Annotated in this window: 89 protein-coding genes and 10 pseudogenes (2 of these 99 running past the window's edge); 49 read left to right on the forward strand and 50 right to left on the reverse strand. The window is 64.9% G+C overall.

The genetic code is table 11. The annotated features are described in order from the left end of the window. The 3 genes and pseudogenes from hpaE to hpaH form a co-directional block, all read right to left on the reverse strand. Positions 1 to 1174 (reverse strand): annotated as a pseudogene (gene hpaE, locus ALC15_RS04175) (5-carboxymethyl-2-hydroxymuconate semialdehyde dehydrogenase); it reaches 370 nt to the left of the window's first position. Next, a complete protein-coding gene (locus ALC15_RS04180) occupies positions 1167 to 1565 on the reverse strand; it encodes a 5-carboxymethyl-2-hydroxymuconate Delta-isomerase (RefSeq protein WP_050626193.1) in 399 nt (132 codons plus the stop codon). The pseudogene hpaE and the gene ALC15_RS04180 overlap by 8 nt, the downstream one beginning before the upstream one ends. A 21-nt stretch (positions 1566 to 1586) precedes the next feature. Next, complete coding sequence (hpaH, locus tag ALC15_RS04185) at positions 1587 to 2393, reverse strand: 2-oxo-hept-4-ene-1,7-dioate hydratase (RefSeq protein WP_050626194.1); 807 nt, start codon at positions 2391 to 2393, stop codon at positions 1587 to 1589. A gap of 186 nt (positions 2394 to 2579) precedes the next feature. On the opposite strand from hpaH, the gene hpaR reads away from it, so the two are divergent. Next, a complete protein-coding gene (hpaR, locus tag ALC15_RS04190) occupies positions 2580 to 3044 on the forward strand; it encodes a homoprotocatechuate degradation operon regulator HpaR (RefSeq protein WP_162240471.1) in 465 nt (154 codons plus the stop codon). A gap of 19 nt (positions 3045 to 3063) precedes the next feature. Here hpaR and ALC15_RS04195 read toward each other — a convergent pair whose 3' ends face one another. Both ALC15_RS04195 and ALC15_RS45880 read right to left on the reverse strand, forming a co-directional pair. Continuing rightward, complete coding sequence (locus tag ALC15_RS04195) at positions 3064 to 3858, reverse strand: GntR family transcriptional regulator (RefSeq protein ID WP_244485920.1); 795 nt, start codon at positions 3856 to 3858, stop codon at positions 3064 to 3066. Further along, positions 3768 to 4058, reverse strand: a complete 291-nt coding sequence (locus ALC15_RS45880) for a GntR family transcriptional regulator (RefSeq protein WP_244485921.1) — start codon at positions 4056 to 4058, stop codon at positions 3768 to 3770. Before ALC15_RS45880 ends, ALC15_RS04195 begins: the two co-directional genes overlap by 91 nt. 287 nt (positions 4059 to 4345) lie before the next feature. Here ALC15_RS45880 and ALC15_RS04200 point away from each other — a divergent pair, with 287 nt between their 5' ends. The 11 genes from ALC15_RS04200 to ALC15_RS04250 all read left to right on the forward strand — a co-directional run bounded on the left by ALC15_RS04200 (position 4346) and on the right by ALC15_RS04250 (position 20080). Continuing rightward, entirely contained in the window at positions 4346 to 5491 is a 1146-nt protein-coding gene (locus ALC15_RS04200; RefSeq protein ID WP_050626196.1) for an ABC transporter substrate-binding protein, read from the forward strand. 72 nt (positions 5492 to 5563) lie between these two features. Next, positions 5564 to 6436 (forward strand): branched-chain amino acid ABC transporter permease, encoded by an 873-nt coding sequence (locus ALC15_RS04205; protein WP_050406735.1) that lies wholly within the window; start codon positions 5564 to 5566, stop codon positions 6434 to 6436. Beyond that, positions 6433 to 8205 (forward strand): branched-chain amino acid ABC transporter ATP-binding protein/permease, encoded by a 1773-nt coding sequence (locus tag ALC15_RS04210; RefSeq protein ID WP_050626197.1) that lies wholly within the window; start codon positions 6433 to 6435, stop codon positions 8203 to 8205. Before ALC15_RS04205 ends, ALC15_RS04210 begins: the two co-directional genes overlap by 4 nt. Then, positions 8205 to 8933 carry an ABC transporter ATP-binding protein gene (locus tag ALC15_RS04215; RefSeq protein WP_050626328.1) on the forward strand — a complete coding sequence of 243 codons (729 nt, stop codon included), beginning with the start codon at positions 8205 to 8207 and terminating at the stop codon, positions 8931 to 8933. The genes ALC15_RS04210 and ALC15_RS04215 overlap by 1 nt, the downstream gene beginning before the upstream one ends. Before the next feature lie 36 nt (positions 8934 to 8969). Then, a complete protein-coding gene (locus ALC15_RS04220; protein WP_050626198.1) occupies positions 8970 to 10055 on the forward strand; it encodes a malate/lactate/ureidoglycolate dehydrogenase in 1086 nt (361 codons plus the stop codon). A gap of 51 nt (positions 10056 to 10106) precedes the next feature. After that, on the forward strand, positions 10107 to 10883 hold the full coding sequence (locus ALC15_RS04225; RefSeq protein ID WP_021079919.1) for an HpcH/HpaI aldolase family protein: 777 nt from the start codon (positions 10107 to 10109) through the stop codon (positions 10881 to 10883). Positions 10884 to 10973: 90 nt separating this feature from the next. Then, entirely contained in the window at positions 10974 to 12497 is a 1524-nt protein-coding gene (locus tag ALC15_RS04230; protein ID WP_050626199.1) for a UxaA family hydrolase, read from the forward strand. A 215-nt stretch (positions 12498 to 12712) separates the two neighbouring features. After that, positions 12713 to 13216, forward strand: a complete 504-nt coding sequence (locus tag ALC15_RS04235) for a GDSL-type esterase/lipase family protein (protein ID WP_050626200.1) — start codon at positions 12713 to 12715, stop codon at positions 13214 to 13216. A gap of 143 nt (positions 13217 to 13359) precedes the next feature. Continuing rightward, positions 13360 to 16620: a transglutaminase family protein gene (locus ALC15_RS04240; RefSeq protein ID WP_050626201.1), complete on the forward strand. Its 3261-nt coding sequence runs from the start codon at positions 13360 to 13362 to the stop codon at positions 16618 to 16620. 116 nt (positions 16621 to 16736) lie between these two features. Further along, a complete protein-coding gene (locus ALC15_RS04245; RefSeq protein ID WP_430649141.1) occupies positions 16737 to 19205 on the forward strand; it encodes a circularly permuted type 2 ATP-grasp protein in 2469 nt (822 codons plus the stop codon). Continuing rightward, a complete protein-coding gene (locus tag ALC15_RS04250; RefSeq protein ID WP_050626203.1) occupies positions 19202 to 20080 on the forward strand; it encodes a transglutaminase family protein in 879 nt (292 codons plus the stop codon). The genes ALC15_RS04245 and ALC15_RS04250 overlap by 4 nt, the downstream gene beginning before the upstream one ends. A gap of 23 nt (positions 20081 to 20103) precedes the next feature. On the opposite strand, the gene ALC15_RS04255 is transcribed toward ALC15_RS04250, so the two are convergent. Together ALC15_RS04255 and ALC15_RS04260 are read right to left on the reverse strand one after the other, a co-directional pair. Continuing rightward, a complete protein-coding gene (locus tag ALC15_RS04255; protein ID WP_050626204.1) occupies positions 20104 to 21606 on the reverse strand; it encodes a sensor domain-containing diguanylate cyclase in 1503 nt (500 codons plus the stop codon). Between the two features lie 172 nt (positions 21607 to 21778). Further along, on the reverse strand, positions 21779 to 23485 hold the full coding sequence (locus tag ALC15_RS04260; protein ID WP_094193664.1) for a methyl-accepting chemotaxis protein: 1707 nt from the start codon (positions 23483 to 23485) through the stop codon (positions 21779 to 21781). A 345-nt stretch (positions 23486 to 23830) separates the two neighbouring features. On the opposite strand from ALC15_RS04260, the pseudogene ALC15_RS04265 reads away from it, so the two are divergent. The 4 genes and pseudogenes from ALC15_RS04265 to ALC15_RS04280 form a co-directional block, all read left to right on the forward strand. Next, positions 23831 to 25212 (forward strand): annotated as a pseudogene (locus ALC15_RS04265) (ethanolamine ammonia-lyase subunit EutB). Between the two features lie 128 nt (positions 25213 to 25340). After that, positions 25341 to 26927, forward strand: coding sequence for a B12-binding domain-containing radical SAM protein (locus ALC15_RS04270; protein ID WP_050626206.1), 1587 nt, complete (start codon positions 25341 to 25343; stop codon positions 26925 to 26927). 4 nt (positions 26928 to 26931) lie between these two features. After that, positions 26932 to 27725 (forward strand): annotated as a pseudogene (gene eutC / locus ALC15_RS04275) (ethanolamine ammonia-lyase subunit EutC). A 196-nt stretch (positions 27726 to 27921) separates the two neighbouring features. Further along, positions 27922 to 30269: pseudogene (locus ALC15_RS04280) on the forward strand (efflux RND transporter permease subunit); the annotation flags it as partial. A gap of 121 nt (positions 30270 to 30390) precedes the next feature. Here ALC15_RS04280 and ALC15_RS04285 read toward each other — a convergent pair. Further along, positions 30391 to 30894 (reverse strand): hypothetical protein, encoded by a 504-nt coding sequence (locus ALC15_RS04285; protein WP_050626207.1) that lies wholly within the window; start codon positions 30892 to 30894, stop codon positions 30391 to 30393. A gap of 404 nt (positions 30895 to 31298) precedes the next feature. Between ALC15_RS04285 and ALC15_RS04290 the strand changes: the two genes are divergently transcribed. The 6 genes from ALC15_RS04290 (at position 31299) to ALC15_RS04315 (ending at position 37575) form a co-directional block, all read left to right on the forward strand. Beyond that, positions 31299 to 31538, forward strand: a complete 240-nt coding sequence (locus ALC15_RS04290) for a hypothetical protein (protein WP_050420121.1) — start codon at positions 31299 to 31301, stop codon at positions 31536 to 31538. 197 nt (positions 31539 to 31735) lie between these two features. Beyond that, the gene (gene hpnC, locus ALC15_RS04295; protein WP_050626208.1) at positions 31736 to 32614 is read left to right on the forward strand and encodes a squalene synthase HpnC; all 879 of its coding nucleotides are present in this window, start codon (positions 31736 to 31738) and stop codon (positions 32612 to 32614) included. After that, the gene (gene hpnD / locus ALC15_RS04300; protein WP_050626209.1) at positions 32611 to 33447 is read left to right on the forward strand and encodes a presqualene diphosphate synthase HpnD; all 837 of its coding nucleotides are present in this window, start codon (positions 32611 to 32613) and stop codon (positions 33445 to 33447) included. Before hpnC ends, hpnD begins: the two co-directional genes overlap by 4 nt. Then, positions 33447 to 34697, forward strand: a complete 1251-nt coding sequence (hpnE, locus tag ALC15_RS04305; protein WP_050626210.1) for a hydroxysqualene dehydroxylase HpnE — start codon at positions 33447 to 33449, stop codon at positions 34695 to 34697. Before hpnD ends, hpnE begins: the two co-directional genes overlap by 1 nt. 164 nt (positions 34698 to 34861) lie before the next feature. Further along, entirely contained in the window at positions 34862 to 36823 is a 1962-nt protein-coding gene (gene shc / locus ALC15_RS04310; RefSeq protein WP_050626329.1) for a squalene--hopene cyclase, read from the forward strand. 26 nt (positions 36824 to 36849) lie between these two features. After that, the gene (locus ALC15_RS04315) at positions 36850 to 37575 is read left to right on the forward strand and encodes a phosphorylase (protein ID WP_162240470.1); all 726 of its coding nucleotides are present in this window, start codon (positions 36850 to 36852) and stop codon (positions 37573 to 37575) included. 113 nt (positions 37576 to 37688) lie between these two features. Here ALC15_RS04315 and hpnH read toward each other — a convergent pair. Together hpnH and ispH are read right to left on the reverse strand one after the other, a co-directional pair. Next, positions 37689 to 38848, reverse strand: a pseudogene (hpnH, locus tag ALC15_RS04320) (adenosyl-hopene transferase HpnH). Between the two features lie 45 nt (positions 38849 to 38893). After that, positions 38894 to 39820, reverse strand: coding sequence for a 4-hydroxy-3-methylbut-2-enyl diphosphate reductase (gene ispH / locus ALC15_RS04325; protein ID WP_050626212.1), 927 nt, complete (start codon positions 39818 to 39820; stop codon positions 38894 to 38896). 478 nt (positions 39821 to 40298) lie between these two features. Here ispH and hpnN point away from each other — a divergent pair, with 478 nt between their 5' ends. Beyond that, positions 40299 to 42914 carry a hopanoid transporter HpnN gene (gene hpnN / locus ALC15_RS04330; protein ID WP_050626213.1) on the forward strand — a complete coding sequence of 872 codons (2616 nt, stop codon included), beginning with the start codon at positions 40299 to 40301 and terminating at the stop codon, positions 42912 to 42914. Positions 42915 to 43000: 86 nt separating this feature from the next. On the opposite strand, the gene ALC15_RS04335 is transcribed toward hpnN, so the two are convergent. Beyond that, positions 43001 to 43651: a DUF2147 domain-containing protein gene (locus tag ALC15_RS04335; RefSeq protein WP_050626214.1), complete on the reverse strand. Its 651-nt coding sequence runs from the start codon at positions 43649 to 43651 to the stop codon at positions 43001 to 43003. A 102-nt stretch (positions 43652 to 43753) separates the two neighbouring features. Here ALC15_RS04335 and hpnO point away from each other — a divergent pair, with 102 nt between their 5' ends. Continuing rightward, the gene (gene hpnO / locus ALC15_RS04340) at positions 43754 to 45145 is read left to right on the forward strand and encodes an aminobacteriohopanetriol synthase HpnO (protein ID WP_050420129.1); all 1392 of its coding nucleotides are present in this window, start codon (positions 43754 to 43756) and stop codon (positions 45143 to 45145) included. Between the two features lie 102 nt (positions 45146 to 45247). Here the strand turns inward: hpnO and ALC15_RS47815 are convergent. The 5 genes and pseudogenes from ALC15_RS47815 to ALC15_RS04360 all read right to left on the reverse strand — a co-directional run bounded on the left by ALC15_RS47815 (position 45248) and on the right by ALC15_RS04360 (position 48359). Continuing rightward, positions 45248 to 45540 (reverse strand): annotated as a pseudogene (locus ALC15_RS47815) (DUF6881 domain-containing protein). Positions 45541 to 45656: 116 nt separating this feature from the next. Then, positions 45657 to 46421 carry an anti-sigma factor family protein gene (locus ALC15_RS04345; RefSeq protein ID WP_050626215.1) on the reverse strand — a complete coding sequence of 255 codons (765 nt, stop codon included), beginning with the start codon at positions 46419 to 46421 and terminating at the stop codon, positions 45657 to 45659. Further along, positions 46418 to 46975 (reverse strand): sigma-70 family RNA polymerase sigma factor, encoded by a 558-nt coding sequence (locus ALC15_RS04350; protein ID WP_050626216.1) that lies wholly within the window; start codon positions 46973 to 46975, stop codon positions 46418 to 46420. Before ALC15_RS04350 ends, ALC15_RS04345 begins: the two co-directional genes overlap by 4 nt. Before the next feature lie 94 nt (positions 46976 to 47069). Further along, on the reverse strand, positions 47070 to 47393 hold the full coding sequence (locus ALC15_RS04355; protein ID WP_050626217.1) for a cupredoxin domain-containing protein: 324 nt from the start codon (positions 47391 to 47393) through the stop codon (positions 47070 to 47072). 12 nt (positions 47394 to 47405) lie between these two features. Continuing rightward, positions 47406 to 48359 (reverse strand): metallophosphoesterase family protein, encoded by a 954-nt coding sequence (locus ALC15_RS04360; RefSeq protein WP_050420133.1) that lies wholly within the window; start codon positions 48357 to 48359, stop codon positions 47406 to 47408. A 251-nt stretch (positions 48360 to 48610) separates the two neighbouring features. Here ALC15_RS04360 and ALC15_RS04365 point away from each other — a divergent pair, with 251 nt between their 5' ends. After that, on the forward strand, positions 48611 to 49018 hold the full coding sequence (locus ALC15_RS04365; RefSeq protein ID WP_050626218.1) for a GFA family protein: 408 nt from the start codon (positions 48611 to 48613) through the stop codon (positions 49016 to 49018). 96 nt (positions 49019 to 49114) lie between these two features. On the opposite strand, the gene ALC15_RS43085 is transcribed toward ALC15_RS04365, so the two are convergent. From ALC15_RS43085 to ALC15_RS04395, 6 genes are all read right to left on the reverse strand, one after another. Continuing rightward, complete coding sequence (locus ALC15_RS43085; RefSeq protein ID WP_128089429.1) at positions 49115 to 49654, reverse strand: hypothetical protein; 540 nt, start codon at positions 49652 to 49654, stop codon at positions 49115 to 49117. Between the two features lie 91 nt (positions 49655 to 49745). After that, positions 49746 to 50648 carry an alpha/beta fold hydrolase gene (locus tag ALC15_RS04375; RefSeq protein WP_050626220.1) on the reverse strand — a complete coding sequence of 301 codons (903 nt, stop codon included), beginning with the start codon at positions 50646 to 50648 and terminating at the stop codon, positions 49746 to 49748. Between the two features lie 6 nt (positions 50649 to 50654). Beyond that, a complete protein-coding gene (locus ALC15_RS04380) occupies positions 50655 to 52286 on the reverse strand; it encodes a GMC family oxidoreductase (RefSeq protein WP_050626221.1) in 1632 nt (543 codons plus the stop codon). 98 nt (positions 52287 to 52384) lie between these two features. Then, positions 52385 to 53692, reverse strand: a complete 1308-nt coding sequence (locus ALC15_RS04385) for an MFS transporter (protein WP_050626222.1) — start codon at positions 53690 to 53692, stop codon at positions 52385 to 52387. 239 nt (positions 53693 to 53931) lie between these two features. Next, positions 53932 to 54384 (reverse strand): MaoC family dehydratase, encoded by a 453-nt coding sequence (locus ALC15_RS04390; protein ID WP_050626223.1) that lies wholly within the window; start codon positions 54382 to 54384, stop codon positions 53932 to 53934. A gap of 11 nt (positions 54385 to 54395) precedes the next feature. Continuing rightward, a complete protein-coding gene (locus ALC15_RS04395; RefSeq protein ID WP_050626224.1) occupies positions 54396 to 54887 on the reverse strand; it encodes a MaoC family dehydratase in 492 nt (163 codons plus the stop codon). Between the two features lie 184 nt (positions 54888 to 55071). Here ALC15_RS04395 and ALC15_RS04400 point away from each other — a divergent pair, with 184 nt between their 5' ends. The 3 genes from ALC15_RS04400 to ALC15_RS04410 all read left to right on the forward strand — a co-directional run bounded on the left by ALC15_RS04400 (position 55072) and on the right by ALC15_RS04410 (position 57989). Beyond that, positions 55072 to 55842, forward strand: coding sequence for an IclR family transcriptional regulator domain-containing protein (locus tag ALC15_RS04400; protein WP_050626225.1), 771 nt, complete (start codon positions 55072 to 55074; stop codon positions 55840 to 55842). Positions 55843 to 55959: 117 nt separating this feature from the next. Further along, positions 55960 to 57297 carry an amidohydrolase gene (locus ALC15_RS04405; RefSeq protein WP_050626226.1) on the forward strand — a complete coding sequence of 446 codons (1338 nt, stop codon included), beginning with the start codon at positions 55960 to 55962 and terminating at the stop codon, positions 57295 to 57297. Between the two features lie 116 nt (positions 57298 to 57413). Then, positions 57414 to 57989 (forward strand): pyridoxamine 5'-phosphate oxidase family protein, encoded by a 576-nt coding sequence (locus ALC15_RS04410; protein ID WP_063781786.1) that lies wholly within the window; start codon positions 57414 to 57416, stop codon positions 57987 to 57989. Between the two features lie 8 nt (positions 57990 to 57997). Here the strand turns inward: ALC15_RS04410 and ALC15_RS04415 are convergent, their stop codons facing one another. Next, positions 57998 to 58423, reverse strand: coding sequence for a hypothetical protein (locus ALC15_RS04415; protein ID WP_050626228.1), 426 nt, complete (start codon positions 58421 to 58423; stop codon positions 57998 to 58000). A gap of 277 nt (positions 58424 to 58700) precedes the next feature. Between ALC15_RS04415 and ALC15_RS04420 the strand changes: the two genes are divergently transcribed. Next, positions 58701 to 59873, forward strand: a complete 1173-nt coding sequence (locus tag ALC15_RS04420; RefSeq protein ID WP_050626229.1) for a M20 aminoacylase family protein — start codon at positions 58701 to 58703, stop codon at positions 59871 to 59873. Positions 59874 to 59876: 3 nt separating this feature from the next. On the opposite strand, the gene ALC15_RS04425 is transcribed toward ALC15_RS04420, so the two are convergent. Beyond that, on the reverse strand, positions 59877 to 61058 hold the full coding sequence (locus tag ALC15_RS04425; protein WP_050626230.1) for a cytochrome P450: 1182 nt from the start codon (positions 61056 to 61058) through the stop codon (positions 59877 to 59879). Positions 61059 to 61194: 136 nt separating this feature from the next. Here ALC15_RS04425 and ALC15_RS04430 point away from each other — a divergent pair, with 136 nt between their 5' ends. Then, positions 61195 to 62118 carry a LysR family transcriptional regulator gene (locus tag ALC15_RS04430; RefSeq protein WP_244485923.1) on the forward strand — a complete coding sequence of 308 codons (924 nt, stop codon included), beginning with the start codon at positions 61195 to 61197 and terminating at the stop codon, positions 62116 to 62118. A 188-nt stretch (positions 62119 to 62306) separates the two neighbouring features. Here the strand turns inward: ALC15_RS04430 and ALC15_RS04435 are convergent, their stop codons facing one another. From ALC15_RS04435 to ALC15_RS04445, 3 genes are all read right to left on the reverse strand, one after another. After that, positions 62307 to 63929 carry an inorganic phosphate transporter gene (locus tag ALC15_RS04435; protein WP_050626231.1) on the reverse strand — a complete coding sequence of 541 codons (1623 nt, stop codon included), beginning with the start codon at positions 63927 to 63929 and terminating at the stop codon, positions 62307 to 62309. 597 nt (positions 63930 to 64526) lie between these two features. Further along, on the reverse strand, positions 64527 to 65978 hold the full coding sequence (locus ALC15_RS04440) for a UdgX family uracil-DNA binding protein (RefSeq protein ID WP_050626232.1): 1452 nt from the start codon (positions 65976 to 65978) through the stop codon (positions 64527 to 64529). Then, a complete protein-coding gene (locus tag ALC15_RS04445; RefSeq protein ID WP_050626233.1) occupies positions 65978 to 67213 on the reverse strand; it encodes a putative DNA modification/repair radical SAM protein in 1236 nt (411 codons plus the stop codon). The genes ALC15_RS04440 and ALC15_RS04445 overlap by 1 nt, the downstream gene beginning before the upstream one ends. 168 nt (positions 67214 to 67381) lie before the next feature. Between ALC15_RS04445 and ALC15_RS04450 the strand changes: the two genes are divergently transcribed. The 3 genes from ALC15_RS04450 to ALC15_RS04460 are packed head-to-tail and all read left to right on the forward strand — an operon-like array spanning position 67382 to position 73297. Next, positions 67382 to 68176 carry an ImuA family protein gene (locus ALC15_RS04450; RefSeq protein ID WP_050626234.1) on the forward strand — a complete coding sequence of 265 codons (795 nt, stop codon included), beginning with the start codon at positions 67382 to 67384 and terminating at the stop codon, positions 68174 to 68176. Further along, positions 68067 to 69842, forward strand: a complete 1776-nt coding sequence (locus ALC15_RS04455) for a Y-family DNA polymerase (RefSeq protein ID WP_430649136.1) — start codon at positions 68067 to 68069, stop codon at positions 69840 to 69842. Before ALC15_RS04450 ends, ALC15_RS04455 begins: the two co-directional genes overlap by 110 nt. Further along, positions 69839 to 73297: an error-prone DNA polymerase gene (locus ALC15_RS04460; RefSeq protein WP_050626235.1), complete on the forward strand. Its 3459-nt coding sequence runs from the start codon at positions 69839 to 69841 to the stop codon at positions 73295 to 73297. Before ALC15_RS04455 ends, ALC15_RS04460 begins: the two co-directional genes overlap by 4 nt. Before the next feature lie 96 nt (positions 73298 to 73393). Here the strand turns inward: ALC15_RS04460 and ALC15_RS45115 are convergent, their stop codons facing one another. The 3 genes from ALC15_RS45115 to ALC15_RS44020 form a co-directional block, all read right to left on the reverse strand. Continuing rightward, the gene (locus ALC15_RS45115; protein ID WP_157860859.1) at positions 73394 to 73783 is read right to left on the reverse strand and encodes a hypothetical protein; all 390 of its coding nucleotides are present in this window, start codon (positions 73781 to 73783) and stop codon (positions 73394 to 73396) included. 677 nt (positions 73784 to 74460) lie between these two features. After that, a complete protein-coding gene (locus ALC15_RS04475; protein ID WP_050626238.1) occupies positions 74461 to 74748 on the reverse strand; it encodes a hypothetical protein in 288 nt (95 codons plus the stop codon). 27 nt (positions 74749 to 74775) lie between these two features. After that, a complete protein-coding gene (locus tag ALC15_RS44020; RefSeq protein ID WP_157860860.1) occupies positions 74776 to 74943 on the reverse strand; it encodes a hypothetical protein in 168 nt (55 codons plus the stop codon). Between ALC15_RS44020 and ALC15_RS04480 the strand changes: the two genes are divergently transcribed. The 3 genes and pseudogenes from ALC15_RS04480 to ALC15_RS04490 all read left to right on the forward strand — a co-directional run bounded on the left by ALC15_RS04480 (position 74942) and on the right by ALC15_RS04490 (position 80967). Continuing rightward, positions 74942 to 76348 carry a CoA transferase gene (locus tag ALC15_RS04480; protein WP_050626239.1) on the forward strand — a complete coding sequence of 469 codons (1407 nt, stop codon included), beginning with the start codon at positions 74942 to 74944 and terminating at the stop codon, positions 76346 to 76348. The two genes, ALC15_RS44020 and ALC15_RS04480, sit on opposite strands and share 2 nt — an antisense overlap. 151 nt (positions 76349 to 76499) lie before the next feature. Next, entirely contained in the window at positions 76500 to 77747 is a 1248-nt protein-coding gene (locus tag ALC15_RS04485; RefSeq protein WP_050626240.1) for an efflux RND transporter periplasmic adaptor subunit, read from the forward strand. Positions 77748 to 77833: 86 nt separating this feature from the next. Then, a pseudogene (locus tag ALC15_RS04490) lies at positions 77834 to 80967 on the forward strand (efflux RND transporter permease subunit). On the opposite strand, the gene ALC15_RS04495 reads toward ALC15_RS04490, so the two are convergent. After that, complete coding sequence (locus ALC15_RS04495; protein ID WP_050626241.1) at positions 80960 to 81928, reverse strand: amidohydrolase family protein; 969 nt, start codon at positions 81926 to 81928, stop codon at positions 80960 to 80962. The pseudogene ALC15_RS04490 and the gene ALC15_RS04495 overlap by 8 nt on opposite strands. Before the next feature lie 138 nt (positions 81929 to 82066). Continuing rightward, positions 82067 to 83484, reverse strand: a pseudogene (locus ALC15_RS04500) (TolC family outer membrane protein). Positions 83485 to 83725: 241 nt separating this feature from the next. Here ALC15_RS04500 and ALC15_RS04505 point away from each other — a divergent pair. Further along, a complete protein-coding gene (locus ALC15_RS04505; RefSeq protein WP_050626242.1) occupies positions 83726 to 85588 on the forward strand; it encodes an acetyl-CoA hydrolase/transferase C-terminal domain-containing protein in 1863 nt (620 codons plus the stop codon). A gap of 88 nt (positions 85589 to 85676) precedes the next feature. Here the strand turns inward: ALC15_RS04505 and ALC15_RS04510 are convergent, their stop codons facing one another. Both ALC15_RS04510 and ALC15_RS04515 read right to left on the reverse strand, forming a co-directional pair. Further along, a complete protein-coding gene (locus tag ALC15_RS04510) occupies positions 85677 to 86456 on the reverse strand; it encodes an enoyl-CoA hydratase (protein WP_050420160.1) in 780 nt (259 codons plus the stop codon). A 126-nt stretch (positions 86457 to 86582) separates the two neighbouring features. Next, positions 86583 to 87266, reverse strand: a complete 684-nt coding sequence (locus ALC15_RS04515) for a hypothetical protein (protein ID WP_050626243.1) — start codon at positions 87264 to 87266, stop codon at positions 86583 to 86585. A gap of 327 nt (positions 87267 to 87593) precedes the next feature. On the opposite strand from ALC15_RS04515, the gene ALC15_RS04520 reads away from it, so the two are divergent. Together ALC15_RS04520 and ALC15_RS04525 are read left to right on the forward strand one after the other, a co-directional pair. Further along, the gene (locus ALC15_RS04520; RefSeq protein ID WP_050626244.1) at positions 87594 to 88139 is read left to right on the forward strand and encodes a sigma-70 family RNA polymerase sigma factor; all 546 of its coding nucleotides are present in this window, start codon (positions 87594 to 87596) and stop codon (positions 88137 to 88139) included. A gap of 2 nt (positions 88140 to 88141) precedes the next feature. Next, on the forward strand, positions 88142 to 88780 hold the full coding sequence (locus tag ALC15_RS04525) for an NrsF family protein (RefSeq protein ID WP_050626245.1): 639 nt from the start codon (positions 88142 to 88144) through the stop codon (positions 88778 to 88780). Positions 88781 to 88838: 58 nt separating this feature from the next. Here the strand turns inward: ALC15_RS04525 and ALC15_RS04530 are convergent. After that, positions 88839 to 89944: pseudogene (locus ALC15_RS04530) on the reverse strand (DUF2336 domain-containing protein). Positions 89945 to 90005: 61 nt separating this feature from the next. Then, entirely contained in the window at positions 90006 to 91154 is a 1149-nt protein-coding gene (locus ALC15_RS04535) for a GGDEF domain-containing protein (protein ID WP_050626246.1), read from the reverse strand. A gap of 418 nt (positions 91155 to 91572) precedes the next feature. On the opposite strand from ALC15_RS04535, the gene ALC15_RS04540 reads away from it, so the two are divergent. The 6 genes from ALC15_RS04540 (at position 91573) to ALC15_RS04560 (ending at position 96418) form a co-directional block, all read left to right on the forward strand. Next, on the forward strand, positions 91573 to 92142 hold the full coding sequence (locus ALC15_RS04540) for a sigma-70 family RNA polymerase sigma factor (protein ID WP_035652535.1): 570 nt from the start codon (positions 91573 to 91575) through the stop codon (positions 92140 to 92142). After that, on the forward strand, positions 92142 to 92894 hold the full coding sequence (locus tag ALC15_RS04545; protein WP_050626247.1) for a hypothetical protein: 753 nt from the start codon (positions 92142 to 92144) through the stop codon (positions 92892 to 92894). The genes ALC15_RS04540 and ALC15_RS04545 overlap by 1 nt, the downstream gene beginning before the upstream one ends. A 37-nt stretch (positions 92895 to 92931) precedes the next feature. Beyond that, positions 92932 to 94134: a S8 family serine peptidase gene (locus tag ALC15_RS04550; RefSeq protein WP_430649137.1), complete on the forward strand. Its 1203-nt coding sequence runs from the start codon at positions 92932 to 92934 to the stop codon at positions 94132 to 94134. 94 nt (positions 94135 to 94228) lie between these two features. Continuing rightward, positions 94229 to 94603 carry a S8 family serine peptidase gene (locus ALC15_RS47820; RefSeq protein WP_430649138.1) on the forward strand — a complete coding sequence of 125 codons (375 nt, stop codon included), beginning with the start codon at positions 94229 to 94231 and terminating at the stop codon, positions 94601 to 94603. A gap of 560 nt (positions 94604 to 95163) precedes the next feature. After that, positions 95164 to 95658, forward strand: a complete 495-nt coding sequence (locus tag ALC15_RS04555) for a TIGR03809 family protein (RefSeq protein WP_050626248.1) — start codon at positions 95164 to 95166, stop codon at positions 95656 to 95658. A 106-nt stretch (positions 95659 to 95764) separates the two neighbouring features. After that, positions 95765 to 96418 (forward strand): hypothetical protein, encoded by a 654-nt coding sequence (locus ALC15_RS04560; RefSeq protein WP_050626249.1) that lies wholly within the window; start codon positions 95765 to 95767, stop codon positions 96416 to 96418. Here the strand turns inward: ALC15_RS04560 and ALC15_RS04565 are convergent. Further along, on the reverse strand, positions 96415 to 97785 hold the full coding sequence (locus tag ALC15_RS04565; protein WP_050626250.1) for a TIGR03808 family TAT-translocated repetitive protein: 1371 nt from the start codon (positions 97783 to 97785) through the stop codon (positions 96415 to 96417). The genes ALC15_RS04560 and ALC15_RS04565 overlap by 4 nt on opposite strands. 421 nt (positions 97786 to 98206) lie before the next feature. Here ALC15_RS04565 and ALC15_RS45400 point away from each other — a divergent pair, with 421 nt between their 5' ends. Then, a complete protein-coding gene (locus ALC15_RS45400) occupies positions 98207 to 98422 on the forward strand; it encodes a hypothetical protein (RefSeq protein WP_094193666.1) in 216 nt (71 codons plus the stop codon). Between the two features lie 18 nt (positions 98423 to 98440). Here ALC15_RS45400 and ALC15_RS04570 read toward each other — a convergent pair whose 3' ends face one another. The 11 genes and pseudogenes from ALC15_RS04570 to ALC15_RS04620 all read right to left on the reverse strand — a co-directional run bounded on the left by ALC15_RS04570 (position 98441) and on the right by ALC15_RS04620 (position 108331). Continuing rightward, entirely contained in the window at positions 98441 to 99133 is a 693-nt protein-coding gene (locus ALC15_RS04570; protein ID WP_050626251.1) for a pyroglutamyl-peptidase I, read from the reverse strand. After that, positions 99130 to 100121 (reverse strand): annotated as a pseudogene (gene meaB / locus ALC15_RS04575) (methylmalonyl Co-A mutase-associated GTPase MeaB). The gene ALC15_RS04570 and the pseudogene meaB overlap by 4 nt, the downstream one beginning before the upstream one ends. 92 nt (positions 100122 to 100213) lie before the next feature. Next, the gene (locus tag ALC15_RS04580; RefSeq protein WP_430649142.1) at positions 100214 to 100978 is read right to left on the reverse strand and encodes an RsiV family protein; all 765 of its coding nucleotides are present in this window, start codon (positions 100976 to 100978) and stop codon (positions 100214 to 100216) included. Between the two features lie 73 nt (positions 100979 to 101051). After that, complete coding sequence (gene scpA / locus ALC15_RS04585) at positions 101052 to 103211, reverse strand: methylmalonyl-CoA mutase (RefSeq protein ID WP_050626252.1); 2160 nt, start codon at positions 103209 to 103211, stop codon at positions 101052 to 101054. A 12-nt stretch (positions 103212 to 103223) separates the two neighbouring features. Further along, the gene (locus tag ALC15_RS04590) at positions 103224 to 103694 is read right to left on the reverse strand and encodes a GFA family protein (protein WP_050626253.1); all 471 of its coding nucleotides are present in this window, start codon (positions 103692 to 103694) and stop codon (positions 103224 to 103226) included. Beyond that, the gene (locus tag ALC15_RS04595) at positions 103691 to 105565 is read right to left on the reverse strand and encodes a methylmalonyl-CoA mutase family protein (RefSeq protein ID WP_050626254.1); all 1875 of its coding nucleotides are present in this window, start codon (positions 105563 to 105565) and stop codon (positions 103691 to 103693) included. The genes ALC15_RS04590 and ALC15_RS04595 overlap by 4 nt, the downstream gene beginning before the upstream one ends. Before the next feature lie 107 nt (positions 105566 to 105672). Continuing rightward, positions 105673 to 106164: a 2-amino-4-hydroxy-6-hydroxymethyldihydropteridine diphosphokinase gene (gene folK, locus ALC15_RS04600; RefSeq protein ID WP_050626255.1), complete on the reverse strand. Its 492-nt coding sequence runs from the start codon at positions 106162 to 106164 to the stop codon at positions 105673 to 105675. A gap of 4 nt (positions 106165 to 106168) precedes the next feature. Further along, positions 106169 to 106549 (reverse strand): dihydroneopterin aldolase, encoded by a 381-nt coding sequence (gene folB / locus ALC15_RS04605; RefSeq protein WP_050626256.1) that lies wholly within the window; start codon positions 106547 to 106549, stop codon positions 106169 to 106171. Further along, complete coding sequence (gene folP / locus ALC15_RS04610) at positions 106546 to 107403, reverse strand: dihydropteroate synthase (RefSeq protein ID WP_050626332.1); 858 nt, start codon at positions 107401 to 107403, stop codon at positions 106546 to 106548. The genes folB and folP overlap by 4 nt, the downstream gene beginning before the upstream one ends. Positions 107404 to 107502: 99 nt before the next feature. After that, positions 107503 to 107910 carry a DUF4332 domain-containing protein gene (locus ALC15_RS04615; protein ID WP_050626257.1) on the reverse strand — a complete coding sequence of 136 codons (408 nt, stop codon included), beginning with the start codon at positions 107908 to 107910 and terminating at the stop codon, positions 107503 to 107505. A gap of 55 nt (positions 107911 to 107965) precedes the next feature. Then, positions 107966 to 108331: a hypothetical protein gene (locus ALC15_RS04620; RefSeq protein ID WP_016841849.1), complete on the reverse strand. Its 366-nt coding sequence runs from the start codon at positions 108329 to 108331 to the stop codon at positions 107966 to 107968. Between the two features lie 339 nt (positions 108332 to 108670). Here ALC15_RS04620 and ALC15_RS04625 point away from each other — a divergent pair, with 339 nt between their 5' ends. Then, complete coding sequence (locus ALC15_RS04625) at positions 108671 to 110293, forward strand: helicase HerA-like domain-containing protein (protein ID WP_050626258.1); 1623 nt, start codon at positions 108671 to 108673, stop codon at positions 110291 to 110293. A gap of 93 nt (positions 110294 to 110386) precedes the next feature. Beyond that, positions 110387 to 111787: a M20/M25/M40 family metallo-hydrolase gene (locus ALC15_RS04630; RefSeq protein WP_050626259.1), complete on the forward strand. Its 1401-nt coding sequence runs from the start codon at positions 110387 to 110389 to the stop codon at positions 111785 to 111787. A gap of 104 nt (positions 111788 to 111891) precedes the next feature. Here the strand turns inward: ALC15_RS04630 and ALC15_RS04635 are convergent, their stop codons facing one another. Next, on the reverse strand, positions 111892 to 112671 hold the full coding sequence (locus ALC15_RS04635; RefSeq protein WP_050626260.1) for a class II aldolase/adducin family protein: 780 nt from the start codon (positions 112669 to 112671) through the stop codon (positions 111892 to 111894). A gap of 168 nt (positions 112672 to 112839) precedes the next feature. Further along, on the reverse strand, positions 112840 to 114489 hold the full coding sequence (locus ALC15_RS04640) for a glycosyltransferase family 39 protein (protein ID WP_050626261.1): 1650 nt from the start codon (positions 114487 to 114489) through the stop codon (positions 112840 to 112842). A 339-nt stretch (positions 114490 to 114828) separates the two neighbouring features. Here ALC15_RS04640 and ALC15_RS04645 point away from each other — a divergent pair, with 339 nt between their 5' ends. Next, positions 114829 to 115343 carry the 5' portion of a hypothetical protein gene (locus ALC15_RS04645; RefSeq protein WP_050626262.1) on the forward strand. It continues 364 nt past the right edge of the window, so only the first 515 of its 879 coding nucleotides appear in the window; its start codon is at positions 114829 to 114831; the stop codon falls past the right edge of the window.

Below are 115343 nucleotides of genomic sequence, written 5' to 3' on the forward strand. Positions count from 1 at the left end.
GGCTGCACATAGTGGCCGCCGCCCGGGCCGTCATGCGGCTTGCCGCCGACCGCGATCGTGGCGCCGTCCTTTTTGGCGACGTCGAAATAGCTGCATACCTTGGCGAGGTGCCGCTCATGGATCAGCGGCCCGATCTCGGTCGCGGGATCGAGGGGATGGCCGACCTTCAGCGCCTTGACGCGCGCCGTCAGCTTCTCGATGAACGTGCCGGCAACGCTCTCCTGCACCAGCAGCCGGCTCGACGACGTGCAGCGCTCGCCATTGAGCGAGTAGATCATGAACACGACGGCATCGAGCGCGCGATCGAGATCGGCGTCGTCGAACACGATCACCGGGTTCTTGCCGCCGAGCTCGAAATGCACACGCTTCAAGGTCGATGCGCCCTGCGCCATGATGGCCGAGCCGGTCGAGCTCTCGCCGACGAAACCGATCGCCTTGATGGCGGGGTGCTCGGTCAACGCCTTGCCGGCTTCCTCGCCGAATCCGTGCACGGTGTTCAGCACGCCGTCGGGAAGCCCGGCCTGCTTGGCGAGCTTGACCAGCATATCGGCCGTCACCGGCGACCATTCCGCCGGCTTGTGCACCACCGTGCAGCCGGCGGCCAGCGCAGGCGCGATCTTCCAGGTCGAGAGCATGAAGGGCGTGTTCCACGGCGTGATCACGCGACCGGACCGATCGGCACGCGGGTCGAGATGTTCCAGTGCTCGTCCGAAGGCGTGTTGAGACCGTCGCGGGCTTCGCCGCATTTATCGGCGAAGAAGCGGAAATTCTCCGCCGCGCGGATCGCCGCCTTGGCCATGAAACGGTGCGCCTGGCCGGTATCGATGCATTCGAGCACGGCGATGTCGTCGGCGCGCTCCTCGATCGCGTCCGCCACGCGATGCAGCAGCTTGCGGCGCTGCGCCGCCGGCATGTCGCGCCAGGCCTTGAAGGCTTTGGCCGCCGCGGTTGCCGCGCGGTCGATATCCTCCGCATTGCCGCGTGCAACCGTCGCCAGCACCGTGCCGTCAACGGGCGATTTCGTCTCGAAAGTCTGGCCGGAGGCCGCCGGCACGGCCTTGCCGTCGATCAAATTGCCGATGCCTTCGGTCTTCAGCTTCGCCAGCAGAGGGCCGGCGCGATCGCGATTGGCCTGGAATACGTCGGCTGATGATTTCGCTGTCGCTTTATCCATTGACCGTCTCCACCTTCAGTGCGTCGTGGATGTTGTTGCGTTTCCAGCTGGTTTCCTTGTCGTTGATTTGCATGTCGAACGACAGAGCGAACTTGCTGTTGGCGAATACCGGATCGAGATGGGCCGATAGCGCCTTGAAGATGTGCTCGCCGGCCTGCTTGCGGGTGGCGAGGTCGCGGCCTTCGCCGAGCCGCAGCACCATGTCGAGGAAGCCGTAATTCTTGCGGCCGTCGGCGATCGCGTAATGCTCGCACCTGACGGCGCGAACACGGATGCCGCCGAGCGGGAAGATGCCGGTCTCGACCGCGACCTTGCGGACCAGTTCGACGGTCGCGCCCATGTCGACGAGGCCGTCGAGATTGGCGGAGTATTCAATCGTGAAATGCGGCATGCAGCGCTCCTGCTGATGGCGTCAGGCGAAGTAGCAGCTCACGGAACCGTAGGGTCCGTAATCGGCCTGGATGGTGTCGCCCTTGCGGGTCTCGATCGGGCGGATGAAGGAGCCCGCCAGCACGACCTGTCCGGCTTCCAGCGCCAGCCCGTTCGGCTCGATCTTGTTGGCAAGCCACGCCACCGCGGTCGCCGGATGATTCAACACGCCTGCGGCAAGCCCGGTTTCCTCGAGCTGGCCGTTGCGGAAGCACAGCGCGCCGATCCAGCGCAGATCGGCCTCCAGCGGGCGGATCGGCCGGCCGCCGAGCACGATACCGGCATTGGCGGCGTTGTCGGCGATGGTATCGAAGATCTTGCGCGTCGCCTTGGTCTCGGGGTCGACGCGCTCGACCCTGGTATCCAGGATCTCCAGCGCCGGCACCACGAAGTCGGTGGCGTTGAGCACGTCGAACAGCGTGCAGTTCGGGCCCGCCAGGCGATGCTTCATCACGAAGGCGAGCTCGGCCTCGACGCGGGTTGCGATGAAGCGGTCGGTCGGCACCAGGCCGCCGTCGGCAAAGAACATGTCGTCGAGCAGGATGCCGGAATCCGGCTCGTCGATATTGAGCGCGCTCTGCATCGCCTTCGAGGTCAGGCCGATCTTGTGGCCCTTGACGAGGCGGCCCTGCGCCACCTTCATCTCGACCCAGGCCTTCTGAATCGCGTAGGCGTCTTCGAGGGTGATGCTTGGGTATTCCAGCGAGAGCTGGCGGATCTGCTTGCGGGTCTTTTCCGCAGTGTCGAGCCGTTCGGCGGCAGCGCGGATATCGTCCTTGGAGAGGGCCATGCGTGATACACAAAAAGTGGATGTCGGGAGATGATTAACATGTTAAGTTATTTCCCGCAAACTGAATCAGTGCATGTTGCAGCGCAAAAGTTTGCGGCGGCGGATTAGGTCATGGCGCGCAAGAAATCGTCGGATGAGACAGGGGCGGGGCAGGCTGACGATGCGGCGTCGTCGCGGCGTGGCCCGATGCGCGAATTCTCGCGCTCGCTGCCGATGTCGCTGCTCCGTGCCCGCGAAGCGGTGATGCGGCAATTCCGTCCGTCGCTGCGCAATCACGGGCTGACCGAGCAGCAGTGGCGGATCCTGCGTGCGCTGACCGCGGTCGACGAGATCGAGGTCACCGAACTCGCCCGCGTGGCGTTCCTGCTCGGCCCGAGTCTGTCGCGCATCCTGCGCGATCTCGAGGGGCGTGCGTTGATCGAGCGCAAGGCGGCGGAGAACGACGCGCGGCGTGCGGTGGTCTCGATCTCCGCCAAGGGGTTGAAGCTGATCGAGGCGGTAGCGCCGACGTCGGAGGCGATCTACGCCGAAATCACACGACGATATGGTGCGCGCAAGCTCGCCGAGTTGCACGAAATGCTGGGTGTGCTGGAGGCAAGTCTCGCCGGAATGGGCTCGGCCGATGACGCCGAGGTCGAAGCCGACGACTAGGCGCGACGCCGCGATGCCGTCAGGCCATGTAGGGCACGCGTGAGATCACGTTGATCGCGCGGAATTCGGCGATCCAGCCCGCGACCTTCGAGTGGGACCACTCGATATGGCGGCGCAAGATCTCGGCCGCCGCGTCGCCGTCGCGCGCGCGCAAGGCTTCGATGATCACCAGATGTTCGTCCATGAAGGAATCGATCTGCGGCGCGGTCAGGGCCACCTGAATGTGCTTGCCGATCACGAAGGCGCAGTGGGTGCGCTTGAGTGCTTCGATCATCTCGCGATTGACGCCATATCCCAGGCAGCGGATATGAAGGTCGCCCTCGATCTCGTCGAGCTCGCCGACGCCGACGCGGCTGCGGAATTGAATTCCCTCGCGCAGCCGTTCCGCCATCCGGTCAAGCAGCGCGGTCGGAATCTTCGCCGTCGCGGATTTGAGCAGCAGCGGCTCGAGGGTTGCGCGCACCTCGAAGATGTCGCGCAGGCGATCCTCGTCCAGCGGCACCACGTACCAATGCGCCTTGGCGCCTTTCTCCAGGATTCCGATCGCCTGCGCGCGGAGCAGCAGATTGCGCGCCACGGTGCGTCCGACCCGGAAATGCCGCGCCAGTGCCAGCTCGCTGACGCGGAAGCGTCCGAACAGCGACCGGTAGATGATCTCGCGTTCGAGCTTGTAATAGAGCGCGTCCCAGGCATCGCTGCGCACCGCGTCGACAGGGCCATCGGTCAGTCCAAACATCTCCGGCGTGATCGGGACGCGCCGTGGCTCGACCTTGCGCTTGCCGGCGATGACGCCGCGGCCGTCGAACCGGCGCACCAGCCGACGTGCTCCAGCTGTTCGAAGGCCTGCCGCACCGGGGAGCGGCTCGAGCCGAACAAAGTCGCGATCGCCGACTCGGAGAGCACCGTGCCGGGAGGCACGTCACCGGCCCGGATGTGCTTTGCCAACGCGCTCTTGATCAGCGCGTAGGCCGGTTGCTTCCGTCTGGTCTGCGATTTCGCTCTTGGAATCGACATCGATGGCTGCCCGCCGTCACATTACCATGTGATCGCGTCATGTTGCAGGTAGCAGGCATTTACGCACCGTTACCAGCGAATTTTTGGCTATTGCGTGCAATGTGCAATCATGTTTAGCTGCGGCAAACGCCAGATTGATGGCCGCTGTTGCGCGTCTTTTGCACCGCAGTGGTGCCAATGTTTGTTCGCCGCGCCGCTCGATGGCTGCGGATTGGGCAGCAGATCGACGCGTCAGCTCGTCTCAACGCAGCCGACATGCAAGTTCGGCGCATGACAGGGAGGATTGAATGAAACTGACGAGGCGTGAGTTTTCCGCCGGCTTGGCGGCAGGTCTCGCTGCTCCTGCGCTGATGCGCAGCGCCTGGGCGCAGGGAGCAACCATCAAGATCGGGATGTGCGTGCCGGTGACCGGACCGGCAGCCGAGCAGGGGCTGTGGGCCCAGAATGGCGCCAAGTTGGCGCTTGCCGCGGTCAACAAGGCCGGCGGCGTGCTCGGCAGGCAGGTCGAACTCGTCATCGAGGACGACCAGACCACCAATCCCGGCATCGTGCTGGCCTTCTCCAAGCTTGCCGCGCAATCCGACATCGTTGCCTTCCTCGGCTCGATCCGCTCGACCCAGGTGCAGGCGATGGCGCCCGACGTCATCAAGGTCGGCAAGCCCGTGATGATCGGCGGCACCAACCCCGATCTCACCCATTCCGGCAATCCCTGGCTGTTCCGTTTCCGCCCGAACGACAATTACTCCGGCCGCGTGATCGCCGACTTCGGCGTCACCACGCTTGGCAAGAAGAAGTGGGCGATCGTCCATTCCACCGACGCGTTCGGCACCGCGGGTGGCAAAGCGCTCACCGAGGCGCTGACCAAGCTCGGCGCGCCGCCGGTGCTTGACCAGGGTTACGCCAACCAGAGCCAGGACTTCACTCCGGTCGTGCTGGCCGTGAAGCAGTCCGGCGCCGACGTGCTCGGCACTTACTTCACCTTCGAGAATGATCTCGGCATCTTTGCCCGCCAGCTGCGCCAGCTCGGCGTCAACATCCCCTGGGTCGGGTCGCCCTCGGTGGTGGCGGTGTCCTCGACCAAGCTCGCCGGCCCTGCGCTGTTCGGCACCTATGGTGTCGCAGATTTTGCCGAGGACTCCAGCGACACCGCGAAGGCGTTCGGCAAGGCCTATCGCGATGCCTACAAGACCGCGCCCGACAACCAGAGCGCCTGGCCGTACGACGCGATCACCATCCTGTCGGCGGCGATCAACAAGGCCGGCTCGACCGATCCGAACAAGATCCGCGATGCCATCCTGGCAACGCAGAAATTCGCCGGCGCCGAAGGCGAATATAATTTCGACAAGAACGGTGACGGTCTGCACGGCTATAACGTCGTGAAGAACGACAAGGGCAAGATCGTCTACGACAAGCACATCGACTTCAACGATTGATCGCGGATCGGCCTCGCCGTCGTGCACGGCGAGGCCGATCTTCTGCGTCCACTGTCCTGATCGAGCGCTGTCATGGATCTGGTTCTCCAGCTACTCTTCACCGGAATCGGCATCGGCGCGGTCTACGCGCTGGTCGCGCTCGGTTTCGTGCTGATCTTCCGCGCCACCAATGTGGTGAACTTCGCGCAAGGCGAGTTCTCGATGGTGGCCGCCTATCTGATGGTGGTCTGCGTCGAGCTCGGCCTGCCTTACTGGCTGTCCTTTGTGATCGCGCTTGCCGGCATGGCGCTGCTCGGCGTCATCTTCAATCTCGGCGTCTACTATCCGCTGCGCCACCGCACCTATCTGCCTGTCATCATCGCCACCATCGGCGCCTCGATCCTGCTGTCGAACTCGGTGCTTGCGATCTACGGTCCGCAGCCGCAGGTGCTGCAGGGCTGGTTCGATACGCCCGGCATCCAGCTCGGCCCGGTCTATCTCGACAGCCAGTATCTGCTGATCATCGGCGTCACGATCCTCCTGGTGCTGTTCAATTTCTGGTTCTTCGAGAAGACGCTGCTCGGCAAGAAGCTGCAGGCGACCTCGCAGGACAAGGAGATGGCCTCGCTGCTCGGCATTTCCGTCTCCACCATGATCATGATCACCTTCATCTATTCGGCCGTGCTCGGCGGCCTCGCCGGCATCCTGGTGGCGCCGGTGCTGTTCGTCTCGATCCAGATGGGCTCGACGATCGCGCTGAAGGCGTTTGCCGCGACCATCATCGGCGGCTTCGGCGATGTCGCCGGCGCGATCGTCGGCGGTCTCGCGCTCGGTGTGATCGAAACCTTCGGTGCTGCCTACATCTCGGTGCCGTACAAGGACGGCTTTGCCTTCCTGGTGCTGATCGCCTTCCTGGTGTTCCGGCCGCAGGGCATCTTCGGCGAACGTGTCGCGGAGAAAGCATGAGCGCCAGCGACAACATGATTCCGGCGCCGGCCGTGCGCTCGAAACCGCTGATCATTCGCCATCTGCCGTATTTCATCGGCGCGGCCGTGCTGGTGGCGCTCGCCGCCGGCATGCAGTTCGACGGCTACATCCTCAACATCCTGCTGCAGGCCACGACCTTCTCGATCGCGGTGTTCGGGCTGTCGGTCGTGCTCGGCCTGTGCGGTCAGATCAATCTGGCGCAGGCCGCGTTCTTCGGCTTCGGGGCCTATGCCGTCGGCCTCGGGACCGCCGACCTGCATCTGAACTTCTGGCTCTGCCTGGTTGGCGGCTGCGCGATCACGCTGGTCGCCGGTGCGGTCCTGGGCATGTCGACGCTGCGGCTCGGCGGACACTACCTTGCCATGGTGACGATCTCGTTCCAGCAGATCGTGACGCTGGTGATGATCAACGCGATCTGGCTGACCCACGGGCCGGACGGCGTCGCCAACATCCGCCGGCCCGAGCTGTTCCAGTCCTCGCAAAGCTACCTGGCCTTCTGCGTCGCGATGCTCGCGATCGTCGGCTATCTGGTCTGGCATCTGCCTGACACCAAGCTCGGCCGCGCCATGCGCGCGGTGCGCGACAATGAGCTCGCGGCCGGCGTCAACGGCATCGACGTGTTCCGCACCAAGGTCTCCGCGTTCGGGCTGTGCGCGTTGCTCGGCGGCCTCGCCGGCGGCCTGTTCGCCGGCGGCTTCGCCTATGTCAGCCCCGACCAGTTCTCGTTTGCGGAGTCGATCCAGTTCCTGACCATGTCGCTGCTCGGCGGTGTGGCTTCGCCTATCGGCTCGGTGATCGGCACCGGCCTCCTGATCCTGATCCCGGAATGGCTGCGCTTCCTCAAGAGCGTGCCTGGTCTCTACCTTGCGATCTACGGCCTGTCGGTGATCCTGATCATCCGCTTCATGCCTGACGGCATCTGGGGCTTCGTGTCCGACGCGTTCACGCGGATGCGCGCGCACAGCAAGGCGCCGCCCGTTGCCGGAGCGCTGCAGCTCAAGCCCGCGACGTCAGGCGGCGACGTCGTGCTCGAGGTCACCGGACTCTCGAAGCATTTCGGCGGCCTCAAGGCGGTCGACGGCGTAGACATCGCGGTAAAGCGCGGCAGCGTGCACGCGCTGATCGGCCCTAACGGCTCCGGCAAGACCACGACGCTGAACGTGCTGTCCGGTCTCTACAAGGCGACGTCGGGCAAGATCGTGCTCGACGGCACCGACATCACCAACATGGCGCCACATCAGCGCACGGCCGCGGGTCTCGGACGAACCTTCCAGAACATCCGCCTGTTCCGCTCGATGACGGCGCTCGAAAACGTCGAGATCGGCGCTGAGCGGCCGGGCAACACCATGATCGGGAAGGGCGACGACGCGCTGACCGAACGGGCGATGGAGGCGTTGACCTTCGTCGGCCTCGGCAGCCGCGCCAATGAGCTGATCTCGAGCTTCTCCTACGGCCACCAGCGGCTGATCGAGATCGCGCGGGCGCTGGCGTCGAACCCGACCTTGCTGCTGCTCGACGAGCCGGCCGCCGGCCTCAATTCGACCGAGAAGCTCGAGCTGCATGAATTGCTCAAGCGCATCGCGGCGCAAGGCCTCACCATCCTGATCATCGATCACGACATGACGCTGGTCTCTGAAGCCGCCCAGCACATCACCGTGCTGAACTTCGGACGCCGCATCGCGGACGGCGAGTCGATGGCGGTGCTGCGCCATCCCGACGTCGTCTCCGCCTATCTCGGGAGCGAATGATGCCGCTGCTCGAAATCCGCAATCTCGTGGTCCGCTACGGCGAGATCGAGGCGCTGCGCGGCGTTACCATCGCCGTGGAGCAGGGGCAGGTGGTCACGCTGCTCGGTGCCAACGGTGCCGGCAAGTCAACCACGCTGCGCGCGATCTCCGGCCTTGCCAAGCCCGCCTCCGGCGACATCCTGTTTGACGGTCACTCGATCGCCGGCCTCGGGCCGGAAGCGATCGTGCGGCTCGGCATCTCGCATGTGCCGGAAGGCCGCCGCGTGTTCCCGGGCCTCACCGTGAAAGAGAACATCATGCTCGGCGCCTCGAACCGGAAGGTTTCGGCGTCGCAGATCTCGCGCGAGGCCGACGCGATGTTCGATCTGTTCCCGGACATCCGTGCCTTTTCCAATGCGCTGGGCTGGACGCTTTCCGGCGGCCAGCTGCAGATGGTCGCGGTGGCGCGCGGCCTGATGGCCAAGCCGCGGCTGCTGCTGCTCGACGAGCCGTCGCTCGGTCTCGCACCCGTGATCGTGCAGGCGGTGTTCCGCATCATTTCGCAGATCAGGAAGGACACCACGGTCTTGCTCGTCGAGCAAAATGCGCGCATGGGACTCTCGGTCGCCGATCACGGTTTTGTCCTGGAAACCGGGCGGATCGTGCTCGGCGGCAAGCCCGACGAATTGTGGGGCAACGAAGCCATCGCCGCGGCCTATCTCGGCAGCCACGCCAAGAGCCACGCCTGACAACGCACTGTGTTTTATCGAGCGAGCTAGTTTTTCATGGTCACCATCAAGGTCGATAACCTCATCAACTTCGTGTCCGAGGTGTTTTCCCATTCGGAGTCCTCTCCGGAAGAGGCGAAGCGCATCGCGACCTACTTGACGACGGCGAACCTCACCGGGCATGACAGCCACGGCGTGATCCGCGTGCCTGTCTATGTCAGGTGGAAGAAGATGGGCTCGATCGTGCCGAACCAGACCCCCGAAGTGGTGGTCGACACGCCGTCGCTCGCTGTTGTCGACGGCAAGTTCGGCTATGGCCAGACCGTCACGCCGGTTGCGGTCAGGCTCGGCATCGAGAAGTGCAAGAAGGCGGGGCTTGCCGCGGTCGCGCTGCGCAACTCCGGCCACCTCGGCCGCGTCGGCGACTGGGCCGAGATGGCTGCCGCCGAGGGACTTGTTTCAATTCATTTCGTCACCGCGGCGGGCTCGCTGCTGGTCGCGCCCTATGGCGGCGTCGAGAAGCGGCTGTCGACCGCGCCCTATTGCGTCGGCATTCCGCGCCAGGGCCAGGACCCGATCGTGCTGGATTTCGCGACCTCGGTCGTCGCCGAGGGCAAGTGTCTGGTCGCAAGTCGCGGCGGCAAGAAGCTGCCGATCGGCGCGCTGGTCGATGCCGACGGCACGCTGAGCGAGGATCCGCACGTTCTGTATGGTCCGTATACGCCGGATGGGCCGCGCGACCACACCAAGGGAACCGGCGCGATCCGCGCCTTCGGCGACCACAAGGGCTCGGGCCTCGCCTTCATCTGCGAGCTGCTCGGCGGTGCGCTGACCGGCACCGGCGCGACGTCGTCGGACCGCCGTTTCGCCAACGGCATGATGGCGTTCTACATCGATCCCAAGGTGATCGACACCAGCAACTTCTTCGACGGCGAAATCACCCGCTACACCGACTTCATCCGCGCCACCAAGCCGATCGCGGGCACGGATTCCGTGCTGGTTCCGGGCGATCCGGAGCGCAAGACCCGCGCCGATCGCACCAAGAACGGCATCCCCTTGCCTGACGACACCTGGGCGGCGATAGTGAATACCGCGCGCGAAGTCGGCGTCAGCGAAGTCTCGATCCAGCGGGCGACCAGCTGAGGTCCGCTTCCCCAAGAAAACCTCCGAGAACCACAAAAGGAAACGCAATCAATGGCAAACAAGGTCAAGCAGGTCTGGGCATCGGGCAAGGCGGTGGTCAACGCGTGGCTCGCGATCCCCTCCGGGTTTTCGGCCGAAGTGATCGCGCAATGCGGCTTCGACAGCGTCACCGTCGACATGCAGCACGGCGTGCAGGATTATCAGTCCATGGTGCAATGCTTCCAGGCGATGCATGCCCATCCGGTGACGCCGATGGTCCGCGTGCCCTGGAATGAGCCCGGCATCATCGGCAAGGTGCTGGACGGCGGCGCCTATGGCGTGATCTGCCCGATGGTCAACACGCCGCAGGAAGCCAAGAACCTCGTCTCCTATGCGAAGTATCCGCCGAAGGGCGTGCGCTCCAACGGTCCGATCCGCGCCGGCATGTACGGCTCGGCCGGCACCTATCAGCAGACCGCCAACGACGAGATCGTGCTGCTGCCGATGATGGAGACCAAGACCGCGGTCGAGAACATGGAAGCGATCCTCGATGTCGAAGGCATCGACGGCGTCTATATCGGTCCGTCCGACCTCGGCTTCTCCTACGGTCTGGTGCCGAAGCTCGATCGCGACGAGCCGGAGATCCTCAAGATCTACGAGAAGATCATCAAGGAGTGCGGCAAGCGCGGCCTCAACCCGGGCATCCACTGCTCCGGCGCCGAGGGCGCGGTGCGCGCGATCAACATGGGCTTCAAGCTCGTGACGCTGTCGAACGAAGTCGGCCTGATGCAGGTCTACGCCAAGATGCAGGTCAACGCGACCCGCGAGAAGTCCGGCGGCAAGGCGTAGTCATCTTCGCGAATGGCGAACAGGGAGTAGCGAATGACGCTACTCCCAATTCCATTCGCTACTCGCCATTCGCTCCAAAGGAGAACTCCCATGGCCTCGGCACAAGTGATCCGCCTGCACGCCGACGACAGCGTTTTGATCGCGCGCGCGAGCCTGCCGCCGGGGCTTGAGGTGACCGAGGGCGTCACCACGGTCGACCGCATTCCGGCCGGCCACAAGGTCGCGATCAAGCCGATCGCGATGGGCGAACCGATCCGGCGTTACGGCCAGATCATCGGCTTTGCGACCCAGCCGATCGCACCGGGCCAGCATGTGCACACCCAGAACTGCGGCATGGGCGATTTCGCCAAGGACTACGCCTATGGCGTCGACGTCAAGCCGGTGCCGAATTTCGATCTGCCGGCGACCTTCGAGGGCATCCGCCGCGCCGACGGCCGCGTCGCGACGCGCAACTATATCGGCATCCTCACCTCGGTGAATTGCAGCGCCCACGTCGCCGGCATCGTCGCCGACATGTTCAAGAAGAATCCGTTCACCGGCGACAATCCGCTCGCCGACTACCCGAATGTCGACGGCGTCGTCGCGCTGACCCACAAGACCGGCTGCGGCATGACCCAGGACGAGCCGCTGGCGCTGCTTCGCCGCACGCTCGGCGGCTATGCGCGCCACGTCAATTTCTCCAACGTCATCGTGCTCGGCCTCGGCTGCGAGGTGAACCAGATCGGCGGCCTGATGCAGGAGCAGAAGCTCGCCGGCCGCCTGCGCGCGATGGACATTCAGGAGGTCGGCGGCACCCGCAAGACCGTGGAAGCCGGCGTTGCCTTCGTGAAGGAAGCGCTCGCCGACGCCAACAAGGTCAAGCGCGAGGCAGTGCCGGCGAGCGAGCTTACCGTGGCGCTGCAATGCGGCGGCTCGGACGGTTACTCCGGCGTGTCGGCCAACCCTGCACTCGGCGCGGCGAGCGATTTGTTGGTCCGTCACGGCGGCACGGTGATCCTGTCGGAGACGCCCGAAACCTATGGCGCCGAACATCTGCTGACCCGCCGCGCCGTCAGCCGCGAGGTCGGCGAGAAGCTGGTCGGCCTGATGCGCTGGTGGGAGGAATACACCCAGCGTGAGGGCGCCGAGATGAACGCCAACCCGAGCCCCGGCAACAAGGCCGGCGGCCTCACGACGATCCTTGAGAAGTCGCTCGGTGCGATGGCCAAGGCCGGCAGCACCAACCTGGTCGACGTGCTGCATTACGCCGAGCCCGTCACCAAGAAGGGCTTCGTGTTCATGGACACGCCCGGCTACGATCCGGTCGCTGCGACCGGGCAGGTCGCCGGCGGCGCCAACCTGGTCTGCTTCACCACCGGCCGCGGCAGTGTGTTCGGCTGCAAGCCCGCGCCGTCGATCAAGCTCGCCACCAACACGCCGATGTACAAGCGGATGCAGGACGACATGGACGTCAATTGCGGCACCATCCTCGACGGCGAGGAGAGCGTGCAGGAATGCGGCCAGCGCATCTTTGACCTCATCCTCAAGACCGCCTCGGGCCAGCCGACCAAGAGCGAGAGCTTTGATTTCGGCGGCGCCGAGTTCGCGCCGTGGGTGCTTGGCGCGACGATGTAGCGCTTGGGAGCTGCAATACAGGCCGCATTCTCGCTGTCGTCCCGGCGAAGGCCGGGACCTATACCGCGTGATCTATCGTTTTCAGGGCGGTGGCAGACACCTTCCGCATCGCCACGGTCGGTGGTTATGGGTCCCGGCCTTCGCCGGGACGACGAGTTTGCTGTCCCCACGGATTACGCTACGCTCCATCCAGGCTACGACTGAACGGAGGAAGCATGCGCGCGCTTCGGTTCGGACTTATTGGATGCCTCGCATTTCTGGCCGCATTCATCCTCGGCGCCGCCTCGGCTGACGCCGCAACCGTCGTCGCGCTTGGCGCGAGCAACACCTACGGCAAGGGCGTGGCGCGCAACCAGGCCTATCCCGCGCAGCTCGAATCGATCCTGCGGGCGAAGGGGCTGAACGTCCGTATCGTGAACGCCGGCATCAATGGCGACACCACCGAAGGGATGCTGCAACGCCTCGACCGGGCAGTCCCGAACGGCACCCGCGCGGTGATCCTGCAGCCCGGCGGCAACGATCGGCGCAAGGGCAGCCCGGACCGGACAGCGGATATTCAAAGCCGCCTCAGCGCCCGCGGCATCACCGTGATCATGCTTGCCAACGGGATGTTGGGCGGACTGCCGCATCAGCCCGACGGTGTGCATTTGACCCCCGAAGGCTATCACATGCTCGCCGAGCAGCTTGCGTCGCAGGTGTCAGGTGCGATCGGCCGCTAGCCGGTGGGGCCAATGAGCCGCGTCAGTCACTCCCATTGGGACAACCGCACGGACAATTCCTGGGCAACCGCTGCCCGTTGTTAGTGCTTGATCCATACCGGAACCAGTGTTCTGCTTAAAAAAGCTGCTGGAGTCCTCGGTCCGTGTCGATCTTCGTCGCACTGCATCACGTCACGCACTATAAATACGACCGGCCGATCGATCTCGGGCCCCAGACCATTCGGCTCCGGCCGGCGCCGCATACCCGCACGCCGATCCTCAGCTATTCGCTCAAGGTCACGCCATCGAATCATTTCGTGAACTGGCAGCAGGACCCGCAGGGCAACTGGCTGGCGCGCTACGTCTTCCCGGAGAAGGCAACCGAGCTCAAGGTCGAGGTCGATTTCACCGCTGAGATGACGGTGGTCAATCCGTTCGACTTCTTCGTCGAGCCCTACGCCAACAGTTTTCCATTCGAATATCCCGGCGATCTCAAGACCGAGCTCGCGCCCTATCTGGAGACCGAGGAGCCCGGGCCGTTGCTCGCGGCGTACCTGAAGGACATTCCGCGGCAGGCCGATAGCACCGTCAATTTCCTGGTCGAGCTGAACGCGCAGCTGCAGAAGAAGATCAGCTACGTGATCCGGATGGAGGCCGGCATCCAGACGCCGGAGGAGACGCTGGCCGCTTGCTCCGGCTCGTGCCGCGACTCGGCTTGGCTTTTGATCCAGACGATGCGGCATCTCGGCCTCGCCGCGCGCTTCGTCTCCGGATATCTCATCCAGCTGCGGCCCGATATCGATCCGCTCGAGGGGCCGCGCGAGGTCGAGAACGATTTCACCGATCTGCACGCCTGGGCCGAAGTCTATCTGCCCGGCGCGGGCTGGATCGGGTTCGACGTCACTTCCGGCATGCTGACCGGCGAGGGCCACATTCCGGTCTGCGCCACGCCGCACTACCGCTCGGCCTCGCCGGTGACCGGCACCGCAGGCGCCGCCAATGTCGAGTTCGGCTTCGAGATGAGCGTCAAGCGCATCCGCGAAGCGCCGCGGATCACCAGGCCGTTTTCGGATGCATCCTGGGCGCGGCTCGACCAACTCGGCGAGCAGGTCGATGCCGACCTGACGAAGCACGATGTGCGGCTGACCATGGGCGGCGAGCCGACCTTCGTTTCGGTCGACGATCTGGAATCACCGGAGTGGAACGTCGCCGCGGTCGGCCCGACCAAGCGCGCGCTGGCCGACGAGTTGATCCGTAAGTTGCGCACGCGGTTCGCGCCGGGCGGCCTGCTGCATTACGGCCAGGGCAAATGGTATCCCGGCGAGAGCCTGCCGCGCTGGGCGTTCGGCCTCTATTGGCGCAAGGACGGCAAGCCGATCTGGAAGAACGCCGACCTGATCGCGTCGATCGAGAATCTGCGCAAGGCAAGGGTTGCCGATGCTGAGCGCTTTGCCGTCGGCACTGCGAAGAAGCTCGGACTCCGCGCCGACCATGTCATGCCGGCCTATGAGGACCCGGCGTTCTGGCTGCAGCGTGAAGCCGGGCTGCCGGCCAACGTCACGCCCGATAACTCCAAGCTGACGGATGCCGAAGAGCGCGCGCGGCTGGCGCGGGTGTTCGACGCGGGACTGACGACGCCGAAAGGCTTTGTGCTGCCGATCCAGCGTTGGACGCCGCTTGCCGACAAGATCCCTGCGCGCTGGCGCAGCGAGCATTGGAAGATCCGCCGCAGCCATCTGTTCGCATCACCCGGCGATTCGCCGCTCGGCCTGCGGCTGCCGATCGGCTCGCTCGAACATGTCCCGCCGGAGGACTATCCCTACATCGTCGAGCAGGATCCGATGGCGCCGCGCGAGGCGCTCGCCGACGCGGAGCTGAAGCAGGCGCTGAAGGACATCCCCGAGCCGCTGCCGGTGCGTACCGCAATGGCGATCGAAGTCCGCGACGGCGTGATCTGTGTCTTCATGCCGCCGGTCGAGAAGGTCGAGGATTATCTTGAACTGATCACGGCAATCGAGGCGACCGCGGAGGAAACGCAGCTCGCAGTCCACGTCGAAGGCTACGCGCCACCGTTCGATCCGCGCATCGAGGTGATCAAGGTGACGCCGGACCCGGGCGTGATCGAGATCAACGTGCAGCCGGCGCAGAGCTGGCGCGAAGCCGTCGACATCACCCTCGGCCTCTACGAGGATTCCGCGAAGACGCGGCTGGGGGCCAACCGCTTCCTGATCGATGGCCGCCACACCGGCACCGGCGGCGGCAACCACATCGTGGTCGGCGGCAGCAAGCCGGAGGATTCACCGTTCCTGCGCCGGCCAGACCTGCTGAAGAGCCTCGTGCTGTATTGGCAGCGGCATCCGTCGCTGTCCTATCTGTTCTCCGGCATGTTCATCGGCCCGACCAGCCAGGCGCCGCGGATCGACGAGGCGCGGCATGACGGGCTCTATGAATTGGAGATCGCGCTCGCGCACGTTCCGCCGCCGTGCATGGACGCGCCGCTATGGCTGGTCGACCGGCTGTTTCGGCACATCCTGGTCGACATCACCGGCAACACCCATCGCGCCGAGATCTGCATCGACAAGCTCTATTCGCCCGACGGCCCGACCGGCCGCCTCGGCCTGGTCGAATTCCGCGCGCTCGAAATGCCGCCCGATCCGCGCATGTCGCTGGCGCAGCAGTTGTTGATCCGTGCACTGATCGCGAAGCTGTGGCGCGAGCCGCAGGACGGGAAGTTCGTGCGCTGGGGCACCGCGCTGCATGACCGCTTCATGCTGCCGCATTTCCTCTGGGAGGATTTTCTGGGCGTGCTCGCCGAGCTCAAGCAGTTCGGCTACGACGTCGAACCGGAATGGTATCAGGCGCAGCTCGAATTCCGCTTCCCCGCCTTCGGCCGGGTCCATCACGGTGGCGTCGGTCTCGAGCTGCGGCAGGCGCTCGAGCCCTGGCATGTGCTGGGCGAGGAGGGCACCTCGGGCGGCACCGTGCGCTATGTCGATTCGTCGGTCGAACGGTTGCAGGTGAAGGCCACCGGTTTCGTGGAGGGCCGCCATGTCGTCACCTGCAATGGCAGGCGGATGCCGATGACCGAGACCGGCCGCTCGGGCGAGGCGGTTGCAGGCGTCCGCTTCAAGGCCTGGCAGCCGGCCTCCGGCCTGCATCCCACGATTCCCGTGCACGCGCCCTTGACGTTCGACCTGATCGACACCTGGAACGGCCGCTCGCTCGGCGGCTGCGTCTATCATGTCGCCCATCCCGGCGGCCGCAACTACGAGACCAAGCCGGTCAATTCCTACGAGGCCGAGGCTCGGCGGCTGGCACGCTTCCAGGAACACGGCCACACCCCCGGCAAGATCGAAACGCCGCCGGAGGAACGCACAATTGAGTTTCCCTTGACCCTCGACTTGCGGACGCCGCTCCTGCACTAATTGGAGCGTTCTCCAGCGAACTGGGGTGCAGGGGAAGTGCAATGACGGTGTCGGGTGGCCGGGGCAACAGCCAAGGCAGCAGTCAGGAGAGCAGGGCCCGGCCCGGCCAGCGCCGGATGGCGCAGTGGACCCGCGACTATGTCCGGCTTCCGGGCATTCCCGATGAATATATCGCCGAGAATGGCGCGCCGCGGCCGGTCTGGGCCCGTTTCTTCGATGCCTTTGCCGGGCTGTCGCCGGCCGATATCGAGCGCCGCTTCGCCAACGCCGACCGTCATCTGCGCGAGGCCGGCGTCACCTATCGGGCGCCGGGCGATACCTCCGACCGGATCTGGCCGCTCAGCCACCTGCCACTGATCATCGACGCGGCCGACTGGCGGCAACTCGCCGCCGGCGTCGCGCAGCGGGCGCAGCTCCTGGAAATGGTGTTGGCCGATCTCTACGGCGAGGGCCGTCTCGTCGCCGACGGTGCCATCCCTGCAGCGGCGATCGCCGGCAGCAGCGAATATCTGCGCTCGGTCAGCGGCATCAGGCCGCCGGGCGGCCGCTATCTGCATCTCTATGCCGCCGATATCGGCCGCGGGCCTGACGGCCGCTGGTGGGTGCTCGGCGATCGCACGCAGGCGCCGTCGGGCGCCGGCTATGCCCTGGAAAATCGCCTGGTGCTGTCGCGCGCGTTTTCCAATCTCTACAAATCGATGAATGTCGAGCGCGTCGCGCCGTTCTTCGAAGCGTTCCGCGATTCGCTGCGCGCCAGCGCCGATCGCGACGAGCCGCGGATCGGCCTGCTGACGCCGGGCGCGTTCAGCGAGACCTATTTCGAACACGCGACGCTCGCGCGCTATCTCGGATTCCTGCTGGTCGAGGGTGATGATCTCGCGGTCTCCGGCGACCGCATCCACATCCGTACCGTCGCCGGATTGAAGCGGCTCGACGTGCTGCTGCGCCGGGTCGATTCCAACATGCTCGATCCGCTCGAGCTCGACGCGTCCTCCTATCTCGGCGTGCCCGGCCTCGTCGAGGTGCTGCGCAAGGGCGGCGTCGTGGTCGCCAACATGCCGGGCTCCGGCGTGATGGAGGCGAGGGCGCTGCTCGGCTTCCTTCCCAATCTCTGCCGCCGCCTGCTCTCGGAAGACCTGATGATGCCGCACATCGCGACTTGGTGGTGCGGCCAGAAGTCTGCTCGCGAGCAGGTGCTGTCGCGGCTCGATGAATTCGCGATCGAAGGCGCCTATGGCCGCGGCGTCGCGGATTTTCCCGGCCATGGGCCGGTGCTGCCCGGCGAATTATCGGGGGCGGAGCGCGACCGCCTGAAGGATGCGATCAGCCACCGCGGCATCGACTATGTCGGCCAGGAGTTGGTGCGCCTTTCCACGACGCCGGTGTGGGAAGACGGCCGCATCGCGCCGCGTCCGTTCGTACTGCGGGTGTTCGCGGCGGCGACGCCGAACGGCTGGACTGTGTTGCCCGGCGGCTTCTGCCGGATTGCCGACCGGGCCGATGCGCGCGCGGTGTCGATGGGCGATGGCGCAGTGTCCGCCGACGTCTGGGTGGTCTCGGATAAGGCGGTCGCGACCTCGACCCTGCTGCCGGCGGTCGACACCGTCCGCATCCGACGCATCGCCGGCGTGCTGCCGAGCCGCGCCGCCGACAACCTGTTCTGGCTCGGCCGCTATCTCGAGCGCGCCGAGGCCACCATTCGCCTGATCCGCGCGCTGTGCACGCCGCTGCGCGATCCGGCGCGCGGCAATTCGAATGGCAACGCACCGGCGATGCATTCGGCCGAGCGCATCCAGCGCCTGCTGGTGACCTGGGGCGCGGCCTCGCAGACGGCGCGCGCCAATCCCGCCAAGGTCGCGCTCGAGGCGCTGCAGAACGAGGAGAAGTTCGGTTCGGCGCTGTCGCTGGTGCGATCGGCGCAGCGCACCGCGACGTCGCTTCGCGAGCGGCTGTCGCCGGACGCTTGGCAGGTCATCACCGAAATGGCCGACCGTCTCGCGATCGAGGTTCATGATGATGACGGCGTCGTCAGCGCCGCCGAGCTGACCTTGCAGGAGCTCGCAAGTTTCGCCGGCCTCGCGCAGGAGAACATGAACCGCGCCGCCGGCTGGCGCTTCCTCGAGATGGGCCGCCGCGCCGAGCGCGCCATCAACACCACGCGCTTTGCCCGCCAGTTCGCCTATGACGAAGCCGGTGACGAGGATCTCGATGTCCTGCTCACGCTGGTCGACTGCCAGATCACCTATCGCTCGCGCTATCTGGTGCAGCCGCTGCTGACGCCGGTGCGCGATCTCGCGGTGCTGGATCCCTACAATCCGCGCTCGGTCGCATTCCAGGTCGCGGCGCTGAACGAGCATATCGCCGCGTTGCCGAGCCTGAAGGAGCACGGCCTGATCGAGCGGCCGCAACGGCTCGCGGTCGCGGTCGAGGCGATGTTGACGACGGCCGAGGCTTCGAGCCTCGACGTCAAGACGCTGTTCGCGCTGGAGCAGGACCTGCTCAACCTCGCCGACGCGGTCGGGCTGCATTATTTCCCGCACGGACCGAATGCCAGCCGGCCGGAGAAGCTCACGGGGCTGGCGTGATCTACGACATCCGTCACGTCACGACCTACAGCTACGAGACTCAGGTCAGCTTCGCCCGCTGCTCGCTGCGGCTGGAGCCGATCAGCGGCGACGGGCAGGAGCTGATCTCCCATTCGGTCGAGATTCGTCCGAGGCCCGCCGAACGCACCGCGCGGCGCGATTTCTTCGGCACGTCGACCGAGAGCGTCCTGATCGAGACCGCGCATCGCAGCCTTCGCATCGATTCCCGCTCGCGGGTCTCGGTGGCGCGGCAGCCGCCGGCGCGTGATGCGGCCAGCCCGCCCTGGGAAAGCGTCCGCGATAGCGCATTCGAGGCGCTGAGCCTCGATGCGGCCTCGCCGGTCGGCTATGTCTTTGCAAGTGCCTTGGTGCCGGTGCTGCGGCCGGTGACGGCCTACGCTTCCGCGAGCTTCTCGCCTGACGGTGGTATCCTAGCCGGTGCGGCCGACCTGATGCGCCGCATCCGCAGCGACTTCAAATACGATCCCAAGGCGACCGTGATCTCGACGCCGCTGCGCGACGTGTTCGAGAAGCGTCACGGCGTCTGCCAGGATTTTGCCCATGTGATGATCGCCGGGCTGCGTGGTCTCGGCCTGTCCGCGGCCTATGTCAGCGGTTATCTGCGCACCATTCCGCCGCCGGGGCAGCCGCGGCTGCAGGGCGCCGACGCGACCCATGCCTGGGTCTCGGTCTGGTGCGGCAGCGAGCTTGGCTGGGTCGGATTCGATCCGACCAACGATCTGATGGTCGCCAACGACCACATCATCCTCGCCATCGGCCGCGACTTCGCCGACGTCTCTCCGGTCGACGGCGTGATTGTCGGTGCGCGCAAGCAAAAGCTCAGCGTCGCGGTCGACGTACTGCCGGTGGAGTGAGCGGAGCGCGGCGGGAAACCCGATCAGGCGACGTGCCGCTTGCCCGACTTGTCCCATCCGATCGGGCTGACGATGACGCGGTCGCGGCCTTCAGCCTTGGCTTGATAGAGCGCAAGGTCGGCGGCCTTGAGCAGATCGCGCGACGTGCGCTCGTGGTCGGGCACGAGGCAAGACACCCCGATGCTGACGGTCGGCAACTCGTGTTGGGATTCGCGTGCAGCCGCCAGCTTCGCGCGAATCTGTTCGGCGACCTCCAACGCGCCGGCCTTGCCGATGCCGGGCAGCAGCACCGAGAACTCCTCGCCGCCATAGCGCGCACCGAGATCGGTGACGCGCTTGGCGCTGGCTGCGATGCATCGGCCCACGGTGGCGAGCACGGCGTCGCCAGCCTGATGCCCGTAGGTGTCGTTGAAGGCTTTGAAATGATCGACGTCGATCATCAGAAGCGAAACCGACGACTTCGCGCGCATGCCGCGCCGCCATTCGATGTCGAGCGTATCGTCGAGGCGGCGGCGGTTGGCGAGGCCGGTCAGCGCATCGGTGCTCGCAAGGTGCGCGAGCCGGCGTTCGGCGGCGGCCCGCCGCTTGAGAGCGGCGAGCAGATAGAACATCAGGACGATCGAGAAGCCGCACAGCGCGGCCACCACGCTGCCGATCAGCCAGACCTGCTGCCACCAATCGGCATAGATGGCGTCGAGCGAGAGACCTTCGGCGATGATCAGGTGATGGTTGCCAACCGCCTGGAAGACATAGAGCCGCCTGACATGATCGACGAGTGATTTCGTCATGTAGGAGCCGGATTGCCGCGCCGGATACTGCTTGAAGACCTGGGAGTCCTTGATGCTCTGCCCGATCTTGCCGATCTCGAACGGCGCTCGCATCAGCATGACGCCATCGGTGTTGAACAGAGCCATGCTGTCGCCGAGGCCGAAATTCAGCTTGCGAAACAGGTTGTGGAAATAGCTGAGCCGCATGCTGCCCGCGACCACGCCTGCAAAGGATCCGTCCTCAGTGCTGATGCGGCGGCTCAGGCTGATCAGATATTCGCCCTCCGGCGTGACCCAGGGAGCGCTGATGAACAGGCCGCGGTCGGCTCGCGTCCGATGCACCTGGAAGAAATCCCGATCGGCGAAATTTGCGGTTCGTGGCGTCAATGTCCGGGAATCCAGCGTGACGTCTCCAGCGACATTCAGCACGAGGATCGAGCCGAGATCCTTGGCCGTGGCCGCGCGGTCGAACAGCACGACCTGGCGAAGCTCCGGGCTGACCTTGCCGAGCTCCGGCAGCTTGACGCCGTCGGCGACCGCCTGCAGCGAGAGGTCATAGAGCTCGATGTTGCGGTCGATCTCGCTGGCAATGGAGGCGACGAGGTTGGTCGCGCCTTCCTTGGCATGCCGATAGTCCTTGTCCGCCATCTCCCAGAGGATCGATGCGCAGATCGCCGAAAAGCCCAAAACGAGGCCGATCCCGAGCGCGAGCAGCCGTTTGGTCGGCACCGCCTTCGGCTTTGGCAGAGGCCCGTTCATTGCTCGCTTCCACTTCCCCCCGCGCCCCCGCGCTTTGACGTTTTCTATGGGGGCATCAAATTGAGAAAGGCGACCTGAAGCGCTGGCAATTTATGCGCATGCGTTGGGGGAGTTTTAACCATCCGGCTCGGCCGGGACCCGTCGCGGGTCCTCGACAGATCGAGCGATCCGTTCAGGTTCCAGTCCGGCGCATGCCGTCTGCCGCGTCGACGCGCAGGTTGCGGAAGAACTGCTCGACCTCGCGCGACAGCGTATCGGCCGTTGCGGTCAGATCGTTCGACGCCGCGAGCACGGATTCTGCCGCCTTGCTGGTCTGGTCCATGTCGTCGCGGAGCGAGCCGACGTTTGTGACCAGCGTTTCGTTGCCCTGCGCGGCCATCTGCGCGTTCGCGGAGATTTCGCGCGTGGCGGCGTCCTGCTGGCCGATCGCACTTGCGATGTTGGCGGTGACGTTGCTGATCTCGCGCACGGCCTGGCCGATCTCGCGGACGGCGGCCACCGAGTTGCGGGTCGAAGCCTGGATCACGCCGACATTCTCGCTGATCTCGGCGGTTGCCTTCGCGGTCTGCCCGGCCAGCGCCTTGACCTCGTGCGCGACCACCGCGAAGCCGCGGCCGGCGTCCCCGGCGCGGGCGGCTTCGATGGTGGCGTTGAGCGCGAGCAGATTGGTCTGCTCGGCGATCGCCTGGATCAGGCTCAAGACGCCGTCGATGCGCTGGGTGGTGGCGGCGAGGCTCTCGATCTCGGTGATCGACCGGTCGGTGCGCGCGCCGGCCTGATCGACCGCGCCGGACGACTGCTTGACCTGACGGCCGATCTCCTCGACCGAGGCGGAGAGCTCTTCGGCTGCACCTGCGACCGCGGAGACGTTGCTCGAGGCCTGTTCGGTCGCGCCTGCCGCCGCAACCGCCCGGCCGTTGGCATCCGATGCGACGGTCGCGATGGTCTGCGCGGTTTGACGCATCGTCGCAGCGTTGTCGTGCACCGCGCGGAGCACCTCACTGATGGTGCCGCGGAACGTCTCGACGAAGCTCTCGATATGCCGGCCGCGGGCGTCGCGGGCCTCGGAGTCCTGCACGACCTGGGCATTGAGGCTGCGATTGCGATCCATCGCCTCCTGGAAGACCTTGATGGCGCGCGCCAGCGCGCCGATCTCGTCGCCGCGCCCGACATGGGGCACCTCGACATGGTCGTCGCCCTCGGCGACGCGCTTGATGGTGGTGGTGATCTGCGACAGCGGCCGGGCCACCGAGCGAGCGATGATCAAGACGCCGAGCACCACCACGATCAGGGCGGCGGCGCCGAGCCCGGTCAGCAACAGCGCCAGCTCGCGGTTGGTGTCGGTCTGCTGCGCCAGCTTCTTGCTGCGCTCGGCATAGACCTTGGAGAGCGCCTCGAGATCCTTGTTCAGCGCGGTGCGCACGTCGCGGTTGGCGTCGTTGTCACCCCACTCACGGCCCGCCGCCGCACCGATCTCGATGCCGCGCCGAACCAGTTCCTTGCGGAACTCGATGAACTGCTCAATGCGCTGCTTGAACACGGTGAACTGAGCGGCGTCGTCGGCCTGCACCAGGGTTTCCCAGTTCTTGACCACGCCGCGGATGCGCTCGTTGAACGCCAGCAGTCCGTCGCCGTACTTCTTCACCGCCGCCGGGTCGGTCGACATGTAGATGCCGCGGGATTCCATCACCACGGCATAGACCAGCGAGTTGACCCGCTCGACATTGAGCGCGGCGCGGCTTGCGAGGTCGACGGCCGCGGTCAGCTCGGCGTTGCGCCGCGCGTTGTAGTCGGACAGGACGGTGATGGCCGCGGTCAGCACCGCAATCAGCGCAAAGGTCGAGTACAGCCTGGCAGCGAGCGAGAATCGGGACGCCATTGGAGGCCGGGACATGGAGATGGGGGATGTGGCGGGGGCAAGCATTGAGGGCACTCCAAGAGGCCGGGGAGCACCATCGGCCGATTAAAGCTTATGCAAAATGTTCATGGATAATTTCTTAACGGGCGAGCCTGGCGCGACTGCGGCCGCTAAAATCCCCAAATAATCACAATGTCTTATGAGCGCCCCTGCGTCCGCCGGGTTCCAGCGGCCGGCGGCTGTGTTGAATGATGCGCCGCCATCATCATCATTCATCAACATCCCCGGCACGCAGCGCGAAAGCTGATGGCACGACTTTCGCAAAGAGGTGCTAGGTTACATTGCCCCAGCCCCGCGACTTCCCCCATGCTCTATCGTCACACCATCGACGCCACCAACTACGCATTCGACGATTTGCGCATCCTGCTTGCCAAGGCCTCGCCGCCACGGTCGGGCGACCGGCTGGCCGGCATCGCGGCCGATAGTGCCGCGGAGATGATCGCCGCGCGCTCGCGCTCGCCAACGTTCCGCTCAAGCAATTCCTCGACGAGCCGGTCATCCCCTATGAGGACGACGAAGTCACCCGCCTGATCCTCGACAGCCACGACGTCGCCGGCTTCCTGCCGGTGTCGTCGCTCACCGTCGGCGGCTTTCGCGACTGGCTGCTGTCGGATGCCGCCACCGGTGACGCGATCAGCCGGATCTCGCGCGGCATCACGCCGGAGATGGTGGCCGCGGTGTCGAAGCTGATGCGCAATCAGGATTTGATTCTGGTCGCCAGGAAATGCGAGGTCACGACCCGCTTCCGCAACACTATAGGCCTGCGCGGGCGCATGAGCACGCGGCTGCAGCCGAACCATCCTTTCGACGATGCCAAGGGCATCACCGCCTCGATTCTCGACGGGCTGCTGCTCGGATCCGGCGATGCCTGCATCGGCATCAATCCGGCGAGCGACGATCCTAACGTCATCGGCAGCCTGCTGCGGCTGTTGGACGATGTCATCACCCGGCTCGGGATTCCGACGCAGGGCTGCGTGCTCACTCACGTCACGACCACGCTCGGACTGATCGGGCAGGGCGTGCCGGTCGATCTCGTGTTCCAGTCGATCGCCGGCACCGAGGCCGCCAATCGCAGTTTCGGCGTCGACCTCTCGCTGTTGCGGGAGGCGCGGGAAGCCGGGCTGTCGCTCCGGCGCGGCACCGTCGGCGACAATGTGATGTATTTCGAGACCGGGCAGGGCTCGGCGCTGTCGGCCAACGCCCATCACCAGGTCGACCAGCAGACCTGCGAGGCGCGGGCCTATGCGGTGGCGCGTGCGTTTGATCCGTTGCTCGTCAACAGCGTGGTCGGCTTCATCGGTCCCGAATACCTCTATGACGGCAAGGAAATCATCCGCGCCGGGCTGGAGGATCATTTCTGCGGCAAGCTGCTCGGCCTGCCGCTCGGGATCGACGTCTGCTACACCAATCACGCCGAGGCCGATCAGGACGACATGGACAATCTCCTGACGCTGCTTGCCGCCGCCGGCGTGAACTTCATCATGGGTGTGCCGGGCGCCGATGACGTGATGCTGAACTATCAGTCGACATCGTTTCACGATGCGCTCTACATCCGCGACGTGTTCGGCCTGAAGCGGGCGCCGGAATTCGACGACTGGCTGGTGCGCGCAGGCCTTGCCGGGCAGGACTACCGCCTCGCCGGCGATACGGGGCAGCTGCCCGACCTCGCTGCCCGGCTCCTGACCTGACGGGATAGCAAAATTCTGCAGAGCAACTATCTCGGCGTTGTGACGTTGGTAAGTGCCACAATGTTGAAGAATTTCTGGCCCAGCGTTCCACGCCATGGTTAGATTTGCGGGTGCTTCGGGGTCGATTGATGAGAGCTGAGGGCATAGAGACAGTACGACGTATCCTCTGCGTCTTTCCGCGCTATACGTCGTCGTTTGGCACCTTCGAGCACGCCTACCCCCTGACCGACGGCGTCAAGGCGTTCATGCCGCCGCAGGGTCTGCTGCTGATTGCCGCATACCTCCCCGAGAATTGGCCGGTCCGTTTCGTCGACGAGAACCTGCGTCCGGCCACGACGGAAGATTTCGAGTGGGCGGACGCGGTGTTCGTCAGCGGTATGCACATCCAGCGCCAGCAGATGAACGACATCTGCCACCGCGCGCATGACCATGATCTCGTGGTCGCGATCGGCGGGCCGTCCGTCAGCGCGTGCCCGGACTATTATCCCTCATTCGACTACCTTCATGTCGGCGAGCTCGGCGATGCGACCAACGAGCTGATCAGGCGCCTCGCGGAAGACACAAGGCGTCCCGACCAGCAGGTGGTGCTGACGACCCTCGACCGGCTGCCGATGACGGATTTCCCGCTGCCGGCCTATGAGCTTGCCGAAACCAAGAAGTACTTCCTCGGCAGCATCCAGTTCTCCTCTGGTTGCCCCTATCAGTGCGAGTTCTGCGACATTCCCGGGCTCTATGGCCGCAATCCGCGGCTGAAGTCGCCGCAGCAGATCATCGCCGAGCTCGACAAGCTGCGCGCATGTGGTGCGACCGACACCGTCTATTTCGTCGATGACAATTTCATCGGCAACCGCAAGGCGGCGAGCGAGCTGCTGCCGCATCTGATCGAATGGCAGAAGCGGACCGGTTATGTCACGCGCCTCGCCTGCGAGGCGACGCTCAACATCGCCAAGCGGCCCGAGATCCTGGAGAAGATGCGCGAAGCGTTCTTCGTGACGATCTTCGTTGGCATCGAGACGCCTGATCCCGACGCGCTGAAAGCCATGCACAAGGATCAGAACATGATGGTTCCGATCCTGGAGGGTGTGCGCACCATCAACTCCTTCGGCATGGAGGTCGTCTCCGGCATCATCATGGGGCTCGACACCGACAAGCCCCAGACCGGTGACGCGCTGATCTCCTTCGTCGAAGAGTCGCGGATTCCGCTGCTCACGATCAATCTGCTGCAGGCATTGCCGAAGACGCCGCTGTGGGATCGGCTCGAAAAGGCAGGGCGGCTGGTCCATGACGATGGCCGCGACTCCAATGTCGAGTTCCTGCTGCCCTATGAGGACGTGGTGAGTTCCTGGCGCAAATGCATGGAGATCGCCTACGAGCCGAAGAAGCTGTTCGAGCGCTATCTGCATCAATGCAACTTTACCTATGCCAACCGCATCAAAGTGCCGGTCAGCCCGGAGATGAAGAGCTGGGCCAACATCCGCCGCGGCCTCATCATGCTGCGCAACATCTTCTGGAAGGTCGGCGTGCTCGGCGACTACAGGCGCGTGTTCTGGAAGTTTGCGCTCGGCAGGCTCAAGCGCGGCGATATCGAGGGGCTGATCTCGGCGACGCTGGTTGCGCACCATCTGATCACGTTTGCGCGCGCAGCCTCCAGCGGCCGGCAGAATGCTTCGAACTACTCGATCCGGCTGCGCGAGGCTTCCGTTCCCGCCGAATGACAGCATGACGACACCGCCGGCGCCATCGTCCCCTTCGCTACCCGATTTGCGTGACCTCACGCCGGCGCGCGTCGGCCTCGGCCGCTCCGGAGCAAGCCTGCCGACCGACGCGCTGCTCTCGTTCACGCTCGACCACGCCCGCGCGCGCGACGCCGTTCACGCGGCGTTCGAGATCAGCAGCATTGCGGCCGGTCTTGCCGGCCTCGGCATCACGGCCCGCGAGGTCTCGAGCCAGGCGCACGACCGGCGTGACTATCTGCGCCGGCCGGATCGCGGGCGCATGCTGGACTCCGCGTCGCGGCGATCGCTGGAGAGCAGCGGCATCACCGCCTGCTCCTGCGCCATCGTGATCGGAGACGGCCTGTCGCCGACCGCGGTCAATGTGCACGCCGTCGAATTGATCCGGCATCTCCTGCCGCGGCTTGCGGCCGACAAGATCGATGCCGGTGCTGCGATCGTGGCGTCCGGTGCGCGCGTTGCGCTCGGCGACGAGATCGGCGCAATCCTCGGCGCGCGCATGTTGGTGATGCTGATCGGCGAACGGCCCGGTCTTTCCGCGCCGGACAGTCTGGGCGCTATCTCACCTTTGCACCGCGGATCGGCCTCACCGATGCCGATCGCAACTGCGTCTCCAACATCCACCGTGCCGGACTGAGCTATGCGGAAGCCGCATTCAGGATCGCTTGGCTTGTGCGCGAGGGGCTGGCCCGCCAGATCACCGGGGTCGCGTTGAAGGATGAAAGCGGCGGTGGATCGTCACAGAATGCGCTCACAGGGTGTGGCAAATCGGATACTTAGTGGTGGCGATCGCCGGTTCCCCGTCGATTTGTCTCGACGCTCGCGCTTGCGACCAAGAGGGCAGACGGGTAAAACCGGCGCCGGTCAATATTCGCGTGTTTTCAAGGACTAGCGCCGATCAGTTGCGCTCACCCGCCTCATTCGCGCCCCTAGACCCAAGCTAGACAGATTGAGCCGTTTCAGAACTGGACAGGGCATGCTCGAGAAGAATTCCGAAAGTCAGGTCCACGTCGAGAAGGTCGAAGAGCCGCGGTCGGGTCCCAGCATCGCGTTCGGGATCGAGCGTCTCGGCCTGATCCCGATGCGGGCGCCGATCCTGTCCTGCATCGTGCTCGTTCTGCTGCTGGTCGGCGCCGTGTTCGGCGTGCATCGGATCAAGATCGACGATTCGTTGTCGCAGCTGTTCCGGTCCAACTCCAAGGACTACAAGCAATACGAGGCGGTGACCAAGCGTTTCCCGGCGACCGAGTTCGACGTCCTCGTCGTGGTCGAAGGCAAGACGCTGCTTGAGCGCGACAACCTCGGCAAGCTGCGCGACATGGTCACCGATCTGCAGCTCGTCGACGGCGTGCGCGGCCTGGTCTCGCTGTTCTCGGCGCGCCAGGCGCCGGAGCGCGGCAAGCTGCCGGCGGCGCTGTTCCCGAACGAGCTTCCGGAGGGCGCGGCCTACGACAAGTTCGTCGAGACCGTCAAAAGCAACGAGATCATCCGCGGCAAGTTGTTGTCGGAGGACGGCACGCTTGCGCTGATCGTGCTGTCGCTCGAGCCCGAGGTGGTCGGCAGCAACAAGCTCGGCAAGGTGATCGGTGACATCAGGAAGATCATGGCCGACGATCTCGGCGGCAGCGGGCTCAATGCCCAGCTGTCCGGCGTGCCGGTCATGCAGCTCGAGATCCGCAACGCGGTCGAGCGCGACGGCCTGACCTATAATATTCTCGGCATCCTCGCCGGCTGTATCATCGCCATCATCTTCTTCCGGAAGATCTCCTTCATGGTGGCGGCGGCGTTCCCGCCGATGATCGCGATCCTGCTCGCGCTCGGTGGCCTCGGCTGGGCCAATTTCAATCTCAACATGTTCCTCAACGTGATGACGCCGCTCATCATGGTGATCAGCTTCTCCGACTCGATGCAGCTGACATTCGCGGCGCGCGACCGGCTGATTGCGGGGCAAGACAAGTTCACCGCCTTCAAGAACGCCGTGCTGGTGGTCGGGCCGGCCTGCGTGCTGACGCACGGAACGGCCGGCATTTCCTTCATCGCGCTGCAGTTCTCGGATTCCGACCTGATCCGCAAATTCGGCGAGGCCGGGCTTGCTGCCACCATCATCGCGCTGGTTGCGGTGCTGTCACTGGTGCCGGTGTTCGGCATCCTGCTGGTGCGCAACGAGAAGCTGTTTGCGGTCAAGTTCCAGAGCGCCGATGCCGGCGTGCAGGCGCTGCGCAATTTCTGCTACTGGATCGCGGTGCGCATGGTCGGCCGTCCCGGGCTGTTCAGCCTGCTTGCGCTGATCGTCGTCGGCGCCTCGGCATAATCTATGCCAACCTCGAGCCGCGTTACCGGCTCGCCGACCAGGTGCCGGACAAGCGGCAGGCGGTCGCGGCGTCGAATCGGCTCGACGCCAAGCTGACCGGCGCCAATCCGGTCGATGTGCTGATCGAATTCCCCAAGGGGCAATCGCTCTACTCGCCGGAGACGTTGAAAACGATCGCCGACGTGCATGCGATGGTCGAGGAGTCTGCCGGCGTCGGCAACGTCTGGTCGCTGGAAACCCTGCGGCGCTGGCTTGCCGAAAAGGCCGGCAGCAACGACGTCGCGACGCTGAAGGAATATGTCGACCTGATCCCCGAGCATCTGGTGCGGCGGTTCATCGACAAGAATCAGGACGCGGTCGTGGTGTCGGGCCGCGTTCCGGATCTGGACTCGAGCCAGTTGCTTCCGGTCGTGAACAAGCTCGATCACTCGCTCGACAAGGTGCGTGCCGAGCATCCCGGTTACGAGATCGCGGTGACCGGCCTGTCGGTGATCGCCGCGCGCAACAGCGCCAACATGATCGAGAAACTCAACCACGGCCTCACCATCGAGTTCTTGCTGGTCGCGATCTTCATCGGGCTCGCGTTCCGCTCCGTGGTGGTGATGTTCTCCTGCATCCTGCCGGGCATTTTCCCGGTGGTGCTGTCAGGCACCGTGCTGTGGCTGCTCGGGGAGGGGCTACAATTCGCAAGCGTCGTGGCATTGACCGTGTCGTTCGGCCTTGGCCTCTCCGCCACCATCCACTTCCTCAACCGGCTGCGGCTCGAAACCAAGCCGGGTGTCACGCCGGAGCTCGCGGTGGAGCGCGCCACCGTCCTGGTCGGTCCCGCACTGATCCTGACCACGGTGGTGCTGGCCTGCGGTCTCGTGGTCACGGTGTTCTCCGACCTGCCGTCACTGCGCCTGTTCGGCTGGCTCAGCGCATTCTCGATGGTGGCGGCCCTGGTCGCGGACCTCTTTATCCTGCGGCCGACCTCGATGTTCCTGATCAACCTGTCGCAAAAGCTCCGCGGCAAGGCCGGGCAGCCGGCGCGATCGAAAAGGCCTGATCGACCGACAGCAAAACGTAAAAAGGCCCGGTTCGAAGCGCTCGGAACCGGGCCTTTCTGTTTGTCAGCGAAATCGATCGGGAGCGTCAGGTCTTGGTCATGGTGATCGTGACGCCGCGGATCTCGCCCTTGGAGTCGATCTGCACGACCTGCTTGGAGCCGTTGGTCTGCAGGTTCAGGTTCGCGGCAAAGCCGGATGCCTCGACGAACACGTCGATCCGCCCGCCGCCCGCGGTACCCTGCAGATTGCCGAAGATGTTGCGGCTCGCCTCGCTCCAGTTGCCGGAGATCCGGTCGCCCTGGCTGGTGACGTCGCTGGAGAGGTCGAACTTGTAGCTGTCGCTGGCGCAATGCAGCGATTGCTTCAGGCTCATGCCGGATGGCGCGACCTTGTAGTCCGCCTTGCAACGAATGCGTTCGGTCGTGCCGTTGGACAACGCCACCGTGCCCGTTCCGGTCCAGGAGCCGGCAAAACCGGCAAACGGACCGCTGGCCTGGGCATGGACCGCGGAGGCAGACAGCATCAGAGCGGCGCCGACGCCGATAGCGCGGAGGGCCTGGCCATAAAGGCTGGAACCAAACAGTTTCATTGTGAATTTCCCATCAAAATCAACGCCTCCTTTGCAAGAAAGCGTCTCGCCGCATCGAAGGTTTAGTGTCACCCAAGAATGTTAGGTTCAAACGACAGAGGCGACGCGCGCGACGCCTTTTCGTCATCGAACAGAATCAGAAACCGTTGGCCTCATCATGGCATCTAGCTTTGCGCGAGTATCATCCGCAATAGCCAAACGCGACAAAGTGATAGTACGAATTTAACTTGTCTATCAATGACTTAAGTGGGGGTTTACAGCGCCGTAAATTTAGCCGCATTTAGCAGTGCTTGTCGTCAATCCGTTGCCGCGTTACGTGGCGTCTGCAATCCCCAAAATCCGTCCCGGCCATGCCGAAACGCTTTCGGGAACAGATTTTCTGCTGTCGGAAATGAAGGAATACGATGCGTAAATTTCTCTTGGCACTTGCCCTGTTGTCGATCCCGCTCGCGTCCAGCGCCGTCGCCCAGCAGCAGCAGGGACGCGGTACACCCGATGAGCAGAAGGCCTGCACGCGCGACGTGCAGCGTCACTGCCGCTCCGTCATCGATCAAGGCGACTTCACCATTCTCGCCTGCCTGCAGCAGAACCGCAGCAAGATCAGCGCCGCCTGCGACCAGGTGCTGAAGACCCACGGCCAATAAGACCGAATTCAGGTCTCAAGGGACCGCTATCGACACCGCGGCTGGCAGCCATGCCGGCCGCGGCCACATATGCTGGCGGTCACAGATGGCATTGGTTTTGGTGGCGTATTCCCCTATATGGGGCTCGCAAATCCCCCGCATGCGCCCAGACGGTTCGCGCCTGCGTCGTGCCATGACCAGTGTAGCCCAAATTTCCCATGACCACCGCGAGCGACCTGCGATCCGGAAAGACCCACCGCGACGAGAATTTTCCCGTCGCGTCGTGGATCATTCATCCGCGGCATCGCGCCCTGATCCTGGCCTTCTATAATTTCGTCCGCACTGCTGACGATATCGCCGATCACGCCACGCTGCCACCTGAGGAGAAGCTGCGCTATCTCGACCTCATGGAGGCCGAGCTGCTCGGCAATGGCGACAGCCAGAAGGAAGCCGTCAGCCTGCGCCGGGCCCTCGCCGAGCGCGGTATGCCGCCGCGGCATGCGCTCGACGTGCTGGTGGCGTTCCGCCTCGACGTCACCAAGCTGCGCTATGAAGATTGGGACGACGTGATCGACTATTGCCGCTACTCGGCGATGCCGGTCGGGCGGTTCATGCTCGACGTGCATGGCGAAGATACCTCGACCTGGGCCGCATCGGATGCGCTCTGCGCCGCCTTGCAGATCAACAATCATCTGCAGGACTGCGGCAAGGACTACCGCAACCTGAACCGCGTCTACCTGCCGCGCGATGCGCTTGCCGCCGCGGGCGCAACGGTCGAGATGCTCGACGAGGCGAAGTCACAGCCGGCCCTGCTCAAATGCCTGCAGGCGCTCGCGGTGCGCACCGAGACGCTGCTTGTGCAAAGCAAGTCACTTGCCGCCGAGGTGAAGGACTTCAGGCTGGGGCTGGAAATTTCCGTGATCCAGGCGTTCGCCGACAAGATCGTCAACATGCTGAAGGTGCGCGATCCGCTCAGCGAGCGCGTGCATTTGAGCAAGGTTGAACTGTTGCTGCAGAGCATTGGCGGCGTTGCCGGCGAGACCGCGCAGCGCGCGACCGGACGGCGTGCGGTCTCCAAGACGGCGGCAGGCGCATGAGTGCTGAGGCGGCGGCCAACGCGAACTACGGAAGCACTGCGTCGGGCAGCTCGTTCTATGCCGCGATGCGCATCCTGCCGCACGCGCAGCGCGAGGCGATGTTCCAGATCTACAGCTTCTGCCGGCAGGTCGACGACATCGCCGATTCCGACGGCCCGCGGCCGGAGCGCCTGGCCGCGTTGCAGCAGTGGCGCGACGATATTGACGCGCTCTATGCCGGCCGTCCGCCGGAACGCCTCAAGGACTATGTCGCGTCGGTGAAGACCTTCGGCCTGAAGCGCGAGGATTTCGTCGCGATCGTCGACGGCATGGAGATGGACGTGCCGCAGGACATCCGCGCGCCGGATCTCGCAACGCTCGACCTGTATTGCGATCGCGTCGCGAGCGCGGTCGGCCGGCTGTCGGTGCGCGTGTTCGGCCTGCCCGAGGAGGACGGCATCCAGCTCGCCTATCACCTCGGCCGCGCGTTGCAGCTCACCAACATCCTGCGCGACATCGACGAGGATGCCGGTCTCGGCCGGCTCTATTTGCCGCGCGAATGGCTCTGGCATGCCGGCATCACCAACAACGACCCGGCCCGCGTCACCGCCGACCGCGCGCTGCCGAAGGTGTGTGCGCCGCTCGCCGAGCGAGCCAAGATGCATTTCCAGAAGTCCGACGAGATCATGAAGCGCAATTCGCGCCGCGCCGTGCGCGCGCCGCGGATCATGTCGAAATACTACCGCGCGATCCTCGATCTGTTGATTGCGCGCGGCTTCGCCGCCCCGCGTGCGCCGGTGCGTGTGTCCAAGGCGGCCAAGATCGGCATTCTTCTTCGTTACGCGATCATCTGATGCAAAAGACCGTTCATATCATCGGTGCCGGTATTTCCGGCCTCTCCGCCGCCGTGCGGCTCGCCAATGCCGGCTACAAGGTCGCCGTCCACGAGGCGACGCAGCAAGCCGGCGGCCGTTGCCGCTCCTATTTCGACGCCGCCACCAATCTCACCATCGACAATGGCAACCACCTGCTGCTGTCGGGCAATCGCCACGCGCTGAGCTATGCGCGTTCGATCGGCACCGAGGCCGGCCTCGTGGGGCCTGCGCGCGCGCAGTTTCCGTTCGTCGATCTGGCCTCGGGCCAGCGCTGGCAGCTCGATCTCGGCGACTCCCGCCTGCCGCTGTGGGTATTCGACGAGGCGCGCCGCGTCCCCGACACGACCTTGCGCGACTACCTCGCATTGGCGCCGCTGGCCTGGGCCGGCACCGAGGCGCTGGTCGGCAACACCATTCCCTGCAAGGGCACGCTGTACGACCGCCTGGTGCAGCCGCTGCTGCTTGCCGCGCTGAACGTCGATCCGCCGGAGGGCTCGGCCGGGCTTGCCGGCGCCATCGTGCGCGAGACGCTGCTCGCGGGCGGCCAGGCCTGCCGTCCGCTGATCGCACGCGACGGCCTGAGCTCGGTCCTGATCGAGCCGGCCGTGAAGCTGCTGCAGGACCGTGGCCACAGCGTCCAGTTCAGTCACGAATTGCGTACGCTCGGCATCTCCGGTGATCGTGTCACGGAGCTCGATTTTGGCGGCGGCGACAAGATCGCGCTGGCGGCCGGCGATGCTGTCGTGCTGGCGGTGCCGCCGCGCGCTGCGGCCTCGCTGCTGCCCGGTTTGAAGACGCCGACCAAATTCCGCGCCATCGTGAACGCGCATTTCCGCGTCGATCCGCCGCGCGACGCCGCGGCCATTCTCGGCGTCGTCGGCGGCCTCGTGGAGTGGCTGTTCGCATTCCCGCAACGGCTGTCGGTGACGATTTCGAACGGCGACCGCCTGGTCGACATGCCGCGAGAGGAGCTCGCGCAGGCAATCTGGCGGGATATCTGCAAGGCTTCGGGCGTGTCCGGCGACCTGCCGCCCTGGCAGATCGTGCGCGAGCGCCGTGCCACATTTGAGGCGACGCCGGAGCAGAACGCACTGCGTCCGGGGGCCGTAACGGCGCAAAAAAACCTGTTCCTTGCCGGCGATTGGACTGCTACCGGGTTGCCAGCAACCATCGAGGGATCGGTGCGATCCGGTGATCGCGCCGCAGATCTGGTTCTGGCCAGGCGATAGATTCGACCCGTTGGAGCATTTTCGGGCGCCGCGGTTACTGGTGCGCATCAGGAAAATGCGACCAAGCAAATGGATGAGAGCCTGATCCGATTCAATCGGATCATGCTCGGAAGCGGATGCGGCTTTCGATCAGCCGGTCCGCGATGAAGAGGATATCGAGCGAAATGCTTTCGAGAGATCACGGCGTTGCAGTCGACCCGGTCGCGCTGGAGAAGAGCATCTCCAAGGCAACCGAAGCGCTGCTCGGCTATCGCCAGTCCGACGGGCACTGGGTGTTCGAGCTCGAGGCCGACAGCACAATTCCGGCCGAGTACGTCCTGCTGCGTCACTATCTCGCCGAACCCGTCGATGCCGCCCTCGAGGCCAAGATCGGCAACTATCTGCGCCGCGTCCAGGGTGCGCATGGCGGCTGGCCGCTGGTGCATGACGGCCCGTTCGACATGAGCGCCAGCGTGAAGTCGTACTTCGCACTGAAGATGATCGGCGATTCCGTCGACGCGCCGCACATGGTGCGGGCGCGCGAGGCGATCCGCTCCCGCGGCGGCGCTTCGGGCAGCAACGTGTTCACGCGCTTCCTGCTCGCGCTCTATGGCGTCGTCACCTGGCGCGCGACGCCGGTGCTGCCGATCGAGATCATGCTGCTGCCGATGTGGTCGCCGTTCCACATCAACAAGATCTCCTACTGGGCGCGCACCACGATGGTGCCGCTGATGGTGCTCGCCGCGCTGAAGCCGCGCGCGAAGAATCCGAAGGGCGTCGGCATCGACGAACTCTTCCTGGAAGATCCGGAATCGGTCCGCATGGCGCCGAAGGCGCCGCATCAGAGCGCGAGCTGGTTCTATCTGTTCCGCTCGCTCGACGCCGTGCTGCGCGTGATCGAGCCGATGTTTCCGAAGAGTCTGCGCCAGCGCGCGATCGACGCCGCGCTCGCCTTCACCGAAGAGCGGCTTAACGGCGAAGACGGCATGGGCGCGATCTATCCGCCGATGGCCAACATCGTCATGATGTACGAGGCGCTCGGCAAGGACGAGAGTTTCCCGCCGCGCGCGATCACCCGCCGCGGCATCGACAAGCTGCTCGTGATCGGCGACGACGAGGCCTACTGCCAGCCCTGCGTCTCGCCGGTGTGGGACACCGCGCTGACCTGCCACGCGCTGCAGGAAGCGGGCGGCGACGACACCTTCGCCAAGGCCAAGCAAGGTCTCGACTGGCTGAAGCCGCGCCAGGTGTTGGAGCTGAAGGGCGACTGGGCGGTCAAGGCGCCGGGCGTCCGTCCCGGCGGCTGGGCGTTCCAGTACAACAACGACCACTATCCCGATCTCGACGATACCGCCGTGGTGGTGATGGCGATGGATCGCGTGCGGCGTCACACCGGTACCCGCGAATATGACGAGGCGATCGCGCGCGGCCGCGAATGGATCGAGGGCCTGCAGAGCCGCGACGGCGGCTGGGCGGCGTTCGACGCCAACAACCTCGAATATTACCTCAACAACATCCCGTTCTCGGATCACGGCGCATTGCTCGATCCGCCGACCGAGGACGTCACCGCGCGCTGTATCTCGATGCTGGGCCAGCTCGGCGAGACCGCCGAGAGCAGCAAGGCGATGGCCGACGGCATTGCCTATCTGCGCCGCACCCAGCTGGCCGAGGGCTCCTGGTACGGCCGCTGGGGCCTGAACTACGTCTACGGCACCTGGTCGGTGCTCTCGGCGCTAAATGTCGCAGGGATCGACCGCAACGACCCGATGGTCCGGAGGGCGGTCGATTGGCTGGCGTCGGTCCAGAATCAGGACGGTGGCTGGGGCGAGGACGCCGTCAGCTACCGGCTGGACTACAAGGGCTACGAAGTTGCGCCATCGACCTCCTCGCAAACGGCATGGGCCTTGCTTGGATTGATGGCGGCCGGAGAGGTCGAAAACCCCGCCGTTGCGCGGGGGGTGGAGTACCTAAAGGCAACACAGACGGAAAAAGGGCTGTGGGACGAGCAGCGATACACCGCTACGGGGTTTCCGCGGGTATTTTACTTGCGATATCATGGCTACTCGAAGTTCTTTCCGCTCTGGGCGCTGGCGCGGTATCGGAATCTGAGAAGCACCAATAGCAGGGTGGTAGGGGTCGGGATGTGATTGTTGAGGCGGGGGCCGCCGAGTCCGTGGGCAGAATTGATCCTCGGCCGGTACTGATTGTGACTGGATTGGTGCAGGAGGCCCGGATCGCGGCAGGCCCCGGCATGATTGTGATTTGCAGCTCGAGCGACTCGCAGCAACTGCGTGAACTGCTGGCAACGCTGGATCCGAAGACTTTCCGTGGCGTGATTTCGTTCGGCGTGGCCGGCGGACTCGACCCGTCGCTCAAGTCGGGCGACGTCGTGGTCGCGACTGAGGTGATGTCGGGCGATACGCGCTTCCTGGCCGCATCGGCCCTGAATGAGGAGATGATCGCCAGCGCCGCGCTGAAGCGGCGCAGGATCGTCCGTGGCGGCCTCGCCGGCGTGGAAGAGGTGATCGCGGCAAAGGCCTGCAAGGCCGCGCTGCGCTCGATGACGGGCGCCGCTGCAGTCGATATGGAGAGCCATATCGCGGCAGCCTATGCCGCCAAAGCGGGCATTCCGTTCGCCGCGCTGCGCGTGATCAGCGATCCCGCGCACCGGGCGCTGCCGGAACTGGCGAAATCCGCGGTGAAGCCGAACGGCGACATCGACCTGCGCAAGGTGCTGCGCGGCATCGCGCGCAATCCGCGCACGTTGCGGGCGCTGGTGTCGACCGGGATCGACTTCAACCGCGCGCTGCGCTCGCTGCGCAGCTGCCGCGGCTTCCTGCTCGGCAACGAGGTGCTGATGCCGGTGGACGACGTGCTGATCACGGCGAAGGCAGCCTAAGCCGCTGTCCCGGGTCGGGAGCTCGTCCTGCCAGGCTCCAAAGCAAGCTCAAAAACAAAGGCTCGATCGCATCGCGATCGGGCCTTTTGCTTTGGTGTGCCGGGCGGCGCGCTTTACGCGGCCGTGGAAGCCTTCTGCTGCTGCTTGGCGGCTGCAGCCGCAGCCTCGTCGCGGCGGATCTCAGAGAGCTTCTTCTCGACCTGCTCGGCGAAGATGTACTGCGCTGGGCGCTGCTTCGACATGTCGATCTCCGGCGCCATCGGACCCGAGGTCTTGATGCCGCGCAGCGCGACCCACATCGCCTTCAGCGGATTGTTGATCGCAGCGGTTGCCGCAGTCGGCTCGTAGCCGCAATGGGCCATACAGTCGGCGCACTTCTCGTACTTGCCGGTGCCGTAGGTGTCCCAATCGGTGGTGTCCATCAGCTCCTTGAAGGTCTTGGCGTAGCCTTCACCGAGCAGATAGCAGGGCTTCTGCCAGCCGAAGATGTTGCGCGCCGGCATGCCCCAGGGCGTGCACTCGTATTCCTGGTTGCCGGCGAGGAAGTCCAAAAAGAGCCCGGAATGCATGAAGTTCCACTTCTTGCCCTTGCCGAGCGCAAAGACGTCGCGGAACAGCTTCTTGGTCTTGGTGCGGTTGAGGAAGTGCTCCTGGTCGGGCGCGCGCTCATAAGCGTAACCCGGCGACATCGAGACGCCGACGCGAGCTCGGTCGTGAAGTCGAGGAACTTGGCGATCTCCTCGGCCGGGTGGCCGTCGAAGATGGTGGCGTTGACGTTGACCGTGAAGCCGCGCGCCTTCGCCGCCTTGATCGCGGAGACGGCGCGATCGAACACGCCCTTCTGCGACACCGCCTTGTCGTGATGGTCTTTCAGGCCGTCGAGATGCACCGAGAAGAACAGGTAGGGCGACGGCTCGAACAGGTCGAGCTTCTTCTCGAGCAGCAGCGCATTGGTGCACAGCGAGACGAACTTCTTGCGCGCCACGAGGCCGCGCACGATCTCGCCGATCTCCTTGTGGATCAGCGGCTCGCCGCCGGGGATCGCCACCATCGGCGCGCCGCATTCATCGGCCGCGTCCCAGCATTCCTGCGCGGTCATGCGGCGATTGAGGATCGCATCGGGATAGTCGATCTTGCCGCAGCCGACGCAGGCGAGGTTGCAGCGGAACAAGGGTTCGAGCATCAGCACGAGCGGATAGCGTTTGCGGCCAAGCAGCTTCTGCTTGATCAGATAACCGCCGATACGCATTTCCTTGAAGAACGGTATAGCCATTAGACGATTTTCTTTCTGCACTTATCAAAGGGAAGTGGGTTCAGATCAGCCCGCAGTCAGTTCGGCTGGCAGCCGGAATTCGATATTCTCTTCGCGGCCCGGAACAACCGAGACCGAGACCGGTCCGATGCGCCGCAGGGCCTCGATCACATCGTCGACCAGAACTTCGGGTGCCGACGCACCCGCCGTAATGCCGACGGCCTTGGCATCCTTCAGCCAGTCCGGGTTGAGCTCGCTCCCATCGGCAATGAGATAACTCGCGACGCCGACCTCGGTGCCGATTTCACGAAGCCTGTTCGAGTTGGAACTATTGGCGGCCCCCACCACCAAAATGACGTCCACCAGCTTGCTCAGGTCCCTTACCGCAGATTGGCGGTTCTGTGTCGCATAGCAGATATCCCTGATGTCCGGGCCTTGAATATCTGTAAATTTTGCCTGAAGGGCCGCGATGATGTCCCTGGTGTCGTCCACGGACAGGGTGGTCTGGGTGATGTAGGCGACCGGAGTATCGGTCGGCAGCCGCAATTCCGCCACATCCTGGACGCTCTGGACCAGCAGGACCGGTCCCGGAACCTGGCCCATCGTGCCCTCGACCTCGGGGTGACCGGCATGCCCGATCAGGATCAGGGCGCGGCCCTTCGAGATATACCGTTTGCCCTGGTTGTGGACCTTCGTGACGAGCGGGCAGGTGGCATTGAGCACGGGCAGGTCGCGGGCTTCCGCCTCCTCCTCGACGCTCCTGGCGACGCCATGGGCACTGAAGACGGTTACCGCCTTGGCCGGCACCTCCGACAGGTCCTCGACGAAGATCGCGCCCTTCTTCTTCAGGCTTTCCACCACGTGCTTGTTGTGAACGATCTCGTGGCGGACGTAGACCGGCGGGCCATACTTCGCGAGCGCGCGTTCGACGATTTCGATCGCGCGCACGACGCCCGCGCAGAAGCCGCGCGGCTGAGCAAGAAACACTTCCATCGGTCGTCCGTTACGCAAATTGCACCAGCCTCATTCCAAGCCTTGCTTCCAAGTCCTGCTTCCAAGCCCTGCGGCCTTTTCGGCAACGCACTCCGCCACGTCGGACCTCGCAACGTCAGTTGCAATGTCCGCACCATCTCAGGTCCTGCACGTGATCCGCGCCCTCAAGGGCATGGAAATACAGGGATTTGTGGCAAAAAGGTAGCGCTTCGAGCGGGTGGGCGGCCGGCAAGGAGGGGAATTTGAGGTAATATAGTGTGGATTTCAGGTCCTGCGACCGTCCGTCTCCCTCACTTGTTCGTCACTTTATCGCCCACTGATGCGGTTTATACCGGCACTCATGGCCGTTCCTGTGCTTTGGAACCTCCTCGCCATCTCGTCGAGGAAGATAACCAAAACAACATTAGATCGGTCCCGGGAACTCCGCTACAGAGCGGGCGTTTTCGGCCATGCTTCCCCGAGATTAGAAAGAAACGAAGTGCTGACAAATATTGTCGTCTCCGTTGTTAGGACCTGTACGCGTTTTGCCCTTCCGGTTGTCATTATCTCTGTGCTGCTGTCGATCGGTGCCGGCTTCTACACGGCCCGCAATTTCTCGATCAACACCGACATCAACAAGCTGATCTCGCCGGATCTCGATTGGCGCAAGCGCGACAACCAGTTCGAGGAAGCCTTTGATCGCGAGCGGCTGATCCTGGCGGTCGTCGAGGCTGCGACGCCCGAGCTGACCAGCTCGGCCGCCAAAGCGCTCACCGCGAAGCTGCAAGCCGACAAGAAGAACTTCGAGGCGATCACCGCGCTCGGCTCCGGTGAGTTCTTCGAGAAGAACGGCCTTTTGTTCCTGCCGACCGAGGAAGTCGGCAAGGTCACCGGCCAGCTCGAATCGGCCGCGCCGTTGATCGAGATCATGGCAGGCGACCCTTCGATTCGCGGCCTGACCGGTGCGCTCGAGACCGGCCTTGCCGGCGTCAAGCGCGGACAGGTCAAGCTCGACAATGCCGCGCCGCCCTTCAACCTGATCTCCGAGACCGTCGAGACCGTCCTCGCCAAGGGCAACGCGACCTTCTCCTGGCGGGAGCTCACCAGCGACAAGCCACTGACCGATTCGGACAAGCGCGCCTTCATCGAGATCAAGCCGATCATCGACTACTCGGCGCTGGAGCCCGGCAAGGCCGCGACCGACGCGATCCGGCAGGCTGCGGCCGACCTGAAATTCCCCACCGAATACCACGCGCGCGTGCGCCTGACCGGACCGGTGCCGATCGCCAACGAGGAATATGCCACCGTGCAGGACGGTGCGATCACCAACGGCATCGGCACCGTGGTGATCGTGCTGATCATCCTCTGGCTGGCGCTGCATTCCGGCAAGATCATCTTCGCCGTATTCGTCAACCTGTTCATCGGCCTTGCCATCACCACGGCAGTCGGCCTGATGATGGTCGGATCGCTGAACCTGCTCTCGATCGCCTTTGCGGTCTTGTTCGTCGGTCTCGGCGTCGACTTCGGCATCCAGTTCAGCGTGCGCTACCGTTCCGAGCGTTACAAGAACGACAATCTGACGTTGGCGCTGGAAAACGCCGCGCGCCGCTCGGCGGTGCCGCTGTCGCTCGCGGCGATGGCGACCGCGGCCGGCTTCCTGTGCTTCCTGCCGACCGACTACAAGGGCATTTCCGAGCTCGGCAAGATCGCCGGCGCCGGCATGTTGGTGGCCTTCGTCACCAGCATCACGGTGCTGCCGGCGCTGCTCGACCTGCTCAATCCGCCCGGCGAGAAGGAGCCGGTCGGCTACGCCTTCCTGGCGCCGCTCGACCACTTCCTGGAGAAGCACCGCGTTCCGATCATCGTCGGCACGCTGCTGGTCACGGTCGCGGGCTTGCCGCTGCTGCACTACATGAAGTTCGACTTCAACCCGATCAATCTGCGCAACAAGCAGGCGGAATCGATCGCCACCTTCCTGGACCTGAGGAAGGACCCGAACACCGGCGCCAACGCCATCAATGTGATGACGCGCTCGGATGCCGACGCCAAGAAGATCGAGGCCAAGCTCGAGAAGCTGCCGGAAGTTTCGCGCGTGATGTCGCTCGACAGCTTCGTGCCGGAGGACCAGCCGGCCAAGCTGAAGCTGATCGCACAGGCGGCCAAGACGCTCGGCCCGGCGCTCAACCCCGACTCGGTCGATCCGGCGCCGTCGGATCAGGAGAATGTCGAGTCGCTGAAGAGCTCGGTCGACAGCCTGCGCAGGACCGCAGGCGACAGCAAGGGGCCGGGTGCGGTTGCCGCGCGTCGGCTTGCCGACGCCCTGCAGAAGCTCGCCGATTCGAACCAGGCAACCCGCGACAAGGCGCAGGACGTCTTCGTCGCGCCGATGAAGATCGTCTTCGACCAGCTTCGCAATACGCTGCAGGCCCAGACCGTCACGCTGCAGAACCTGCCGCCGGAATTGGTCGAGAGCTGGAAGACCAAGGACGGCCTGATGCGTGTCGAGGTCGAGCCGAAGGGCGATCCGAACGACAACGACAATCTGCGCCGCTTCGCCGACGCCGTGCTCGCCGCCGAGCCGACCGCGATCGGCGGACCGGTGTCGATCCTGAAGTCGGGCGATGTCATCGTGAATGCGTTCATCCACGCCGGCATCCTGGCGCTGGTCACGATCAGCCTGCTGCTGTGGCTGGCACTGCGCCGGGTCGTCGACGTGCTGATGACGCTGGTTCCGCTGTTGGTCGCCGGCATCGTCACGCTGGAGATCTGCGTGCTGATCGGGCTGCCGCTCAACTTCGCCAATATCGTCGCATTGCCGCTGCTGCTCGGCGTCGGCGTGGCGTTCAAGATCTACTATGTCACGGCATGGCGGCAGGGCAGGACGAATCTGCTGCAATCGAGCCTGACGCGCGCGATCTTTTTCAGCGCGCTGACCACCGCGACCGCGTTCGGCAGCCTGTGGCTATCCAGTCATCCCGGCACCGCGAGCATGGGCAAGCTGCTTGCGCTCTCGCTCGTCACCACGCTCGCGGCGGTGCTGCTGTTCCAGCCGGCGCTGATGGGCAAACCACGCGAAACCCTCAAGGAAGAGGATATCGCCAACGACGTCACCTGACGCGTTGGCGATCCGCTGTCGATCCGGCTTGGCGGCAGGCGCCGCCGAGCCGCGATTCGTCGCCGAGCGGGACTCGCGCGACGGTATCAGTGCGTCGGGCGCGCGATGTCCGGGAGCAGGCAGATATCGCCGACGGTGTCAGCGGACGCATTGGCGGCGCCCGGAGTACCTGCCGCCTGCTTCTGACCGGGCTTGGTGGCAGGCGCCACGGCGCCGGTGGTCTTCTGCGGCGCAGCCGATTTGGGAGCGGCGCCCTTCGCGGTCGGGGCAGCGGCCGGGTTGCCTGCGGCACTCACCGGGATCGGCGGACCGACGCGGGTCCAGGTCTCGCCGCCGCACAGGAAGCCGAGCACGCAGCCCTGGATCTCGAGCTGATCAGTCCCGACCGGCTTGATGGTCGAGCTGTAGAGCTGGCCGTCCTTCGCGTTGTAGACTTGGCCTTCCCACGCGTCGGCGCCGGCCTTCTTCTTCATGTCGATCAGGATCGGCATGCCGAGTGTAGGCCTGCTCTGCTTCGCCGGATCAGGATTGTTCTTATCCTTGCCGCCGGGGGTTTTTTCCCATGACACCGCACCCCACATGTTGCCATTACACTGGGCGACGCGGATGGTGGCGACACCATCTGCGACCTTCCAGTCGCCGGTCGGGTCCGCTGCAAGTGCCGGTGATAATACGGTGGCCAAAAATAAACCTGAAAAGGCTATTGTACGCGCGAAAGTTCTTGGGCAGTGCAACATGGTCCAAACCTGTGCTTAACTAGACGATCCGAGCAGGGGTCAAAACGCCGCTAGCGAGCGTTTTAAGTTGACGAGATGGCCATCAACCGACGTATGTAACGAATGGTAAGTTCCAATTTAGACGTTTCCGAGATTTTTGTGGAGCGGGAGGGGCAGCGCGGTGCCATGCACACGCGTCACCTCAATGAGCAGCTCGTTCGCGTCCTCAAGACCATCGGCTATGACGTCGGCTTCCAGAAGGGGCAAGGCCAATACCTCTTCGATCGTCAGGGGGCTCGTTACCTCGATCTATTGAGCGGATTTGGCGTTTTTGCGATTGGCCGCAATCATCCTGACCTGCGCAAGGCGCTGAAGAGCGTGCTCGACGCCGATCTGCCCAATCTCGTGCAGCTAGACGTCTCGACCCTCGCCGGTGTGCTCGCGGAACGGCTTCTGGAGCATGTTCCATATCTGGACAAGGTGTTTTTCGCCAATTCCGGCGCCGAAACCGTCGAAGCGGCGATCAAGTTCGCGCGTGGCGCGACCGGCCGGCCGGGCATCGTCTATTGCGGGCATTCATTCCACGGCCTGTCCTACGGCGCCCTGTCGCTGACCGATGATACGAATTTCCGCAGCGGCTTCGAGCCGCTGCTGCCGGGTTGCACCCCGATCCCCTACAACGATCTCGAGGCGCTGGAGAAGGCGCTGTCGTCGCGGCAGGTCGGTGCGTTCATCGTAGAGCCGATCCAGGGCAAGGGCGTCAATATGCCCACCGACGAGTTCCTGCCCGGCGCGCTGGCGCTGTGCCGCAAATACGGCACGCTGTTCATCGCCGACGAGATCCAGACCGGCATCGGCCGCACCGGAAAATTCCTCGCGATCGAGCATTGGGGCATCGAACCCGACATGGTGCTGCTCGCGAAGGCGCTGTCCGGTGGCCACGTGCCGATCGGCGCGCTGCTGACGCGCAAGCACATCTTCGACAAGATCTTCAACCAGATGGACCGTGCGGTCGTGCACGGTTCGACCTTCGCCAAGAACGATCTGGCGATGGCCGCCGGCATTGCGACGCTCGATGTCATCAAGGCCGAGAAGCTCGTCGAGAACGCTGCCAAGCGCGGCGCCGAGCTTCGCCTTGCGCTGACGCGCATGGTGCCGGGTTATGAGTTGATGAAGGAAGTCCGCGGCAAGGGCCTGATGATCGGCGTCGAGTTCGGTCCGCCGAAATCGCTGCGGCTAAAGGCATCGTGGAATCTGCTCGAGACCGCCAACAAGGGCCTGTTCTGCCAGCTCATCACGGTGCCGCTGTTCAAGGATCACAAGATCCTCACGCAAGTCGCCGGCCACGGTCTCCACACCATCAAGCTGCTGCCGCCGCTGATGATCACCGAGGAAGATTGCAGCTGGATCGAGAAGTCGTTCGACGACGTGATTGCCGGCAGCCACAAGGTGCCCGGCGCGATCTGGTCACTCGGCAAGACGCTGGTCGACAACGCGGTGCGCAAGTCGGCGTAGTCGAACCTGTAGCCGGGATGGAGCGAAGCGAAATCCGAGGTTCTCGAAACCGGTGAGTCCGTTCCCGGATTGCGTTGCGCCGCATCCGGGCTACGAAGCTATCTAAGCTTCATCCGCGCAGGTAGCCTTCGACCACATCTTATCGAATTCGTCTTTCTCAATCTCCGCGGCCTCGAATTCTGGATTCGCCCGAATCTCAGCGAGCGGCGAAATGTCTCTGGGCTCAAAAAGGTGCGACCCTCAGACTTCGAGCGACTGGCGTAGTCTAATGAGCCGTCGGAGAACGCCTCCACTCTCCGGACCTCCCACCGCGCGTCATCCAGTTCGCTGTAGATTTCGACGGGGTCGTAGCTGTTCGAATGTCGCCACGTCACTTTCGTGTAGCGCAACGTCATGGCTGAGCGGTTCCAAAGCCTTTATCGCCGCCTGACGTCAGGGGCGCGGCATTAGAACAAGATACACGTTTCTGCTCAGCGACGACACTCAACCCGCAAACATCGGGGGCCAGATATCACCCCTCCTTGTTCGCGCGCATAGCGCTCTCGAACTTGTCGCCGAACTCGGTCAGTTCGTCGGCGCCGAGATCGCTGACCGCCCAGTAATTCAGGCCGCGGTCGCTCCAGCGCCGGATATTGAAGCCCTGCAAGGTCGAGACCTTCGCGGGCTTGCGTTCGGTATTTGCCGTCTGCGCCACGAACAAATTGATCACGTGCTGGCGCCGCTTGTAGACCACGGCGCCGATCTCGCGTGCGTTGACGTAGTCGAGCCGGCCGCCGATCAGCGTAAAGCCCTGCGCGGTCAAGTCGATCACCGGCGGCGAGACGTCGAGCTTGCCGTTGAACCAGGGCTTGACCGTATGCTGATCGGTCGAGACCACGTCGATCAGATGACCGGCCTGCAGCGAGCGCAGATGCGCCGACACCACCTCGTTCTCGATGCGCTGCTCGTCGTCGTTGCGCAGCACGATCGCGATGAGGCCCGTCGCCGCCATCGCCGATACCGCCGAGCCCATCGCGAAGCCGCGCAGCACCGAGCGCCGGCTCGGCGCGGCCTGCTGCTGCGGCAATGCCTTCTCGATCTTGCGGCGCAGCTCGAGCGGCGCCTTGTAGCTGACGTCGCTCTCGGCGATCGCCTGGCGGATCTCCTGATATTCCTTCATCAGGGCGGCGCAATGTGCGCACCCCTCGATATGGGCTTCCACTTCGCGTGCATGGCCGGCGTCGAGTTCGCCGTCGATCAGCGCGTGGACCAGCACTTCGGCTTCCTCGCAGGTCATTTCGCTTGCTCCTGTTCCGCGAGCCAGGCTGATCGCAGCATGGCGCGGGCGCGCGCGAGGCGGGACATCACGGTGCCGACCGGCACGGCGGCGACATCGGCGATCTCGCGGTATGAAAGATTCTGGATTTCCCTGAGCACAAAGGTCTCGCGGAACGGCTCGGCGAGCGCCGCGACCAGCTTGCGCACGGTGTCGCCGTCGAAGCGGCGCAGCATTTGCTTTTCCGGTGTCTCCGGGGCTTCATTCCACATCGGGGTCTGGTCGCCGCCCTCGGGCAGCTCCTCGACCGCCGTGGGGGCGGTCTTGCGGCGGGCATATTCGGCGCGGCAGACATTGCGCAGGATCGCGAACAGCCACGGCTTCATCGCAGGTCCCCGGTAGCTGTCGAAATGCTTATAGGCGCGCAGGTAGCATTCCTGCACTGCGTCCTCGGCATCGGCGGCATCGCGCAGCAAATAGCGCGCCAGCGTATAGGCGTCGTCAAGGTAGGGCAGCGCGGCTTCGCGGAAGCGCCGTGCCTTTTCGGGATCGTCTTGCGACGCTTTGACAACCATCGTGTCCTGCCCGGCATGTCGAGAGACGGCTTGTGCCCGGCCAGGGGCTGAGGGCCACCGGCCGGGCATGGCTGTGATTATATGGCTGGTCACGTTACCCAACCTTGATACTGCCTGTCATGTGCGGATGCAGCGAGCAGAAATACTTGTACTCGCCGGGCTCCGTGAAGGTGAACGAGAAGGTGCCGTCGGTATCCATCGTCTTGGAACGGAATTTTCCCGCGCACACCACGGTGTGCGGAATGTCGTCGCGGTTGGTCCAGGTCACGGTGGTGCCGACCTTCACGTCGAGCGGGTTCGGCGCGAACGAGAAGTTGTCGATGTGGACCGCGACGTCTTCGGCGCGGGCCGCGGTGACAGGCAGCAGCATGGCCGCGACCACGGCGATCCCGAAGTCGCGTCGATTGATCGAACTCATCGGTGTCTTCCCTTAACCCTGCAGCGGCGTGTCGATGATCGCCAGCGGCTGGCTGTTCTGCTTGAAGTTGATGCTGGCGACGCCGAGCATGCTGCGCAGCTTGGCATCCTCGACCTTCATCGGGCCGGGCGAGGGCGCAGCACCCGGCGCCGGCTGCGGGAAGGCGGTCGAACGCGCGGTGTGGAAGGTGACGTTGCCCTCGACCTTCTGCATCACCTGGTGGATGTGGCCGTTGAGCACCGTGACCGAGCCGAAGCCCTTGACGTATTCCAGCGCGCGGGCGCCGTCCTCGGTGCCCCAGCCCCATTGCGGGTAGACGGTCCATAGCGGGATGTGGGCGAACAGCACGATCGGGGTCGACTTGGAACGGCCCTTGAGGTCGTTCTCGAGCCATTCCAGCTGCTCGTTGCCGAGATTGCCGAGGCCGCCGCCCTTGAGGTCGACGACGTTGACGAGGCCGACGAAGTGGACGCCGCCGGCGTCGAAGGAGTAGTAGCCAGGACCCTTGGTGCCCTTGCCATAGCGCTCCTTGTAGAGCTTGACCTCTTCGTCGATGAAGTCGTGCTCGCCCGGCACGTAGTGCACGTCGAGCTTGGCCTGCGAGATGATGCGATCGGCGTCGTCGAATTCGGACGCCTTCGACAGATGCGTGATGTCGCCGGTGTGGATCATGAAGGACGGCTTGGCCTGCATCGCCTTGACCTTGTTGATCGCCTCCTCCAGCGTACCGATGGCGTTCGGGTTGGCCGGCTTGTCGAAGCCGACATGGCTGTCGCTGATCTGCATGAAGGTCATGCCGGTGGTGGCTTCGGCAGCGGCGGCCGAGCCGACGATGCCGAGCGAATGCGGCACGCCGCCGGTGACGGTCCACAGCACGCCGGTACCGGCCCAGGTCATGCATTCCAGCACCTTGCGTCGGCTGACGCCTTTTTCCTCATCGTGGTGATTGTGATCGTGTCCGCTCATGACAAGTCTCCCGTGGTCCCAGGGATTGGGTTTCCGGGAAGGTGATCGGCAGGCCCTGGGGTTTATTCCCGGGGCTTTGGAGGGGCTTGAGGGCAGGGATGACGATTTCGTGAGAGCCCGGCGGCCCGCCGTACCAGGCCAGCCAAGAGGCCCGCGCGCGACAGCTGGCCGCAAGGGCAAGATGCGCCATTGAAGGCGCCGCGCATGCGACGCTATCCACCCGGCAAACCCCTGATCGGTTGGAGGAAACCATGGGCAACGTGACCGGAGGCTGTCATTGCGGCGAGATTCGCTATGAGGTGACCGGGGAACCGGTCGTCCATGCGCTGTGTCACTGCACCGATTGCCGGCGCCATGCCGGCGCGCCGATGGTCGGCTGGGTGATGGTCGCTGAGGACGCCCTCAAGGTGACCAAGGGCGAGCCCAGGATCTACCGATCCTCGGAACACGGCCGGCGGCACTTCTGTGCGAATTGCGGCAGCGGGCTTTTCTACACCAACGGCAACATGTTGCCCGGCTTCATCGACATCCAGAGCGGCACCTATGACGATCCCGGCGCGATACCGGCCACCATGCACATCCAGGTGGCGGAGCGGCTGCGCTGGATGGAAACCGCGCATGAACTGCCGGCCTTCGATCGCTTTCCGCCGACGGAATGACAGATGGCCGATGAACGCGCCGGACACCATGCGCCCCGCAACACGGAAACGCGCTGCAACATCGATGCGCTACTATGGTGCAAACGCCACAAGGGCCTAACGATCTTTCTTGGCTCCGGGCAACCACATTCCCGTTTTGGTTTTGTTGTACGCCGCAGTAACCGTGAGCAATGCAGCAATCGCAAGGATTGCAATTGGGCCTAACACCAATTTGCTCAGGCTAGGTATGAGCGCGAGAACAAAAATGGGCGCGAGGACAATCACCCAAAGGGTCTGAATCCAAGCTGGGAGGCGATATTTCGGCTCTGCCAAATCAATCTCCTCCAAAACCACCAGCCACACACCGAAGTAAGAATTTAGAATTCGGCCACAACGCAAAAAAGATGATATGTAGCGGCCCGGCCGCGCCGCGGATCGATTTCCGGCCGTTATGGCGTTGGCGCCACAATACTGCGGCGATGAACAGCCGCAACAAACCTGTCTTGCAGCCGTCAGCATAATGTCAGCGCTCCTGCTTAGGATGGCGGACTTCACTCGCCAGACCGAGAGATCATCGTGAGCGACCACGCAGGCGTTGAGCATCACGAGCACGCGGCGCGTTATCACCGCGAAGCTGCCGAGCACCGCGGCAAGCACTAATATCAGTTCCAGTACTGCGTGAGTGGCTTCCGCCGTCCCCGCGAGGGGGCGGCGATTTCTTTTTGCGGCGCCGTACGTGACGACTGCGTTAGTCCGCACCCGCCGCGAACGTCATGAGCGCAGCAATCATCAGTTCCGGCGCTTCCTGCGCGACGCAATGGCCGACACCATCGAAGGTCCAGCGGCTGGCGTGCGGGATCAGTGCCGCGGCGCGGTCGGCCATCTCCTTGTAGATCGGCCATGACTGTTCGGCGGTGGCGATGCGGACCGGGCAGGCGATCTCGGCGAACCACGGGAACGGATTGCCGCGGGAATCGCCGGCATAGATCTGCTCCATGGCCTGGAAGATCGGACCCAGCAGGGCTGACTCGATCTCGGGCGAGCAGCGCAGCCGCATGCGGCCGTCGTCGAGCCGCGCAAAGCCGTGATTGACGTAGGCCCATAGCGACGGTTCGGTCCATGGTGCGAAGGCCGGCGCGGCACGCAGTCGCTGGAACAGATCATCGGCATTGTCGAATTCGGCGCGGCGGCGCAGCACGCCTTGCACCGACGCGGTCGCGATGTTGCTGAGACCGCCGGTCCGCGGCATGCGCGGATCCATCGCGGTCGGCTCTGTCACGAACAGCCGCGTGAAGCGGTCCGGCAGCAGCTTGGTGGCCAGCAGCATGTCGGTCGCGCCGGCGCTGTGGCCGATGCCGTAGATGTCGTAGAGGTCGAGGCGCTCGACCACCATGCGGATATCGTCGGCGAAATCCCGGAAGTGATAACGATCGGCCGCTGGCTTGTGGCTGAGCCCATGGCCGCGGCGGTCGATTGCATAGACGGTGTAGTCGGAGGCCAGCGCCTCCGCGACCTCGGTCCAGACTTCGGCGACGAAGCCGGTGCCGTGTAGAAGCAGCGCCACAGGCTTGCCGGAGCCCGGCTCGCCCCACCGTGCCAGCGCGATCTGCGATCCGGCATCGCCAACGAAGATCCGCTGCGGCTGCGTCATGGGCTGCTATCGCGCATCCCTGAGGATCATTTCGGCGGCCTTCTCGGCGATCATCGCGGTCGGCGTGTTGGTGTTGCCGGAGGTGATGGTCGGCATCACGGAAGCATCCGCGATGCGCAGGCCGTGCAGGCCGTAGAAGCGCAGCCGCTCGTCGACCACGGCCATCGGGTCGTTCGCCGTTCCCATCTTGGCGGTGCCGACGGGATGGAAGATCGTGGTGCCGATGTCGCCGGCGGCCTTGGCGAGCGAGGCGTCGTCATCGCCGACCGAAGGACCGGGCAGGAACTCTTCCGGATGATATTTCTCCAGCGCCTTCTGCTTCATCAGTCTGCGCGTGGTGCGGATCGCGTCGGCCGCGACTTGCCGGTCGTCGTCGGTCGAGAGGTAATTCGGCGCGATTGACGGCTTGTCATCGGGCGCGGTCGATTTGATCCGCACCGTGCCGCGCGAGGTCGGCTGCAGATTGCAGGCGCTCACCGTGATCGCGGGGAAACGATGCAGGGGATCGCCGAACTTGTCGAGCGACAGCGGCTGCACATGGAACTGGATGTTGGCGCGCGAGCGCGTCGCATCCGACCGGGTGAAGATGCCGAGCTGCGACGGCGCCATGGTCAGCGGCCCGCGGCGGCGGAACGCGTAGTCGAGCCCCATCAAGCCGCGGCGCACGAGATTGTAATAGGTCTCGTTCAGCGTGCGCACGCCCGACACCTTGTAGATCGCGCGCTGCTGCAGATGGTCCTGCAAATTGTGGCCGATGCCCTGCACGTCGGCCACGATGTCGACGCCGAGCGGCGACAGCCATTCGGCCGGGCCGATGCCGGAGCGGTGCAGCACCTGCGTGGTGCCGATCGAGCCGGCACAGAGAATCACCTCGCCCTTGGCGCGTGCCTCGACCGCCTCACTGTCTTGCCCGTTGCCCTGGCGGAACAGCACGCCGGCGGCGCGGCCGCTCTCGATGATCAGGCGGTCGACCAACACCTCGGTCTCGAGCCTGAGGTTGCTGCGGTTCAGCACCGGCTTGAGGAAGCCGCGCGCCGACGACCAGCGCCGGCCGCGCTTCTGGTTGACGTGGAAATAGCTGGTGCCTTCGTTGTCGCCGGTGTTGAAATCCGGGATCCGCTTGATGCCCATCTCCTCGGCGGCATCGCCGACCGCATCGAGGATCTGCCACGACAGCCGCGGCGCCTCGATACGCCAGCCGCCGCCGACACCGTGATGCTCGCTTGCACCGAGGAAATGATCCTCCAGCTTCTTGAATGCCGGCAGCACGTCGTCGTAGCTCCAGCCGGTGAGGCCGAGTTGCCGCCAATGATCATAGTCCGCGGCCTGGCCGCGCATCGAGATCATGGCGTTGATCGCCGACGAGCCACCGATCACCTTGCCGCGCGGATAGGCCAGCGCGCGGCCGTTGAGGCCGGGTTCGGCCTCGGTCTTGAACATCCAGTCCGAGCGCGGATTGCCGATCGCGAAGAGATAGCCGACCGGGATGTGAAACCAGATCCAGTTGTCCTTGCCGCCGGCTTCCAGCAGCAGTACGCGCTTCGTCGGATCGGCCGACAGGCGGTTGGCCATGATGCAGCCCGCCGTGCCCGCGCCGACGATAATGTAGTCGAAATCACCCTCGAGCCTTCGCGGCATGTCCTCGTTCCCGGCAAGCGTCTTTTGTTGCTGACTATTAGTCAGACGCAGCCGGTCGAGACAAGCCCGGCGGTGGATACCGGGCGTGCGCCGGATGATCAGGAACGGCTCGGTTCGGCCAATGTGACCTGATGTCCCGCTCGGGGAACGCAGACGATCAGCGTCAGCATACCGATCGCGAGCAGCGCGCCGACGAGGGCGAGCGGTGCGTAGATGCTCCCGGTCGCGACATTCATCCAGCCGATCAGGGCAGGGCAGACGGCGCCGCCGAACGAGCCGATCGCGCTGATCAGCGCTATACCACCGGCGGCGGCGCTGCCCTCGAGCATCGCATTCGGAATGGTCCAGAACAGCGACAGGATCGCGAAGATGCCGACCGAGGCAATGGCGAGCAGCGTCACGGTGATGAGTACGCTGCTCTGCGCGGCTTGCAGGGCGATGAAGCACGCTGCCGCGACGAGGCCGCAAGCGACCACGTGCCACCGCCGCTCACGGGTGCGGTCGGAACTGTAGCCGATCGCGACCACGCCGATCGCCGAGGCGACCGAGATCGCGCCGCTCAGCCAGCCGATCTCGGTGGTGGTCGCGACGCCGACGCGCTTCAGCAGCGTCGGCGTCCACAGCAGGATGGTGTTGAGCGAGCAGAAGAACGCGAAGTAGATGAATGACAGCAGATAGACGCGCGGCTCGCGCAGCGCGGCCGCAAAGCTGCGCGTGGTGCCAGGCGTGGCGGCACGATCGCGGGCGAGATCGCCGGCCACCTGTCGTCGCTCGTCGGGGCTGAGCCAGCTCGCGGCCTGGGGTCCGTCGGCAAGCGTGAGATAGGCGGCAATGCCGAGCAGCACGGCGGGAACGCCTTCGAGGACGAACAGCCACTGCCAGCCATGCAGGCCGTGGACGCCCTGCATGTGGTCCATGATCAGGCCCGACAACGGACCTGCGATGACGCCGCCGAGCGGCACCGCCATCACGAACAGGCTCGTCATGCGGCCGCGCACGCGGTCCGGAAACCACAGCATCAGGTAATACAGGATGCCGGGGAAGAATCCGCCCTCGGCGGCGCCGAGCAGGAAGCGCAGCAGATAGAGATGATACTGGTTCTGCACCAGCGCCAGCAGCACGGTGACGGTGCCCCACAGCACCATGATCCGCAGCAGCGTCTTGCGGACGCCGATCCTGACCAGCAGCAGATTGCTCGGCACTTCGAGCGCGACATAACCGACCGAGAAGATGCCGGCGGCAAGCCCGAACACCGCGTCGTCGATGTTCAGATCATGCAGGAATTGCAGCTTGGCAAAGCCGATATTGAAGCGATCGATGATCGCAACCGTGTAGCACGCGAGCAGGAACGGGATCAGGCGCCAGGCGATCCGTCCATAGAGCCGCGATTGGGCCGCATCCTGCATCGAAACCTCCAAGTATTTCTTTTTGATTTGTTGAGTCGAATCGTGCCGCGACGGCACTGCGCTCCCTCGCCCCGCTCTTGCGGGGAGAGGGGTGGGGTGAGGGGCTGCGTCCGCATAGACGGAGAGAGTTGAGCCTGCGGAGGCTCCCCTTCACCGGAATGCATCTGACGATGCATTCCGGCCTCTCCCCGCAGACGGGGCGAGGCGAAGCGGGAGCCTTGTGCTGGTCGTACGCGCGGTTAGCCCGCCTTGGCGCTCGCAGGAAATTCCAGCATCGCTTCACCGGCCGCGACCGTCTCGCCACGCTGGTTCTGCACGGCGACGTCGACCAGCACCCAGCGCGATTTCGCGGTGGTCTGCTTGGCCTTGATGGTGCCGGCGGGGCGGATGGTGTCGCCGGGCTTCACCGGCTTCAGCCAGCGCGTCTCGAGCCTGCGATGGATTGCGCCGGCGGGAAGCGCCCAGTCGGTCAGCATGCGCGAGATCAGGCCGAAATTGTTCATGCCATGCATGATGATGCCGCCGAAATTGGTCTTGCCGAAATCGCCCTTCATGTAGTTGTCGTCGAGATGCAGCGGGTTGTAGTCGAGCGATGCATCGCAGAACAGGCGGATCGATTCGCGCGAGACCGCGAAGGCGGGACCGTCGATGGTGTCGCCGGCCTTGAGAGCATCGAAATTCACGGATGTCATGCTGATCCTCCTTACATCGGACGGATGGTCTGGCCGCGACCCGAGCAGATCACGTCGCCATGCTGGTTGAAGAAGACGTTGTCGTGCACCACGAACAGCCGCTCGCGCTTGATGAACTTGTCGAGCGCGCGGGCCTGCAGGGTGATGGTGTCGCCGGGACGGGCAGGGATGTTGTAGCTCCACGATTGTCCGGCATTGACGGTGCCCGGCGAGCGCATCCAGTCATCGGCGGGCGTGCACGCGAACATCAAGAGAATGTGGATCGCGGGCGGCGCGATCAGCCCGCCATAGGGCCCGGCCTTCGCCGCCGCTTCGTCCAGATAGAGCGGGTTGGTCTCGCCGACCGCACGGCAGTACAGCGCGATCGCTTCCTGCGTCAGCTTGTAGGGCAGCGTCTTGCGCGGCTCGCCGGGGACGATGTCGTCCCACATCTTGCGCAGCTTCGCGTCCTTCCAGAAATCGGTCTCGAACGGGGTGGCCGCAGAACTTTCTGCTTGCGCCATCGGGCATCCTCCTGTTATTCAGTTCGCTAGGCGAACATTTAATTCGCTATATGAATTGACGCTAGCGCGGTCGGGAGCCCCTGACAAGCGTGCAGCGCCGCGTCATGTGCAGGCGGCCATGCGGGCTGCGATGTCGTGAGTAGAACCAACGTCCCTCGCAAAGCGGCGCCATGAGCAAAACGCGATGAGCAAAGAGAGTGACGGCTTCGTGCGCGCGATTGCGCGCGGCTTCTCGATCATCGAGGCGCTCGGCAAGCCGCCCGGGCGGCACACGCTGGCCGAGGCCGCCGACATTGCGGGGCTCAACCGCGCCACCGCGCGCCGCATTCTCGCGACCCTGGTGGCGCTGAAATACTGCGCTTCCGACGGACGCTATTTCAGCCTGCGGCCGCGCGCGCTCGGGCTCGGCCTGTCCTACCTCAATGCGCTGCCATATTGGGGCCATGCGCAGCGTGCGCTGGAAAATCTCCGCAACGAGATCGGCGAGTCCTGCGCCATGGCAGTGCTCGACGAGGACGAGATCGTCTATGCGCTACGCCTGCCGGCACGGCGGATTCTTTCTGCCAATCTCGGCGTCGGCAGCCGCTTGCCCGCGCATCTGGTGTCGCTCGGCCGCGTCATGCTCGCGGCGCTGCCGCGCGGCACCCGCGAGGCCTATCTTGCAACCGGCGGCTTCAAGCAGGTCACGCCGCGCACGGTGACCGATCCGGAGCGGCTCGGTGAACTGCTGCTGCGGGTCGAGAGCGACGGCTATGCCTGGGTCGACGGCGAGCTCGATCCCGCGATCTGCGGCATCGCGGTGCCGCTGCGTGATCCCGCAGGCTCCGTGGTCGCGGCGCTCAGCGTCAACACGATCTCGGGCACGGTCAGTGAGGCCGCTGCCCGCAAGAAATTCCTGCTGCCGCTGCGCCGCACCGCGCAGGAGATCCGCAGCCAGATGCTGACGTCGGGCTAGCTCGCCAGGCCGTTGTTTCCGATCGCGTTGCCTGCTTAGATCAGGCCGCCGAGCCCGGCTTGGTGATGTAATGGGCATTCGGCACGCCGTGTCCGAATTTCAGCTGGAGCGATTGCCATGACCAAAGTGGTTCTCACGCTGCTCGCGTCCGCTGCGCTCTGCGCGTCACTGCCGTGCCGGGCGGATGCCGAACTTGATGTCGCAAGGCTGAAGGGCGCGATCGAGAAGTCGGTCGAGGCCGACTATCCGAAACTCGACGCGCTCTACAAGGATATTCACGCCCATCCCGAAATCGCCTTTCAGGAGGAGAAGACCGCGGCCAAGCTGGCTGCCGAAATGCGGGCGCTTGGCTTCGAGGTGACGGAGCATGTCGGCAAGACCGGGCTGGTCGCGCTCTACAGGAATGGCGAGGGCCCCACCGTCATGGTGCGCACCGAGCTCGATGCGCTGCCAATGGAGGAAAAGACCGGACTTCCCTATGCGAGCCACGACAAGACGACGTGGCAGGGACGGGAAACCTTCGTGGCGCACAGCTGCGGCCACGACGTCCACATGGCGAGCTGGGTGGGGACGGCGAAGACGCTGGTCGGCCTGAAAGACCAGTGGCACGGCACGCTGATGTTCATCGCCCAGCCGGCCGAGGAAATCGTCTCGGGCGCCAAGGCGATGCTGGCGGACGGCCTGTTCACGCGATTTCCAAAGCCGAATGTCGGCTTCGCCTTGCACGATGGCCCGTTCGCCTACGGAACGCTACGCTATCGCGTCGGCATCGGCTCATCCGCCGCCGATGGCCTCTACATCAAATTCCGTGGCCGCGGCGGGCACGGTGCGGTGCCGCAGGCGACGATTGACCCCGTGATGATGGCTGCGCGCTTTGTCGTCGATGTCCAGAGCGTGATCAGCCGCGAAAAGGACCCGACCGAATTTGGCGTCGTCAGCATTGGCTCAATTCACGGTGGCACCGCGTCGAACATCATTCCTGACGACGTGGTGCTGTTCGGCACCATTCGCACCTTCAAGCCTGAGGTGCGCGCCAAGATGCTGGCAGGCATCGAGCGGACGGCAAAGGCGGTCGCCGCGATGTCGAATGCGCCGGAGCCTGAGATCAACATCGGCGAAGGGACCAAGGCCGTGATCAACGACCCCGACGTGGTCGGCACCGCGGAAAAGGTGCTGAAGGCGGCGTTTGGCGACAAGTTCGCACCGTCACCGCCGGGCACACCCAGCGAGGACTATTCGGAATTCGTCAACGCCGGGGTGCCCTCGATGTTCTTCAATATCGGTGTCTACGAGCCGGAACGCGTCGCCGCCGCCCGCGAAGGCAACGGTCCGCCATTGCCGTCCAACCACTCGCCGCTGTTCGCGCCGGTGCCGGGGCCGACGATCAAGACCGGTGTCGCGGCCATGACGCTTGCCGTGCTGAGCGCGTTCGACCGGCAGGCGCCGGAAAAATAGCCGTCTGCGTCGGTCGCGCGCGCAAGACACCGCGCCGGAACTCGCAGACCAATTGCTTACCTTGCTGGAGGAGCCCCGTGGCAGATCCCGTCCGTGCCCCTTTCTATCATGACGGAATGCGAGAGTTGCAGGACCGCTTCGACGGCCGTCGCGTCGCCGACGGCCTCGAGAAGCATCGTCTCCATTTCGAATTCTGGGAACAGGATCGCAAGCTCATCGAGGAGACGCGGTTCTTTTTCATTGCGACGAGCTATCAGGATAACGTCGATTGTTCGATGCGGTCCGGTGATCCCGGCTTCGTGAGGATCACCGGACCGGACACGCTCGAGTACCCCGAATACGACGGCAACAACATGTACCGCACGCTCGGCAATATTCATCGCAACCCGAATGTCGGCTTGCTGTTCGTGCGCCTCGACGGCAAGACGTTTCGCACGCGGATCCGAGGCAAGGCGACAATCCACGACGATGCCGACACGCTTGCGCGGCATCACGGCGCGAAGGTTGTCGTGCGCGTGAAATGCGAAATCTTTCCGAATTGCCCGCGCTACATTCCAGACCTGATGGGCGCTTCAACAGATGTTCCGGCGAATCCCTTCGTCCCTCGGCCCGGATACGAGCCGCCTGCACCTGAATGGAAGAGCCGGGATTACCTCAAGGACGTGCTTTCGAAATACGATCCGCATCGGTAAGGCGAGGTCTAGGGCAGCGGTGCCATGTAGGGAATGCTGGCGACCAGTGCGAACACCTGAACCGCATTGCACAGCATGCCGCCCCAATGCAGCCGGCGCAGCCGCCGCACCGCGGTGGGGTCACCCAGATCCCTCGCATCTGCCTCGGCATCGAGCCGGCGCAGGAACCAGCGGCGCGCCAGCACGGCGAATGCCGCGATCAACGCGATGCCGAGCGCTGTGGCCGGCCGGCCCGCGGCGGCAAAGGCGAGCGTTCCGATCACGCCGGCTGTCGCCAGCACCAGGAAGTAGGCGTTGAACATGCCGCGCAGCAGGCGGGTGACGGGCGGGACGTCGAGCTTCACAAGCAGGAACGCGGGCGCCGCCAGCAGGAAATAGCCCATCGGCACCAGCAGGATGATGGTGGAGAACAGGACCGCTTGATCCGGCGTCATTGCAGCCGCCCCTTTTTCTGAAGACGAGAGGATTTCGGTGCGGAAACCTCAAGTAGTATCCGCGCGAGCGTTTTCCGGCACCATTGGGCTTTGGTCGGACGCGATTGTATCAGCCTTGGCCATGGCCTGCTGGTGCAAAGTCACGCGTGTCCGGGGACCGTGTCGTATCCCGTTTGCGAATGCGGGCCCCAGCGGGCGGCATGCCACATCTGTTGGGTGGACCGGCTCTTGCATGCTAGAGAGGCACTGAAGCTCAACCTCCGAGGCCAGAATTCTCATGCCCATCGTCAACCGCGTCGCCGATCTGCAACCCGATATCCAGGCCTGGCGCCGCAACATCCACGAACACCCCGAGCTGCTTTATGATGTGCACCGCACTGCATCATTCGTGGCGGACCGGCTGCGGGAATTCGGCTGCGACGAGGTCGTGACCGGGCTCGGCAAGACCGGCGTGGTCGGGGTCATCAAGGGCAAGAAGGGCGCAGCCAAGGGCGACGTCAAGGTGATCGGCCTGCGCGCCGACATGGATGCGCTGCCGATCCACGAGGAAACCAACCTGCCTTATGCCTCGAAGACGCCGGGCAAGATGCACGCCTGCGGCCATGACGGCCACACCGCGATGCTGCTCGGCGCGGCACGCTATCTCGCCGAGACGCGCAATTTCGCCGGCGATGCGGTCGTGATCTTCCAGCCGGCCGAGGAGGGTGGGGCTGGCGCTGCCGCCATGATCAAGGACGGCTTGATGGACCGCTTCGGCGTCCAGCAGGTCTATGGCATGCACAACGGTCCGGGGATTCCGATCGGCTCGTTCGCGATCCGCTCCGGCCCGATCATGGCGTCCACCGACGAGGTCAATATCAACATCGAGGGGCTCGGCGGCCACGCCGCACGGCCGCACAAATGCATCGATTCGGTGATGGTCGGCGCGCAACTTATCACAGCGCTGCAGTCGATCGTGTCGCGCAGCGTCGATCCGCTCGATTCCGCCGTGATCTCGATCTGCGAATTCCACGCCGGCAATGCCCGTAACGTGATTCCGCAGACGGCGGTGTTGCGTGGCACCGTCCGCACGCTGACCCCGGAGGTCCGGCAACTGATCGAGAAGCGCATCGGCGAAGTGGTCAAGGGCGTTGCCCAGCTGACCGGCGCCCGGATCGATCTCGACTACAAGCGCGGCTATCCGGTCACCGTCAACCACGCCTCGCAGACCGAATTCGCGACCCGCATCGCCAAGGAAGTGGCCGGCGACGGCAACGTGCACACGATGCCGCCGCTGATGGGCGGCGAGGATTTCTCGTATATGCTCGAAGCGCGGCCTGGCGCCTTCATCTTCTGCGGCAACGGCGACAGCGCGGGCCTGCACCACCCCGCCTACAATTTCAACGATGAGGCGATCGTCTTCGGAACGTCGTACTTCGTGAAGATCGTGGAGGACGCGCTGGCGGCGTGAGTCTCACGCGTCCCATCGGACCGGCAGCGATACCGGCCCGCGGAACACCCAGCCGCGAACAACGGGCGGCGCCTCCTCGCGGAGGCGCAGATTGCGCAGGCGATCGAACAGCATCGGCACCACGATCTTGCCGACGGTGAGCCGCGACACCCAGGTGCCGGCGCAGAAATGCGGCCCGGCGCCGAATGCCAGATGCGATTTCTTCGGCCGCGTCACGTCGAAGCGATCCGACTCGGCGAAGCGGTTGGCGTCGCGGTTCGCCGCGCCGACGCAGAGGCCGATCTGAAGGCCCTCCGGCAGCGTCGTGCCGGAAAGATCGACGTCGCGGGTGACGCGGCGCGGATACATGCCGATCGGCGAGATCCAGCGCACGGCTTCCTCGAGCGCAGCCGGCCAGAGCTCGGGCTTCGCCAGCACGCTGTCCTTTTGCGCCGGGTCTTGCAGCAGACCAAGCACAAGGGTCAGGATCGCATCGCGCGGCTCGTTCAGCCCGCCACCGATGATCACCTTGATGTTGGCGCGGATGCCCTCGATCGGCATCGGCGGGTCGGCATTGATCATCGACGACAGGATCGAGGGATTCGGGTTGCTGCGGTGATCGTCGAGCACCGCGTCGATCGCGGCATCGACATCGGCGCTCGCCTGCATCGCCTTGCGCTCGACCTCGGCATCGGCGGCGTAATTGCCGGCACCGTCGATCAGCGCCTGCGACCAGTCGGCCAATGTCTGCCACGGCATGTCCCGGAATCCGATCATCGCCATCAGGCTGAGCGAGGCCATCGGCGCGGCAAGCGCGCCGAACAGATCGGCCTCGTCGGCCGCCGACAGGTCATCGATCAGCGCTTGCGCGATCGCGGTGAATTTCGGCGCCCAATGCTCCTTGATCGTGGCCGGGCGGAACGAGGGCTCGATCGCCTTGCGACCGATCGCATGCTCGGCGCCGTCCTTGCGCATGAAGGTCGGCCCCATCACCTTGTTGACCAGCGAAGAGGGATTGTCGGCCGAGTAGGTCGCGGGATCGCGCTCGATCCGCACGATGTCGTCGAAGCGCGTCACCAGCGTCAGCTTCGCGGGTTCGACATAAACCGCCGACGCCATCTCGCGCAGGCGACGGAAGACCGGATAGGGGTCATCGAGCAGATCCTGATACGCGATGTTGGTGACGACGGGCACGGCGCTGGTCATTGGTCCTCCCGGAGCGCTTTTTGGGGAGGCTAGCGCCTGCGGGGATGATCGCTCAATTCGATGGGATCGATATAGGCCATCGAAATATTACATGGCCTTGTGCTAGGCTGGTTGCCGGCAATGCGGGAGGTGCAGCGTGGCGGCCAATTCCTCGATCGATCCGATCGACATCGGGACCTTGCGGACGCTCGTGCTGGTCTACGACCTGCAGTCGTTCTCCACGGCCGCCAAGCGCCTCGATGTCAACCAGTCCACCATCAGCTATGCGATCGAGCGGCTGCGCGGCGCGCTCAATGATCCGCTGTTCGTTCGGAGCGGCAATGGCGTGACCGCCACCGAGCGCTGCGCGGCGCTGGTCGGTTGGGCGCGGGACATGATCGGCGAGATCGACGGGCTCGCCTCGCCGGTCGAGTTCGATCCGGCGACGGCGCAGGGGACCATCACGATCTCCTGCAACTACCACGAACGCCAGACCTTGATGCCGCAGTTCAGCACACGGCTGCGTGCCGGCGCCCCAAAGGTCCGGCTTGTCCTGCTTGATGCCGCGGGTCATGGCGACGTCCATCTCAAGCAGAACCAATGCGACATCGTGCTTGGTCCAGTCGGGGTTGTCGGCGATAACGTCTTTCGGCGTCATGTCCTCACGGATCATTATGTCTGCGTGATGGATCGGGCCAATCCGTTGGCGCGCGGCCGGATCGCACTGTCGGCCTATGCGAAGGCCGAGCACGTCTTCATCACCCACAGCGGCGAGTGGCAGCCGCTCTACCTCGAGGCGCTGAAGGCGAGGAACGTCGAGATCGAGCCCGTCGTCAGCCTGCCGAACCACGACAGTCTGGCGCGCATCATCGTGGGCACCGGCCTGGTCGCGACATCCCGTATCATCTGGCGCGGGCAATGCGCGGCGCCCTGCATGTCGCTGCGCTGCCGTTCCGCGTTCCGATCTCGATCGACATGTACTGGAGCGCAAGGACGGCCAAGTCAGGCCTGCACAAATGGGCGCGCGGCCTGCTGGCCGAGATCGCCAAGGCTTACGCCGCGAAAGGCTGATGCCGTCTGAACAATCCTCGTCACACGCTTCCAGCTCGTTCGTCATTGCGAGCGAAGCAATCCCTCTCACCCTTGCGGAGGCGTGGATTGCTTCGTCGCTTCGCTCCTCGCAATGACGGAAAATCTCAAAGCAAAAGGCCCGCACCAATGGTGCGGGCCTTTTGTCCGGCGGCAGGTCGCGCCGAAGCCGTGTCGGCATCAGAACACGTGGTAGAACACGTAGTACAGGATGCCCGAGAGGATCATCGCGGCCGGCAGGGTCAGCACCCAGGCCATCGCGATGTTGCGGATGGTCGACCATTGCAGGCCGGAGCCGTTGGCGGCCATTGTGCCCGCGATGCCTGATGACAGCACATGCGTGGTCGAGACCGGCAGGCCGTAACCATCGGCCGCCGCGATCGTCGCGGCCGCCGTGATCTCGGCGCAGGCGCCCTGCGCGTAGGTCAGATGGGTCTTGCCGATCTTCTCGCCGACGGTGACGACGATGCGCTTCCAGCCGACCATGGTGCCGAGGCCGAGCGCGATGGCGACGGCGAACTTCACCCAGCTCGGGATGAACTTGGTCGCGGCATCGAGCGAGCCCTTGTACTCGTTCAGCGTGGCGACGTCGGCGGCGGTCAGTTCAGCTTCCTTGTCCTTCATCAGGAAGCGGATCGCCTCGGACGCCAGGTACATGTCGTTACGGGTGTTGCCGACCGCGTCAGCCGGGAATTTGGCCAGCGATCCGTACTCGGCAACCTGCTTGCCGATGTCGCGCACTAGCACCGCCAGCGATGGATAGGTGCCCTCGTTGATCTGGTGCTCCGCGACATAGTTGGTCACGGCCGGCCGCGGATTGCCGATCACGTTGTAGCCGGCGGCCTTGCCTTCGATGACCTTGCTGGCCGCGGTCGAGTGCGCGGCGAAGTGCTCGATCTGGCTCGCCGGCAGCGCGCGGTTCAGCGCATAGGCGGTAGGCACGGTGCCGATCAGGATCAGCATGATCAGGCCCATGCCCTTCTGGCCGTCGTTGGAGCCGTGGAAGAAGCTGACCAGCGTGCAGGTCAGGATCAGGATGCCACGGATCCACCACGGCGGCGGCTGGTTGCCGACCGGCTCGCCGAACAGTGCCGGCGTCGCGCGCGCCAGTACGGCCTTGAGGATGTAGAGGAGGCCGGCCGCGAGCACGAAGCCGAACAGCGGCGACAGCAGCAGCGCCTTGGCAATGCCGGCGGCCTGCGTCCAGTCGACGCCCGAGGTGCCGTCACGGCCGCGGAGCAGCGCGTTGGTGATGCCGACGCCCATGATCGATCCGATCAGGGTGTGCGAGCTCGAGGCCGGCAGGCCGAGCCACCAGGTGCCCAGATTCCAGAGGATGGCGGCGATCAGCAGCGCGAACACCATCGCAAAGCCGGCGCTCGATCCGACCTGCAGGATCAGCTCGACCGGGAGCAGCGATACGATGCCGAACGCGACGGCGCCGCTCGAGAGCAGCACGCCGAACAGGTTGAACATGCCCGACCACACCACGGCGACATGCGCCGGCAGCGAGCGGGTGTAGATCACGGTGGCGACCGCGTTCGCGGTGTCATGGAAGCCGTTGACGAATTCGAAGCCGAGCGCGATCAGCAGCGCCACGAACAGCATGATGTAGGGCAGGAACGACGTGACGCGCGTGCCGGTGGCGTCGACGTCGGAATAGATGCTGTAGGCAACGAATAGCAGCGCGGCCGCAACCACGCCCATATAGATAATTCCGGTCATAGGGTGGAAGCCCTTGTCGAGATCCGGGCCCTTCTTCAGGGCGGGCTCGATCGAGCCGGGTAACGCCATATCGCTCATGGTAAACTCCTGTCCCAATGCCGCCGATTTTGATCGATGCATGTGACAGGCAATTGAAATCCGGCCGTGAATTGCGCCGGTGATCCGTGGCCGGCGGAGATCGAGCCGAATATTTGTGCAACACATTGAAGGCTCACGCGCCTTCGCGACGTCGTGGCAATCTTCAGCAACAGAAGGTCAGTGATGACCGCGAAGAGGCCCGCACTTGTTTCGCAAGGCAAGACTGTGTGCAGGTGAGGTCACACTGACAGCGCAATCCGCCGGCGGGTATTTCACGGCAAGATTTCTGTCGACCGGAAATCCGGCAACGTCGCCGGTATGGTCGCGGATGGTGGGAAGTGCAGGAAGGGACGCGGAGTGGGAAGGAGCGAGGGAGCAGGATGGGTGGAAGGATGAGGTGGCGCGCCGCACGATTGGGGCTAGCAAACCGCGCAGCGCGCCCGCCTCAAGGTACGTCATGGCGTGAACATGACGCCCGATACCTGCGGAACACGTCACAGTACCACGGATCAATTAAAGGTTGTAGGTATTTGTCAGCGTTTAGAAGCAATTTCACGTTGAAGTGTGATTACTCCGGTTCCACTGATTTTGTGGAACTCAGGCTGCGCGGACCGCATTGCGCAGCTGATCTGCGGCGATTTTCAGGTCATCGATAAAGCGCTGATATTCCAGCGCCTTGGCTTTCACGTCGGGCAGCCGCAACAGATAGGACGGATGCACGGTGACGAGCACCTTGGTTCCGTCGTGGTCGATCAGGTGGCCGCGGTTCTTGTTGATCGGGGTGATCTTGCCAAGCACGCTGAGCGCTGCGGTGGCGCCGAGCGCCACCACGAGCTCCGGCTTGATGGCGGCGAGTTCGCGCGCGTACCACTGCCGGCAGGCGCGGATCTCCGCTGTGTTCGGCTTCTGGTGCAGCCGGACCTTGCCGCGCTGCACGAATTTGAAGTGCTTCACCGCATTGGTGATGTAGACGCTGGCGCGATCGATGCCGGCGTCCTCAAGCGCGCGATCGAGCATCTGTCCGGCCGGTCCGACGAAGGGGTGGCCGGCGAGATCCTCCTTGTCGCCGGGCTGCTCGCCGACCAGCATCAGCGTCGCGCCTTGCGGCCCTTCGCCGAACACGGTTTGCGTCGCGTCCTGCCACAGCGGGCAGGCGCGGCAATCGGCGGCCTCGTCGCGCAGGGCGGCGATCGTGTCGCGAGCCTGTGCATCCTGAGCTTGCTTGAGGGCCATCGGCTCATCCGGCCGCTTCTGCGGCTTGTGCGGTTCAGTTGCCTCGTTCGCGATCATCGCGACGGCGGTTCGTTCCGCGCTCGCGATCAATGGCTTAATCAGCGAGGCCTCCGGCAGGTTCCTCCAGTATTTCTGCGGCATCTCGGTCTGCATCGCTTTCACCTTCAGCCGCGCCGGATTGAAGATCGCCGCGTAATAGCTTCGCCAGGTTTCCTCCAGCCGGTCCTCGCCGGGCGCCTCGGATTTGGCGACGCCCGGTGTGATCGAGATCGCGTGGCCGTCCCAATGCGCGCAGACGTCGGGCGTCAGGATCGACCAGGGCATGTCGGCAAAGCGCTTGGCGAAGAATGGTGCAGCAAGCTCGACAATATGATGCTCCGGTTCGAACCAGGCGACGAAATGCGTATTCACGCGGCCGACCTCACGGAAGCGGACGAAGGCATGCATTTTATGTTCGTCGCGATGCACCTCACGCGCCATCGCGTTGATTTCGGCGACATCGGGATCGGTGGCGACGTTGAGGAGGTCATGAAGGTTGCGCAGCCGCCACAGCAGGCGATAGAGCCGGGCGAAGCGTTCGGAGTTGCGATGCAGGATCGCCGCTTTCGCCAGCTCGACGAATTTGGCCGGTACATTGAAGGTGCCTTCCGGCACATCGGGCAAATGGTCAGCTTCCGTCGCCGCAAACAATTCCGGCTCGGCATTGCGCACGGTCCATGTCACTTCCTGCGGCTTCACCTCGTTCAGCGCCAGCCGCCGTGCGGCTTGTCGCCAACCGTTGAAGTCGGTTTCGCTGTCGAGGATGATGGTGTGCATCAAAACCCAAATCCGAGTTGCGTCGCCTTCGGCTTGAACCGCTCTACCAATCCGCCCGCATCGAGCAGGCGCGCCGACGGGCGATGGTCGCTGAGAACGATGAACGGCAGCGCCTTGTTCCTGGGGATGTGCAGCCGCGCCAGATCGGCCACGCGGATCGAGGTGACGCGGCGTGTCGCGATGATGCGGTCGACCGCCTTGCGGCCGAAGCCCGGTACGCGCAGCAATTCCTCGCGGCTGGCGCTGGCGACGTCGAGCGGAAAGCGCTCGCGGTGGCGTAGCGCCCAAGCGAGCTTCGGATCGATGTCGAGCGGAAGCATGCCGCTTTCGTGTCCATCGACGATCTCGCCGACATCGAAACCGTAGAACCGCATCAGCCAGTCGGCTTGGTAGAGCCTGTGCTCGCGCACCAGCGGCGGCGCGATCAGTGGCAGGGCGCGGCTGGCATCGGGGATCGGGCTGAATGCCGAGTAATAGACACGCTTGAGCCGGTAGGCGCCATAGAGGTTGGCGCTGGTCTTGAGGATGGTCCGGTCGCTTGCGCTATCTGCGCCCACGATCATCTGTGTGCTCTGGCCGGCCGGTGCAAAGCGGGCAGGCCTTGTTTTTGTCGCAGGCTTTTCCGCGGCTTCGTCGAGCTTCAGCCGTAGTCGTCCCATCGTGCGGCGGATCGCGCGGACGTCCTTCTCCGGCGCGAGCTTGGCGAGACTGGTCTCCTCCGGCATCTCGATGTTGATGGAGAGGCGATCGGCATATCTGCCGGCTTCCGCAATCAGCGCGTCGTCGGCTTCCGGAATGGTCTTCAGATGGATGTAGCCGCGGAAGCGATGCTCCTCGCGCAGCTTGCGCGCGACGGCGACTACCTGCTCCATGGTGTAGTCGGCGCTGCGGATGATGCCGGAAGAGAGGAACAGTCCCTCGATGTAGTTGCGGCGGTAGAAGTCGAGCGTCAGTTTCACCACCTCGTCGACAGTGAAGCGGGCACGCGGCACGTTAGAGGAGGCGCGGTTGACGCAATACAGGCAGTCGTAGTTGCAGGCGTTGGTGAGCAGCACCTTCAGCAGTGAAATGCAGCGGCCGTCCGGGGCGTAGGAATGGCAGATGCCCATGCCTGGCGCGGTCGAGCCGAGGCCCTTGCCGTCGCTGGAATCCCGCTGCTCGGTACCCGAGGACGCGCAGGAGGCGTCGTATTTCGCGGCATCCGCCAGGATCTCCAGCTTGCGTTGCACGTCCATCGTGAATCCTTTTGATTTTGCTAATGAATCAGAAAAGTCCGCAATCCGATTGACTCATCAGGGTCTGTTAGCTTTATATTAGAACATACCATGAACAATTGAGCCAGTCGCTGGTTCTCTGTTCAGGCAGTGACGGCCTCAAATTTTCAAGTTGAAGGAGCGGCGCATATGAATGGCGCACGCACGGGTACGCTTGCGTCTCTGCGCGGCAGCATCGCGCGCATCGAGGCGCCATCGGAGGCGGCGATGCCGAACCGCATCGCGCTCGGCCACGCGAGCGCGGACGCGATGCTGCGCGGCGGACTTGCGCCGGCCGCGCTGCATGAGGTGTTCGCCGCTGGCCATCAAAGTGGTGCTGCGACCGGCTTCATCGCAGGGCTCGCCGGCCTCATATCGGCGCGCAAGCCGCTGGTGTGGGTGCGGCAGGATTTTTCCGATCGCGAGAACGGCGCGCTGTCGATGCACGGGCTTGCCGAGCTCGGCCTCGATCCGCGCCTCTTGGTCACGGTGCGCGCCGCCGATGTCGACGGCGCTCTGCGCACCGCGGCCGATGCGCTGGCCTGCGATGCGCTCGGCGCCGTGGTGCTCGAGGTCTGGGGCCAGGCGCGCCAGCTCGATCTCGTCGCCAGCCGCAAGCTGACATTGGCTGCGCAAGCCTCCGGCGTCACTGCGCTGGTGCTGCGGATCGCGGCAACTCCGATCCCCTCGACCGCGGAGACGCGCTGGATCGTGCGCGCGGCGCATTCGCCACCCGGCAATGCCGCGAGCCCTTGGGGCGCGCCGCGCGTCGAGGCCGAACTCGTGCGCAATCGTCATGGCCCGGTCGGGCGATGGATCATGGAATGGAAATGTGATGAGTGCCAATTCAGTGAACCGTCGGCGTATCCTCAGCCTGTGGCTGCCACGCCTGCCCATCGACCGCATCAAGCGCAAGCTCGCGCAGGACATCGCCTCGCAAGCTGATGCGCACAACGTTGTGCCAACTGACACACGGGAGGTGGCAGGGCTCCCTCTCCTGCTTGCGGGGGAGGGTTGGGGTGGGGGTCTCTCCACAAACAATGTTCTTCGTAAGGAGAGAGCCCCCACCCGGATCGCATCTGGCGATGCGATCCGGCCTCCCCCGCAAGCGGGAGAGGCGAAGAAAGAACTCCCCAGCGTCGTCGTCGCAAAAGACCACAACGCGATCCTGCTGCATGCCGTCGACGAGGCCGCGGTACGGACCGGGCTGTCGATCGGGTTGCCGCTCGCCAATGCGCGGGCGATCTGCCCGGAGCTCACGGTCTACGACGCCGACCCCGCCGCCGACCTGAAGACGCTGAACGACATCGCCGACTGGTGCGACCGCTTCACGCCGCTGGTCGCGCTCGACGCACCTTACGGCCTGTTCCTCGACATCACCGGCTGCGCGCATCTGTTCGGCGGCGAGCGCGCGCTGCTGCAGATCGTGACCCATGCGCTGAGCCGGCGCGGCTTTGCGGTCAGCGCGGCGATTGCCGGCACCTCGATCGCGGCGCGAACGCTGACGCGCCACGTCTCGGGCAAGATCGTTGCTGATGGCGCAGAGGCGCAAGCGGTCGGCCCGCTGCCGGTGTCGGCGCTCGGCGCCGATAGCGCTGTGACCACCGGCCTGCGCCGCGCCGGGTTGAAGACCATCGGCGATGTCGCCGCGCGCGCGCCGCACGAGATTTCGGCGCGGTTCGGCTCGGCCTTCACCACCTTGCTCGGCCACGCGCTCGGGCAGGGCGATGCCCCGATCAGCCCGCGCAAGCCGCTGCCCGACTATATCGTCGAGAAGCGTTTTCCTGAGCCGATTGCGACCGACACCGTGATCGCGCTGACGCTCTCGAGCCTCGCCAAAATGCTGGTCGCGGCGATGGACAAACAGGGCAAGGGCGCGCGGCAACTGGAGGCGAGCTTTTTCCGCACCGACGGTGCGGTGCGCGCGATCATGGTCGAGACCGGGCGTCCGGTGACGCGGCCGGAGATGATCGACCGCCTGTTCCGCGAGCGGCTCGATGCGCTGAGCGATCCGCTCGATCCTGGCTTCGGCTTCGATCTCATTCGTCTTGCCGCAGGGCGTACCGAGATCGTGGTGCAGCAGCAGCGCGATCTCGACGCCACTGTGCATGACAATGACGAGATCTCGGCGCTGATCGACCGCATCGCCGCTCGCATCGGCGGCAAGCGCGTCGTCGTGCATCTGCCGCTCGAGAGCCACATCCCCGAACGATCAGCGCTCGCGCTGCCGGCGCAGCATCATCTGGCCGCCGCCAGCGCCGCCGCATGGCCGGAGCGCGTCGTGGGCGAGCCGCCGCTGCGACCCTTGCGGCTGTTCGAGCGGCCGGAGCCGATCAAGGTGCCGTTCGCGAGCGTACCGGATGGTCCGCCGCATCAATTCACCTGGCGGCGCGCCTTGCATGCGGTGGTGCGGGTCGAGGGTCCCGAGCGGATCGCGATGGAATGGTGGAAGCAGGACGGTGCGGCGCTGACGCGCGACTATTTCCGCGTCGAGGATGCCGAGGGCCAGCGCTTCTGGATCTTTCGCGACGGCCTCTATGAGAACGAGCTGCGGGACGAGGCGGGCGCGCCGGTCGCCGCGAACTGGTATGTGCACGGGCTGTTCGCATGAGCGCGCCCTTGCCCGATTATGCCGAGATCGGCATCACCAGCAATTTCTCCTTCCTGCGCGGCGGCTCCGATCCGCGCGCCTATGTGCATCAGGCGAGCGAACTCGGAATCCCCGTGATCGGGCTCGCCGATCACAACACGCTGGCCGGCGTGGTGCGCGCCTGGAAGGAGCTCGACAGCGAGAAGGTCGCCCATCCGCCCAAGTTCCTGGTCGGTGCCCGCATCGTCTTCATCGACGGCACCCCCGACATCCTGGTCTATCCACGCGACCGCGCCGCCTATGGCCGGCTGTGCCAATTGCTCACCCGTGGCAAGCGCGGTGCTGGCAGCGAGCGCATCGAGAAGGGCGACTGCCGGCTCAGCCTGTCCGATCTTCTCGATTTCGCCGAAGGCCAGCTCTTGGTGCTGGCGCTCCCGCATCGCTTCGAGGCGGATGAGGCGCTCGACGTGCTCGCGCAACTGAAGGCCAGCGCCGCCGATGGCGTCTGGCTCGCCGCAAGCCTGCTCTACCGCGGCGACGACAAGCGCCGTCTCGCGCGGCTGCATGGCCTCGCCACCGATGCCGGTGTGCCGCTGCTCGCCACCAACGAGGTGCTCTATCACCATCCTGCGCGCCGTCCGCTGCAGGACGTGCTGACCTGTATCCGCGAAAAGACCACGATCGAGGCGGTCGGCCGCAGGCTCGAAGCCAACGCCGAACGGCATCTCAAGCCGGCGCATGAGATGATCAGGCTGTTTCGCGACCTGCCGGATGCGATCGCGGAGACCATGCGCTTTGCCGCGCGCATCTCGTTCTCGCTCGACCAGCTCAAATACCAGTATCCCGATGAGCCGGTGCCGCCGGGCAAGACCGCGCAGCAGCATCTGGAGGATCTGACCTGGGCCGGCGTCGACAAATATTTCGGCGGCGAGATCGACGACAAGCTCCGCGCCACCCTGAACAAGGAGCTCGCGCTGATCGCCGAGCTGAAATACGCGCATTACTTCCTCACCGTGCACGACATCGTGCGCTATGCGCGCAGCCAGAACATCCTGTGCCAGGGGCGCGGCTCGGCGGCGAATTCCGCAGTCTGCTACGTGCTTGGTGTCACTTCGGTCGATCCGACCAAGGTCGATCTCCTGTTCGAGCGTTTCATCTCCAAGGAGCGGCTGGAGCCGCCCGACATCGACGTCGATTTCGAGCATTCGCGGCGCGAGGAGGTGATGCAATATGTCTATCGCCGTTACGGCCGCCATCGCGCGGCAATCATCGCCACCATCATCCATTATCGCCCGCGTAGCGCGATCCGCGATGTCGGCAAGGCGCTCGGGCTGACCGAGGACGTCACCGCGGCGCTCGCGGACACCGTGTGGGGCAGCTGGGGCAAGGGCCTCAACGACATGCAGGTGCGGCAGGCCGGGCTGGACCCTGCGAATGCGATGATCAATCTTGCCATCGAGCTTGCCACCGAGCTGATCGAGTTTCCGCGCCATCTCTCGCAGCATGTCGGCGGCTATGTGCTGACCCAGGACCGGCTCGACACCTATGTGCCGATCGGCAACGCCGCGATGGACGACCGTACCTTCATCGAATGGGACAAGGATGACGTCGACGCGCTGCACATGATGAAGGTCGACGTGCTGGCATTGGGCATGCTGACCTGCATCCGCAAATGCTTCGACCTGATCGATGACCACAAGGGCAAGCGCTGGGAGCTCGCCAGCGTCCCGCAGGACGACAAGAACGTCTACGACATGCTGTGCCGCGGCGAGTCGCTCGGCGTGTTCCAGGTCGAGAGCCGAGCGCAGATGAACATGCTGCCGCGGCTGAAACCGCGGACGTTCTATGACCTCGTCATCGAGGTCGCGATCGTACGCCCCGGTCCGATCCAGGGCGACATGGTGCATCCTTATTTGCGGCGGCGGAACAAGCAGGAGCAGGTGAGCTATCCTTCGCCTTCGCCGGATCATGGCGACAAGGACGAGCTCTACAACGTACTGCACAAGACGCTCGGCGTGCCGCTGTTCCAGGAGCAGGCGATGCGGATCGCGATCGAGGCGGCGCATTTCACCTCGGAGGAGGCCAACGGCCTGCGCCGCTCGATGGCGACCTTCCGCAATCTCGGCACCATAGGCACCTACGAGGAGAAGCTGGTCGGCAACATGGTGGCGCGCGGCTACGATCCGGATTTCGCTCGAAGCTGCTTCGACCAGATCAAGGGTTTTGGCAGCTACGGCTTCCCGGAAAGCCACGCCGCGAGTTTCGCCCAGCTCGTCTACATCTCCTCATGGCTGAAGCATTATCACCCCGATGCGTTCTGTTGCGGCCTGCTCAACTCGCAGCCGATGGGCTTTTATGCCCCGGCGCAGATCGTCGGCGACGCCCGCAAGAACGGCGTCACGGTGCGCGAGGTCGATGTCTCCCATAGCTTTGCGCAGAACACGCTGGAGGAGCAGGTCGGCGATTATTGCGCAGTGCGGCTCGGCTTCCGCCAGATCGACGGGTTTCACTGGCTCGATGAGGACGAGGAGCGGTTGAAATCCCTCCAGTCGTCATTCCGGGGCGCGCAAAGCGCGAGCCCGGAATCCATTTCTCAGCGTAACAGTGGCCTGATGGATTCCGGGCTCGCGCCAAGAGGCGCGCCCCGGAATGACGGGGAGCAAGACTGGGCCGACCGCATCGTCGCGGCGCGCAGCCGCCGGCCATTCACCTCGCTGGAAGAGTTTGCCCGCGACACCGGTCTGCCGAAGCGCGCGCTGATCCTGCTCGCCGATGCCGATGCGTTCCGCTCGCTCGGGCTCGACCGCCGCGAGGCGCTGTGGGCGGTGCGGCGGCTGCCCGACGACGTGCCGCTGCCGCTGTTCGAGGCCGCGACCGCGCGCGAGCAGCCGGATGAGGGCGCAAAACCGCTGCCGGAAATGCCGCGCCCCGAGCAGGTGGTCGCCGACTATCAGACCATCCGCCTGTCGCTGAAGGGCCATCCGATGGAATTCCTGCGCGAGATGTTCACCAGGGAGCGCGTCGTCGCCTGCCACACCATCAACCGCAGCAACGATCGCCGCCGCGTTCGTTGCGCCGGCGTGGTGCTGGTGCGGCAGCGGCCGGGCAGCGCCAAGGGCGTCGTGTTCATGACACTGGAGGACGAGACCGGCATCGCCAACATCGTGGTCTGGCCGAAAGTGATGGAGCAGTACCGCAAGGAAGTGATGGGCTCTCGCCTGATCCTGGTCGAGGGCTATATCCAGAGCAGTCCGGAGGGCGTCACGCATCTGGTGGCGCAGCGCATGACCGACCGCTCCCACGATCTGATCGGCCTCGCCAACGAATCGCTGTCTCGCAAGCATCCCGTGCCGGCCGGCCCAGCGCTGATCGAGCCGCTCAACGACGACCGCCGGGATCACGGCGACAACTCGCCGCAAAGGATCCGCCATCCCCGCAACGTCCGCATCCTGCCGCCGTCGCGGGACTTTCATTGAAGTTGATGCAGATCAAAGCCATCGCCGAGCTCGCGTAAGACAAGGCACAAGAAGGAGACCGGGATGTCCACAACCGAGATCGCGAAGCGTCATTTCTCAGCGGCACTTGCAGATGCAAAGTCCACCGGACTGGATCACGACGCTCTCTGCCGTTCGCTGCTCGGCCTCGTCGTTTCGAAATACCTTGAAAACCGGAGCGTCGCCGACGTCCAGTCGGAGCTTCGCTTCATTGCCGACAATTGCGACCCCGACACAGACTTCGCATTCATGCGTCCCTAGATCTGGACTACGCACGGACTGTCGCGCCATCGCAGCGTTTCCGAGCACAAGGCGCACACCACGACGCGCTATCGGCGTCCCACGCTGACGTTCGAAAACCTGATGGGAAAGGGAGCATCCTTCTCCTATCTCGCGACGCTCGACGACGTGATCGCCTCGCGCGGCCGCAACCTGCTGATCGTCGACGGCAAAGGTCGTCGGCGCCATCGGCGGTTCGGGCTCGCAGGACAATGTGATCTTGCTCGCCGGCCAGGCCGCGCTGAAGTAAGGCGTGACGTGATGCGTGCCCCGGAATGACGAGAGATGGAGTATGTCTCTCAATTTAGTTCGGCTTTTCAGAATTTGACTTGACGCCGCCCCCAACTCAGATGTTCAATATGCCCGTCTCACCCGATACGAGGGGCGGATCGCGATCGTCACGAACGCGGGTCGAGATGCGGTGGACGCCGAATGCGCGACTGACGAGTGCGCATGACGCGGACGGCGAAGTCGTGTGGTCCTGACGCCCTCATGGCAGGTGTCTCTTCACATTGCGCGGTGCGCGTGGCGAAGACGGTGACAAGCAAGCCTGGTCTCGCCGGGGAGAGCACGAAGTAAGCCGTAGCCCATCGCGCAGGGAAAGCCGGGTTGTTTCCGGTTACACCTGTGGTCCTACCCCCGAGCTTCCTACCCATTGCTCGGGGCCCATGGGTGCGATCGGCACCCGGCTTTCCCTGCGCCCTCTGTTCAAGGAGAGGGTGAAACGAACAGCAAACCTCGGGCGGATCACGCCGCGAGAACGCTGATCCGCGGCTTACGTGCGAATGCTTACACCAAGCTTACAACTCGCCACCGTCGGCTTGGTCCTGCATTCGCAAATGGATGAACTCTTCGGCAGCTGCATACTATTCCACCGCGGCCCCCACCGGCGGTCCGCCCGGCGGGCGGTGCAGAAAGGTGATCGACGCATAGGCGCCGACCCAGGAGCCGGCTGCCGCGAAGGCGACGTAGAGCCAGTTTTCGGTGTAGCTGATCACCGCATAGGAGGAGAGCACGTACCAGACGCTGCTCCAGGTCGCCGCCGGCACGCGCTTGCGCGCGACGACCGCAGAGGTGAACATGACGTAGACCGCGTCGGTCGCCGCGGTCGCGAGGAAGACACCGCCGGCGGTGAGGGGATCGATGGCAGCCATTGCAACTCCTGTTCGGCTCGGGCAGAGCTAAGGCATGATGCGGAAAAGTGCGAAGCGGTTTTCCGAAAACATCATGCCCAAACAAGGCATGATCCGGAACAGCGTGAAATGGTTCTCCGAAAGATGGTTGGGATCGGGCACCGCCTTTTTGTCATCATGCTGAGGCATAGAATAATCACAAACAGGAACGCGCATGCAGGGCATCCGTGAAATCCTCGCCGATATCTGGACCGGCGCCGGCGGTACGTCGTCTGCGCTCGATGCGGTCAAGCTGACCGGCAGCGAGCCGCAACTGCCTTCGTCGTTTCGGGTCGCAGCCGCTGCGCAGGCGCCGATCGCAGCCGCGGGCCTTGCCGCGGCCGAAATCTGGAAGGCCCGCAGCGGGGACGGGCAGGAGGTCGCGGTCGATATCCGCCATGCCGTCGTCGAATGCCGCAGCGAGCGCTATTTGCGCGTCGACGACAAGCCGCCGCCGCCAGCCTGGGACAAGATCGCCGGCGTCTACCGTGTCAAGGACGACCGCTTCGTCCGCCTTCATACCAATTTTCCGCATCACCGCGACGCCGTCTGCAGGGTGCTTGGCTGCAATGCCGAGCGTGACGAGGTCCAGGCCGCGCTCTTGCAGTGGGACGGCGAGGCGTTCGAGACCGCGGCCTATGAAGCCGGCGGCGTCGTCGCCTTGATGCGCTCGCATGACGAATGGTCGGCGACGCCGCATGCCAAGGAGCTGGCAAAACTGCCGCTGATCTCGATCGAGAAGATCGGCGAGGCCGCGCCAAAGCCTTGGCCCGCCGGGAAGCGGCCGCTGGCCGGCATCCGTGTGCTCGACCTGTCGCGCGTGATCGCCGGTCCCGTCGCCGGCCGCACGCTCGCCGCGCACGGCGCCGACGTGCTGCTGATCTCCGGTCCCGATCTGCCTGCTATCCCCTGGCTGACCATCGACACCGGCCGCGGCAAGCTGACGACGTTCCTCGAACTGCGCAGCGAGGAGGGGCGGGGCGTGATGCGCAATCTCGTGGCGCAGGCCGATATTCTCTCGCAGGGCTATCGTCCGCAGGCGATTGCGCGGCTCGGCTTCTCGGCCGAGGAGGCGGCCCGCATCAATCCCGGGATCGTCTATGTGACGCTCTCGGCCTATGGCCATGCCGGTCCGTGGGCGGAGCGGCGCGGCTTCGATTCGCTGGTGCAGACCACGACCGGCTTCAATCATGCCGAGGGACAGGCGGCCGGCGTCGGTGGACCGAAGGAATTGCCGGCCCAGATGCTCGACCACGCCACCGGATATTTCATGGCGTTCGGCGCCATGATGGCCAAGGCACGCCAGGCGCGCGAGGGCGGCAGCTGGCATGTTCGGGTATCGCTGGCGCAAACCGGGCGCTGGCTGCGGAATCTCGGCCGCCTCGAGGCGGGCCTCGCGACCGAGGACCTGAAGGCGGATGCGGTGCAGCCCTACATCGAGCGGCTTCAGTCCGGTTTTGGCGCGCTGAGCTCGGTCCGGCACGCCGCCATCCTGTCGCGCACCCCGGCCCATTGGTCCCGTCCGGCGATGCCGCTCGGCAGCCATCGTGCGGAGTTTCCTGCCCCGGAGTTTCCCGGATGAGACATTCAGCCGCCGTTCAGGCTATCCGAACTTTAACGACGCGCACCGCCGAAATACGATTTTTAGGTTGTTTGCAACGCCAATTCGGCACTATTAGCGCACCGCTGGGGCTGTCCCGCCGGAAGCTGCAACGATCGACCCCGCGGACCGCATGCTGAAAGAGTTTACCAAGAGAATGCAGAGCTTTAGCCGCCCGCGTTTGCTCGTGGCCGCGGCGGTGCTGGTGGTCGCCTGCGCGGGCGCCTATGGCTACACCCGTTTCGGCTCTGAAAAGCAGGCGCCATCGGAAGTCTCCAGCCAGTCCCGCAAGGGCGGCACGCAGTATGCGCCGTCGGCCGCCGAGTGGGCCAGCCTGACCTTCCAGACCGTGTCCGAGCACACGTTCCGCTCCGAGCTGGTGACCGAAGGCAAGATCGGGATCGATGAGGACCGTTCCACCCCGGTCTACTCGCCTTACACCGGGCGGGTGACGCGCCTCCTGGTGCGGCCGGGCGATGCCGTGGCGAAGGGGCAGCCGCTGTTCGTGATCGAGGCGGCCGACACCGTGCAGGCGCAGAACGATTACGTCGCCGCGATGACCGGTCTCAACAAAGCTCAGTCGGCACTCGACCTGGCGCAGATCCAGGAAAAGCGCGCCAAGGACCTGTCCGAAGGCAAGGCGATCCCGCTGAAGGATTACCAGACTGCGCAGGCGGCGCTGGTGCAGGCGCAGAACGATGCGCGCTCGGCGCAGACGCTGCTGGAAGCCGCGCAGAACAAGCTGCACATCCTCGGCTTCGGCGACGACGCCATCACGACCTTGCAGCAGAAGGGCCGTCTCAATCCGGAGACGACGGTGTACGCGCCGATCGGCGGCACCGTGGTCCAGCGCAAGGCCGGCCCCGGCCAGTATGTCTCGACCGGCGCCAGCGATCCGGTCTACGTGATCGGCGATCTCTCGACGGTCTGGCTGATCGCCTTCGTCCGCGAATCCGATGCCGATAATGTCGCGATCGGGCAGGACCTCAGCTTCAGCGTGATGGCGCTGCCCGGCAAGCTGCTGAACGCCCGGGTCAACTATGTCGCCGCCGCGATCGATGCGACCTCGCGCCGGCTGCTGGTCCGCGCCACCATCGACAATGCCGATAATCGGCTGAAGCCCGAGATGTTCGCCAATGTGACGCTGTATTCGAAAGGCGATCACCCGGCGGTCGGCGTGCCGAAGCAGGCGCTGATCTACGAGGGCGATCAGGTTCGGGTCTGGGTCGCGAAAGCCGACGACAAGACCATCGAGCTGCGCCAGATCAAGCCCGGCCTCATCAATGGAGACCTCGTCGAGGTCGCCGGCAATCTCAAGCCTGGCGAGCAGATCGTGACGAAGGGAAGCCTCTTCATCGACCGCGCCGCCTCCGGCACCTAAGGCATGATCCGGGAAAGGGGAAACCGGCTTTCCGGATCGACCATGCTCAACAAGAAAAATCCTTCCAGCTGAAAGCGCCGATCTGAATGGATCGCCTCGTCGCCCTTGCCGTCAATCGCCGCTACTTGATGGTGGCCATGTTCGTCGCCGTCTTCGTCGGCGGCCTGCTTGCGTTCAAGCAGCTCAACATCGAGGCCTATCCCGATCCGACCCCGCCGATGGTCGACATCGTGACGCAGAGCCCGGGCCTGTCGGCCGAGGAGATTGAGCGCTACATCACGATCCCGATCGAGACCCAGGTCGCGGGCATCAAGAACCTCAAGACCATCCGCACCATCTCGCTGTACGGTCTGTCCGACGTCAAGCTGCAGTTCTCCTTCGACTACACCTATGACGAGGCGCTGCAGCAGGTGCTCAATCGCCTGTCGCAGCTCGCGCCGTTGCCGGGCAACGTGCAGCCGGGCATCTCGCCGACCAGCCCGATCGGTGAAATCTTCCGCTATCGCCTCAAGGGGCCGCCGAACTACAGCGTGCTCGACCTCAAGACGCTGCAGGACTGGGTGTTGCAACGCCGCTTCCGCGCGGTGCCCGGCGTGATCGACGTCACCGGCTGGGGCGGCAAGACCAAGACCTATGAGATCCAGGTCGACTTCAACAAGCTGGTCGCCAACGGCCTGACCTTGCCGCAGGTGCTTCAGGCGGTCTCCAACGCCAACATCAATGTCGGCGGCAACACCGTGAACATCGGCTCGCAATCGGCCGTGGTGCGCGGCGTCGGCCTGATCCGCTCGATCGACGATCTCGCCAACACCATGATCTCGCAGTCCGGCGGCAATCCCGTGCTGGTCAGGGACGTCGGCGCCGTCACGATCGGCGAGAAGCCGCGGCTCGGCATCGCCGGCATCGACGGCGACGACGACATCGTGCAGGGCATCGTGCTGATGCGGCGCGGTGAGCAGAGCTCGCCGACGATTGCCCGCGTCGAGCAACTGGTCAATCAGATCAACAATTCCTCGATCCTGCCGCCGGGCGTCAAGATCGAGCGCATCTACGACCGCAAGGACCTGATCGAACTCACCACCCACACCGTGCTGCACAACATGGTGGTCGGCATCCTCTTGATCGTGCTGTTGCAGTGGATCTTCCTCGGCGATCTCCGCAGCGCGCTGATCGTCGGCGCGACGATCCCGTTCGCGCTGTTCTTCGCCGTGATCATCCTGGTGCTGCGCGGTGAATCCGCCAATCTGCTCTCGGTCGGCGCGATCGATTTCGGCCTGATCGTCGACGCCACCGTGATCATGGTGGAGGCGATCTTCCGGCGGCTGTCGCAGACCACCGCGCTATCGGAAGCCGAGCGTGCCCACATCTCCGACGACACGGTGATGGGGATGAAGAGCCACGCGATCCTGTCGGCGGCCGCGACGTGTCGCGCTCGATCTTCTTCGCCGCGACCATCATCGTCGCTGCCTTCCTGCCGTTGTTCACGCTGGGCGGCGTCGAGGGCAACATCTTCGGGCCGATGGCGCGGACCTATGCCTACGCGCTCGCAGGCGGATTGCTGGCGACGTTCACCATCACGCCGGCGCTGAGCGCGATCATCCTGCCGGCGCATATCCACGAAACCGAGACCTGGATCGTCAAGAAGCTCGACGCGATCTACCTGCCGGTGCTCAACTGGGCGATCGCCAACCGCAAGGTCGTGATGGCCGGCGCCGCCGGCCTCGTGGTCATGACCATCATCTTCGTCCGGTTCCTGGGCCTCGAATTCCTGCCCAAGCTGGAAGAGGGCAATCTGTGGATTCGCGCCACGCTTCCGCCGACGATCTCGCTGCAGGAAGGCAACGCCTACGTCAACGAGATGCGCAAGCTGATCCGCAGCCGTCCCGAGGTGGTGTCGGTGGTGTCGCAGCACGGCCGTCCCGACGACGGCACCGACGCCGCGGGATTCTTCAATGCCGAATTCTTCGCGCCCCTGAAGCCGGCCGGCGAATGGCCCGATACACACGACAAGGACGTGCTCACCGCGCAATTGCTGGGGCAGTTGCAGGAGAAATTCCCGGGCGTCGAATTCAACTTCTCGCAATACCTGCAGGACAACGTCTCGGAGGCGGTGTCCGGCGTGAAGGGCGAGAACTCGATCAAGCTCTATGGCAATGATTTGCAGGCGCTGACCGACACCGCCAACAAGATCAAGTCCGTGCTGTCGACCGTGCAGGGCGTCACCGACCTCGCGGTGTTCACCTCGCTCGGTCAGCCGACCGTCCAGATCGACGTCGACCGTGCGCGCGCGGCGCGCTACGGCCTGTCCCCGGGCGACATCAATGCGACGATCAAGGTCGCGGTCGGCGGCGACACCGCAGGCGATCTCTATGAACCCGGCAGCGACCGGCACTTCCCGATCATCGTTCGCCTTGCGCCCGAGTATCGCAAGAGCGCGGAGGCGATCCAGAACCTGCGGATCGGAGTCGCGAACACCAATGGCGGCATCACGCAGATCCCGCTCTCCGAAGTTGCCTCGATCAAGCTGATCTCCGGCGCGGCCTACATCTATCGCGAGCAGCAGGAGCGTTATCTGCCGATCAAGTTCTCGGTGCGCGACCGCGACCTCGGCAGCGCGATCCTGGAGGCCCAGCAAAAGGTCAATGAGCAGGTTCAGTTGCCGCCCGGCTCGCATCTCGAATGGGTCGGCGAGTTCGGCAATCTGCAGGACGCGATCAAGCGGCTGTCGATCGTGGTGCCGATCAGCCTCGTGCTGATCGCGGTGCTGCTGTTCTTCAATTTCGGCTCGATGGTCGACACCATGCTGGCGATGAGCGTGATCCCGATGGCGATCTTCGGCGGCGTGCTCGGGCTCTTGATCTCCGGCATCCCGTTCAGCGTATCGGCGGCGATCGGCTTCATCGCGCTGTTCGGCATCGCCGTGATGGACGGCATCATCATCCTGTCGCAATTCAATCAGCTGATCGACGAAGGCTATGACCGGTTGCGCGCGGTGATCCGCACCGGCGAATTGCAGCTTCGTCCGGTGCTGATGACCTGCGTCGTGGCGGGCGTCGGCCTGCTGCCGGCGGCGGTGTCGGAGGGCATCGGCTCGCAGGTGCAGAAGCCGCTCGCGATCGTCGTCGTCACCGGCATGATGCTGGCGCCGCTGGTGATCCTAATCACGCTGCCGGTGCTGATCTCCTACTTCTCGCGTCGGCCGAAAGACAACGTCAGGTGAAGCCGTAGAGCCGTGCGGGATTGTCGACCAGGATGGTCTTGCGGGTCGCGGCATCGGGCGCCCAGACCGGAAGCTGGTTGAGGAGGCGGCCATCGTCGATCTGGTACAGCGGCGTCACGTCGGTGACCTTCTTGCCCGCCGGTGTCACCGAATCCGGATGCGGCCAGTCGGTGCCCCAGACGATGCGCTCGGCATTGGCAGCGATCAGCGCCTGCGCCAGCGGCGTGGCGTCGGCATAGTCGGGCGCAAGCTTGGAGGCGCGGTAGGCGCCGGAGATCTTGACGTAGGCCTTGCCTGATTTGACCAGCGCGAGCAGGTCATCAAACCCCGGCTGGCCCGTGCCGAGCGCGGCCTCGGCGCCGCCGAAATGGTCGAACACCACGGGCACCGGCGCTGCCGCGACCAGATCCTTGATCGCGGAGATCATGGCGAGGCTGGTGAAAAGCTGGACATGCCAGCCGCGCGCCTTCATCCGCTCGATCGCGGCCGAGAAGCGCTGCCGGCCGACATTGGGATCGTTGACGCCGCCGGTCGCAAGGTTGAGGCGGATGCCGCGGAAGCCGGCGTTCTGCATGGCGGCGAGATCGCTTTCGCTGGTCTTGTCGTCGATCACGGCGACGCCGCGCGCCGTGGGGCCGCGCGCCGTCATGCCGAACAGGGTCGAGGAATTGTCGGGGCCGTAGACGCTCGGCGTCACGATCACCACGCGCTCGACATGCAGCGCCTTGTGCAGCGCGCTCATCTCCTCCGGAGAGGCCGGTTCCGGCGTATAGACGCGGCCGGCGAAGAACGGGAATTTCTCGGGGTCGCCATGGATGTGGGTGTGGCAGTCGCATGCACCGGCAGGCACGTCGAAGTTCACCGGGGTCGATGGTTGCGCTGCCTTGGACAATGCGTTGCTGCTGGTCATGGTCACTCCCGCTGCGATGGAAGCCAGCATCATATCGCGTCGCGTCAGCATTGGACGTCTCCCTGCATGCTCGGCTGTTATGCGCGCACTCCGCGCACCGGCATTATCGGTTGCCTGCGGGGGCGGAGGTTATCGGCGGAGAGAGCGGGCGGAAAGGGCCGGTTCGCGCTGCGACCGGTTCCATCAGGCCTATTGCCCCGACGGCGTGCGCAGGCCGTGCCAGGCGTCGCGCACCTGATGGTAGTGCACTTCGGGCAGATAGTCGGGCGTCTTGAGATTGAGCGTCTTGACGTCGAGCCGTCCGACCGCGCTGAGCAGGGTGTAGGAGGCGATCACGCGGTCGCGCTGCGCGCCGATCAGACGGGCTCGTGCCGTGATCAAGTCCTGCTGGGCGTTGAGCACGTCGACGGTGGTGCGCTGGCCACCGGCGCCTCCTTCTGCACACCTGCGAGCGCGACCTCGGCGGCCTTCACCTCGGACTCGGAGGCCGACACCGCAATCTTGGCGCCCTCATTGGCGACCCATGCGCTGACCGCGGCGGTCTTGGCCTGATTGCGGACCTGATCCAGCACGAGGCGGCTCTGCGCGGCCACTTCCTTGGCCTGCCGGGTCTGCGAGGCCGCGGTGCCGCCGTCATAGATCGGCTGCGTGACCTGGCCGATCACCGAGGCCTGGTCCGTTCCGAACGTACCGAGCGTCTGGTCGTTGTCGCGGCTGCGGCTGACGCTACCCTGCAGGGTAACGTTCGGCATCAGGCTGCTCTCGGCGACGCGGATCGAGGTCGAGGCGACATCGACGTCGAAGCCGGCCGCGGTCACGGCGGGATGCTCGCGCAGCGCAAGCGCGATCGCATCCTCGCGGCTGCGCGGCAGCAGCCGGTCGGTGGTTTCCGCCGGCCGCAATTGCGACGGCGGGTTGCCGACCACCTGCGCATAGGTGGCCTGGCTGACCGCATAGTTGACCTCGGCGGCGTTGAGATCGGCGAGGCCGCGGTTGAGGCGCGCCTCGGCCTGGGCCGTATCGGTCGGCGTAACATCGCCGGCATTGAGGCGGCGCTGCGTGATCGCCTGGGTCTCCTTCAGGAAGGCGACGTTGGACCGCTGCGCCTCGACCAGGGTCTGGTTGGCCAGCACGTTGGTATAGGCGGTGACAGCATCGAGCAGCACGCCCTGGCCGACATTGCGCAGCGCCTCGCGGCCGGATTGCACCTGCAATTCGGCGACGCGGACGCTGTTGGCGGTCTTGAAGCCGTTAAACAGGGTCTGGGTCACCGTGACCCCGATCTGCCACGGCTTCAGCGTCGCGGTCTGGATGACGTTGCCGGGTAGCTGGTCGCGGACCGCCTGCAGGCCGAGCGAAAGGCCGGCCACGATCTGGGGACGATAGCCGGCCAGCGCCTGCGGAACGTTCTCGTCGGTGGCGCGCTGGCGTGCCCGCTCGGCATTAAGCTGCGGATTGGTCTGGTACGCCTTGACCAGGGCCTCCGGCAGGCTCTCGGCGCGGGCCGCGGTGTCAGTCAGCAGGGCGCATGCCAATGCGCCAAGGCCGATGCCCGACAAAAGCACGCGCCTCGCTACGTCGCCAATATCAGCGGCACGCCCAACCATGTGATCCCGCACACCAAAACCCCGGCAATCCGCTCCCGCGGACGCCGTCGACACATCTACCTGTTTACGGGGCGGCACCGCCACAGGCAAACCGCCCCGCGACATCTGCACATCATTTCGGTTCTTGTCTGTTGCCGGTTCGTCACAGGCGAACGCGACTGTCATATGAAGTATAAGTTCGAACCGCCGCCCGTCGATTCAGCAACGCCGGTTATCCACCGCCTGCCTGGGTTCATTGCAGATGCCTAAGTATTTCTCCGACCCCGAGGCGATCGCGGAGCACATCATTCGTGACGTCGGAACCAAGCTGGTGGTGGGGCTGCCGCTCGGCCTCGGCAAGGCCAACCATATCGTCAACGCGCTGTATGCGCGGGCTGTCGCCGATCGCTCGATCAATCTGACGCTGTTCTCCGCGTTGACGCTGGAAAAGCCGAAGCCGATGAACCTGCTAGAGCAGCGCTTCATCGGCCCGGTGATCGATCGCCTGTTCGGCTCCTATCCGGATCTCGCTTATGCGGACGCGCTGCATCGCGGAGCGCTCCCGCCCAACATCAAGGTGATCGAATTCTTCTTCCTCGCTGGGCAGTGGCTCTATCGACCGTTCGCCCAGCAGCACTACATTTCCGCCAATTACACCCACGCGGCGTCATATCTGCTGTCGCGCGGATTGAACGTCGTCCCGCAGCTCGTCGCCAAGCGCGTAGTCGACGGCGTGCCGCGATACAGTTTGAGCTGCAACACCGACACGACGCTCGATGTGTTGCGCGCCCGCGCGCAGGGGCGGGCGTCATTCAAGCTGATCGGCCAGGTCAATTCCGAGCTGCCGTTCATGCCCGGACCCGGCGATCTTCCGGCGGATGAATTCGCCGCGGTGCTCGACAGTCCCGACGCCGATTTCCCGTTGTTCGCGCCGCCGTCGGAGCCGATCAGCGATACCAAATATGCCCTCGGACTGCACGCCGCCGGTCTGGTCCGCGACGGCGGCACGTTGCAGATCGGCATCGGGCAGGTTGGCGATGCGCTGGCGCAAGGGCTCGTGGTCCGCCACCGCGACAACGCCCAATTCCACGGCATCATGCAGCGGCTTGCGCCCGGTACCGCACAGCTCGCGGTGGCCGAGACCGGGCCGTTCGAGAAGGGCCTCTACGGCGTCAGCGAGATGCTGTTCGAGGCGTTCCTCGCACTGATCGATATAGGCATCCTCAAGCGCGACGTCGACGGCGTAATCCTGCACGGCGCATTCTTCCTCGGACCGCAATCGTTCTATCGCGCCCTGCGCGAGATGCCACCGGAGCAATTGGCGCGCATTCAGATGATGCCGGTGTCCTTCACCAACGAGGTCTTCGGCGACGAGGACGGCAAGCGCCGTGCCCGGGTCGATGCGCGTTTCGTCAACAACGCGATGATGGCGACGCTGTTGGGCGCTGCGATTTCCGACGGGCTCGAGAATGGCCAGGTCGTCAGCGGAGTCGGCGGCCAGTACAATTTCGTAGCCCAGGCGTTTGCGCTCGAGGGCGCGCGCTCGGTGCTGGCGCTGGAGGCAACCCATCAATCCGGCCAGCAAACGCAGTCGAACATCCGCTGGTCGTATGGCCATGAGACCATTCCGCGGCACTTGCGCGATATCTTCGTCACCGAATATGGCGTTGCCGATGTCAGGGGGAAAACCGATGCGGACGTGATCGCGGCAATGCTGCAGATCTCGGACTCCCGCTTCCAGGGTGAACTGCTGCGGCAGGCCAAGGACGCCGGCAAGCTGCCGCGGAGCCATGAGATATCAGCGGCTCATCGCGAGAACTATCCCGAGCGGATCCGCGATGCGCTGAAGCCCGCGCGCGACGCCGGGTTGCTGCCGTCATTCCCGTTCGGCAGCGACTTCACCGACGTCGAGCAGCGGCTGATTCCGGCGCTGCAGATATTGCAGCAGGCGCAGCGTACGCCGCTGCAGCTCGCCGGCATGCTGTGGCAGGGGATGCGGCATCCGCCCGATGCGGCTGACCGCGAATGCCTGGCGCGGCTCGGCCTCGACAAGCCGACGCACGTCGACGAGCGCGCCTATCGTGCGCTCGTCACCGCGGCATTGCAACGGAGCCGCAACGCGTGATCCGGAAAAGTGCGAAGCGGTTTTCCGACGAGATCATGCGAAAACAAAAACTAAGCGCGATCACGCCCCAACCTGATCGCATCGCGCTTTAGCGGTTCTTGTTGACCGGCTTGCGCTTCTCGATGAAGGCCGCCATGCCCTCGGAGCGATCCTCGAGCGCGAAGGTCGAGTGGAACAGGTTGCGCTCGACATTCATGCCTTCCGAAAGCGGCGTCTCGAACGCGCGGTTGATGGCTTCCTTGGCCATCGCGGCGGCCGGACGCGACATCGAGGCGATCTTCTCGGCCGCAGCGAGCGCCTCTTCCTGCAGCTTGTCGGCCGCAACGATCCGCGACACCAGGCCCGAGCGCTCGGCTTCGGCCGCATCCATCATCCGTCCGGTGAGGCAGAGGTCCATCGCCTTCGACTTGCCGATCGCGCGGGTCAGGCGCTGGGTGCCACCGATGCCCGGGATGGTGCCGAGAGTGATTTCCGGCTGGCCGAACTTGGCGGTGTCGGCCGCGATGATGATGTCGCACATCATCGCGAGCTCGCAGCCGCCGCCGAGCGCATAGCCTGCGACCGCCGCAATGGTCGGCTTGCGGCACCGGGCGACGCGGTCGCCGCCGATCGCGGTGAAGTCGCTGTTGAACATGTCGATGAAGCCCTTTGGCTGCATCTCCTTGATGTCGGCGCCGGCCGCGAAGGCCTTCTCGCTGCCGGTGATCAGGATGCAGCCGATCTTGTCGTCGGCCTCGAGATCGTCGACCGCCGCGGCGATCTCGCGGAACACGCCGAACGACAGCGCATTCAGCATTTTCGGCCGGTTCAGCGTGATGACGCCAACCGGTCCCTTGCTTTCGACGATGATGAATTCGAACGTAGCCATGACGCAAACCCCGTGCCTGATTTGGCGGGCAATGTGCCCGCTGGCGGGATGCGCTTCAAGTGGCTGAAGCGAGGCTTTGGGCCGCGGTGCGGCGCTATCCCGCGCCGCAAGCCGCAAGTGCCTCGGCTAGGCCATGAACATGCGTGCGGCGGAGGCCACCGTGAGCAGGGCGCCGAAGCCGATGAAGATCTTCCCGATCAGCGAGGTCTGGTCCCAGCTCGCGCTGTCGCTGCTCGCCAGCACCGGGGCCGGCTTGGGTGCCGCTGCGGCAGCAGGCGGCGGCTGCACAGCCGGCGTCTCCTGCTGGGCGGTCTGCGGCTGAGCCGGTTGCGGTTGCTCCGCCGGCTGCGCCTGTTGCAGGGCCCGGTCGAGGTCGTTGAGCTGGTCGGATGCGACCACGCCGCCGTCGGGTTGCGCGTCGGCGGGCTTGTCGGAGGCGGCCATGATGGGATTGACGCTGGCGGGCGGGGGGCTCGCACTGCCGTCGCCGGAGGTCAGCTCCGCATTGGCATTGGCGACCGTGGCCGGCATGCCGGCCGACGTCACACTGCCGGCATCCTTGCCGGCCGTCTTCTTGGTCTCGGATTTGTCGGCCGACTTGTCGGCGGTCTTGGATGAGCTGTGGCGCGCATGGCGCCGGACATGCCGCGAACTCTGCGCGGACTTGTCGGTCGTTGCGCTGTCAGATTTCGATGCCGCTGCGTCCGAACCGGCCGCATGCGCCGGCAACGGAACAGCGAGGCACATCGTAAGCCCGGTCAGCCCTGTCGCAACCATCAAGGCCAAGCGCCCATTGGCTTTGATCTTCATTCTGATGATCTCCCCATTTCGCCCGTCCCAAAGCCGAAATGAGACCCCGCTGCGTGTCCACACCGGGGCAAAAAAAGGGAATCTTCGGGCATCAGGGGGCAAAAGCTGGGCAATTTCGTCCCAGCAGGTGTTCGGCGGCCGCAGCCCCGATGCTTGTCGGACCGATCGGTGTTATGAGCCGTGACGTCTGCAAACCCGCCGGAGCGATTCTCAGAGCCCGATCTCCGGCGCGGCCTGGCCGGAGGACCGCGATCACGAATTCGTGATGTTCTGGGTTGGCCGCGTAACGAACTGAAAGATCGGCCGAATTGCAATTCAGGAGCCTGCGTGCGCGAACGTGAGGATGAATGGACCGACCTGATGCGGTCGGCCATTTCTGGCGATGACGCGGCGTATCATCGCTTGCTCAAGGCCATCACGCCGGTACTCCGTGCCGCGGCGCGACGCGGCCTGGCGCGCGCGGGACAACCGGTCGATCAGTCCGAGGACATCGTGCAGGACATCTTGTTGGCGGTGCATTTGAAGCGACAGACCTGGGACACGAACGCGCCGTTCGCGCCGTGGCTGTTCGCGATCGCGCGCAACAAGCTGATCGACGCGCTGCGCCGCCGCGGCAAGCGCATCTTCGTCAACATCGATGACTTCGCTGAAACGCTACCGGGGGAAACGCCGGAGCCGACGGCATCGCCCGGTGAGGTCACCGCCCAGCTCCAGGCGCTACCGCCGCGTCAGCGCGACGTGCTGCAATCGATCGCGGTCGACAGCACCTCGATCAAGGACACCGCGGCGAAATTCTCGATGACCGAGGGCGCGGTGCGGGTCGCGCTGCATCGCGGGCTTGCGAGCCTCACCGAGAAATTACGGGATCGTTGAGCATGGATACGGATCAACTCATTCGAACCCTTGCCGCCGACAATGCCTATCGCGCACGCCCGATCGGTCTGGCGCTGATGCTGGCGCTGCTGGCGGCGGCGCCGGTCTCGCTGCTGATCTTCTTCGCCGAGCTCGGCGTGCGGCCCGACGTGATGACCGCGATGCATAATCCGTTCTTCGATCTGAAATTCGCGGTGACCCTGGCGCTCGCCGCCTCGGCGATCGCGGTCAGCCTGCATCTGTCGCGGCCGGAAGCCTCGCTGCGCAGTTTCGGCTGGTGGCTGCTGATTCCCGCCGGCATCCTCGTTGCCGCGATCAGCGGCGAGATGATGATGCCGCAGCGTACGCCGATGATGACGCGCCTGATCGGCAAGAACTCGATGGCGTGCATGACCGCGATCCCGGCGATGTCGTTGCCGCTGCTGGTCGGCGCGCTGTACGGGCTCAGGCAGGGTGCGCCGGCGCGGCCGGCGGTGGCCGGCGCGGTGGCCGGCCTGCTCTCGGCCGGGCTCGCCGCAACCGTCTATGCGTCGCATTGCACCGATGACTCGCCGCTGTTCGTCGCCACCTGGTATACGCTGGCGACCGCGATCGTCGCGAGCGTCGGCGCGCTGATGGGGAAGCGGGCGTTGCGGTACTAGAGCGTTTTCGAGCGAAGTGGGTACCGGTTCGCGTGAAGAAAACGCCTCAAACAGCAATCTAGGCCGCGGGCGCCGACTGCTGCATGCGATGGAAGCGCAGCACCTGCTGCGCGGTGGAAGGCCGCAGCCGCTCATAGGTGTCCTTGCAAGCCTGCAAGTCGGTCGGCTCGCCGCCTGAGATGTCGTCGCGCAGATTGATGATCGATCGCACCGTCGACCATGACAGGCCCGACACCTTGGCCAGGATCATCACGCCCTCGGCGCGGGTTTCGATCATCATGTTCTCGGCGACGCTGACCGAGACATTGGCGAGCGCGGCAAGCGAGGCATTGGTCTCGTCGAACTTGCCGGCCTCGGCGAAGGCCGCAAGCTGGAATTCGTCGAGCCGGCCGTCCTGGTAGAGCGACTTGACCAGCGCATGCGCGATCGTGGTGTCCGGCGTCACGGCGGCGGGCGCCGAACGCGCGCGTCGCGTGGCTTCCTTCACCGCGATCGGGATCTCCTTGGCCTGCTGCGGATTGGCGGCCTCGAGCCGCTGCCTGACGGTGTCGGAGCCTTGGCGACCAGCTTGAGATAGAGATGCCGTGGGATGTTCGGGCGCAGGCCGACGCAGGTCGACAGATTGTCGTCGCCCTCGGCGCGGCTGACCAGGCGGGTGAAGCCGCGCTCGGTGAACTCCGCGCCGGGATTGTTGACCGCGCTCTGGATCACCTCGTCATTGCCGCGCAGCACCAGCACGTCGGTGACGGCGCCGCTCAGCGTCTTCCGGTTCGAGATCGCGAGCAGATGCGCCTGGCTCTTGCTGCGTGCCGTCTCGATCAGGGTGTCGTCGTCGAGCCGCGGCGACAGCGTCAGCACCGGGCCTGCGACCTCGATCAGATCGTCGAATGCAAGGGTGCGGATGGTCTGCGGCGGCGCGGTGTCGATCGGGGCAAGGCGGTTGGCGAGCAGCGCCTTGGCCGAGTTTTCGATGTGCTCGAGCAGGCACTGGAAAACGTCGTCGAACAGCACGATCTGCTCGTCCGAATAGTTCACCGAGCCGTTGATGAAGAGGTCGGTCACGCGGCGCAGCGTCTCGACGCGGCGGGCGACGGTGCCGTGCGCGAGCGTCGTCTGCAGCTCGTCGAGCAGACTTTCGGGGGCGGTCTCGGGCTTCAAACTCATGACTCTGTCCTGGAGCGGTGGCGACGGCTTCTCCGGCGCCAAATTGGGAAATGAAACGATGTCAGGCGCTGGCGATGCGGTTGCGTCCTCTCGCCTTGGCTGCGTAAAGCGCGCCGTCGGCGCGGGCGAGTAGCGTGTCGGAGTTTTCGTTCGGCTTGAGCGTCGTGACGCCTGCGGAGATCGTCACCCGCATGCCCGGCGAGAATGCGCTCCAGTCGAGATCGGCGATGATCGCACGCAGCCGCTCGAGCGCGCGCATCGCCTGATCCTGCGACAGGTCGGGCAACACCAGCAGGAACTCCTCGCCGCCGTAGCGGCCGAAGCGGTCGATGCTGCGGAGATTGGCGAACATGCCGATGGCGAAGGTGCGCAGCGCCTCGTCGCCGATCGGGTGACCGTACACGTCGTTGATGCGCTTGAAATGGTCGAGGTCGATCAGCGCCACCGCGCAGGAGCTGCCGTTGCGGGTGCAGCGCGCGATCTCGTCATCGAGCGTGCGCATAATGCTGCGGCGGTTGGAGGTGCCGGTCAGCTCGTCGAGCTCGGCGAGCTCCTCGATGCGCCGGTAGGCCTCCTTCAGCTTCACGCCGCTCTGATACAGCGATTGCTGCATCGAGCTCGAGAAGATGCCGAGATACATGCAGCGCCCGATCGTCAGTGCGAACACCAGCATGGTGCCGAGGCGGTCGATCCGGGTGCCGGTCGGCATCCCGATCGCCTTGTCGGTGCCGAGGAACAGGGCGGCGAGGCCCAGCACCATGATGGTCCAGACAACAGCAGTCTGCCGCGCCGAGGTACGCAGCGCACCGAAGCCGAACACCACGAACAGGTTGCAGAGGAACAGCACGCCGACTTCAGGCGCGATGTAGGTGAACACCAGCAGGTTCACCATGTTGACGGCCGATTGCGGGGCGACCAGGTAGTGGTCGCGGAAGCGCTCGTGAAAGCCGCGCTCGGAGAGCAGTACATAGACCGCGACAAGGGCAAGGCCGGTCAGGGCATAGCCCGCCGCGACCAGGACCGACGTGGTACCGGAATGCGCGTAGATCAGCAGCACGGCGGCGTCGAGCACGAAGCAGGCAGCGATCATCGACTGGATCTGGCGCCGCTGCCTGGTCCGGCGCGCGAGCCGCTCGACCGTCAGCCTGGGACGGCCGCTTTCCGATGCGCCCGCGATCGGACTGGGAAGTGACGACGCAGCGCTGCCCATGGTCTCGCCATTGGTGAAATCCGGCGAAAATCTAAGTGGGAAAGCCTTTAGGTTTGGTATCTTTTGGAACCGAATTTGCTCCGGTGGAACCCGGTCATCGCCCTTGTTTCATAAGGGGAATCCGTTCACCGAGGGGGACCGGGAGCGGGCCCGCCGCGAGCTTGCGCCAACGCCGGCTTCGCAACGGCGCTGGCTTGCCGGCTAAGGCTTGATATGGTCCGGCCGGACGGTGGGCGTCCGCGAGAGTTTTTGGTGTTATGATACCGATTGTTGAGTCTCCGGCGATTTTTCCTCATTCGGATCGCCGACTGTGTCATAGATCACACATGCGGTCTGGACATTGCCGTAATGTGAAGAATCTTGGCTCTCGCGTCGAACCACCCACCACCCCCCTCAGACCAACTTTGCGAGACGGCCATTGAGCGCGACACAGGCGGCTTCAGACGAGGTTCTGATCGCTCGGATCGCTCAAGGCGACCGGCTCGCCATGCAGGTGCTGTACGGACGGCATCATGTCAGGGTGTACCGCTTCGGGCTTCGGCTCGTGCGGGACGAACAGGTGGCGGAGGATCTCATCAGCGAGGTCTTTCTGGACGTGTGGCGTCAGGCGGGCAAGTTTGAGGGACGATCCGCCGTTTCAACCTGGCTTCTGGCGATTACCCGGTTCAAGGCGTTGTCCTCGCTGCGGCGAAGGAAAGACGCCGAACTGGACGATGAGGCCGCGAACGCGATCGAGGATACGTCCGACGATCCGGAAACGGTGGTGCAGAAGAAGGACACCGGCGCGACGCTGCGTAAGTGCCTGACGGGACTATCAGCGGAACACCGGGAGATCGTCGATCTTGTCTACTATCACGAGAAATCCGTGGAAGACGTCGCTGAGATCGTCGGGATTCCGGAGAACACCGTGAAGACGCGCCTGTTCTATGCGCGCAAGAAACTTGCCGAGTTGCTGAAGGCAGCCGGTGTCGAGCGAGGTTGGCCATGATGGCTGCGAGCAACAAGAAGGTGCAGGGTCAGGAACCTGACGATGTCGAGATGCTGCTGCCCTGGCACGCGGCCGGCACGCTGAACGCGCGCGACGCGCGCCGCGTCGAGGACGCGCTCGCGTCCGATCCGGAGCTGGCCCGGCAGTATGCCGTCATCCGCGAGGAATATGCCGAGACCATCGGCCTCAACGAGAGCCTCGGTGCGCCCTCGGCGCGCGCCATGCAGAAGCTGTTTGCTGCGATCGATGCCGAACCGGAACGCAAGCCATCGGCAGGTGCACGCATGTCGGCCGGGATCTCGGAGTTCTTTTCCAAATTGTCGCCGCGGACGCTGGCCTGGTCGTCCAGCCTCGGCGCGCTCGTGGTGCTGTTGCAGGCCGGCGTGATCGGCGCGGTGCTGATGCGCAGCCAGCCGGCTTCGTTCCAGACCGCCTCGCTCGACGTCGCTGAACAGCGCAGCGCGCCAAGCGCGGCCGTTGCACCTTCCAGCCCTGCGCCCAGTGCGCCGATCACCCGCGACCTCGGTGCCAGCGTGGCTGCAACGCCGACACGGCTCTTGGTGCGCTTCACGCCGGACGCCAGGATCGCCGACATCACGTCGCTGCTGGAGAATTACCAGGGCTCGATCGTCGACGGGAAGGGCGGCATGTTCCGGTTGCAGTTCCGCGCGATGGACAAGGACGGCGTCGCGTCGCTGATTGCCCGCTTGCAGAAGGAGAAGATCGTCAGCCTCGCGGTGGAGACACCGTAGACTGCGGCTGACGGTGCTGCGCCGACTTGAGGTCACCATGACCGCCAACGGCCGGACCAGATCGACGAACAGAGCGGCCGTCGCGGCCGCGGCGTTGCTGCTGGTTTGCCTGTCCGGTTCGGCCTACGCCCAGAATTTCATGCGATCGCCGATCAGCGGTGGGCCACAAATGTCGCCCGGGCCGCAGGTCAATCTCGGAATCGGCAGGGCCGGTGGAGGGTTCGGCGGCACCACTGGCCGCACGCCGCTCTCGGCGGACCGCGGCCCGGCTGCGTCTTGGACCGGCGAGGGGCCGCGATCGGGAATGCGGCCGCCCAATGCACGCGACGCGCCTCGTTTCTCCGCTGGCTGCGACGACGGCGACCGCGGCCAATGCTCCGACCGGCCGGTCGCCGGCAACGGTGGCGGCAAGGGCGCAGCGAGGAAGGGCAGGGCCGGCGGTGGCGGCACGCGCGCGCAGGACGTGGCGGGCACGCGAACCGTGCCGAACGAACTCGTGGCGGAGATCGACGGCGCCTTGACCGAGGCCGAGACCGATGCGCTCGCGCGCCGCCATGGCCTGAGGCGGATTGCCTCGCAGAATATCCCGTTGCTCGGGGCGACCGTCGGCCTGTTCCGCATGGCCGGCAATCGCTCGGCCGATGCCGTGAGCCGCGAATTCGCAAACGACAGCAGCGTCCGCTCCGTGCAGCCGAACTACCGTTACGCGCTGCAGGACCAGAACACGCCATCTGGCGGCAATGATCCGGCGCTATATGCGCAGACGCAGCTGCATCTGCCCGAGGCGCACCGGCTGGCGCGCGGGATGAATGTCACTCTTGCCGTCATCGATTCCGGCATCGACGCCGCGCATCCGGAACTGGCGAACACGGTCGCGGATACGTTCGATGCGCTCGGCAGCAAGGATGGCCCGCACGCCCACGGCACCGCCATCGCCGGCGCGATCGCAGCGCGCGTCCGGCTGACGGGGAGCGCGCCGGAAGTGCGGATCCTGGCGATCCGCGCCTTCGGTGCGGTTGCCGGCGGCGCCGAGAGCACGTCCTATGTGATCCTCAGGAGTCTCGACCACGCGGTGGCGCACGGCGCGCAGATCGTGAACATGAGCTTTGCCGGACCGAAGGATGCACTTGTCGAGCGCGCCGTGGCGGCCGCTGCTGCGAGCGATGTCGTGCTGGTCGCCGCGGCCGGCAATGCCGGCCCGAAATCACCGCCGCTGTATCCGGCCGCTATCCCGACGTAATCGCCGTGAGCGGGATCGATGCCGGCGGACGGCTCATGGCGGCATCGAACCGCGGCAGCCATATCGCGCTGGCGGCGCCGGGCGCGACATTCTCGTGCCGGTGCCGGACGGCAAGTACCAGCTGATGTCGGGCACCTCGTTTTCGGCCGCGTTCGTCAGCGGCATCGCGGCGCTGGTGCTGGAGCGCAGTCCGGCTTTGAAGCCTGCCCAGGTGAGAAGCATCCTGACCAGCACGGCCCGCGATCTCGGGACACCTGGGCGCGACGATCTGTTCGGGGCCGGGGAGGCGGATGCGCTTGCCGCGGTGATGGCGGCGACCAGCGCGCCCGTCGCGTCGGCCGTGGACAATCCGCCGCAGCCCGCGCCGGCGCCGGACGGCAATAACACTTCCGTGAGCCGCGCGTTGAACGAAGGCGCGCCGTCGGTCGCATCTGATGATTCCGCTGCAAATCATCGGGCTGCACAGTGATTTTCGGCGCCGGACGCCGGCAACGGTGCGATGGAACCGGGCGACGAAAGGTTAAAAAAATCGCCGACGATTTGAACGTCGGCCTTCCTCTCACGACTTATGTGTGTGGGAGCGGTTTATCCCTCCCCGGCTATATCAGGCGCGAGCGCCCATCCACCCCAAGCGCCCATATGGCTTTGACCCGTCCGGTTGTCCCCCCGGACGGGTCTTTCATTTTGGGGATGCCTCACGGATGACGGACAGGCCGAACGGAGCCGCGCATGCTGCGCTGGACTGTGTGATCGTGACGGTATGACAGCGTGCGATGGCCGCGCCGATTTGCTGTGGATCATTCGGCTGCGCAGTAAATCGAAGCGGCGCGCATCGCCATCATGCAAGTCGATGACTTGACGAAGGTTCGAGCAAGAAACTCCGTAGTAGAGCGGAATTCTTTGATCGCCCGCCGTCGATTAAGAATTTAGTTAGACTTTATTTACCTTTTCCACAGAATATCAGTGTCACGTCCAGTTGATTCGGTTCGGTTGCGTCTGCGTCCGTTTCTTTCCCTGCGGGCAAATTCAATGACACATCGGACCGACGTGGCCAGAGGCCAGGAGATTGTTGCGCGCTGGTGCAACCTCGCCGAGCAAAGGCTGGAGCACCTCAACGAGCTGTTCGAGACCGGACGCTGGCGCCGCTATCACAGCGAGCAGGCCTTTCTCGAGAACATCAGGGAAGCCCGCGCCGCTGTCGACATCTGGCGGGAATTGCTGACCCGCGAAGCCTCACTCGACAATTCGCCGATCGACCTGTCCTGGCTCGGCCGTGGCAAGTCGAAGCTGCCACCGCCCGATCTCTCGCCGCTGCCGCAGCGCCGCGCGGAGGCTGCGGCCCTGGCGGAGGCCGCGATGACCGCGGTTGCCGCCGCGCTGGAAACGGCGGCCGAAGTGCTCGACCAGCCGCCCGTCGTCGCCGACGCACCGCCGCTGGAGATGCCCCCTCCGGTGATGCCGCCGCCGGTGCTCGATCTCGACACCATCCAGCGACGCTATCCGCTGCTGCGCAACGCGCTCTAGGCCGAAGGGGTCCGCGACCCTTGGTCGCGGCTGCCGGCATTTCCGAGAGAGCGAGGTTTTCTCTAAGGCGGATTGTTAAGCGCTGCTGCGAATAGTCCGGCTGATCGTGAACTCGACCAGCGCGGCCGTTGCCATGCCCTACATCATTGTCATAGCAGCCTTCGGTGGCTTCGGCTCGGCTACGTTGGCGTTCCTTGCCACACATTCGTTCGCCCTGATGATCCCGGCGGCGATCCCCGGCATTGTTTTCGGTCTGGCGCTGGCAGCCGTGGCACTCCGGCAGCTCGGCCTGCCACTCGGCGCGAATTTTGCGGATTACCGCAGCGCCGCGGGGATGCGCGCGATCAATCAAGTCACGAGGCGCTTCCTGAATATCGCGCTGACAACGGCTGTCGTCGTGTCGATCGTAGAGTTCACTGGTCAGCTGGCTGGATTGATTTCCATCTTCGTCACCTTGCCGGCCGGCATTGCCGTCATCGTGGTCTACACGCTCTACCGGTGCTGGCAGGTCTCCGATCCCGGCCTGCTCGGCAGGCTTGACGTCGTTCTCATCGCCAGCTGCATCGGTGCCGTCTTGTTGACCGGCTTCCTGCTGTATTCGTTCATGACGAGGACGCCTGACTGGGACATGTCGGCGTCGGACGTCTTCAGATTGCTGTCCGTTGTGAATTGCGCGGCGGCGCTGGCCGCGGCGATGCTCGCCGTTCTCTGCATCGGCTTCGTCCACCGCTGGATGGGGCCGACCGGGGCCTCGCGCTAGCGCCGCACCGCGTTGGCGCCGACCACGAGCTGTGCATATTGCTGGGCGCCGGATGTTGACAGATCTGACGTGACGGGACGCGCGTGGTCGAGACCGATCACCGCGCCGCCAGGGGTTTCCGCGATCATGTTGTTGTTGATCAGTGCGGAGCCTGCGCCCGGCACCACCGAGACGCCGATGCCGACCAATGCCTTGCGGATCACATTGCCGGTAATGGCGACGTCGCGCAGATACTTGCCCCAGCCGGCGACGATGCCGAAGGTCGGCGCGCTCTCGATCACGTTGCCGGTGACGGTGCTGTCCGCCTCGACATAGATGCCGATGCCGGCGCCGTCGTTCGGGTCGGTGCCGACAGGGCGCTTCGGCAGCAGGTTGCGGATGATGTTGCCCTGGACCACCGCGATCCGGCCACCTTCGTTGAAATTGCACACGGAGACGCCGATCGAGGCGCCGTCGACGGTGTTGTTGGCGATCACGGCGGCCTCGAACGAGAACTCCGAATAGAGCGCGACCTCGCGGACATTGCTGACGCTGTTGTCCGTGATGTGGATGTTGGAGGCCGAATTGCCGCGCACCGCCGAGAAGTCGCAGTTGCTGATGCGGTTGCCGCGCACGATCACGTTGCCGGCGCGGAACGCGTTGATGGCGTTGCCGTACTGCCCGGAGCCGCCGGGGCCGGCCTTGATGTCCTCGATGCGGTTGTCGGCGACGATCGAGCCGTCGTCGCCGATCGCACTTCGCAGGATCTCGATGCCGTTGTCGTTGGTACCTTTGATGGTGTTGCGCGCGACCATCAGGCCCAGCGCGTCGAACGAAACCAGCGCGGTCGATGCGATACCCGCGAAGATGTTGTTGCTGACGTCGCCCGACATCTGTTCGAACCAGATGCCGGCGCCGCCGCTGCCGATAAACTGGCAATCGGTGATGCGGATGTCGCGCCCGGACAGGCAATGCACGAGGCCGCGCCGTGCCGGCAGCGGGATGCTGCCGCCATCGAAAGAAAGGCCCATCAGGACGATGCCGCCGGCGCCTTCGGCTTCCAGCAGCGAGGCGCCGCCGTTGAACACCAGCCGGCTGGCGCCGCGCACGCCGATCAGCTGGCTGCCGGGTGCAAGCCGCAACGGGCTGCTGCGGTAGACGCCGGGCGGGAATGCCAGCGGCACCTGCGCGCGCGCGGCGTCATCGATCGCGCGTTGCAGGTTGCGGGTCTGGTCGTCGGGGCTGCCGGGGCGCACGCCATATTGCGTGACGTCGCGGCCGAGCGAGCCGGCAGATTGCGCCGCGCGCGCCGCGTCCGGCGACATCGCCAGCGCGCCGGCGACTCCGGCGGCGGATGCTCCGATCAGGTGGCGGCGGTTGACGTCCATGGGCATGGCCCTCGCAAACATTGGCGAGCGATGACGTTCGCGGGTCGAGTGTTAGCGCGAAACGCGGCGCGGCATGGTGAACACGCGGCCGCAGCTAGGCGATTGTTGGCGGTAGGGTTAATCGCGGGTGGAGCGGATGGCTCTCCGCCGTCATTGCGAGAAGCGATAGCGTCGAAGCAATCCATTTCTCCGCATGTGTCGAAATGGATTGCTTCGCTTCGCTCGCAATAACGGGGTGAGAACCGGGATTCAGATGTCAAACAGCTTATTCGGTGGTATCACCCGCGAAGGCGGGTGATCCAGCATTCCAGAGACGCCAGTAAATGAACTGAGAGGCCGCGGCGTACTGGATGCCCGCAAGTGCGGGCATGGCCTGTGTGCGTTTCCGTCTTCAAGTCATTCCCAGAACAGGTCCCGGTCAATGAACGAGCATGCATGGTATGAAGTCTGGGTTGATGACACCGCCCGTCCCCCTTACGTCCTGATTTTGCTTTCGGATAAATCTGGATCGTCATTCGATATTTATGACCCCGGCGAGAAGTCAATCTGCCACACAACGAGCTCTTACCAAGACGCCATGTTCTGGCTCACAGAAGATGAATACACAAAGGTTGATGGAAGGATGGACCTTGCTTAGATCGCAGAACGGCTGACCTCACGCGAAGCCGCGATCCGCGGCGTTCCGGTTCGTGAGAACACTGTCGGCACGCGCGGCCTGCCGGGTCAGTTTCACCAGCTCCAGCAGCATGGCCTCGCCGGCATCGACGAGTGCGTCCAGCGTGATCGATGGTTTGCCGGTCGCGGCCGTTCCGTCATGCGCGAGCGGCGGGATGTGGACGAATTGCGCGAGGTGCAGGCAGTTGTCGCCGTTCACGGCCTCGATCGCGCGCCAGCTCAGATAGTTGCAGAGATAGCTGCCGGCGTCGCGCGATGCGCGTGCGTCGATGCCGGTGGCGAGCGCCGCGCGCAGCAGTTTTTCGCTGTGCGGTCCGAACAGCTGGGCGTCGGCGCCATCAGTGATCGAGCCCTTGCGCGCGTGCTGGCGGCCGGCATCGGGGAAACGCGTCGTCACCGCGTTGCGGGCGCGACTTTCGATCCGCAGATAGGACGTGCGGCCGGCGAGGCCGAACATCAACAGCGCATGCGGGCGATGGCTTGCGATCAGCTCCGGCAGTTCGCGGTCGACGGCCGCGTAAGTGACGTCGAAGATGTGGCTCGTCAGTGCAATGTCGTCGAAGGCCGGGCGGCGCAGCGCGGTCAAGCGCTTCACCAATGGCATGGTGGGGTTGAACGGCGCACCCGGGAACGGTCCGAAGCCGGTGAGCAGGATGCGCAGTCGGCCGCTCAATGCAGCATCTCCGCGATCTGCTCGGCGGCGACCGCGGGCGAGATGCGGCCGGCGGCGACCTCGGCCTCCATCTTCTTCACCTTGGCGCGGATCGCGGCGTCCGAGCGCAGCCGCGCCATCATCCGGCTTTCCAGCATCGACCACATCCACTTCACCTGCTGCTCGCGGCGGCGTTCTGCGAACTCGCCCGAGGCGTTCATCGCGGTGCGGTGGTCGAGGATCGTCTGCCAGAGCTTGTCGAGCCCGGCGCCGGTCAGCGCGGAATAGGTCTCGACCGGCGGATGCCAGTGCTCGGAGCGTGGCGCGAGGATGTGCAGCGCGCTGCGATAGTCGGCGGCGGCAAGGTTGGCGCGCTTGAGGTTGTCGCCGTCGGCCTTGTTGATCGCGATCATGTCGGCGAGCTCGACGAGGCCCTTTTTGATGCCCTGCAACTCGTCGCCGGCACCCGGCAGCATCAGCGCCAGGAAGAAATCGGTCATGTCGCAGACTGCGGTCTCGGACTGGCCGATGCCGACGGTCTCGATCAGCACGACGTCGAAGCCGGCCGCCTCGCAGAGCAGCATCGCCTCACGGGTTTTCGCCGCGACGCCGCCGAGCGTGCCGGAAGAGGGCGAGGGCCGGATGAAGGCCTGATCGGACACCGCAAGCCGCGCCATCCGCGTCTTGTCGCCGAGGATCGAGCCGCCGGTGCGCGCCGAAGAGGGATCGACCGCCAGCACCGCGACCTTGTGGCCGCGCTCGATCAGGAACATGCCGAGCGCATCGATGGTGGTCGACTTGCCGACGCCGGGCGAACCGGTGATGCCGACCCGCACCGCCTTGCCGGTGTCGGGCAGCAGCATCTGCACCAGCTCGCGCGCGAGGCCTGGTGATCGCCGCGCCGGCTCTCCACCAGCGTGATCGCCCGCGCCAGCGCCGCGCGGTGGCCGGCGCGGAGGTCACGGGCGAGGGCACGGATGTCGGAAGAGGCAGGTTTCGATGCGATCATGGTCCTGCTTTACAACGGCCGGCCATTGCAGGCGAGGGGAACGCGGATCGGCATCGGCAGGCCTTGTTGATGAAAAGGCTTGATTGATGAGCCTATTGCGGCTCGTCCGCGTCGCCCTTCGGCCGCGCGCCGGCGAAGATCTTTGCGCCTTCCGGTGTCAGATACGGCTTCAGCGTCTCCCACGGCACGAAGATCACGTACTGGCCTTCGGCGTAGGGGCCGACGGCGTAAGGCGGGTAGTGGAAAGTGAGGCCGGAGCTCTTGCCCGACACGGTCGACGGCGCCAGCGTCACGGCGCCGATCTTGAGCAGGGTCGGCTTCAGCTCCTTGTACCACTCGGCGGTTGCCGTCTCGCCGGTGCCGCGCCGCTTCTTCTCGGTGTTCAGGGCGCTGACGACGGCCTTGCGCATCGCTGTCAGGGTCGGGCCGTTGTCGGCAGTCTCGGTGAAGAACGGGCGGATGCTGATGCGCTTCTTCTCCGTTGTGTCCCACAGGATGGTGTTGACGTCGGAGTTCGGATGCGCGCCCAGCGTGTTCATGTAGTCGTCGCGCAGCACGCTGACATAGCGGCCGTCCACGACCGAGCGTACCGAATATTTGCGCTCGAACGAATAGCCGCCGCGTTCCTTGAACAGGTCGGGCTCCTGTTTGCGATCGGTCGCCGCCTCAGCAGCGTTCTTGTCGATCCACTTCTTGCCTTCGGCGAGGCAATCGGCCGCCAGTGCGCCATCTGACTTGATCTTGTCGTCGAGATAGACGCTGGCCTCGATGCTCGCGTTCTTGATGGTGGCGTCGGGCTTTGGATCGGCGGCAAGCGCCGGCAGGCAGAGGCCTGCCAGCAGGGCGGCAAGGCCCATGATGCGGGCAGGCGTCATCAAGCGAGCGGCGCGCATGGAAAACTCCAGATGGGAGGGGACGAATGCGGCGGCGCTACTCCGCCGCCGCCTCGCTATGGCCGAGCCGCGCGTTGAGCTTGTGGATCAGCTCCTCGGCGGCATCCGAAATCACGGTGCCCGGCGGGAAGATCGCCTCGGCGCCTGCGGCATAGAGCGCGTCGTAATCCTGCGGCGGCACCACGCCGCCGATGATTATCATGATGTCCTCGCGGCCGTGCTTCTTCAGCGCGGCCTTCAGTTCCGGCACCGCGGTGAGATGGGCCGCGGCGAGCGAAGAGACGCCGAGGATGTGGACGTCGTTCTCGACCGCCTGCCGCGCGGCTTCGTCGGCGGTTGCGAACAGCGGTCCGATATCGACGTCGAAGCCGACATCGGCGAAGGCGGACGCGATCACCTTCTGGCCGCGGTCATGGCCGTCCTGGCCGATTTTTGCCACCAGGATGCGCGGGCGGCGGCCTTCGGCCTCCTCGAACGCATCGATCAGGGCCTGCACCTTTTCGACCTTATTGGACATGGCCGCTGCCTCTCGCTTGTAGACGCCGGTGATGGACTTGATCTCGGCGCGGTGGCGGCCGAACACTTTCTCCATCGCATCTGAAATCTCGCCGACGGTCGCCTTGGCACGCGCGGCGTCGATCGCCAGCGCCAGCAGATTGCCGTTGCCTTCGCCGGCCGAACGGGTCAGCGCGGCCAGCGCCGCATCGACGTCCTTCTGGTTGCGCTCCTTCTTCAGCCGACCGAGCTTGTCGATCTGCAGCCGCCGTACGGTGGAGTTCTCCACCTTGAGGACGTCGATCGGCTTCTCATTCTCCGGCTTGAACTTGTTGACGCCGATCACCGCCTGGCGGCCGGCATCGATCCGCGCCTGGGTCTTGGCGGACGCCTCCTCGATCCTGAGCTTCGGCACGCCGGCCTCGATCGCCTTGGCCATGCCGCCGAGTTCCTCGACCTCCTGGATGTGGCCCCAGGCCTTCTTCGCGAGATCCTGAGTCAGCCGCTCGACATAATAGGAGCCGCCCCAGGGATCGATGATCCGGTTGGTGCCGCTCTCCTGCTGCAGGAACAGCTGCGTGTTGCGGGCGATGCGCGCCGAGAAGTCGGTCGGCAGCGCCAAGGCCTCGTCGAGCGCGTTGGTGTGCAGCGACTGGGTGTGGCCTTGCGTTGCCGCCATCGCCTCGATCGTGGTGCGCATCACATTGTTGAACACGTCCTGCGCGGTCAGCGACCAGCCCGAGGTCTGGCAGTGCGTGCGCAGGCTGAGCGAGCGCGGATCCCTCGGGTTGAACTGCTTGAGCAGCTTGGCCCACAGCAGCCGCGCGGCGCGCATCTTGGCGACTTCCATGAAGAAGTTCATGCCGATCGCCCAGAAGAACGACAGCCGGGGGGCAAAACGATCGACGTCGAGGCCGGCGGCCAGGCCGGCGCGCAGATATTCGACGCCGTCGGCGAGCGTATAGGCGAGCTCGAGGTCCTGCGTCGCGCCGGCTTCCTGCATGTGATAGCCGGAGATCGAAATCGAATTGTATTTCGGCATCCGCTGCGAGGTGTAGGCGAAGATGTCGGAGATGATCCGCATCGAGGGCGCCGGCGGATAGATGTAGGTGTTGCGCACCATGAACTCTTTGAGAATGTCGTTCTGAATGGTGCCCGACAGTTTCTCCGGCGGTACGCCCTGTTCCTCGGCAGCCGCGACGAACAGCGCGAGGATCGGTAGCACCGCGCCGTTCATGGTCATCGACACGCTCATCTGGTCGAGCGGGATGCCGGCGAACAGCGTGCGCATGTCGTAGATGGAATCGATCGCGACACCGGCCATGCCGACGTCGCCGGAGACGCGCGGATGATCGGAATCATAGCCGCGATGGGTGGCGAGGTCGAACGCGACCGACAGGCCCTTCTGTCCGGCCGCGAGGTTGCGGCGATAGAACGCGTTGGAATCCTCCGCCGTGGAGAACCCGGCATATTGCCGGATGGTCCAGGGCTGGTTGACATACATGGTCGGGTAGGGCCCGCGCAGATAGGGCGCGATCCCCGGCCAGGTCTCGAGGAAGTCGATGCCTTCAAGATCGGCCTCGCTGTACGCGGACTTCACCGGAATGCCCTCGGGCGTCAGCCATGGCTCGGTGCTCGCGGCCGGCATCGACGCGGCAACGGGCTGGAAGGCGACATCGGCGAAATTGGGAATGCGGGTCATTCCTTGGCTTCCTTAGTCATGATCCGGATGCTGATGGCTGACGATCGTCGCCATCTTCTCCGGTCCGTAATTCTGCATCGTGGTCTGGCTCGGCAGATTGGCGATGCCGACCACCCAGCCGTGGCGGGACTCGGTTCCGAACTGCTGCGTCGGGATCACCCGGTCCGGCCGGTCGAAGGCGCCGGTCATGATCTCGATGCGGGGGCCGTCAATCCGCCGGAAGCTGAGCGGCGTGCCGCAGGCGGCGCAGAAGTCGCGCTCGGCGATCGAGGAGGATTTGAACGCCGCCGGCTTGCCGCGGGTCCAGGCGAAATCCTCCTTGTTGATGTCGGCGAAGGAGGCGAACGGTGCACCGGAGGCCTTCTGGCACATCCGGCAGTGGCAGATGCTGACCCGGTTCGGTGCCGCGGATACCGCAAAGCGCACGGCGCCGCACTGGCAGCCGCCGGTCAGAACGGGTTTTGCTAGTGCCTCTGCCGTCATGCCTGCTCCATCCGCCGATAGGCGTCGCGCAATGTCGCCAGCGCATCACCGCCGGCGAAGACGAACTCACCGATGCCGGCTGCCCGCAGCGCCGCTTCCTGGTCACCGGGCCGCCCTGCCAGATACATATGCCTTGCTCCGGCGCCGTGAAGGGCCCTGGCGGCCTCGGTGGCGCTGGCGGCATAGACCTTGTCCGAGGAACAAATGCACGCCGTCGCGGCGCCCGAGGCCTTGAAGGCCGCGACGAGTGCCGCCGGGTCGGCAAAGCCCTCGGTGTCGATGACCTCGATCCCGCCGGTCTCGAAGAAGCTCTTTGCGAATGTGGCGCGGGCCGTGAAATCGGCCGGCGTGCCGAGATTGGCCAAGAAAATCTTCGGCCGCGCGCCACGGGCCTTCAATGCGGCGTCGGATTTGTCGCGCAGCGCCTCGAACGGCTCGGCGAGCCGCATCGGCGCGAGGGCATCGAACCTGACCTTGGCATCAGGCGTCGCCATCGGCGCCGACGGCTTCACGTCCAACACTGCGAGGACTTCTTCGTGCAGGTTGGGGAATTCGCTGGCGCCGGTGAGGATGTCGCGCCGCTTCGCCACGTTGGTCTCGCGCTGCGCCCGCGTTGCGGCGACCTTCTGCTGGATGAGCCCGTGTTCGAGCGCGGGGAAGATGCCGCCGGCCTTCTCGATTTCCTGGAACAACGTCCACGCCGCCTCGCAGAGCTGCGAGGTCAGCGTCTCTATGCCGCCGGCGCCGGCCGCGGGATCGGAGACCTTGGCGAGGTTGGACTCATCGAGCAGCACGAGCTGCGTGTTGCGGGCCACGCGCCGCGCGAAATCATCCGGCAGGCCGAGTGCCAGCGTGTGCGGCAGCACGGTGATCGCGTTGGCGCCGCCGAGCCCGGCCGCGAAGGTCGCGATCGTCGCGCGCAGCATGTTCACATTGGGGTCGCGCTGGGTCAGCATCCGCCAGGCGGTCTGCGCGTTGACGAAGATCGGTTTCGGCGTGAGGCCGCAGGCCTGTTCGATCCTTGCCCACAGGCGGCGCAGCGCGCGGAATTTCGCCATGGTCAGGAACTGGTCGGCATCGGCGCTGAGGCGGAACGAGATCGCCGCACGCGCCGCATCGAGGTCGATGCCGGCAGCTTCCAGCATCCGCAGATAGGCGACGCCCAGCGCCAGCGTGAAGGCGAGCTCCTGCACCTCGGAGCCGCCGGCATCATGCACCGGCCGGCCATCGGCCAGCACGAACGGCCCCTTGAAGCCGCGCTTGATCAGGCCGTTGACCACCTGGCCGAACGACTTTTCGTAATTCGGCCAGGCGATGGCCGCTGCGCCGCGCACCGCCATGGTGCTGAGCGCCTGATAGTTGAAGTGCAGGTCGAGCTTGGCCGGGTCGAGCTTGCGGGCCTCGACCATGTCGGCGAACGTCTCGCCGGCGTTCTCGCGTCCGATCACCGGGTTGAGCGCAATCATGATGCCGGCATCGAGATGGACGCCGCCGCAGGCGCGCGCCAGCGTCTTCTTGCTGGCGTCGGCCAGACCAAAGCCGCGCGTGCCGGGACCGCCGGCGAACTCGAATTCGAGGCCGGTCGCGCCGTTCTCGAGATCCTGCAAGGCCTGTGCATTGGCCTGCGCGGCATCGGGATGATCGACCCGTTGCAGGATCTGCCAGGGCATCGCGGCGGCGCGGCCCGGAAGCGGACTGGCGTTGGTGGCGCGGCGGTAGATCGGATCGATCTTCAGGCCGTCATAAGTCTTGCCGACCAGCTTCTCGAACGGCGCGCCCTTCAGCACGCCGTCGACCAGCTTGCGCCAGTCGTCATAGGTCGCAGCTGGAAAATCCGAAGCCAGAGGCAAATCGTCAGTCGAGGTCGTCATCCGCCCAAATCGTCCTTCACCGGCCCCGCGAGGGGACCCCTTGATTTGGCCGGAAATTGCCACGGGCGGGCGGCCAAGCCAAACTTTTGTTTGCGGCGGATCGGCTTTTAATCGAGGTCCGCAAGGCGGAAAATACCGTCGGTCGAGACGTTTGCCAGCGCATCCGCGACGCGGTGGCCGGCAATGACGCGGTCGGGGGCGATCTCGGCCAGCGGCACCAGCACGAAGGCGCGCTCGAACAGACGCGGGTGCGGCAGCGTCAGTTCCGGCTTGTCGAGTGTGACGTCGTCATAGGCGATCAGGTCGAGGTCGAGGGTGCGCGGCCCCCAGCGCTGCTCGTTCTTGCGGTCGCGGCCGAATTTGGTTTCGATCTTGTGCAGCGTGAACAGCAGCGCATGCGGATCGAGGCTGGTGTCGATCTCGATGCAGGCATTGATGAAGCTATCCTGCTGCTGATCGCCCCAGGGCGGCGTCGAGTAATCCGACGAGCGCGCCACGAGCGCGGCCTGCGTCATGCCGCAGATATTGGCGATCGCCTTGCGGAACGTCGTGCGGACATCGCCGACATTGCCGCCGAGTGCGATCAGGACATCGGCCATCAGGTCAACCGTGAGGCAGCGGGTGGCGCGAGCGGGTCAGCACCACGCCGACATCGTCGAAGATCGCCGCGATCGGTGCATGCGGCTTGTGCACCGTGACCTTGACCGCCCTGACGCGCGGGAAGGTCGCCAGGATGTCCTCGGCCACCGCGCCGGCGGCGCGCTCGAGCAGCTTGTAATTGGTGTTCTTGAAGGCCGACGTCGCGGTCGCCACCACGTTGGAATAGGAGACCGTGTCGGAGAGGCGGTCGGTGCGCGAGGATTCCGAGAGGTCGGTGTAGAGCTCGAGGTCGATGACGAAGCGCTGTCCGACCTCGGTCTCGTGTTCCATCACGCCATGGCGGGCATGGATGACGATCCCGGAGATGAAGATCGTGTCGGTCATTGCTGTCCCTCGATTGCCGCGGCGACCCGCAGCGCCTGAACGGTTTCGGCGACGTCATGCGCGCGGATGATGCGGGCGCCGTTCTGCGCCGCGATCAGGTGCGCGGCGAGCGAGCCGCCGATCCGCTGTTGCGGCTCCGATGGCACCACCGTGCTGATGAAGCGCTTGCGCGAGGCGCCGACCAGCACCGGCAGGTGGAATGCATCGAGCTCGGAGAGGCGCGCCAGCGCGATCATGCTCTGCTCCGGCGTCTTGCCGAAGCCGATGCCGGGATCGAGCACGATCCGGTCGGATGCGATGCCGGTGCGCGCCGCGATATCAAGCGAGCGTTCGAAGAATCCCGTGATGTCCCGCATGATGTCGATCGAAGGATCGGCGCTCTCGCGATTGTGCATGACGATCACCGGCACGCCGCGTGCAGCGACGACGCCCGCCATGCCGGCGTCGCGTTGCAGGCCCCAGACGTCGTTGGCGATCACGGCGCCCTGGTCGAGCGCCCAGGCCACCACCTCGGATTTCATGCTGTCGATCGAGACCGGTACGCCGAGCGCGATCACCTCGGCCAGCACCGGCTTCAGCCGCGCCATTTCTGCCTCGGCGGTGACCGGCTGCGAGCCGTAGGGGCGGGTCGATTCCGCGCCGATATCGATGATGTCGGCGCCCTCGGCGACGAGCCTGCGGGCCTGCGCCAGCGCCTGCTCCGGTGCGATGAACTGTCCGCCGTCGGAGAACGAATCCGGCGTCACGTTCAGGATACCCATGACCGCCGGATAGGGCCGCGACAGCAGCGCCGGCAGCACAGCTGATACGGCCGGGCCGGTCATCGCCGACGCTATGGGCTTGATCGCCGTCATGCGGTGGCTTTGCGCTGACCGCAGCGGCAAGTCAAGGTGTCGCGATGATGGCCGGCGCCGGCGGTGCCGAATGCCGTTAAGGCAGGCTAATAGGGGATGCTAATAGGTGATTTTGGGAGGCAGCTTGCGTGCCTCTTCAATCAGCAGCTCGACTGACTTCTCCGACGGCATCACGCGGACGAGCTTCCGCCGCACGTTGGCGTCCTTCATGCTCTGTGCCAGCCGTGACGGGTTGCGATGGGCGAGCTCGCGCACCGTGGTAACGCCGGCGGCGCGGACCAGGCCGACCTTCGCCTTACCCATTCCGGGAATCCGCATATAGTCGGAGATGTTGGCCCATTCGAGCAGTTGTTGTTCGCTGATCCCGGTCTTGGAGGCGAGCGCCTTGCGTCCCTTGACGGTGCGGGCGGCTTCAAGCAGCGCGTCGGTCGTGCGGATACCCTGTGATTTCAGTTTGGTGGCGCAATAGGCGGACAGGCCTTCGATCTCGGAGAGGGGGTATGTCATGATACTCGTATGCAGGTAGAAGGGAGCGCGCGTGCAAGGGCGTGGGGAGAGTGCTTCAGGCAAACTGGCTGAGGCCCGGCGTCCCCGAGATGATCTCGCCCATTTGATCCGCTCCGATTTTGTCGCGACCGAACCTGAAAAGTTCACGCGCGACGTTCTGAATTTCACTCATGCTCAGGCCAAGCGCCATCAGCCGGGTGCCGACAGCCATCAGCCCGCCGCCCATCAACCGCGATAGACCACCGCTGTTGTTGGAGGCGGCGATTGCCGCTTCGGCGCCGGGGATTTGGTCGATCAGAGCCTGAACTTTGTCGGAAGGTCCCTCGTTACGGAGGAAACCCAGAACGATGCCGATGGTTTTTTCAGCGACAGCGCCATCGATGCCGGCCTTCGCGGCCAGCTGTCCAACCAGTTCGTCCATCTTGCCCCGCCTCAACCGGACTTTGCCGTATCGTTCTTGAGGATTTATCTTGAGCGCCTGTGTCACGAAATACAAGCGATCCGCGCATTTCAGTTCGTATTCTTTTTCGATCGCGCCGTGACTGTGGCCTCGCTGCAAGAGTGAGCGGCGGATTCACACCATCTTGTCGCAATGCGCAATGCCTTTCGTCACTTTGCCGGGAATAAAATATGAGGAACTGCTGGCGCGACAATATACGCCGGCATCCGCCGACGGTTTCAATCGAACGGCAAGATGCAATATGATGCCCTCGGTTCGAATGGATCGATCCGATTTAAATCTGCGTTAAGAGGCGAAGCGATGGCGACCTCCGACAACAAATTGGCCGATACCGACGAGAAGATTTTTGTCGGCAAGGGCGAGGAGACAGCCTGGTTGACGCTGGCGCTGGCCAATCGGCATGGCCTCGTCACCGGCGCGACCGGAACCGGCAAGACCGTCTCGCTTCAAGTCATGGCCGAAGGGTTTGCGCGCGCCGGTGTTCCGGTTTTCGCAGCCGACATCAAAGGCGATCTCTCCGGTATCTCTGAAGTCGGCGAGGCCAAGGACTTTATAGTGAAGCGGGCCCAGCAAATGGGCTTGACCTTCCAGGCGGATCAATTCTCGACCGTATTCTGGGATGTGTTCGGCGAGCAGGGCCATCCGGTGCGTGCGACCGTCACAGAGATGGGACCGTTGCTGCTGTCGCGGATGCTCGATCTGAACGACGTGCAGGAGGGCGTGCTCAATGTTGCCTTCCGCGTCGCCGACGAGAACGGCCTCACGCTGATCGACATGAAGGATCTGCGCGCGCTGCTGGATGCGATCGCGCCCGACGGCAGCAAGAAGGGCGCCGACGACGGCGAGGACCCGTTGGCGTCGATCCGCAAGGCCGCGCAGAGCTACGGCAACGTGTCCAAGGCCACCGTCGGAACGATCCAGCGTCAGCTGCTGGTGCTCGAGAACCAGGGCGGCGCAAAATTCTTCGGCGAACCGGCGCTGACCTTGAAGGATTTCATGCGGACCGACCGCGACGGGCGCGGCATGGTTAATATCCTCGTCGCCGACAAGCTGATGCAGAGCCCGCGGCTTTACGCCACGTTCCTGCTCTGGATGCTGTCGGAACTGTTCGAGGAATTGCCGGAGGCCGGCGACTTGCCGAAGCCGAAGCTGGTGTTCTTCTTCGACGAGGCGCATCTCCTGTTTACCGATGCGCCCAAGGCGTTGATGGACAAGATCGAGCAGGTGGTGCGACTGATCCGCTCCAAGGGCGTCGGTGTCTATTTCGTCACGCAGAATCCGATCGACGTGCCGGACAAGGTGCTGGCGCAGCTCGGCAACCGCGTGCAGCACGCGCTGCGCGCCTTCACGCCGCGCGACCAGAAGGCGGTCGCCGCGGCCGCGCAGACCTTCCGGCCCAATCCGAAGCTCGACACCGCGCGGGTGATCATGGAGCTCGGCAAGGGCGAGGCGCTGGTCTCGTTCCTCGAGGGCGGCGGCACGCCGTCGATGGTCGAGCGGATCATGGTGCGGCCGCCGTCGGCGCGGATCGGACCGATCACGCCGGAGGAGCGCAAGGCGATCATGGATGCGAGCCCGGTGAAGGGCAAATACGACACCGCGATCGACGCCGAATCCGCCTACGAGATCATCCAGAAGCGTTTGTCGGGTGCTGCGGCGCCGGCCGAGGGTGGCGCCGGCGGTGGGGGTGGCGGCATCCTCGGCGAGATCGGCGCGATCGCCGCCACGATCTTCGGCACCAATGTCAAGCGCGGCCGGCTCTCGACCGGGCAGGTGATTGCGCGCAACGTCACGCGCTCGGTGACCGACAAGGTGGTCGGCGGCGTGGTCGCAGATCTCGGCAAGTCGGTCGGCGGTTCGGTTGGCGGCTCGATCGGCCGCGCGCTGGTGCGCGGCGCGCTCGGCGGAATCCTGCGCAGGTAGCATCGCGACGACCTGACCGGAGGCAACCAGCTTTGCCTTCGCCGGTTGCCGCGCTACAACGTCGGCAATGTCCAAACAAAAAGGATATCCGCGATGTCCAACGCCAAGCTGCAGCCCGTTCTCGACCGCATCGATGCCGATTTCGACAACAGTCTCGAGCGGCTGTTCACGCTGCTGCGGATCAAATCGATCTCTGCCGATCCGGCCTTTGCCAACGACTGCAAGGCGGCCGCCGATCATCTCGCCAAGGATATCGCAACCCTCGGCTTCAAGACCGAGGTGCGCCCGACCGCCGGCCATCCGGCCGTGGTCGGCAAGCTGAATGGCTCGACCGACGGGCGCCCGCACGTGCTGTTCTACGGTCACTATGACGTGCAGCCGGTCGATCCCTTGAATCTCTGGCATCGTCCGCCGTTCGAGCCCGTCGTGACCGACCATGCCGATGGACGCAAGATCATCGTCGCGCGCGGCGCCGAGGACGACAAGGGACAGTTGATGACCTTCGTCGAGGCCTGCCGCGCCTGGAAGAATGTGACGGGATCGCTGCCGGTCGACATCACCATCGTCATCGAGGGCGAGGAGGAGATCGGCTCGAAGAATTTCGTGCCGTTCCTCGAGGCGAACAAGGCCGAGCTCAAGGCCGACTTCGCGCTGGTCTGCGACACCGGCATGTGGGACCCCAACACGCCGGCGATCACCACCTCGCTGCGTGGCCTGGTCTATGACGAGGTCAAGATCAAGGCCGCCAATCGCGACCTGCATTCCGGCGTGTTCGGCGGCGGTGCGCAGAACCCGATCCGGGTGCTGACGCGGATCCTCGGCGGCCTGCATGACGACAACGGCCACATCACCATCCCCGGTTTCTACGACGGCGTGAAGGATTTGCCGCCGGACATCCTGGCGCAGTGGAAGCAGCTCAACCTGACGCCGGAAAGCTTCCTCAAGCCGATCGGCCTTTCGGTGCCCGCCGGCGAAAAGGATCGGCTCCTGATCGAACAAGTCTCATCGCGGCCGACTTGCGACATCAACGGCATCATCGGCGGCTATACCGGCGAGGGCTCGAAGACGGTAATCGCGGCCGAGGCGTCGGCGAAGGTCTCGTTCCGCCTGGTCGAGGGACAGGATCCCGAGAAGATCCGGCAGGCGTTCCGCGATTATGTGAAGTCGCGCGTGCCGGCCGACTGCAAGGCCGAGTTCATCGATCATTCCTCGGCGCCGGCGATCGCGCTCGACTGGAACATGAAGCCGCTGGCGGCAGCCCGCCGCGCGCTGACCGACGAGTGGGGCAAGGAGGCGCTGCTGATCGGCTCCGGCGCCTCGATTCCGATCGTCGCCGACTTCAAGCGCACGCTCGGCCTCGACAGCGTGCTGGTCGGCTTCGGGCTCGACGACGACAACATCCATTCGCCGAACGAGAAGTACGATCTGAAGAGCTACCACAAGGGCATCCGCTCCTGGGCGCGGATCCTGGCCGCCTTCGCCGACACCAAATAGGCGAGAGGCCCCGAACGTGAAAACGCCGCCCGGAATTGGGCGGCGTTTTGATTCCGATAGTGCAGAGGGTGTTGGCGGATAGCCTACCCGAAGATTGTGAAATTTCAATCACGGTAACCGGGGTTGACCCGGTCGAGCTTGCGCAGCAGCGGCGGCCAGACCAGCTGGGTCGAGCGCAGCTCAGCGCGGTCCGGGTTGGAGAGCAGCTCGGTGTTCTTGTCGATCGCGAGCTGGTCGACCGGGTAGGCGATCGGGCCGAGCGCACGGGTCGCCACCTGCATCGAGCAGGCGCGCTCCAGATGGTACATCCGCTCGAAGGCGGAGGCGACCGAGCGGCCGACCGTCAGCGTGCCGTGATTGCGCAGCAGCATGTGGTTCTTTGTGCCGAGATCGCGCTGCAGGCGCGGGCGCTCGTCATGATCGAGCGCGATGCCTTCATAGTCGTGATAGGCGAGATCGTGGGTGACGAGCTGCGCGGTCTGGTTCAGCGGCAGCAGCCCGTCGGGGCCGCTCGACACTGCTGTACCGTCGATGGTGTGCAGATGGAGCACACAGCCGGCGTCCTCGCGCACCTCGTGGATCGCCGAATGGATGGTGAAGCCGGCCGGGTTGATGCTGTAGTCGCTCTTCGAGAGCTGGTTGCCGTCGAGGTCGACCTTGACCAGGCTCGACGCGGTGATCTCGTCGAACATCAGCCCGTAGGGGTTGATCAGGAAGTGATGCTCGGGTCCGGGCACGCGGGCCGAGATGTGGGTGTCGACCAGATCGTCCCAGCCATAGAGTGCGACAAGCCGGTAGCAGGCGGCGAGATTGATCCGCTGCTCCCATTCCGCCGCGCTCATATCCGACGGCACTTCCTTCAGGCGCGCTTCCGCTGGCGACATGTCGATTGCTCCCTTGATGGCTGTTTCCTGCGTCGAACCTAGCGTCGGCGCCGGATCGCGACAAGGCAGCGTAAGGGCGTGACAGTCATGTCAGCATGCGGCGGCTGGCCCACGATCCGGGAGATCATGCTCCGGAAATGGGCAGGAGCGTAACGAACGTGCTTTGCGCTACGGCGCCGGGATCGCCAGCAGGCTCGAGATGCTGCGGCCGCGGATGTCGTAGACGCGGGCGAACACGACGTCGTCGCGCTTGATCTCGACCATCACGGGCGCGGCAAGACCCTTGCAGTAGAACTCGCCGAGCGTCATCGCGAAGTCGGCGGCATTGCTGTCCCAGCCGATCGTGAAGTCGGGCCCGAGCGCGACCTGCGCGGGGCGCTGCGGTCCGCACACGGCGACCTTCCACTTGCGGTTCTGCGGCGGCACTTCCTGCCGCTCCGCCAGCTGCTCGCGCAGCCCGTCGGAGGCCTGCTTCAGCGCCAGGCCCCAATAGTCCAGCATGAAGAAATTGTCGGCGGTCCGTACCGTGCCGGCGATGTGGTTGAAGTGGGTGTACTGGTACGGATGCAGGCGGATCATCTCGCTGAGCGGCAGCAGCAGGCCGAACGCGAACACCGCGAGCGCCGCCGGCTGCCAGGCGCGGCGGTTCTCGCCGAGCCAGTCCATGCCGCGGGCGAACGCGACGCCGCCGAGCACCGCCATCGGCGGAATCACGAAGATGAAATGGCGGATGCCGTTGTAGAGCGCCGGCCGCTTCACCATCGCGATCACCAGCGGCAGCGTCGCCGCCAGCGTCAGCATCAGCATGATCGACTTGCGCTTCGCGGTCACATCGTTGCGCGACAGCGACATGAAGGTCGCGATGACCGCCGCGGTCAGCAGCACCAGCAGCACTTCGGGAAGCTGCAACGCGAACAGCGTGGGCAGATAGGACCACGGCATGTCCGGCACCGACACCAGCGCGCCGTCGAACATCTCCTTCCACGGCTTCTCGAAGAAGTGCGAGAAATAGGTCACCGCTTCCAGCGGATGGCCGGGCTCCATGATCGACCACGGCCAGATCAGGCCCATGACGAGATAGCCCAGCACAAGCCCCGGCAGCAGCACATAGACGACATGGGCGAAGCGGTGGGTCGCCTCGCGCGTGCCCTGCTTGCGGACTTCCTCGATGAAGAGCGGGATGAAGCCGATCACTGCGTAGATCAAAGCGAGGCCGCCGAGCACGCGGCAGCCGATCGACAGGCCGGCACCCAGGCCCACGATCAGGATCGTGCGCGGCGACGGTGCCGGATATTCCTCGAACAGGCGGACGAGACCCAGGATCAGGACGATCATCGCCACGGCGAACGGCGCGTCCTTCGGGTTCATGAACATGTGGCCGTAGAAGGTCGGGCACAGCGCCAGCAGCAGCAGCGCCGCCAGTCCCGCCAGCGGGCCGCCGACACGCCGCGCCAGGCGCCAGGTTACGGCAAGCCCGATAACGCCGACGACGGCGCCGAGCAGGCGGCGCGTCTCGAACAATTCGAGCGGAATGATCTTGTGCAGCAGGGCGGCCGCCATGTCGAAGCCGCCGCCGTACATATAGAGGTTGGCAAACGACAGCGCGCCGGTGTCCTTAAAGCCGGACCCGTACATGCGGAGCAGGAGGTCGGCATATTCAGCGTGGGTGTAATCGTCCCAGCCAAGACCGTAATCGCGGAAAGTGAGGCCGGCGACCACCGCGACCACGCCGAGGACGAGGAATGCGAGATCGTCGCAGGTCTTCTCCACGGAGCGCCGCGCAGGCGCCTCGATGGCAGACGTCGTGATCGATGACATAGCTAGTGGTACCGGCGTGCCTGTGGCCCAGTTTGGCGCTTTAGGGCCTCATTCCCCGGCATCCATAGCGCAGTTCCGTTTCCGAGTAATTGGTAATTGTGGCGTAATTTCCCAGATGCGTTGCAATAAATTGGCAGCAATTCGTAGCCAGTAAATCTACGGAAGCGGGTGCCGGGGCGGCGCGATGTGACCCGCGAGGACGACGCGCGTTCGCGCGGTTAAGCGGGATTTTAGGGAACTCTGCCTACAATTGGCGGTTGGCGGTGTGGGCAATATGACGGTATCGTGGCGTTGGTGGCCCACACCGATTTTCGGTCGGGTCTTCCGGGGGTTAGTTCAATGAAGGTTGGTCTGTTGGTCGTCGGCGCGGGCCTGGTTGTGGTGGGCTTGGCGGCGGTCGGCTTGGGAATCCCCAACAAGGAATTCAGCGTCGGCGGTACGTTGATCACGACGGGCGTGACCGGCGTGTGCACGGGCGCAATCGTGCTGGCGCTTGCCGCCGTGCTCGGGGAACTTCAGGTCATCGCGGCGCGGCTCGAGCCGGGTGCCGCCGGCGCCAGGATTGAGCTTCCGCCTGCAACTTCCCCGCGCAATGCCCCTGACGATGCGGTGTTCCCGCCGCCGCGTGAGCCGAAGGTCGCCGCACCCCCGCCGGTCCCGCCGGCCGCGGGCGCGACGCCGCCACCCTGGCACGACGAACTCGCCACGCGCAGTGCGCCAGCCGAGGCATCGCCGCCCGCGCCGGGCACAGCGCCTGCGGATGGCAGCGCGCCGCCGAAGCGGCGCAACCTGCTGTTCTCCTCCTCGCGGAAGGAGCGTGAGCGGACCGAGGCACGGGCTGCCGAGCCGCTGAC

The organism is Bradyrhizobium viridifuturi (assembly GCF_001238275.1).
In the GTDB taxonomy this organism is placed as follows: domain Bacteria; phylum Pseudomonadota; class Alphaproteobacteria; order Rhizobiales; family Xanthobacteraceae; genus Bradyrhizobium; species Bradyrhizobium viridifuturi.

Excerpts from the sequence above, each read along its gene's own strand:
- ALC15_RS04595 (WP_050626254.1), bottom strand. The coding sequence starts at position 105,565 with ATGACGACCTCGACTGACGATTTGCCTCTGGCTTCGGATTTTCCAGCT.
- ALC15_RS04395 (WP_050626224.1), bottom strand. The coding sequence starts at position 54,887 with ATGGCGCAAGCAGAAAGTTCTGCGGCCACCCCGTTCGAGACCGATTTC.
- ALC15_RS04495 (WP_050626241.1), bottom strand. The coding sequence starts at position 81,928 with ATGCTGACGCGACGCGATATGATGCTGGCTTCCATCGCAGCGGGAGTG.
- ALC15_RS04580 (WP_430649142.1), bottom strand. The coding sequence starts at position 100,978 with ATGGGCCTTGCCGCCCTGCTGGCAGGCCTCTGCCTGCCGGCGCTTGCC.
- ALC15_RS04445 (WP_050626233.1), bottom strand. The coding sequence starts at position 67,213 with ATGGACGTGCAACGCAAGCTGGAGATCCTGGCGGATGCCGCGAAATAC.
- folP (WP_050626332.1), bottom strand. The coding sequence starts at position 107,403 with ATGACGGCGATCAAGCCCATAGCGTCGGCGATGACCGGCCCGGCCGTA.
- hpnO (WP_050420129.1), top strand. The coding sequence starts at position 43,754 with ATGGTAAGTTCCAATTTAGACGTTTCCGAGATTTTTGTGGAGCGGGAG.
- ALC15_RS04515 (WP_050626243.1), bottom strand. The coding sequence starts at position 87,266 with ATGAAGATCAAAGCCAATGGGCGCTTGGCCTTGATGGTTGCGACAGGG.
- ALC15_RS04510 (WP_050420160.1), bottom strand. The coding sequence starts at position 86,456 with ATGGCTACGTTCGAATTCATCATCGTCGAAAGCAAGGGACCGGTTGGC.
- ALC15_RS04400 (WP_050626225.1), top strand. The coding sequence starts at position 55,072 with ATGAGCAAAGAGAGTGACGGCTTCGTGCGCGCGATTGCGCGCGGCTTC.
- ALC15_RS04230 (WP_050626199.1), top strand. The coding sequence starts at position 10,974 with ATGGCCTCGGCACAAGTGATCCGCCTGCACGCCGACGACAGCGTTTTG.
- folB (WP_050626256.1), bottom strand. The coding sequence starts at position 106,549 with ATGACCGACACGATCTTCATCTCCGGGATCGTCATCCATGCCCGCCAT.
- ALC15_RS04220 (WP_050626198.1), top strand. The coding sequence starts at position 8,970 with ATGGTCACCATCAAGGTCGATAACCTCATCAACTTCGTGTCCGAGGTG.
- hpnD (WP_050626209.1), top strand. The coding sequence starts at position 32,611 with ATGAGTGCTGAGGCGGCGGCCAACGCGAACTACGGAAGCACTGCGTCG.
- ALC15_RS04640 (WP_050626261.1), bottom strand. The coding sequence starts at position 114,489 with ATGTCATCGATCACGACGTCTGCCATCGAGGCGCCTGCGCGGCGCTCC.
- ALC15_RS04285 (WP_050626207.1), bottom strand. The coding sequence starts at position 30,894 with ATGAAACTGTTTGGTTCCAGCCTTTATGGCCAGGCCCTCCGCGCTATC.
- ALC15_RS04550 (WP_430649137.1), top strand. The coding sequence starts at position 92,932 with ATGACCGCCAACGGCCGGACCAGATCGACGAACAGAGCGGCCGTCGCG.
- ALC15_RS04365 (WP_050626218.1), top strand. The coding sequence starts at position 48,611 with ATGGGCAACGTGACCGGAGGCTGTCATTGCGGCGAGATTCGCTATGAG.
- hpnC (WP_050626208.1), top strand. The coding sequence starts at position 31,736 with ATGACCACCGCGAGCGACCTGCGATCCGGAAAGACCCACCGCGACGAG.
- ALC15_RS04410 (WP_063781786.1), top strand. The coding sequence starts at position 57,414 with ATGCGAGAGTTGCAGGACCGCTTCGACGGCCGTCGCGTCGCCGACGGC.
- hpnE (WP_050626210.1), top strand. The coding sequence starts at position 33,447 with ATGCAAAAGACCGTTCATATCATCGGTGCCGGTATTTCCGGCCTCTCC.
- ALC15_RS04505 (WP_050626242.1), top strand. The coding sequence starts at position 83,726 with ATGCCTAAGTATTTCTCCGACCCCGAGGCGATCGCGGAGCACATCATT.
- ALC15_RS04450 (WP_050626234.1), top strand. The coding sequence starts at position 67,382 with ATGAATGGCGCACGCACGGGTACGCTTGCGTCTCTGCGCGGCAGCATC.
- hpaR (WP_162240471.1), top strand. The coding sequence starts at position 2,580 with ATGCGCGAATTCTCGCGCTCGCTGCCGATGTCGCTGCTCCGTGCCCGC.
- ALC15_RS04625 (WP_050626258.1), top strand. The coding sequence starts at position 108,671 with ATGGCGACCTCCGACAACAAATTGGCCGATACCGACGAGAAGATTTTT.
- ALC15_RS04260 (WP_094193664.1), bottom strand. The coding sequence starts at position 23,485 with ATGGCGTCCCGATTCTCGCTCGCTGCCAGGCTGTACTCGACCTTTGCG.
- ALC15_RS04435 (WP_050626231.1), bottom strand. The coding sequence starts at position 63,929 with ATGAGCGATATGGCGTTACCCGGCTCGATCGAGCCCGCCCTGAAGAAG.
- ALC15_RS04205 (WP_050406735.1), top strand. The coding sequence starts at position 5,564 with ATGGATCTGGTTCTCCAGCTACTCTTCACCGGAATCGGCATCGGCGCG.
- ALC15_RS04380 (WP_050626221.1), bottom strand. The coding sequence starts at position 52,286 with ATGCCGCGAAGGCTCGAGGGTGATTTCGACTACATTATCGTCGGCGCG.
- shc (WP_050626329.1), top strand. The coding sequence starts at position 34,862 with ATGCTTTCGAGAGATCACGGCGTTGCAGTCGACCCGGTCGCGCTGGAG.
- ALC15_RS04475 (WP_050626238.1), bottom strand. The coding sequence starts at position 74,748 with ATGGCTGCCATCGATCCCCTCACCGCCGGCGGTGTCTTCCTCGCGACC.
- ALC15_RS04405 (WP_050626226.1), top strand. The coding sequence starts at position 55,960 with ATGACCAAAGTGGTTCTCACGCTGCTCGCGTCCGCTGCGCTCTGCGCG.
- ALC15_RS04485 (WP_050626240.1), top strand. The coding sequence starts at position 76,500 with ATGCTGAAAGAGTTTACCAAGAGAATGCAGAGCTTTAGCCGCCCGCGT.
- ALC15_RS04615 (WP_050626257.1), bottom strand. The coding sequence starts at position 107,910 with ATGACATACCCCCTCTCCGAGATCGAAGGCCTGTCCGCCTATTGCGCC.
- ALC15_RS04270 (WP_050626206.1), top strand. The coding sequence starts at position 25,341 with ATGAGAGCTGAGGGCATAGAGACAGTACGACGTATCCTCTGCGTCTTT.
- ALC15_RS04255 (WP_050626204.1), bottom strand. The coding sequence starts at position 21,606 with ATGAACGGGCCTCTGCCAAAGCCGAAGGCGGTGCCGACCAAACGGCTG.
- ALC15_RS04180 (WP_050626193.1), bottom strand. The coding sequence starts at position 1,565 with ATGCCGCATTTCACGATTGAATACTCCGCCAATCTCGACGGCCTCGTC.
- ALC15_RS04460 (WP_050626235.1), top strand. The coding sequence starts at position 69,839 with ATGAGCGCGCCCTTGCCCGATTATGCCGAGATCGGCATCACCAGCAAT.
- ALC15_RS04555 (WP_050626248.1), top strand. The coding sequence starts at position 95,164 with ATGACACATCGGACCGACGTGGCCAGAGGCCAGGAGATTGTTGCGCGC.
- ALC15_RS04350 (WP_050626216.1), bottom strand. The coding sequence starts at position 46,975 with ATGGTTGTCAAAGCGTCGCAAGACGATCCCGAAAAGGCACGGCGCTTC.
- folK (WP_050626255.1), bottom strand. The coding sequence starts at position 106,164 with ATGGCCGATGTCCTGATCGCACTCGGCGGCAATGTCGGCGATGTCCGC.
- ALC15_RS04375 (WP_050626220.1), bottom strand. The coding sequence starts at position 50,648 with ATGACGCAGCCGCAGCGGATCTTCGTTGGCGATGCCGGATCGCAGATC.
- ALC15_RS04225 (WP_021079919.1), top strand. The coding sequence starts at position 10,107 with ATGGCAAACAAGGTCAAGCAGGTCTGGGCATCGGGCAAGGCGGTGGTC.
- ALC15_RS04210 (WP_050626197.1), top strand. The coding sequence starts at position 6,433 with ATGAGCGCCAGCGACAACATGATTCCGGCGCCGGCCGTGCGCTCGAAA.
- ALC15_RS04355 (WP_050626217.1), bottom strand. The coding sequence starts at position 47,393 with ATGAGTTCGATCAATCGACGCGACTTCGGGATCGCCGTGGTCGCGGCC.
- ALC15_RS04565 (WP_050626250.1), bottom strand. The coding sequence starts at position 97,785 with ATGGACGTCAACCGCCGCCACCTGATCGGAGCATCCGCCGCCGGAGTC.
- ALC15_RS04535 (WP_050626246.1), bottom strand. The coding sequence starts at position 91,154 with ATGGGCAGCGCTGCGTCGTCACTTCCCAGTCCGATCGCGGGCGCATCG.
- ALC15_RS04455 (WP_430649136.1), top strand. The coding sequence starts at position 68,067 with ATGAGTGCCAATTCAGTGAACCGTCGGCGTATCCTCAGCCTGTGGCTG.
- hpaH (WP_050626194.1), bottom strand. The coding sequence starts at position 2,393 with ATGGCCCTCTCCAAGGACGATATCCGCGCTGCCGCCGAACGGCTCGAC.
- ALC15_RS04545 (WP_050626247.1), top strand. The coding sequence starts at position 92,142 with ATGGCTGCGAGCAACAAGAAGGTGCAGGGTCAGGAACCTGACGATGTC.
- ALC15_RS04290 (WP_050420121.1), top strand. The coding sequence starts at position 31,299 with ATGCGTAAATTTCTCTTGGCACTTGCCCTGTTGTCGATCCCGCTCGCG.
- ispH (WP_050626212.1), bottom strand. The coding sequence starts at position 39,820 with ATGGAAGTGTTTCTTGCTCAGCCGCGCGGCTTCTGCGCGGGCGTCGTG.
- ALC15_RS04480 (WP_050626239.1), top strand. The coding sequence starts at position 74,942 with ATGCAGGGCATCCGTGAAATCCTCGCCGATATCTGGACCGGCGCCGGC.
- ALC15_RS45115 (WP_157860859.1), bottom strand. The coding sequence starts at position 73,783 with ATGGCGCCGACGACCTTTGCCGTCGACGATCAGCAGGTTGCGGCCGCG.
- ALC15_RS04630 (WP_050626259.1), top strand. The coding sequence starts at position 110,387 with ATGTCCAACGCCAAGCTGCAGCCCGTTCTCGACCGCATCGATGCCGAT.
- ALC15_RS04335 (WP_050626214.1), bottom strand. The coding sequence starts at position 43,651 with ATGTTGCACTGCCCAAGAACTTTCGCGCGTACAATAGCCTTTTCAGGT.
- ALC15_RS44020 (WP_157860860.1), bottom strand. The coding sequence starts at position 74,943 with ATGCGCGTTCCTGTTTGTGATTATTCTATGCCTCAGCATGATGACAAA.
- ALC15_RS04620 (WP_016841849.1), bottom strand. The coding sequence starts at position 108,331 with ATGGACGAACTGGTTGGACAGCTGGCCGCGAAGGCCGGCATCGATGGC.
- ALC15_RS45880 (WP_244485921.1), bottom strand. The coding sequence starts at position 4,058 with ATGTCGATTCCAAGAGCGAAATCGCAGACCAGACGGAAGCAACCGGCC.
- scpA (WP_050626252.1), bottom strand. The coding sequence starts at position 103,211 with ATGACCCGCATTCCCAATTTCGCCGATGTCGCCTTCCAGCCCGTTGCC.
- ALC15_RS45400 (WP_094193666.1), top strand. The coding sequence starts at position 98,207 with ATGAACGAGCATGCATGGTATGAAGTCTGGGTTGATGACACCGCCCGT.
- ALC15_RS04525 (WP_050626245.1), top strand. The coding sequence starts at position 88,142 with ATGGATACGGATCAACTCATTCGAACCCTTGCCGCCGACAATGCCTAT.
- ALC15_RS04425 (WP_050626230.1), bottom strand. The coding sequence starts at position 61,058 with ATGACCAGCGCCGTGCCCGTCGTCACCAACATCGCGTATCAGGATCTG.
- ALC15_RS04635 (WP_050626260.1), bottom strand. The coding sequence starts at position 112,671 with ATGTCGCCAGCGGAAGCGCGCCTGAAGGAAGTGCCGTCGGATATGAGC.
- ALC15_RS04385 (WP_050626222.1), bottom strand. The coding sequence starts at position 53,692 with ATGCAGGATGCGGCCCAATCGCGGCTCTATGGACGGATCGCCTGGCGC.
- ALC15_RS04215 (WP_050626328.1), top strand. The coding sequence starts at position 8,205 with ATGCCGCTGCTCGAAATCCGCAATCTCGTGGTCCGCTACGGCGAGATC.
- ALC15_RS04415 (WP_050626228.1), bottom strand. The coding sequence starts at position 58,423 with ATGACGCCGGATCAAGCGGTCCTGTTCTCCACCATCATCCTGCTGGTG.
- ALC15_RS04440 (WP_050626232.1), bottom strand. The coding sequence starts at position 65,978 with ATGCACACCATCATCCTCGACAGCGAAACCGACTTCAACGGTTGGCGA.
- ALC15_RS04245 (WP_430649141.1), top strand. The coding sequence starts at position 16,737 with ATGGCGCAGTGGACCCGCGACTATGTCCGGCTTCCGGGCATTCCCGAT.
- ALC15_RS04420 (WP_050626229.1), top strand. The coding sequence starts at position 58,701 with ATGCCCATCGTCAACCGCGTCGCCGATCTGCAACCCGATATCCAGGCC.
- ALC15_RS04235 (WP_050626200.1), top strand. The coding sequence starts at position 12,713 with ATGCGCGCGCTTCGGTTCGGACTTATTGGATGCCTCGCATTTCTGGCC.
- ALC15_RS04200 (WP_050626196.1), top strand. The coding sequence starts at position 4,346 with ATGAAACTGACGAGGCGTGAGTTTTCCGCCGGCTTGGCGGCAGGTCTC.
- ALC15_RS04390 (WP_050626223.1), bottom strand. The coding sequence starts at position 54,384 with ATGACATCCGTGAATTTCGATGCTCTCAAGGCCGGCGACACCATCGAC.
- ALC15_RS04345 (WP_050626215.1), bottom strand. The coding sequence starts at position 46,421 with ATGACCTGCGAGGAAGCCGAAGTGCTGGTCCACGCGCTGATCGACGGC.
- ALC15_RS04590 (WP_050626253.1), bottom strand. The coding sequence starts at position 103,694 with ATGACGGCAGAGGCACTAGCAAAACCCGTTCTGACCGGCGGCTGCCAG.
- ALC15_RS04360 (WP_050420133.1), bottom strand. The coding sequence starts at position 48,359 with ATGAGCGGACACGATCACAATCACCACGATGAGGAAAAAGGCGTCAGC.